This is a genomic window from Curtobacterium pusillum, assembly GCF_013359865.1.
Taxonomy (GTDB): Bacteria; Actinomycetota; Actinomycetes; order Actinomycetales; family Microbacteriaceae; genus Curtobacterium; species Curtobacterium pusillum.
Genome location: NZ_JABMCE010000084.1, coordinates 110,614 through 223,545, shown reverse-complemented (window position 1 = coordinate 223,545; position 112,932 = coordinate 110,614). Strand labels below are relative to the sequence as shown.

The following is a 112,932-nucleotide window of genomic DNA, read 5'->3' as shown; positions in this document are numbered from 1 at the left end:
CGGCGGCACCAACCAGGACGTCACGATCAAGGCCGGTCAGACCCTGACCACGCCCGCGATCGCATGGGACCGGACACGTTCGTCGACGTCCACGTGCGACTCGTCACGGCCGTCGGTGACCGGTGGGGGAGCGAGCTACCACCTCCAGGTGGCGGTGGGGAACATCGAGGCGAAGGACTCGGTGCAGTTCATCCTCGAGTAGCCACCGAGCAGCGCTCGCTCGTCGTGTACCCGAGATGCAGAACGGGCCCGCCGTCCAGAGGACGACGGGCCCGTTCGAGCTGAAGGAGATCAGCCGATGACGGTGATGTTCTCCGCCTGCGGGCCCTTGCGGCCCTCGGTGATGTCGAACTCCACCTTCTGGTTCTCCTCGAGCGACTTGTAGCCGTTGCCGGCGATCGCGGAGAAGTGGGCGAAGACGTCAGCGCTGCCGTCGTCCGGCGCGATGAAGCCGAAGCCCTTTTCGTTGTTGAACCACTTGACGGTCCCAGTTGAAGCCATGAGAGGCGTTTCCTTACTTTCTTGCCAGTCGACATCTGCTGTCGACTGCCTTGCGAAGCGGCATTCGCTGCCGCCGATCCACCAACGGATGTCGTCAGATCGATGCGTCCCGCGGGCATGGACCGGCGGAACGGGTTCGGGGCCAGGCGGCCGGGGAAGGCCAGTGACCGATGGCGCTCGAGGTGCTGGGCACCGGAAGAACGATGGACTCCCGCCGAAGCGGTTGGTACCAATCTAGCGCCTCTCGGCGACAAGGGAAGAGCCGAAGTCGCCGAACGGCCATGAATCTGGTGGACTAGGCGGTGATGGCAGACAAGGAACAGCGTTTCCGGAGCGAACAGCTCGAGGAAGCCCTCGCGAAGCAGGACGTCGCCGCGGTGGCGTTCGCGCTCCGCAACGACATCGTGATCGTCCCGCGGCTCGTCACCGGCAAGAGGGACATGCAGGTGCGGGTGTTCGGGCGCGAGGGCTCGGACAAGCGCATCCTGCTGCTGTTCTCGTCGGCCGATGCGTACACCGCGATGGTGCCGGACGAGAAGATCCGGCAGGTCATGGTCTACGACGGTCCGAGGCTCGAGGAGTTCCTCGCGGCGCACCTCGACTCGCTCGAGGGTGTGTTCTTCGACATCGCCGGCCCGCACACGATGCAGGCCACGCCCGAGGATCTGCTCGCCGCACTGCGCGCCTGATGCCGCGCCTGGCGCCACTCGCGGTTCTCCCGCGCGGTTCGCGCGCATGACTCGCGTGCGTGGTTCGCGCGCGGCCCGGATCAGAACGCGCGGTCGAGCTCCCGTTCCCGCTCGCTGGCAGCCAGGGAGAACGCGACCCGGAGCGCTTCGCGGAGGTGCTGCGCGTCCGCCCCGAGCACGGTCGTGAACCCCAGCCGTGCTGCCTCGGTCGCGCGCTGCTTCGTGCCCGTGGTCGGGCGGATCTCGCCGGCGAGGCTGATCTCACCCACGGCGGCGAGCGTGTGCGGGTACGGACGGTCCCGTGCGGCGCTCGCCAGCGCCAGGGCGATCGCGAGGTCCGCACCCGGTTCGGTGAGCTTCATGCCACCGACCGTGGAGACGTAGACATCGGCGTCGGACAGCTTCAGGCCGGCTCGGCGCTCGAGCACGGCGAGGAGCATCGCCACGCGGGACGCGTCGACGCCGTTCACCACGCGGCGGGGCTGTGGCGCCGAACTCGGCACGACGAGGGCCTGCACCTCGACCGGGAGCGCCCGACGCCCCTCGAGCGCGACGGTCACGCACGTGCCCGACACCGGTGCGCCGTTCTTCGACATGAACAGACCACTGGGGTCCGGGACCTCGTGGATGCCGTCCCCGGCCATGTCGAAGCACCCGACCTCGTCGGTGGGACCGAAGCGGTTCTTCAACGCCCGGACGAACCGGAGCGCGGTCTGACGATCCCCCTCGAAGTGACACACGACGTCGACGAGGTGCTCGAGCAGCCGAGGGCCGGCGATGGTGCCGTCCTTCGTCACGTGGCCCACGATGAGCACGGGGAGCGCGCGGTCCTTCGCGACACGGATGAGCGTCGACGCGACCTCGCGCACCTGGGACGTGCCACCCGCGATGCCGTCGACCGAACTCGACGAGATCGTCTGCACGGAATCCGCGATCAGGAGGTCCGGTCGCACCTTGTCGATCTGACCGAGGATGACGCCGAGGTCGACCTCGCTCGCCAGGTAGAGGTCGTCGTGCATCGCCCCGGTGCGCTCGGCACGGAGCCGGACCTGGTCGACCGATTCCTCGGCACTGACGTAGAGGACCCGCTTGCCGGACGCGGCCGCACGCGACGCGACCTCGAGCAGGAGCGTCGACTTGCCGACACCGGGCTCGCCGGACAGCAGGACCGCGGCGCCCGGGACGACACCGCCACCGAGGACCCGGTCGAACTCGCCGATGCCGGTCTGCCAGCGCTGGACCGACGTCCCGCGCGCTTCGGTGATGGGACGCGCCACGCGGTTGCCCGCGACGGCGACCGCCGTCGTGCCCCGCGCACTGGCCGTCGCGGCCGACGAGTCTTCCACGGTGCCCCACGACTGGCACTCGCCGCAGCGCCCGACCCACTTGATGCTGGTCCAGCCGCACTCCGTGCAGCGGAAGAGGGACTGAGCGCGCGCCATGACCGTCAGGTTAGGCCGTGCCGCCGACATCGCCCCTGCGGGCACCCGGCTCGTCGGTGGGCGGGTCAGGGAGCGTGACGGAGCCGGTCATGCGCTGTCGCAGGCGGTCCATGCGACCCGGTCGGTCGGCGTGCTCCAGCGCCTCAGCGCCCTCGGTGTCCTGCTCGGCACGCGCCGTCGCCACCGCTGCCGCACCCGCCCCGAGGTCCTCGGCCTCACGCGCGGAGAGGTAGTGCCGGATCGCCGCGACGACGTCCACCCGGGCGTCGACCGCCGGCTCGAAGGCGCTCGCCCAGATCTCGTAGCCGCGGTCGTTCGGGTGGAACAGGTCCCCGTAGCTGTTGAAGAACGTCCTGCGCAGCCCGACCCGCTTCGTGATCGTGTGCAGCGGCGCCACCGTCAGACCGAACTCGTCCGCCACCCGGTGCACGATCTCGTTCGCCACCGCGACCTTGCGTTCCCGATCCGGCACGAACATGCACGGGAGCTCGGCCACGATCGCGTGCGACGGAACCGCGCCGTAGATCTCACGGATGTTCCGCTCGAACTTGTCCGGGTGGAAGTCGGCGATGTCGTTCGCCCCGATCGACACCGTGCAGATGTCGGGCGAGTAGTTCCGCAGCTTCGGGAGTTGGTCCTTCCGAGCACCCCACGTCGTCGAGCCGGAGACGCTGAGGTTCACGACCCGCACCGACGTGCGGGAGCGGTGCCTGATCCGCCGCGCGAGCAGCCCCACGTAGCCGCGGTGCGGTTCCGTCGCACCGACGCCCTGCGCCGCCGAATCGCCGATCGCGAGGTAGGTGATCTGCCCCTCGTGCTGCAGGCGCTCCCGCCACCAGTCCGCGTGGACGGGGAGCAGGTCGACGACCCGCCGGGCAGCGGCGCGTTGACCGCGGACGCCCGCCCGCGCGCCGAACGCGGCGCCGCCGAGGACCGCCAACCCGCCGAGGACCGACGAGAGCAGAGCGATGAGGGTGCGGGATCTCATGCGGTGGAGGGTACGCGGACTCCTTCGGTGTGAGGTCACGCGCTGCTGAGCCGTGGATGAGCGTTCTCGACCGGCCCCCTGTGGAGGGCGAGCCGAGGGGCGGTGGTGTGTCGCGCCTCCCGGATCGTGTAAACTCCTTCCCGGTACCGTGTCCGAGCGGCCGAAGGATCATGTCTCGAAAACATGTGTGGGGGCAACTCCACCGTGGGTTCAAATCCCACCGGTACCGCCACGGAAAACCCCCGCGTCAGCGGGGGTTTTCTTCATCGCCGGGGGCGACGCTGTCGTACTGCAGGATGTGGTGATGGAAACGGCCTTGGCAGCGGTCGCGACCCGACCGGGTGCCGCGCACCTCGTCACCCGGGTCGAACCGGTGCTGCTCCCTCCCCGGGCACCCGGGTCGGTCCGCCTGCGGATGCTGGCGGCACCGATCAACCCCTCGGACCTGATCACGATCGCTGGCACGTACTCGCGCACGGTGTTCCCGTTCCGCCCGGGCTTCGAAGGGGTCGGCGAGGTCGTCGAGGCAGATGGAGATGCCGGCCTGCGGCTCGGATCCCGTGTCGTGCCCGTCCGGAGCGCCGGGTCGTGGTCCAGCGTCCGGGACGTCGCCGTCGGCGACTGCATCGCGGTGCCTGCGGACATTCCACTCGATCAGGCGGCGACGTCCTTCGTCAATCCACTGACCGCGATCACCGCCGTCGAGCAGTTCGTCACGGACCGTCGGCCAGTCGTCGTGACGGCCGCTTCCTCGACGATCGCCGATCACTTCGCGGCACTGCTCGCCGAGGTCGGAACACCTGCTGTCGGGGTCGTGCGCAGCAGCCGGAGCCGGGTGCGCCGACCGGAGCTGTGGTCCGCGATCGTCCGGTCCGATGCCGAGGACTGGCGGCTTCGGCTCGGGTCGGCGGCCGCTGATGCGCAGGTCGTGTTCGACGCGGTCGGCGGCGATCACGCCGCCGTGGTCATGGAGACCCTGGCCCGCGTGAGACTCCTCGTCAGCTACGGGCTCCTCTCCGGCGAGCCGATCGACACGACCCGGCTTCGCCCACGCGTGGCGCTGCGTTTCCTGCACCTGCGAGCACTCGTCCACGACGGCGACCCCACGCTGCTCCGGCGACGGTTCGACCGGGCCTTCGCCCTCATCCGCGGCGGCGTCCTCCACACAGACATCGCGTCCACTGTCCCGCTGTGCGACATCACCACAGCCCTCGAACATGCTGGTCGGGGCGGCGGGAAGACGTTGCTGAGGGTCAGCGGCCCGACCGTTCGGTGCTCTCGGGGACGATGACTGCTCGGCCGCGGATGGTGCCTTCCTTCAGGTCGGCGTAGGCCTTGGGGCTCTCGTCGAGTGAATACCGCTGGATCTCGACACCGACCTTTCCGGCGCGGGCGAGGTCGAGGACTTCGATGAGTTCGTTGCGGTATCCCCAGTAGGGGATGCGGACGGCCGCGTCGTAGTTGATGCTTCCGAAGCCGAACTCCGCGGTGCCTCCGCCGATGCCGACGATCGTCACGTCGGCTTCGATCGCGGCGACGGAGAGGGCGAGGGGAATGGTGGGTTTCGCCCCGACGAAGTCGAACACTGCGTTGGCGCCGAGGCCGTGCGTGGCATCCATGATCTTCGCGGCAGCGTCGCTGTCGCTGATGATCGTGATGTCAGCGCCCACCTCCTTGGCGAGTGCCAACTTCTCCTCGTTCACGTCGAGAGCGATGACCGTTGCACCCGAAACGGCCTTCAGGATCTGGATGCCGACGTGCCCGAGACCGCCGGTGCCGATGACGACGGCGTAGGTGCCGGCGCCGAGTTTCGGCAGGCTCTGCTTGATCGCGTGGTACGGGGTGAGGCCGGCGTCGGTGAGCGCGACGTTCTGGACCGGGTCGAGGTCGCCGAGGGGAACGAGGTGGCGGGGGTCGTCGACGAGCATGTACTCGGCCATCGACCCCTGGCTGCCGAGGCCCGGCGGTCGGATGCCGAGCTCGACCGCGTTGGTGCAGTAGTTCTCGCGGCCCTGGGAGCAGTTGTGGCAGTAGCCGCAGCCCCAGGGCCCGTAGACGGCGACCGCGTCACCGACCTTCAACGCGGTGGCCGCGCCCTCGCCGAGCTCGTGCACCACACCGACCCCCTCGTGGCCGAGGGTGAGGGGGAGCGGGTACTGCTGCTCGAGGTAGTCCTTCTCGGGCAGACCCATCACGTAGTCGTCCGAGTGGCACACCCCGGCGGCTGTGACCTTGACCAACACCTGGCCGGGCCCGGGAGTGGGGATCGGGATGTCGACGACGACCGGGGCTTTCCCGACCTCGACGTAACGCAGTGCCTTCATCGTGCTCCTCCTTGGATCGGGCGAGCAACGGCCGCCACTGGCCGTCACCCATTCGCCTCTTCTCAGCCAGTCTGCCCGTGCGGAAGCCGGCCGGATCGTTCTGGTTCTGTCTCGGAAGAAGGGACGGCGGCAGGAAGAGCGCCCGTCGGGACGGATCCCGACGGGCGCTCTTCCTGCGTCACCCGCAGCCGTGGTGCGTCAGCGGATGTGGATCGTCAACCGCGGCGGTGGCGACGACGCACGACCGTCAGGCCGGCGCCTCCGAGCAGGAGCAGCAGTGCGATCGCGATCATCGGCGCAGTGTCCGAACCGGTGTAGGCGAGCGCGCGGTCCGTCCCTGACCCGTAGCCGTTGCCGTTGCCGTTGACTGCAGCGGTCGCCAGCGCGACGGTGAAGGTCACCGGGTCGGACAGGTCCGACTCGCCGCCGTCGCCGGCCTGCGTCGCCGTGATCGTGTAGGTGCCATCGCCCAGCGCGACTAGCGGCGTGCAGGTCCACGTGCCGTTCGGCGCGACCACCGCCGTGCACACGATCGTGTCACCGATGCGGATCGTGACGGTCGCACCGGGCTCACCGGTCCCGGAGATCTGCGGGGTGCCGGTCGTGACTGTGCCGCCGTCCTCCGGCGACGTGATGACCGGGGGCTCCGGAGCCGCAACGCTGTTGTACGTGTACGTCAGCGGATCCGAGGTGCCGCCTGCCGTCGTCACCGTGACCGTGACCGCGCCCGCAGCATGCGCGGGCGTCGTGAACGTGAGGGACATCCCGTCCGCAGAGACGCTGTCCGGCGTGATCGGGTCCGAACCGTCGACCGACACCGTCGAGTCGTCGGTGAACCCGGTACCGGTCACGGTCACCGTCGTGCCGCCCGCGGCCGGCCCGTTGTCGGGGTCGAGCGCGGTCAGCGTGGGCACCCCGGCGGGTGCGGCGTCGTACCTGAACGCCAGCGGTGCCGAGGTGACGTCGCCGTTCGTGACGGTCACTGGGACCTCGCCGGCGGCGTGCGCGGGCGTGGTGAACGTCAACGTCGTGCCGTCCTCGGACACGCTGTCCGGTGCGATGGGGTCGGAACCGTCGACCGAGACGGTCGAGTCGTCGGTGAACCCGGTTCCCGTGACGGTCACCGTCGTGCCACCCGCGGCCGGCCCGTTGTCGGGGTCCAGGGACTCGAGGGTCGGTGCTCCTGCGGCCGGCTCGTCGTACGTGAAGGTCACCGGATCGGACGAACCGGCGCCCGTGGTCACCGTCACGTCCACGTCGCCAGCAGTGTGCGGCGGTGTGGTGAAGGTGAGCGTCGTGCCGTCGTCGGAAACACTGTCGGGCGTGATCGGGTCCGACCCGTCGACCGACACCGTGGCGTCGTCCGTGAAGCCCGTACCGGTCAGGGTCACCGTCGTGCCGCCCTCGGCCGGACCGTTGTCCGGGTCGATCGCCGTGACCGTCGGCACCGCGGCGTCGTAGGTGTAGGTCAGCGGTGCCGAGGTGGCGTCGCCGTTCGTGACGGTCACCGGGACCTCGCCGGCGGCGTGCGCGGGCGTGGTGAACGTCAGCGTCGTGCCGTCCTCCGACACGCTGTCCGGTGTGATCGGGTCGGAACCGTCGACCGAGACGGTCGACTGGTCGGTGAAGCCGGTACCGGTCACCGTGACCGTCGTGCCGCCGGACGCCGGCCCGTTGTCGGGGTCCAGAGCTTCGAGCGTCGGAGCTCCGGCGGGAGCAGGGTTGTACGTGAAGGACAGGGGCTCCGAGGTACCCGCCCCGGTGGTCACCGTCACGTCCACGTCACCGGCCACGTGCGCAGGGGTGGTGAAGGTGAGCTCCGTGCCGTCCTCGGAGATGCTGTCCGGAGTGATGGGGTCGGAACCGTCGACCGACACGGTGGCGTCGTCCGTGAACCCGGTGCCCGTCACGGTGACCGTCGTGCCGCCACCGGTCGGACCGTTGTCCGGGTCCAGGGCGGTCGCCGTCGGTGCCTCCGCCGGAGCGGGGGTGTACGTGTAGGTCAGCGGATCCGAGGTGCCCGCGGCGGTCGTGACCGTGACGTCCACGTCACCGGTTGCGTGGGCCGGGGTGGTGAACGTCAGCGAGGTGCCGTCGTCGGAGACGCTGTCGGGTGTGATGGGGTCGGAACCGTCGACCGAGACGGTCGAGTCGTCGGTGAACCCGGTACCGGTCACGGTCACCGTCGTGCCGCCCGAGGCCGGCCCGTTGTCGGGAGTCAGCGCGGTCGCGGTCGGTGCCGCGAGCGGGCCGGCGTTCGGCCCGACCGAGGCCGACGCCAGGTTGACCACCGCAGCCGGTGTCTCGGCGTTGGGCAGCAGGCCGACGCGGAGCGCCCGTTGCGTGAAGACACCTGCGCTCGTCTCCTGCACGTTGCCCTGCAGCGAGACGACGTCGGTCAGCGCGTCAGCGAGTGGCGTGATGACGGTCGAACCGAGTCCGTCGATCACGTCGTTGATCGGAGCGACGACCTGCTCGAGGACCGGGTTGACGATCGGCAGGACCTCCCCGGCGTCCACCGGTAGCCCGGCGAGTGTGACCGTGAGGTTCTGCAGTGACGTGGTGAGTTGTGACACGACGCCCTGGAGCGCAGCAGTGATCGCGGGCAGGAGCTGCGTCGTGAGCGCGTCCGTGATGTACGGCAGCAGCTGGGTGTTCGCCGGCAGGTCGTTGAGGTCGAGGCCCGCGTTGGTGAGCACCGCCGCGACGTCGATCGTGATCGCACCGGTCTGCAGGTTCGCGGTGATCGATCCGTCGGCGCTCGTGACGTTCGTCGCCGAGTCGAGCACGCTCGTCAGGTTCGGGATCCCGGACACCTCCACCAACGGGCCGAGGACCTGGAGCAGGGTCTGCAGGTTGTCGACGGTCGGCTGCAGTCCGTTCAGTGTGGTGCGGAGTCCCGTGACCGTGTCGCCGAGCGCCGGGCTCGTCAGGGTCATGTCGAGCCCTTCGATGCCGTAGTCACCGGTCTGCGCCCCGTCCGGACCTGCCGCCTGCGCAGCCGTCGCCGACACCGCGCCGACCTCGACCTGCAGGTCGGCGAGTGCTCCCGCGGCGTCGGAGCCGATCAGGCCGGACAGGTCGAGTCTGGCGTTGGCCTGTGGGACGCCGTCCTGGCCGCCGACGCCGATGCCGCCGGTGTTCGTGACCGCGCCGGACGCCGCCAGGGAGCTGCCGTCCGGGTTCGCCTGCGCGTACTGGTTCGCCGCACCCAACGTGAGGATGCCGTTGTCGCCGAGGAGGTTCAGCCCGTCGCCGATGTTCACGTTGACGGCGTTGAGCGCGGTGACGTCCAGCGGGTGCATGTCCGTGACCGTCGCGCCACCGGTGTTGACCGCGTCCGCGGGGGTCACGGTGAGGATGTCGTCGAGGTCGATGCCGAGCGCGGATCCGCTGAGGAAGCGGCCCACACTGGTCGATGCGGCAGGTGCCGCTGTGGCCGGTGCGGCTGCGAGGACGCTGCCGCCGGCTCCCAGGAGCGCTGCGGTGATGACCGCGATGCCCTGTGTCCTGCCGTTCCAACGGGTTGGTGTCGGCGCCGCTGGGTCTTTCCGGGCGCGCGCGAGTACTCCGAGCCTCATGTGGCTTCGCTCCTGATCCTGATCCTGCGGTTGGTGAGACCGCGTTCGGCAGTTGGTGAAACCGCCTACAGCTGGAGTGCTGTGCTGCTGAGCGTAACCCTGAAAGGAGACACAAGTCCAAGACCCCCGAACGGGGGTGGAGTCCGATCCGCGAGCAGGACGGCCGAGGGGCTACCAGCCGCTCGGCTGTACCGCATGCGGGGTGAGGGCATGTTGCTACGAGGCGGGGATGTCCTGGGACGACCTCGGCATCGACCCGTCCGGCGGGCTCGTCAGCTTCTCCATGGTCGTGAACGACAACGACGGTGCCGGACGCAAGGGCTACATCGAGTGGGCCTCGGGCATCGGGAACGGCAAGGACTCGGGCCTCTTCCGCGGCTTCGTGCTCGACGCGTGATCCGGCGGAACGCAGACGCGTGATCCGCCGGAACGCAGACGCGCGATCCGGCGGAACGCAGACGCGTGACCCCGTCAACCCAGACGCGTGACCCCGCGAACGCGCACAAGTGATCCCGCAGAACGGAACGGAACGGCTCGGGTGATTGACAAGTCGGCACTCGCGTCGCATTCTTTGAACAAGCGCTTGTCCAACTCCGGACACCGGGCGCAACACACGATGACGAAGGAGTTCTCAATGAAGAGAACCGCTCTCCGGACCGCGGCCGCCATCGGCACCGTCGCGGTGCTGGCCGCCGGCCTCGCGGCGTGCTCGTCCGGCGGCCAGGCCGCGTCGGACCAGAAGGTCACCATCACGGTCGGCGACCGCCCCACCAAGGACCAGAAGGCGGCGCTCGCGCAGTACAACGCCGACATCGCAGCGTTCGAGAAGGCCAACCCGAACATCACGCTGCAGCCGAAGACGGTCACGTGGGACGCGACGACGTTCGACGCCCAGCTCGCCGGCGGCAGTCTCCCGGACGTGCTCTCCGTCGCGTTCACCGAGGCGAAGTCCCTCATCGCCAACAAGCAGGCGGCGGACCTCACGGACACCCTCAAGTCGACCGGGGTCGGCAAGATCATGGGCGCCTCGACGAAGAAGCTCGTGTCGGACGACAACGGCCATGTCTACGCCGTCCCGACGACCGCCTACTCGATCGGACTCGTCTACAACCGCGACCTCTTCACGAAGGCCGGGCTGGACCCGGACAAGCCGCCGACGACGTGGGACGAGGTCCGCACCGACGCGAAGAAGATCAAGGACGCCACCGGCGTGTCCGGGTACGCGCAGTTCGCCTCGCAGAACCAGGGCGGTTGGATGTTCACGGCGATGTCCTACAGCTACGGCGGCCGCGTCGAGAGCGAGAACGGCAAGAAGGCCGTGTTCGACAACGCGAAGTCCGAGGAAGCCCTCAAGACCGTCAACGAGATGAAGTTCCAGGACGGCTCCGTCGCGCCGAACTCGCTGTACACGCAGGACACGCTGTACAAGGACTTCGCCGCGGGCAAGGTCGCGATGATGCCGGCGGCACCGGACGCGTACAACACCGCGGTCCAGAACGACGGCATGGACCCGAAGTCGTTCGGTGTGGGTGGCATGCCGATGGGCCCCGGCTCGTCGAAGGACCAGGGCACCCTGACCGGCGGCTCCATCCAGATGGTGAGCCCGAAGGTGGACGACGCACAGAAGACGGCCGCCGTGAAGTGGATCGCCTTCCACTACCTGCGCCAGTACCAGAGCAAGTCGGCGGCGGTGACGGTCGCGAAGGCGACGGCCGCTTCGGGCAACCCGGTCGGCGTCCCGGCGCTGAGCGTGGTGAACTCCTCGACCTACGACCAGTACAACACCTGGATCAAGGACGAGATCAACGTGCCCCAGGAGAACTTCGCCGCGTACGTGAAGACGCAGTCGTCCATCCCGATCATCCCCGAACCGTCGAACGACGCGCAGGAGGTGTACGCCGCGCTCGACACCGTGATGCAGGCGGCGCTCACCGAGAAGTCCTTCGACCCGGCTGCCGAGCTGTCGAAGGCCAAGACGGCCGTCGACGCCAAGCTGACGCGCTGATCGAGTGACCCACGTGGACGGGGCGGCGAGCGCCGCCCCGTCCGCACCGGTCCGATGGAGGTCCTCATGACGACGACGTCATCCCCGGCACCCGCCACCGCGCGGGCGGCCACGCCGCCGGTCCGCCGGCGTGCATCGTTCTCCCGCTGGCGCTCGCGCGGCGGTCCCGCGGCGGTCGTCCTCGCGCTGCCCGCGTTCCTCGTGTTCCTCTACTTCGCGTGGGGCCCGATCGTCCGCGCGGTCGTGATGAGCTTCGAGAAGACGAACATGGTCGGCCCGTCCATCTGGGTCGGCCTCGGCAACTTCACCTACGTGCTCGCCGACCCGCTGCTGCCCCGCGCGATCGTCAACACGCTCTGGTACGCGTTCCTGGCGTTCGTGTTCGGGTTCCCGCTGCCGATCCTGCTGGCGGTGTTCATCGCCGAGGTCCGGAAGCGCAGCTGGGTGTTCAGCGCACTGGCCTACCTGCCGGTGGTCGTGCCGCCGGTCGTGTCGATCCTGCTCTGGAAGACCTTCTACGACCCCGGCAGCTCGGGGACGTTCAACACCGTGCTCGGCTGGTTCGGCGTCGGGCCCTGGCCCTGGCTGAACTCCGTGCACAGCGCGGTCCCGTCGATCGTGCTCGAGACGACCTGGGCGTCCGCGGGCACTGCCGTGATCATCTACCTCGCCGCGCTCGCCGGCGTCCGGACGGAACTCTACGAGGCCGCCGAACTCGACGGCTCCGGCATCTGGTCGCGGATCTGGCACATCACGCTGCCGCAGATGCGTGGCGTCATCCTCATCATGCTGCTGCTCCAGATCATCGGCACGATGCAGATCTTCACCGAGCCGTACATCTTCACCGGCGGCGGTCCGCAGAACTCGACCCTGACCGTCCTGCTCATGATCTACGACTACGCCTTCGTGAACAGCGACTACGGCGCCGCGACCGCGCTCAGCGTGCTGCTGGCGGTGGTCCTCGCGCTGTTCTCGTTCGCGTACCAATGGCTGACCCGGAAGTGGGGGACCGACTGATGGCCACGACGACCCCGGTGGTGCCCTCGGGCGCCGCATCCGAACCCCCGCTCGCGACGGCACCCCCGGACGGCCTGCTCGGCATCGGCGGTCCGGGCGACGGTGACGGCCCCCGGTCGCGCCGGCTCCCGTGGCGCCGCCGACCGCGCGAGGTCGAGCAGCCCGAACGCAGCGTCATCTCCGACGCTGACCGCAAGCGACCGGCCGTACGCCGGACGCTGCTGAGCGTGCAGGTGCTCATCCTCGTCGGCCTGGTCGTGTCCGGGCTCGGTCCGCTGCTCTGGCTCCTCAAGTCGTCGTTCTCGACGTCGCAGGACATCCTCCGGCAGCCCTTTGCGTTCTTCCCGTCCGGCGTGCAGTGGGGCAACCTCTGGCAGGCGTGGACGAACGCCCGGATCGGTCACTACCTCGGCACGACCGCGGTGGTCGCCGGTGGCCAGCTGGTGATCTCGCTCGTCGTGACCGTCAGCATCGCGTACGTCCTCAGCGTGCTGCAGCCGAAGTGGGGGCCGATCGTGTCCGGCGGGATCCTCGCGACGCTGTTCGTGCCCGGCATCGTCGTGCTCGTCCCGCTCTACCTGACGATCGTGCACCTGCCGGTCACGGGCGGCAGCCTGATGGACAACTACCTGGCGGTCTGGCTCCCCGGTGCGGCGAACGCGTTCAACATCCTCGTGGTGAAGCGGTTCTTCGACGGGGTCCCGCGCGACCTGTTCGAGGCGGCCAGGATCGACGGGGCCGGACCGTACCGGGTGCTGTGGTCCGTGGTGCTGCCGCTGTCCCGGCCGATCATCGGCGTGGTCGCCCTGCTCACCGTGATGTCCTCGTGGAAGGACTTCCTCTGGCCGCTGCTCGTCCTGCAGGACCCCGAGCTGCAGCCGATCTCGGTGGCGCTGCCGGCCGTGACGAAGCAGTCGCAGCTGAGCGTCCAGATGGCGGCGCTGTTCCTCGCACTCATCGTCCCGGTGATCCTGTTCCTGGCGTTCCAGCGTCAGTTCCTGCGCGGGGTGGGCATGTCCGGCGGGGTGAAGGGATGACGGCGCCGATCGTCCCGCGGCGGGTCCTGGTCACCGGGGCCTCCGGCGGCATCGGCGCAGTGACCACCGCGCACCTGGCGTCACACGGCATCGCGGTCACGGCACTCGACCGGCACGGTGTGCTCCCCGCGGAGGCGGACCGGCACGTCCGCGCGGACGCGACCGACCCGGCCGCGGTGGGGGCGGCGCTCGAGGACGCCGACGCCGTCGTGCACCTCGCGGCGATCCCGCACCCGACGCTCGGTCCGCCGTGGGAGGTGTTCAGCACGAACGTGACGGCGACCTTCGCGGTGCTCTCCGAAGCGGGGGCGCGCGGCATCCGCCGAGCGGTGATCGCGTCCAGCGTGAACGCGTCGGGCGTGCCCTTCAACCCGCGCCGGGTCCTGCCGGCGTACTACCCGATCGACGAGGACCTGCCCGTCGACCTCGGCGATCCGTACTCGCTGTCGAAGTCCGTGGACGAGTCGTCGGCGAGGACCGCGCACCGGATGTGGGGGATCGACGTCGTCGCGTTCCGGTTCCCGTTGGTGAAGGACCACGAGACGCTCGTGGCGGCCGCGGCGCACGCCGCCCGCGACCCCGGTGCGACGGTGCGCGAGGGATGGTCGTACCTCGACGTCCGGGACGCCGCCCGGGCCGTGCACGCCGCACTCGTCGCACCGATCGAGGGTGCGCACGTCGTGGGGCTCGCGGCGCCGGACACGCTCCTGCCCGGGCCGACCGAGGAACTCCTGGCACGGTGGGCACCGGGTGTGCCGATCCGCTCCCCGCTGCCGGGCCGGGCGGCGGCCGTCGACACGAGCCGGGCGGAGCTGCTCCTCGGCTTCCGGCCCGAGCACACGCTCGAGACGGATCCGTCGCCCGCCGAGGTCGCATGAGGATCACGACCGTCGAGACGTTCGTCCTCTCCAACCGCCGTGCACTGGTCCGGATCGGCACGGACGAGGGAGTGGTCGGCTGGGGCGAACCGGTGCTGGAGAACTGGGCCCGCACCACGGCGGCCGCGGTCGCGCGGATGGCCGAGCACCTCGTCGGCGCGGACCCGCTGCGGATCACGCACCTGTGGCAGGTCCTCGCGCGGGGCGGCTTCTACCGCGGCGGGGCGGTGCTCGCGTCCGCCGTGGCGGGTGTGGACCAGGCGCTCTGGGACCTGAAGGGCCGATGGCTGGGCGTCCCCGTCCACGAGCTGCTCGGTGGTGCGACCCGTGACCGGGTGCGGGTGTACGCCCACGCGAGCGCGGACGACCGGTTCGGGTCGCCGGAACGGGCGCGGCGGCTCGTGGCGGACGGGTTCACGATGGTGAAGTGCGCCCCGCCCGGCCGGCTGGATCCGATCGACCGCCCGTCGGCGGTGGACCGCGCCGTGCGGGACCTCGAGGAGCTCCGCGACGCGGTGGGTGCGGACGTCGACATCGCGATCGACCTGCACGGCCGGTCATCGGTGGCGAACTCGCGCAGGCTGCTCGCCCGCCTCGACGGCGTGGCACCGGTGTTCGTCGAGGAGCCGTTGCGTCCGGAGCACTCGGCGCGGATCGGCGACGTCGTCCGCTCGACGACGATCCCGATCGCGACCGGTGAGCGCCTGTACTCGCGCGAGGAGTTCCGGCCGGTGCTCGAGCAGGGCATCGCGGTCGCGCAGCCGGACCTGTCGCACGCGGGCGGGATCACGGAGTGCTTCCGGATCGGGACGATGGCCGAGTCCTACGACGTGCTCGTCGCGCCGCACTGTCCGCTGGGACCGGTCGCCCTGGCCGCGTGTCTGCAACTGGACCTGGCGCTGCCGAACGTGCTCGCGCAGGAGATGGTGGTGATGCCCCAGTACGGGGCCGGCACCGGTGCCGAGCTGCTGCGGAACCCCGACGTGCTCGCCGTGCGGGACGGTTTCGTGGAGCGGCTCACCGGGCCCGGTCTCGGGATCGAGGTGGACGAGGACGCGGTGCGCGCGGCGGCGGTCGCCGGCGCGTTGGCGCCGGGTTCGCCGGTCTGGGCCGCGCCGGACGGTGCCTTCGCGGAGTGGGGACCGGTGGTCGGTGGAACTGCACCGCACGGTTCGGGAGGCGCGTGGCGGGGCCGCCCCGTGCCTCCCGTCCGACAGGCGGTTCCGTTCCCCGCGATCAGCGGTACGTGGTGGCGTCCCGTGGTCCCGCCGCACCGACACCGAGTGTCGACTCGCCGGTGACGAGCTCGCACGGCTCGTGGTGTGCTCCGGGAGCTGCGGATCCGTCGATCGCGTGGACGAGCGCCCGCGCCGCTGCCGCGCCGATCTCGCTCAATCGCGGGTCGACCGTGGTGAGCAGGTTGTTCCCCTGACCGACCATGCCCTCCCAGTTGTCGTACCCGACCAGGGCGACGTCCTCGGGCACCCGGATCCCGCGCGCGCGGAGCACGCCGAGGATCCCCAGCGCGATCTGGTCGTTGCCGCAGAACACCGCGTCGACCTCGTCGATCCGGTCGGCGATCCGTTCGGCCGCCTCCGCTCCCCAGAGTCTCGTCCAGTCCCGCTCGAGCGGCTGGTCGAGTGCGAGCGAGCCCCCGGCGGACCGGATCGTCTCCACGAGCCCGCGGGTCCGGTCGGCGGCGGCGATGTCGTCGGCCGCGGTGACGGTGGCGATGCGCCGACGCCCGAGTGCGAGCAGGTGTTCGGCGGCGATGCGGCCGGCCATCTCGCCGTCGGGCATGAAGCACGAGTCGTCCGGCGAGTCCGACGTGGCGAACGCGTAGACGACCGGCACCTGCAGGTTCGCGGTCACCGAGTGCAGCGGCGCCTGCAGGCCGTCGCCGAGGACGAGCAGTCCGTCGATCTGTCGGGCGCGGAACTTCTTGACGCTCTCCTGCAGGATCTCCGGGTCCTCACGCACGTCGTAGAGCAGCGTCGCGACGTCCTGCTGCCCGAGGGTGCTGGTGAGTCCGGCCAGGACGGGCAGCGTGAAGGTCCCGTACCCGTTGATCGTGAGGACACCGACGGTCTTGCTGATGCCCGTGGCGAGGAACTGCGCCTGCGCGTTCGGCCGGAAGTCGAGGCGGTCGGCGGCGTCGAGGATCCGCTGGCGGGTGGTGGCGGAGACGCGACCGGTACCACGGAGCACGCGTGACGCGGTGGACAGGTCGACGCCTGCTTCCCGTGCAACGTCGCTGAGGGTCACTGCCTTGGGCACCCCACGTCCTTCCGCCGGTTCGGTTGATCGTACTGGTTGACCTCGCCCCCGGAACGCTGCATGCTCGAAGCAGTGAGCAAGCGCTTGTTCAACGTCGAGCATACCGGGAGTCCTCCATGACCATCGCCACCGCCGTCCCCCGTCCCGAGACCCTCGAACAGCCGTGGCCCACGGGCGACGGCGTCCGGATCACCGGGGTCCGCGCGATCACCACCGCACCCGAGGGCATCGCGCTCGTGGTCGTGCGTGTGGACACGAACGTCGACGGGCTCTACGGGCTCGGGTGCGCGACCTACACGCAGCGGTGGCACTCTGTCGTGTCGTTCGTCGAGGAGCACCTCGCCCGGCTCGTTGTCGGCCGGTACCCCGGCGACATCGAGGACCTCGTCCGGCTCGCCCGGTTCTCCGGGTACTGGCGCGAGGGACCCGTGACGAACAACGCGATCTCCGGCCTCGACATGGCGCTGTGGGACATCGCCGGCAAGCGCGCGGGCCTGCCCGTGCACGAGCTGCTCGGCGGCAGGGTGCGGGCCGCGGCGGACACGTACATCCACGCGGGCGGCCGGACGATCGACGAGACGCTCGACCAGGCGGAGGCGTTCCTCGAGGCCGGCTGGCGGCACGTGCGACTGCAGGTCGGGCAGAACGCCATCGGCACGTACGGCACCGCCCCCCGATCGCTCGACCCGCACCCCGGCGCCCCGTACCCGCTCGGCTGGCGGCAGGGGGAGTACCACCGGAACACGGTCGAGTTGTTCCGGGCGGCGCGGGAACGCTTCGGGGACGAACCCGAGTTCCTGCACGACGTGCACTCGCGGCTCACACCGAAGCAGGCCGTCGTCCTCGCACGCGCCCTCGAGCCGTACCGGCCGTTCTTCCTCGAGGACGTCGTCGCGCCCGAGGACTGGGACCACCTGCCCGAGGTCCGCGAAGCCTCACCGGTCCCGATCGCCGTCGGGGAGCTGACGACCTCGCTGCAGGACGCGGCACGGCTCGTCACCGGGCGTGGGGTCGACCTCATCCGGTCGCACATCTCCGCGATCGGCGGCTTGACGGCGGCGCGGAAGATCGCGACGCTCGCCGAGTTCTCCGGGGTCCGGACGGCGTGGCACGCGCCCGGGGACACGTCGCCCGTCGCTGCGGCGGCCAACGTCGCCGTGGACGTCACCAGTCCCGCCTTCGGGATCCAGGAGGGGCACGTCTACCCGGACGCCGTGCACGAGGTGTTCCCCGGCACGCTCTCCATCGAGCAGGGCTGGCTCACGCCGAACGAGGCGCCGGGGTTCGGGATCGACATCGACGAGCGGGCCGCTGCGGCGTACCCGGCGGAGCTGTCCGGGCACGACGCGTGGGCAGCGGGCGTTCGCGGGCTCGACGGGGGACTCATCGCGCCCTAGGAGGCCGACGTCGAGCCGCCTGGAACGCCGTCCGCCGACAGCGGCGTAGGGTGCGGCTGCAACGAGGCACGGGAGGCCACGCATGCCCGACAGGATCGCCGACGTCTGGGGAACCAGGACACCGTTCGGGCGCGATGCGCTGTGGCCCGTCCGCCTCGACCAGAAGCTCGCGGACGGTGTCGCGGAGTCCGATGTGGACCGGTGGGTGCAGTCCGCGTGCACCCTGTGCAGCAACGGCTGCGCCTGTGACATCGCAGTGCAGGACGGTCGCATGGTCGGCGTCCGCGGGCGCACGGCGGACGTCGTGAACCACGGCCGGCTCGGACCGAAGGGCCTGTTCGGGTCGTGGCAGGGCATGCAGGGCGAGGACCGGCTCACCCGTCCCCTGATCCGGGTCGACGGCGCGCTCGTCGAGACCGACTGGGACACCGCGATGGACCGGATCGTCACGCGCAGCCGCCAGCTCCTGGACGAGAAGGGGCCGCTGACGCACGGGTTCTACACGAGCGGGCAGCTCTACCTCGAGGAGTACTACGCGCTCGGCATCATCGGGAAGGCGGGGCTCGGCACGCCGCACATGGACGGCAACACCCGGCTGTGCACGGCCACCGCCGCCGCCGCGATGAAGGAGAGCTTCGGCTCCGACGGACAGCCCGGCACCTACGAGGACATCGACTCCTGCGACGCGATCGTGCTCTACGGGCACAACATGGCCGAGACGCAGACGGTGCTCTGGATGCGGGTCCTCGACCGCCTCGCCGGTCCCGACCGTCCGCTCGTCGTCTGCGTCGACCCCCGGGAGACCGAGGTCGCGCGCCACGCCGACGTGCACCTGCCGGTCCGCCCCGGCACGAACCTGGCCCTCGTGAACGGACTGGTGCGCGAGCTGTTCCACAACGGCTGGGTGGACGAGGACTACGTCGGTGCCCACACGGTCGGCGTCGACGAGCTCCGCGAGGCCGTCGAGCAGTGGACCCCGGAAGCGGTCGCGGAGACCTGTGGTGTGGACGCCGACGACGTGCGCCGTGCGGCCCGGATCATCGGCACGAGCGAGCGGGTGCTGTCCACGGTGCTGCAGGGGTTCTACCAGGCGTCGCAGGCCACGGCGGCGTCGTGCCAGGTGAACAACCTGCACCTGCTCCGCGGCATGCTCGGGCGGCCGGGCTGCGGCATCCTGCAGATGAACGGGCAACCGACGGCGCAGAACACCCGAGAGACCGGCGCCGACGGGGACCTCCCGGGGTTCCGGAACTGGGAGAACCCGGACCACGTCGCCGAACTCGCCGAGCTGTGGGGCGTCGACGTCGACCGGATCCCGCACTGGTCACCTCCCACGCACGCCATGCAGATCTTCCGGTACGTCGAGCAGGGGAGCATCGAGTTCCTCTGGGTGTCCGCGACGAACCCGGCGGTGTCGATGCCGCAGTCGAGCCGGATCCGGGACGTCCTCGCGGCCGAGGGTCTGTTCCTCGTGGTGCAGGACCTCTACATGACCGAGACGGCGATGCTGGCCGACGTCGTCCTGCCCGCCGCCGGGTGGGGCGAGAAACAGGGCGCCTTCACGAACGTCAACCGGACGGTGCACCTGGCGGACAAGGCGGTCGAGCCGCCCGGAGAGGCGCGCAGCGACCTCGACATCTTCCTCGACTACGCCCGACGCATGGACTTCCGTCGGAACGACGGGTCCCCGCTGCTCGATTGGCGCGGACCGGAGGACGGGTTCCGTGCCTGGCAGGAGTGCACGCGCGGGAAGCTCTGCGACTACACCGGGATCACCTACGAGCGGCTGCGCGGAGGCAGCGGGATCCCGTGGCCGTGCAACGACGAGCACCCGGACGGCACCGCGCGGCTGTACGCCGACGGGGTGTTCCGCACCGGCATGGCGGACGCCGAGACGTACGGGCACGACCTGCTCACCGGCGCGACCGTGGGACCGACCGCCTACTCCGCGATGCGGGTCGACGGGCGGGCGATCCTCAAGCCCGCCGTCTACCAGCCGCCGCACGAGGAGCCGAGCGAGGAGTACCCCCTGCGCTACACGACCGGCCGTACCGTCTACCAGTTCCACACCCGGACACGGACCGGACGGGCGCGCCAGCTCCGCCGGGCGGCGCCGAGCGCCTGGGTGGAACTCGCCGTCGCGGACGCCGCCAGGCTCGGAGTCGAGGAGGGCGACATCGTCCGCGTGCGGTCGCCCCGCGGCGAGATCGTCGTCCCGGCCAGGGTGGGCGACGTCCGCGAGGGCACGGTCTTCGCCCCGTTCCACTACGGCTACTGGGACCGCGGCGACGTCGGGCCGGACGGACGCCCGACCGCGGCGAACGAGTTGACGGCGACCGAGTGGGACCCGGTCTCGAAGCAGCCCCTGTTCAAGGTGGCCGCCGTGCACGTGGAGAAGGTCGCCGACGCCGAGGGGCCCGCCCCGGCCCCGACGACCGCGGCCTCCCGCCCCGCCCGTCCCGACCGTGTCCCGGCGACCGTCGGTGGCCCCGACGCCGACGTCGAGGAACGTGTCCGTGCAACCGATCCCCCGCGGGCCGAGGACCAGGGAGGACGATGATGCTGCTCCCCGTCTACCTGGGCCTCCTCCACCGATCGGAGCAGTCGCTCGCCGAGTCGTTCCGGCAGGTCGCCGAGGGGCACGCCGCGGAACCGGACGTGTTCCACCTGTGCCACACGCTCGCCGCACAGTGCGAGCAGCACGCCGAGGCGTTGCGCCCGGTCATCGACCGGTACGGGGAAGCGGACACCGAGGACGAGCCCGAGCGGCTCCACGCCGAGGCACTGCCGTCCACCCGGTCCGGTCCGGTGGGGCTCCTCCGAGACCTGCAGGACGTGTACGTGCTGGCGTCGCTCGTGGACATCACGTGGACGATGATCCGCCAAGCGGGCCAGGGCCTCCGCGATGAGGAGCTGCTCGCCGTCGTCGCCGGCTGCTCGCACGAGACGGAGCTGCAGCTGTCGTGGCTCCGCACACGCATGAAGCAGGCGGCGCCGCAAGCACTCGTGGTCGCCTCGTGACCGCGGCCGCCCCCGGGCCGGAAACGACCGGTCACGAGCCGCGCCTGTCCGGTGCGCTGCGAGCCGCACTGCTGTGCCTGGTCGTGCTCGTACTCGCCGGCGCGGTGGGGCTCGCGACACGGCAACCGTGGCTGTTCCCGAGTCTCGGGCCGACCGTCATGCTCTTCTTCACCTCGCCACGGCAGCCGTCGTCGCGACCGCTCAACACCGTCGTCGGCCACGTCGTCGCCATCGCCGTCGGCTACGGCTGCTTCGTCGCGTTCGGGCTCGTCGGTACGGCGCCCGCACCGATCGGCGGTCTCACCGTCGGGTACGTCGCCGCCGGAGCGGTGGCCGTCGCGGTGACGACCGTCGTGCTCCAACTCGTCAGGTTGCCGCACCCGCCGGCCGGGGCCTCGACGCTCATCGTGAGCCTGGGCATCCTCAGCGAGCCGCTCCAGCTCCTCGACATGGTCGGCGCCGTACTGCTGATCACCGCCGCCGGATGGGCCCTCGAACGGCTCGTCCCCGCGAGACGATGAGCGACATCGACGCCGTCCTCCTCGCGGGGGGCCGCGCCCGCCGACTGCAGGGCATCGACAAGGCGATGCTCGTGGTCGACGGGAGGGTCCTCCTCGCGCACGCGCTCGACGCGGTCGGGACCGCGCGGCGCCGGGTCGTGGTCGGCCCCTTCCGCGACGGCTTCCCGACCGACGTCCGTTGGGCGCGGGAGCACCCTCCGTTCGGTGGGCCCGTCACCGCGCTCGCCGCCGGCCTGGAGGCACTCCGCACGTCCGGCGGGACGGCCCCGCTCGTCGTCGTCCTCGCCACCGACCTGCCCGCTGCCGGCGCCGCCGTCGACGCGCTCCGCGAGTCGATGGACGCTGCCGTCCATCGTGGTGGGCCACACGACACCGCGAGCGCCGACGGATGGGTCGCCGTCGACCCCGACGGGCAGCGTCAGCCGTTGCTCGCCGTGTACGGCGCGACGGCGCTGACAGCAGCGATCGCGCGGCTGCGCGGAAGTCGTCGCGGTCTGGACGGCGCGTCGATGCGTGACCTCCTGGCGGGACTGCGGCTCCTGGCCGTGCCGTTGCCCGGTGCGCTCACCGCCGACATCGACACACCACAGCAGCGCGATGCGGCCCTCGGAGTCGCATCGGCACACCGACCCGGCGCGGTCTGACCGGCCACGCGCCGCACGGATGGAGGAACCCTTGACGGAACCGGCAGAACTCGACGGATGGACCAGCCGCGTGACCGGCGCGCTCGAGCTCCCCGATGCGTCCGCCGACATCGGGGCCGTCCTCGACCTGGCACGCGACACCGCGCACGGCGTGATGCGCCCGGCCGCGCCCCTCACCGCCTACCTCGTGGGCGTCGCCGTCGGCCGCGGCATGCCGCTCCCCGACGCGGTCGCCGCCGTCGGTCGGTGCATCGAGGAGCACGAGTGACGGTCGTCCTCAGCGAAGCTCGGCGCATGGCCCGGGCCGCCGGAGCCGCCATGGCCCTGCGGGTGGAGACGGTCGGACTCGCCGAGGCCGACGGACGGGTCCTCGCGGCGGACGTCGTCGCCGCAACCCGGCTGCCCGTCACGGACGCATCGGCGATGGACGGGTGGGCCGTCGCCGGAGACGGTCCGTGGCAGGTCGACGGGGCCGTCCGCATGGGAGCGCCGCCGGGCTCGCTCACGGAGGGCTCCGCCCGCGTGATCACGACCGGCGGAGCGGTACCGGAGGGGGCGACAGCAGTCCTGCGTTCGGAACGGGGTCGCGTACGCGACGGCGTGCTCACGGCGGACGGTCCGACGTCGCCCGCCGCAGGCGCCGACATCCGGGCGGCCGGCGACGAGGTACGAAGCGGCAGCATCGTCGCTCCGAAGGGCGCTCGCGTGACACCCGCCGTGATCGCTGCTGCCGCCGCCACCGGGGCCGACGCGTTCGAGGTCGTCGCCCGGCCGCGCGTCGCGGTCGTGCTCGTCGGCGACGAGTTCGTCGTCCGAGGTGTGCCGGGTCCGGGGCAGGTGCGGGACGCACTCGGCATCGCGCTCCCGGACCTGTTGCAGGACAACGGGGCCGCCGTCGTCACCGTCGAACGTGTCGCCGACGACCTCGAAGCACTCCGGGAGGCCATCAGCGGCGGCGGTGTCGACCTCGTCGTCACGGCCGCTGCCACCGGGCACGGGGCCTGCGATCACCTCGCTGGCGCGCTCGACGCTGCGTCCGCCCACGTGGTGTTCCGCGGTGTGGGGATGCGACCCGGGCACCCGGCACTCCTCGCCCGGCGGGTGGACGGCGTTCCGGTGCTCGGACTCCCGGGCAACCCGTTCGCCGCGGTCGTCGCACTGACCGTGATCGGTCTTCCACTCCTCGCCGGGGCGCTGGGCGCCGCCCCTCCGCGACCGCGACGACGTGTGGCCGCGGAGGCGTTCACCGCGGGCACAGGTGGCGTCCGGATCGTGCCGGTGTGCGAGGGGGATGACGGCGTGCGCCCGGTCCGGCAGGGTCCCTCGGTCGTCTCGGGAGCCGTCGCCGCCGATCACCTCGCGTTCGTGCCGGACCACGGGGTGGCAGCGGGCGGGCTCCTCGACGTCGTCGACCTCCCCTGGCGGCGGTGAGGGACGAGTTCCCTCGATTACAACGTTGACTTCCGGTTTACAGCGCTGTAAACAAGACGGGCGCGACGATGCGCACGAGGGAGAGACCCGATGGTGGGAAGCAGGACCGGAACACTCGCGGCCGTGAGCCGACGCGGGTTCCTCGCCGGGGCAGCGGGCGGAGTCGCACTCAGCACCATGGCGCTCGCGGGGTGTGCGGCACCCCGGCCGACCGCCGGTGGCGCGATGACGATCCGCTTCTACGAGCAGAAGCAGGAGGTGATCGCGTACTTCGACGATCTGCTCCGGAAGTTCGAGCGACAGCACGCGGGTGTGTCGGTGGTGCACGACAGCACCGGGGCGATCGCACCGCAGTTCGTCCGCGGGGAACCGGCCGACGTCGGCTGCTTCAACGACAACCTCGAGCTCGCGCGGTACATCTCTCGCGGCGTGCTCCGGGACCTCGGTGACCTGCCGTCGGCGAAGCGGATCCGGCCGAGCATCGACGGCCTGACGAACCAGTACGCCACCTATCCGGGACGGACGAGTGTCCTGCCGTACTCGCTCGCCGCAGCCGGGGTGATCTACAACAAGAGGATCTTCGCGGACCACGGGCTGCCGGTGCCGACGACGTGGGACGACTTCGTCGAGGTGTGCCGGACACTGCAGAAGGCCGGGATCACGCCGGTGTACGCCACGGACCGCGACACCTGGACGCTCTGGCAAGGGCTCTTCGACTACTCGGTCGGGAGCCTGGTCGACACGGGCTCGTTCTTCCGGAAGATGAAGGCGCTCGGGACCGACGTCGGTCCGGACTCAGAGGTCTCGTTCGAGAAGGACTTCGCAGTCCCGATGGAGCGTGCGAAGACGATCTCGTCGTTCTTCAACCCCGACCACGCGACCCGGGCCTACGCGGACGGCAACCTCGCGTTCGGCCAGGGCAAGGCGGCGATGTACCTGCAGGGTCCCTGGGCACTCGGGCAGATCGCGCTCGTCGACGAGAAGCTCGAGGTCGGTACCTTCGCGCTCCCGGTCACCAACGATCCGGACGACCGCCAGGCTCGCGTGAACATCGACCTCGGACTCTGGATCCCCACGGCGACGCAGCACCTCGACGAGGCCGAGGACCTCGTCGAGTTCCTGATGCAACCCGAGGTGATCGAGGCCTACAACCGCGACAACCTCGCGTACTCGACCACGAAGGATGCCCGGCCGCAGCAGGACGAGCGCCTCGCGGGCCTGCAGCGGTACGTGGACGACGCGGCGTTCTACCAGGGCGCCGGCACCTTCATCCCGACCTCCATCCCGCTCGGCAACTACCTGCAGTCGGCGATCCGGAGCGGGGACTTCACCTCCATGCTGCAGCGGCTCGACTCGGACTGGCGGCGTCTCGCCGGCCGCTCCGCGACGGTCTGAGCCGGACCAGGACGATCCAGGAGCGATCATGACCATGCAGACCCCGTTGTCCCGTGACACCGACCCGGCGACGTCCGGCCCGGCGACCGCGGCGACCCGAGTCCACCGCCGTGTGGGCTCCCTCCACCGGACCGAGGGCATGTACTACCTGTTCCTCATCCCGGCGCTCGTGCTGTTCACCGCCTTCGTGGTGGCACCCGCGTGCGTCGGCATCTTCTACAGCTTCACCGACTACCTCGGCTTCGGGGCGTGGCACTTCCTCGGGATCGAGAACTACCGGGCGCTCGTCTCCGACCCGTCGATCGTCGGCTCGTACGGGTTCACGCTCGGCTTCGCGGTCGTCACCGTCATCGTGACGCAGGTCATCGCCCTGGCCCTCGCGATCGCACTGGCGAAGCGCATCCGGTTCGCCGCCGGTCTGCGGTCGATCTTCGTGATCCCGATGGTGATCTCGGGGATCATCGTCGCCTACGTGTTCAACTTCCTGTTCTCGAACACCGTGCCGGCACTGGCCACCAGCGTCGGGTTCGGCCCGCTCGAGCAGAGCATCCTCGGTGACCCGAACTTGGCGTGGCTCGCGATCGTGATCGTCTCGGCCTGGCAGACCGTGCCCGGTGCGCTGCTCATCTACACCGCCGGGCTCACCTCGATCCCGGAGGAGCTCTACGAGGCGAGCTCCCTCGACGGTGCCACCGGATGGAAGCAGCTGCGGGCGATCACGCTCCCCTTGCTCGGCGGCTTCATCGTCATCAACACGGTGCTCGGCGTGAAGGGGTACCTCGGCGCCTACGACGTCATCGTCGGTCTCACCAACGGCGGGCCGGGCAGTGCGACGAGCAGCGTCGCCATGACCATCTTCGGCGGCTTCACCGGCGGCGACTACGCCTACCAGATGGCGAACGCGACCGTGTTCTTCGTCATCACCGTCCTCATCTCCGTGCTGCAGCTCGCGGCGACCCGCGGAAGGAACCTGCGACTCGCATGACCGCCATCGACACCCGACCCCCGACCGACACCCGCGCGGTGACCACCGGCGGACCACGCCGCCCGGGACGCGGCCACCGGCGACTCGGCGGCACGAACTGGACGCTCACGGTGGTCCTCGGGCTCGCCTCGCTGACCGTGCTGGTCCCGCTGTACGTCACCGTCGCGATGGCGTTCAAGACGAGCAAGCAGTCCGTCGACGGCAACGCCCTGTCCCTGCCGTTCCCGTTCAACCCCGGCTCGTTCGCCGACGCCTGGCAACTCACGCGCTTCCCGGTCTCGTTCTCGGTGTCGCTCGGGGTCGCCGCGCTCACCGTCGTGGCCACGCTGCTGCTCAGCTCGTTCGCCTCGTACGCGATCGTCCGGAACTGGCACAAGCGCTTCTTCCGCTGGTCGTTCGTGTACCTGCTCGCCGCGATGTTCCTGCCGTTCCCCGTCGTGGCGCTTCCCCAGATCAAGCTCACGGCCCAGATGGGGCTCGACAACCCGATCGGCGTCGGGATCCTGCACGCCATGTTCCAACTGTCGTTCAGCGTGCTGCTCTACTCGGCGTACCTCCGCTCGATCCCGGTCGAACTCGAGGAGAGCGCCCGGATCGACGGCGCGTCGACCTGGCAGATCTTCTGGCGCATCATCCTGCCGCTGCTCGGCCCGATGAACGCCACGGTCGGCATCTTCGCCTTCCTGGCGTCCTGGAACGACTTCATGATGCCGTCGCTCATCACCGCGGACCCGACGCTGCAGACCCTGCCGGTGGTGCAGAACATCTTCCAGAGCAAGTTCGGCACGAACTACAACGTCGCGTTCGCCTCGTACCTCATGGCGATGGCGCCGACGATCATCGTCTACCTGTTCGCGCAGCGCTGGGTGATCAGCGGTGTGACGCAGGGTGCGGTCAAGAGCTAGGAGCACCATCCGTGACCACGACGAGTCCCGCCACCCTGCCCACCGTCCGTCCGTACCCGGGATCCGACCCGGTCGCCGACCCGGCAGCTGTGGTGGCCGGCGAGCGCTGGCGGGTGACCGTACTCGACGAGGGGACGTTCCGGATCGAGTGGAGCGACGACGGCGCGTTCGAGGACCGCGCCTCGACGTTCGCGATCCGCCGACGGCTGCCGGTGCCGGAGTTCCGGGTCGAGCACACCGGGGACGGTCGCCACGACGACAGCGTCGTCATCACCACGGCCCGGGCGCGCCTGCGGTACGACGGCCGGCCGTTCTCCCCGAGCGGCCTCGTCGTGGAGACGATCGGACGGGACGCGAACCGCTGGCGCTGGGGCCAGGAGCCGCGCGACCTCGGCGGGACCGGACGGACGCTCGACGACGTCGATGGTCGGATGCCGCTCGAGTCGGGGATCCTCGCACGCGACGGCATCACCGCGCTCGACGACAGCGAGTCCTTCCTGTTCGAGGACGACGGCTGGATCGGCACGCGGGTACCCGGTCGCCGGGACGTCACGGTCTTCGCCTACGGCCGCGACTACGACGCTGCGCTCCACGCCTACCACGCGGTGTCCGGAGCGCCGTCGCTCCTGCCGCGATGGGCGCTCGGCAACTGGTGGAGCCGGTACCACCCCTACAGCGACACCTCCTACCTCGCGCTCATGGACCGGTTCGCCGAGGAACGCCTGCCGTTCTCGGTCGCCGTCATCGACATGGACTGGCACCGTGTCGGCTCCGTGCCGCCGAGGTTCGGCAACGGCTGGACCGGGTACTCCTGGGAGCCGTCGCTGTTCGCCGACCCGGCCGCCTTCCTCGGAGAACTGCACCGCCGGGGCATGCGGACGACGCTCAACCTGCACCCCGCCGACGGCGTCCGGGCCTTCGAGGACGCGTACCCCGAGGTCGCGCGGGCCATGGGCGTGGACCCCGAGACCGAGCAGTCGATCCCGTTCGACCTGACCGACCGGCGCTTCCTGCAGGCGTACTTCGAGCTGCTGCACCGCCCGCTCGAGGACCAGGGCGTCGACTTCTGGTGGATCGACTGGCAGCAGGGCCGCACGACGAGCCTGCCCGGCGTCGACCCGCTGTGGCTCCTCAACCACTTCCACCTGCTCGATTCCGGCCGGGACGGGGGCGCCGGCATGACGTTCTCGCGCTACGCCGGCCCCGGGAGCCACCGGTACGCCGTGGGGTTCTCCGGTGACGCGGTGGTCTCGTGGGCCTCGCTCGCGTTCCAGCCGGAGTTCACCGCGACCGCCGCGAACATCGGCTACCCGTGGTGGAGCCACGACATCGGTGGACACACCCGCGGCATCCGCGACGACGAACTCGCCACACGCTGGGTGCAGTTCGGCGTCTTCTCCCCCATCATGCGCCTGCACTCGGCGAACAACCCCTTCATCCGCAAGGAGCCGTGGGCGTTCCCCGCCGAGGCCCGTACGGCGATCGGGGAGGCGCTCCGGTTCCGGCACCGGATGGTCCCCTACCTGCACACCATGAACCACCGAGCGGCCGCGGGCACCGCGGTGGTCCGGCCCCTGTACCACCTGGAGCCACGCCGGGACGAGGCGTACCGGGTCCCGAACACGTACGCGTTCGGGTCGGAGTTGCTCGTCGCGCCGATCGTCGAACCGCGCGACCCCGTCTCGCTGCACGGAACCGCGCGTGCGTGGCTGCCGCCGGGCACCTGGACCGACGTGTTCACCGGCACCGTCTACGCCGGTGACCGGTTCGTCGATCTGCACCGCACCCTCGACACCGTGCCGGTCCTGCTGCGGGACGGCGGGGTCCTGCCCCTCGCCGCCGCCGACGAGCTCGACGCCACGGTCAACCCCGCCGCGTTCGAGGTGCTCGTCGCCCCTGGTGCCTCCAGTTCGTTCACGCTGGTCGAGGACCGGGAAGGAGCCGAAGCGGACACCGTCGAGACACGGCTGGAGTGGGACCACCGTCGTGCCGAGTTCCGGGTACACGCGGCCGAGGGCGCGCTCGACGCCATCCCGGCACACCGACGGTGGCGGATCACCTTCTTCGCGGCGCCCGCCGAGGGCCAGCACCTCGACGCACGTTCCGCCGACCGTTTCTCGGTCGACCTGTCGGCCCAGACCGCGACGGGTGCCGTTCTGGCGCTCGTCGGCGCTCCGGTCGTCGGCATCGACGCGCGGGAAGCGGTCCGAGGTGTCCTCGAGGGAGCGCAGACGGGCAACCCGGAGAAGCTCGAGGCGTGGGAGGTCGTGTCGAAGGACGTGCCGCGCGCGGACCGCATCGTCGAGCTGGGAACGGTCGGGTTGCCGGATTCGCTCCGGGACGTCGTCGTCGAGCTGTTGGGCAGCGTGCACCCCGGCGAGCCGTGAGACGTGACGGGCGCCGTACCGGCCACAGGTGCGCCGCTCAGTCCACCGAGCCGTCCGGGTACGGCGCGCTCTCGCCGACGAGCAGCCGGTGCCCGACGGTCACGTAGCGCCCCGGGAGGTCGACGCCGTCGATCCGCTCGGCCAACAGGTCGAGCGCGGTCTCGGCGAGCGCGACGGTGTCGGGGGCGACGGATGTGAGGCTCGGCGCGAGGCTCGATCCGAGACCGATCGCGTCCCACCCGATGACGGCGATGTCTCGGGGTGCTTCGAGCCCGCGGAGGCGCATCGCGCGGAGCACCCCGACGGCGGCGAGGTCGTCCCGGCAGAGCAGGCCGTCGACGTCGAGGCCCTCATCGAGCGCACGGCCGAAGGCGACCTCCGCGCCGATCGCGTCCCCGACCTCGCGGGGAACGAGGAACTCCGTCGCGATGCCGGCGTCGGCGAGACCCGCCCGGTACCCGTCGAGCCGGAAGCTCGACGTCCTCGACTCCGGCCCCGTCTCGTGCCCGAAGAAGCCGATCCGTCGGCACCCGAGGGCCGCGAGGTGTGCGACGGCCTCGGCGGCCGCCCCCGCGTTGTCGATCGCGACCTGGTCGGCCGACCGCGGCCGGACGTCCTCACCGAGGAACACCACTGCCGTGTCGCCCCGGATGGCGTCGATGGCCTCGGGAGACAGAACCTGCGGGTGGATGACGACACCGTCGACGACTCCGGCCTCTCGCCCGCGGACCGCGGAGCGTTCGCCCTCCGCCGAGTCGCCGGTCTCCTCGAGCAGGAGCTGGTAGCCCCGCTCGGCGCACACGCGTGAGAACACGTGCGCGAGCTCGGCGAAGTAGGGCCGGCGCAGGTCGGGGAACGCGAAGGCGAGCATGTTCGAGCGCCCCGTCGCGAGCGTGCGTCCGGAAACGTTCGGGCGGTAGCCCAGTTCGTCGATCGCGGCCTGCACGCGGTCGCGCATCGGCTCGCTGACGTGCCGGTAGCCCCGGACCACGTTGGACACGGTCTTCATCGAGACGCCGGCGTGCACCGCGACGTCCTGCAACGTGACCTTGCCCATCCGCTCACCGTACCGGCGTGCCCGACCCTGGCGGCAGCGCCCTCACAACGGCAACAGATGATTCCGCGTCGGTATCATCGACGGATGTCTCCGCGCCCGCCGTTCCGAGCCGACATCGTCGGCAGCTTCCTCCGCCCCACCGCCGTGAAGGAGGCACGCGCAGCCGTCGCCGAGGGCCGCATCGACGCCGCAGCCCTCCGCGCCGTCGAGGACGAGGCCGTGCGTGCCCTCATGGACGCTCAGCAGGCCGCCGGCCTCGAGGTCGCCACGGACGGCGAGGCCCGTCGCGCCTGGTGGCACCTCGACTTCTGGGGAGGCCTGTCCGGCGTCGAGGTCGTCGAGCTCGACCACGGCATCGCGTTCCAGGGAGTGACCACCACGCCGAAGGGCATGCGGGTCACCGGGCCGGTGTCGTTCCCCGCGGACCACCCCTTCGTCGAGGACGCCGCGTTCGTCGTGGCCGAGGCCGCCGAGCGCGGACTGACCGCGAAGTTCACGATCCCCTCGCCGACGGTGTTCGACTTCCGCCTGGACGCCGACCAGATCCGCACGGACCACTACGCCGACCGTGACGCGATCACCGACGACCTCGTGCAGGCGTACCGCGATGCGATCGCCGCGCTGTACGCCGCCGGCGTCCGGTACCTGCAGCTCGACGACACGGCGTGGGCGTACGCCTGCTCGGACGTCGAGATGGAGAAGGCCCGCGAGCGCGGGATCGACACGGACGGGATAGCGGAGCGGTTCTCGTCGATCATCCGCCGAGTGCTCGACGGCCGACCGGAGGACCTCGTCGTCACCACGCACGTGTGCCGCGGGAACTTCCGGTCGACGTGGATCGCGTCCGGCGGGTACGAGCCGGTGGCGGAGCAGCTGCTCGGCAACACCGGGTACGACGGGTACTTCCTGGAGTACGACAGCGACCGCGCCGGCGGCTTCGAGCCCCTGCGGTTCCTGCCCGAGGGCGACCAGGTCGTGGTGCTCGGCCTCGTCACCTCGAAGACGGGAGAGCTCGAGGACCCGGCCGTCATCGAGCAGCGCATCCGGGACGCCGCCGAGTTCGCCCCGCTCGGGCAGCTCGCGCTCAGCCCGCAGTGCGGGTTCGCGTCCACCGAGGAGGGCAACGTGCTGTCCGAGGACGAGCAGTGGGCGAAGGTCCGCAGCGTGGTCGACATCGCGGGGCGCGTCTGGTCCTAGACCCCCCCGAGACGGACTGGAGGCGCGGCGCCAGCTGGCACCGCGCCTCCAGTCCGTCAGTGGGTGAGCGTCAGACGGACGCTGTCGCGTCGTCCCGGTGGGGGAGCTTCCAGCCCGGGCGCACGAAGTGGCACGTGTACCCGTGCGGGTTCTTCTCCAGGTAGTCCTGGTGCTCGTCCTCGGCCTCCCAGAACGGGCCCGCGGCGGTGACCTCGGTCACGACCTTGCCCGGCCAGATGCCCGAGGCGTCGACGTCGTCGATCGTGTCGAGGGCGACCTGCTTCTGCTCGTCGGACGTGAAGAAGATCGCCGAACGGTAGCTGCGGCCGATGTCGTTGCCCTGGCGGTCCTTCGTCGACGGGTCGTGGATCTGGAAGAAGAACTCCAGCAGGTCCCGGTACGAGATCACCGACGGGTCGAACACGATCTCGACGGCCTCGGCGTGGTCGCCGTGGTTGCGGTACGTCGCGTTCGGGACGTCGCCGCCCGAGTAGCCGACGCGGGTGCTGATGACGCCGGGTCGGCGACGGAGGAGCTGCTGCGCTCCCCAGAAGCACCCGCCGGCGAGGATGGCGGTCTCGGTGGTGGTCATGGTGGCCTCCTTGGCTGGCGTGTCGCTGGCTGCGGCACCGTTCGTTGCAACCGGCGCCCGGGGTGTCGTGTTCCCGAGGCCCGGGGTGTCGCGTCAGTCGGTGGTGTCCTGCAGCGCGTCCAGCGCGGCCACGTCCTCCGCCGACAGGACGAAGTCCACGTCGGCGTTCTCCGCGATGCGCGACGGCGTCGTCGACTTCGGCAGTGGCAGGACGTCCTTCTCGAGCAGGTAGCGGATCGCGACCTGCGCGACGGACTTGTCGTACTTCGCCGCAATGTCACGGATCTCGGCGTTCTCGAGCAGGCCGCCGGTGGCGAGCGGCGAGTACCCCTCGGTGAGGATGTCGTGCTCCCGGTCGAAGGCCGTGGTCTCGTCCTGGGTGTTGCCGATGAACCAGCGGATCTGGTTCGCGTGCGGGACGACATCGGTCCGGCCGAGCAGGTCCTCGAGGTCGCCGACGGCGAAGTTCGAGACGCCGATGCTCTTCGTCCGGCCGGCGTCGTAGAGCTCCTCGAACACCTTCCACACCTCGACGTTGCCGTCGCGGTGGTCGGAACCGATGTCGCCCCAGGGCCACGGCGCGTGGATGAGGTGCAGGTCGATCTCGCCGAGGTCGAGGTTGCGGCTCGACTCCTCGAACGCCGACCGCGCACCGTCCGCGGTCTTGACCTCGGCGGGGAGCTTCGTCGTGATGAAGACCTCGTCACGCGGGACACCGCTGTCCCGGACGGCCTTGCCGACGCTCGCCTCGTTGCCGTACGCGAGGGCGGTGTCGATGTGCCGGTAGCCGAGGTCGAGGGCGGTCTTCGTCGCGTCGTAGGCGTCGCCGCCGGACGGGATCTGCCAGGTGCCGAAGCCGATCTTGGGGATGTGCAGGCCGTTGGACAGGGTGAACGTGTCGATGAGAGCGGGCATGGTCGGACAGTACGCCGAGGTGGTCCGGTGAGTGTCACGAATCGCAACCGCCCGCTCTGAAATGCGGGATCTCACCAGTCGGAATTGTCGCAACCAGCGCACACACGTCGTGTGGATCAGACAGGGGAACAGCGCGTAGAGTCCGTGATCGCCGAGTCGAGCCTCGGACGCGCGGAATTCGCCGCAGCGATCGGTATCGACTCCACCAAGCCGTCGAAGTCCCTCTCCGGACGGCGACGGTTCTCGTCGCTCGAACTGGCGCGCGTTGCCCATGTCGGTCGACGGAGCGTCGATTGGCTGATCACCGGCAGGGCATTCGTTCCGCCCGGTGTTCGTCGTCGAGAAGCCGCCGAGTACCTTGAGCTGGCTCAATCTGCTGGTGAGACCCGGCCCGGTTGGCCCCTAGTGAGCGCCCATCTCGATGCGTACCGCGCCGGTGAGATCACCGCCAAGCTCATCGCCAAGCTCCTCGACTGGAGCGTCGCAGACGTCGAGGAGTCCTTCGCTGTCGACGATCCTGGTGCACCATCCGACGAGTTGGGCACCTACGAGCGCTGAGCATGGCGATCAGCTGGTTTCCCGACAACTCCCTGACATCGTCGCGGAATTCCCGCCGGTAAGGCTCGGGCACGAGTGCGTCCTTCCAGGGCCGCCCTCCCGCGCAGGCCAGATCAGATGTCACCTTTCCGTGCAGCGGACCCCGTCGCGGTCCGTTCATGTGAGGTCGCAGCCCTGGCGGGTCAGCCGACGAGTCGGGCGCGCTCGGCGGTGATGCCTTCGTCATCGAAAGCGGTTGCGGTAGCTCGGGTGATCTCCGCCGAGCAAGCGACTTGCCGGCCGCGCCGAGATCATGCATGCTGTGCGCATCCGGTAAAACGTCACCGGCGACTCGAAGGTGAGAAATGAAGAAGATCAACGCGCTCTCCGCGGCTCTCGTATCGGCCGCTGTCGCAGCGTCGGCGCTGGTCACAGCCGTCCCCGCGAATGCTGCTGCGAGCGATAACAGCGCGGGAGTCTCGATCCCGCCGAATGTGGTCGTCGATGATGGTTTCGACCCCAACGGCGAGGTTGTAGTTGTCGGAGACGATCCCGGGACGCTGTCGGGTGACTGCAAGGACCGTGCGTTCGCGGTCGTAGCGGTCATGAGCGAGTCTCTCAACGGCTGCAGCGTGATCGGTTGGAATGCATCAGCGCAGGCGACGTACAAGTGGTATAAGCACCAGGGCAACGCCAACCCCTGCATCTGGGGGAAGTCCTTCAACTCCAAGCACGCACCCACGTGGACCGCACTTGATTGCGGCACGGGTCGTACGAAGAACGTTCCGTGGGGCAACGTCGCGGGCACCAAGAAGATGAAGGGCCTCACCGGCGCCGGGTGGGCTGGCGTCCAGTGGCAGTAACACGCCACGGCATGCGGCGACGCAGCCTCGGGGTCATCGCCTCGGGCTGCGTCGCCGTAGCCATTCTGTCGGGTTGCGCACCCGATGAGCCACGAACGGCGACAACTGCGGACCCGAGCTCCCGTCCGACCGAGCCGGCGCTCAGCGTGACATCGATGCAGTCGATCGCTGACCAGCTACGCCGCTCTGTGCCTTGCGCAGATGCCGACGCATGGCTGGATGACCTCGCGTTCTGGGATGCAATGCGAGGATTCGATTGTTTCGACGGTGCCGACTCAACTTTCGTCCGCGTCTACGCTCACGCGGCCTCGGTTCAACAGACGCTCGAGGACTGGAGCGACACCATCAATACCGAGCGCGCAGTCGCGCGCGGCCAGAACTGGTACGTCATCGGACCGCCCGGCGTCGTCAACGCGTTGAACGTCCCCAAGGATGCACCGAAGATCGCCAGCGATCTCGGTGTCCCCGCGAGGCTGACAGCGGAGCAGGACTACCTCACCACCTGCGCTCGCTTCGTCGCAAGCGAGGGGGAACGGTACGTGAAGCATCCAGGCAAGCGCAGCGGTTCGGCGAAGCAGTACGAGACCCTGTTCCCGGGCGTCACCGCCGAGCTGCACGCAGCAATCGACGACCTCGGGCGGACACGGATCGGGAAAATACCGGACACCGAGCGGTGGATAGCGGCGCTCTCAACAATTGGCCCCCGCGTCAAGGCGAAGTGCGTGGCCACATACGACCATGTCCGCGACACCGTGAACCCACTCGAGGGAACCCCATGACGAACACGTCCACCCCCGCCATCGCCCGCACAGCAGCCGTGAGCACCGCCACGATCGCAGCGCTCGGCAGCACCATTCTCGCCGTGGATAACACGCTCGGATTCGCCGGCTTCCACCTGCTCGGCTCCGGGGTAGCACCGTTCATCGTCGCAGTGGTGATGCTTGCGGCGGTGGTGTGCGCGGGACTCGCTGTGCGAACAGACGATCTTGCACGCGGCATCGCTGCAGCGGCCGTGGTCGGGTTCGCGCTGGCTCAGTCCCCGGCCCTCGCGCTAACCCTGTGGTTCCCGCTTTCGACCGCGTTGCAGGCGCTTGTTCCGCTCGGGTTCGCGGCCTGCGCGATCATCACCTGGCGCAGCTCAGAAGGGCAGCTGCGGATACTTCCGGCGATCGCCGCGATCCTCGCCGTGGCATGGGCGATTGGCGCGTTCGTCCCGCTGTGGCTTGAGGTGTTCCTCTCCCTGCAAGCCACGACAATGCTGACGGTTACCGTTCTCGTGGCAAGCCCCTTCCTCAGCGGTATCGCGCGCTACGTGCGGACCCTCTGGGACAGTGCAGCAATCCGCTGATGCGCTCACTCAGGGGCGACAGCGGTGCGCGCGCGGATCGGCCGTCGATCCCGGCCTGAGACCGGTCCACACGCCTCCAGTCCGTCCTGTCAGCGCTGGACGCGAGCCGTCGCGTGGACCGTGGTCTCGTCGTCCCGGCCGCGCAGTGCGAGGCGCTCGGCCGCTCCGTCGCTGTGCTCCGGCGCGGTGTACATGAGCACGCGGTGTCCCGAGTCGTCCAGCGGTGTCAGGACCTCGAACGCGAGCTCGAATTCGCCGACGTCGGGGTGCCGGAACTGCTTCACGCCCGCGATGCAGTTCTCGGCCCGGTGGCGAGACCACATCTTGCCGAACTCCAGGCTCTTCCGGGTGGCCCCCTGACGGCAGGCTCGCCGTGCTCCCCACCGCATCCTCAGCAGGTGCGGTGGGGATTCGCGTGCGGCGACGGGGCGGAGCGGTCAGTGTGCGTCGAGCGCCGTGCGGGCGGCGCGGACGACCTCGGCATCGGTGACGAAGTGCGCGGAACCGTCGTCCGCGCCGCCCATCGGCACGCCCGCGTGGGCGCTGTCCGGGGCAGGGCGCTTCGCCGACAGGTGCACCGCGGCCACTCCGGTCGCGACGAGCGCCTGGACGTCAGCGGGGGTGACCCCGGCGCCGGCCATGACCTGCACGTGCCCGGCCGCCTCGACCATGCGCGCGATGGTGCCGGAGCCGGCGACCGCGGTCGGGGCGGCGCCGGAGGTCAGGACGCGGGTGAACCCGAGCGCCTCGAGCGGCCCCACGGCCGCGACGGGGTCCGCCGCGTGGTCGATCGCCCGGTGCAGGGTGATCTCCGCGGTGGCGCTGACCGAGCGGGCGGCGTCCACGAAGCGACGGAGGGCGTCCTGGTCGAGGGTGCGGTCCTCCCGCAGGGCTCCGACGACGACCCCGGTCGCTCCGGAGCGGAGGACGGTCCGGATCTCCCGCTCCATGAGTTCCACCTCGTCGCGGTCGTGCACGAAGCCACCGGGGCGACACCGGACGAGGGCGTGTGCGGGGATGCCCGTCTCGTGCGTCATCTCGACGAGCGCCTGCGACGGGGTGAGCCCGCCGAGCTCGAGGCCGACGCACAGTTCGACGCGGTCGGCGCCCCCGTCACGCGCGACGATCGCCCCCGCGGGGGAGGTGACGGCGATCTCGAGGGCAGGGGTCATCGAACGGCTCCGAGTGGCTGGTCCGAGGCGGGGATGATCCTGGCGGTCAGGTCCGGGGCCTCGGGGAACTCTCGATCGTAGGGGAACATCGGCCGCTCGATCCTGTGGTGCCCGAGCCGCTCGAGGTCCTGGTCGACCCCGCCCGGTGTGAGCGCGAGCATCCAGTCGGCGGACATGTCGAACAGCTCGGGCTCGAGGTACCCGATCTTCACGATGACGATGTCGGCGTCCCGCGGGGCGAGGTCGAGGTCCGTGAAGTCGTGCTCGTGGTGGTACGGCTTCCGGAGCTTCGTGAGGATCGCGTAGACGCTGCCGACCTGCAGCACGACCTCGGTCTCGGCGTCGCGGTCACCGTGCTTGATCGCGTGCACACGTCCGGTCATCGTGATGGGGCCGGCGTGGATGTCGTCCACCTCGGCACCGGCGGTGACGGTCACGGTGGCACCGACACCGGCCGACACCGCGGCGGCGACGGCGGCCGGGCCCGGGACGCTCGCGTAGATCACGACCGGGCCGGAGCCGTCCCGGAACTCCGGTCGCGCGAGCACCTGCGTCAGGCCCCACGTCATGTCGCCGGAGCCGCCAGCGGTCGGGTTGTCGCCGGAGTCGGAGATGAAGTACGGCTTGGCGGCGCCGGGAGCGAGCGCGGCGGCGAGACACTCGTCGAACGAGCCCGTCGGCGCGACGAACGCGAAGTCCTCCCGGACGTCCCAGAACGCCCGGGCCAGTCGTTCGGCGCCGGCGGCCACCATGTCCCGGTCCCACCCGGTGACGACCGTGACCGCACGGTCGCGGGGCTGGTCCGCCCACGCGTAACCGACCCAGATCGCGGCGTCGAGGACGCCCTCGGTCCGCTCCACCTGCGGTACCTGCCCGTACAGCGAGGCGGCGGGCTCGATGCGCGTCGAGGTCTGCTCGCCCGGCAGCAGCACGGGGATCGGGATCCACGCCTTGATCGGGCGCTGCGCTCCGACCGGACGGGTGGTGAGCACGTCGACGAGGTTCCGGACCGCGCGCTCCTTCGTCTCGAGGGCGTCCTCGTGCGGGGCCATCCGGTAGCAGGTGACGAGGTCGACCTGGTGGGCGAGCTCGGCGGTGACGTTGCCGTGCAGGTCCATCGAGGCGGACACGATGACGTCCGGGCCGATCACGGCGCGGATGCGCCCGAGCAGATCGGCCTCGGCGTCGTCCAGCCCCTCGACGACCATCGCGCCGTGGATGTCGTACCAGAGCCCGTCCACCGGCTCGGCTTCGACGATGGCGCGCAGCCGCGAGACGATCTCGGTCGCGAGCTCCTCGTACGAGGCCCGGTCGACGATCCCGCCGGGCAGCGAGTGCCCGATGAGCGCCCCGCGGAACTCCGCACGCTCCGACAGCGGTCCGAGGAACGGGTACCGCGCCACGACCTCGTCGCCGCGGTCCGGGTGGAACGCCGGTGCGTGGGTCCGCGTCGGCGTGAACGTCGAGGTCTCGATGGCGAGTCCGGCGATCGCGACGACCGGACGGCGGGTGGCGGGTGCTGCGGACACGTGGTCAGACACGGACGCTCCTGTTCCTGGTGGTGGACTGGGGGATGGGTGCGGACAGTTCCTCGAGCGAGGCGGCGAGGCCCCGCTGCAGCGCGAACTGGCCGGCACCGACGAGGCCCGCGTCGGCGCCGAGCGACACCGGCTCGATGGCGAGGTGCTGCGTCATGAGCGGGTGGCAGCTCTCGTACAGCTGGCTGCGCACGGCGGCGATGAACGGGTCGAGGGTGGAGAGGATGCCGCCGAGGTACACGGCATCGGGGTTGAAGAAGTTCACGTTCGCGGCGAGGACCTCGCCGAGGTACCGGCCGGCCAGGCGCACGGCCCGGGTGGCCTCCGGGTGGGCGTCCGAGGCCAGGCGCACGACATCGGCGGTGGACGTGACGTCCACTCCCGAGGAGGAGAGGATCCGGACGAGCGCGGCACCGGACGCAACGGTCTCGAGGCACCCGGTGTTGCCGCACGAGCACGGGGTGTCCCCGGCGGCGTCGATCCGCACGTGGGTGATGTCCCCGGCGGCCCCCGTCGAGCCGCGGTAGAGGCGTCCGTCGATGACGATCCCGGCGCCGATCGCCGACCCGGCCTTGATCGTGATGGTCTGCCGTCGCCCCGGGTCCTGCACGGTCTGCTCCCCGGCCGCCATGCAGTTCGCGTCGTTGTCGACGATCGCGGGCAGGCCGAAGCGGTCGGCGAGCCAGGCGGCCACGGGGAACCCGTTCCATCCCGGCATCCGGCTCGGCAGGTCGACCACGCCGGCCTCGACGTCCACGGGGCCGGGCAGGCTCAGCCCGACGCCCCGGAGTCCGTCGCGACCGCGTTCGTCGGCGAGCCGCTCGAGCAGCGCAGCCAGCCGCTGGAGCCCCGCGGTCGGACCGTCGGAGAGCGCGAACGGGACGTTCGCGACCGACTCGAGCGCGCCTCCGGGCAGCACGATGCCGATGCGCGCGTGCCCTCCGCCGACGTCGGCGGCGACCGCGTACTCGTCGACACCACCGATGCGGAGGACCTTGCGAGGTCGGCCGCCGGTGGAGACGTCGGTGCCCTCCTCGGCGAGCAGTCCGTGCGACAGCAGCTGGGAGACCACGTGCGACACCGTCGAGGGCGCGGCACCGAGCAGGGTCGCGATCTCGGTCCGGCTGGAGGCCTGTCCCGAGGCGACGAGCTCGAGGACGCGGGCACTGAGGTCCGGCACGACTTTCTCCAATCCGGGCGGAAGTGGACCGGACGACCCGATCTGCGGCGAGCCTACGGGGCGGAACGCAGCGGCGACCCTTTCGTCCGTTCCGCAGTAACGCAGTTTTTACATGGAGATGTTTGTTTTTCCAATCGGTTTGGCCATTGACTGTGCGTGTGCCGACCGGCACGCGTGCACCACCTCCCCGAAGTCCCTCGCACAAGGAGACACCGCATGTCCAAGCCCCGTCGCTGGGCGCTCCTGACCGGAGCAGTGGTCGCCGTGAGCGCCCTGCTCGCCGGCTGTTCCGGAGGCGGCAACGCCTCGCAGGGATCGTCCGACGAGATCAACTACGCGCTGCCCGCCAACTTCACGCCGAACTGGATCCTGCCGATCGGCACCGCGGCCCACCTCAACACGAACAACGGCTCGATCGCCCAGTCGCTGTACGAGCCGCTCGTCGCGTACGACGGCTCCACCGGCAAGATCGCGTGGAACAAGGCCGGGTCCGTCGCGACGGACGCGAAGTTCGCCGAGGACGGCAAGAGCGTCACCGTCACCCTCGGCGACCGGCACTGGTCGGACGGCGACGCCATCACGAGCCGCGACGTCGAGTTCTGGTTCAACCTGATCAAGGCGAACAAGGACCAGTGGGGCTCCTACTCCGAGGGCAAGGCTCCGGACAACTGGACCTCGTTCAAGGCCGTCGACGACACGCACTTCACGATCACGTTCGACAAGGCGTACAACTCCGACTGGATGCTCGCCAACCAGCTGAGCTACATCATCCCGCTGCCCCAGCACGCGTGGGACAAGACGAGCGCCGACGCGAAGGTGTCCGACGCCGACGAGACCACCGCCGGCGCCAAGCAGGTGTGGAAGTACCTCAACACCGCCGCGGGCAAGATCTCCGACTACGCCTCGGACGACCTGTGGAAGACGATCTCCGGACCGTACGGCGTCAAGTCCTTCACCACGGCCGGCAAGGTCACCCTCACCGCGAACAAGAAGTACGACGGCGGTGAGAAGCCGTCCATCACGACGGTCAACCTGCTGCCGTTCACCACGTCCGACGCCGAGGTGAACGCGGTCCGCTCGGGCGAGGTCGACTACGGCTACATCAACGCCACCGACATGGACCAGAAGTCGTCCTTCACCTCGAAGGGCTACGACGTGGAGCCGTGGACCGGGTGGGCGATCACGTACATGCCGTACAACTTCAACAACCCGACGATGGGCGCCGTGTTCAAGCAGCTGTACGCCCGTCAGGCCGTGCAGATGTCGATCGACCAGAAGTCCCTGTCGAAGGTCGTCTTCAACGGCACCGCAACGTCGGCCTACGGACCGATCCCGCAGGCGCAGGAGTCCGACTACGTCTCCGACGTGCAGAAGTCGAACCCCTACCCGTTCAGCACCTCGAAGGCCAAGGACCTCCTCACCAGCCACGGCTGGACCGAGAAGAACGGCACGATGGTCTGCACTGACCCGGGCACGTCCGACAGTCAGTGCGGCGAGGGCGTGAAGGAGGGCACGAAGTTCACCATGCAGGTGCTCTCGCAGTCCGGCTCGACCGTCACCGACAACATGATGAGCGCGATCCAGTCCTCGCTCGCGAAGACCGGCATCGGCTTCACCATCAAGACGGCGCCCGTGTCGAGTGTCCTCTCGCAGACGCCCACCTGCACGAGCGACGAGGCCAGCTGCGACTGGGACCTCTCGTTCTTCGGTACCGCGGGCAGCTGGTACTTCCCGGCCTACCCGACGGGTGAGGCGCTCTTCTCGACCGGCGGTTCGGCGAACTTCGGGAGCTACTCGAACAAGGAGGTCGACGCCCTCATCGACGCGACGACCACCTCGACCGACTCGACCGCCGTGCAGGACTACAGCGCCGCCGTCGCGAAGGACCTGCCCGTGATCTGGCTGCCCGAGCCGGACTACCAGATCTCGGTCGTCAAGAAGGGGCTGACCGGGTTCGACCAGGACTCGCTCGCCAACTTCCACCCCGCCCAGTGGAAGTGGAGCAAGTGAGGCGCTGACGCGCCCACGTTCGGGAGGCGCGGTGCGGGTCCGCCCCGCACCGCGCCTCCCGAACGGCCCACGCAACCATCCGACCATCGGAAGCCGCATGACCACAGTTCTCTACCTCACCAGGCGCGTCCTGCAGGCGCTCGCGGTGGTCCTCATCGTCACGATCGTCGTGTTCTGCCTCCTGCACGCGCTGCCCGGCGGTCCCGCCCGCGGCGTCCTCGGGGTCTCCGCGACGCCCGCGCAGATCACCGCGTTCAACCAGTCGCAGGGGCTCGACCAGCCGCTGCCCGTGCAGTACCTCCGGTTCCTCGGACGCCTGCTCACCGGCGACCTCGGCACCTCCTACACGCTCAACGAGCCGGTGTCGCAGCTCATCGCCGAGCGCCTGCCGAAGACGCTCGTCCTCACCGGGATGTCCGCCGTGCTCGGCCTCGTCATCGCGATCCCGGTCGGGATGTGGCAGGCGGTCCGACGCAACGGCGCGGTCGACTACGCGGCCACCGCCCTGGCGTTCGTCTTCTACTCCACGCCCGCGTTCTTCCTCGGGCTCGTCCTCATCATCGTGTTCAGCCAGCAGCTGCCGTGGCTGCCGTCCCAGGCGCCGAGCGGCAACACCCTCACCGAGGTCTTCCAGGACCCCGCCGGGCTCGTGCTCCCCGTGGTCACCGGCGCCCTCGCGATGATCGCCGTGTTCAGCCGGTACATGCGGGCCTCGACGCTCGAGAACCTGCAGGAGGACTACGTCCGCACCGCCCGTGCCGGCGGGGCGTCGACCGTCACGATCCTGCGTCGGCACGTGTTCCGGAACTCGCTCACCCCGGTGGTCGCGATGCTCGGGTACTACCTGCCGGTCCTGTTCGGCGGGGCGCTCGTCACCGAGCAGCTGTTCAACTACCCCGGCATGGGGCTCCTGTTCTGGAACGCCGCGCAGTCGTCGGACTATCCGACCCTGCTCGGGTGCGTCCTCGTCATCTCGATCGCGACGGTCGTCGGCACGCTCCTCGCCGACGTCGCGCAGTCCTTGATCGATCCCCGAGTGAAGGCAGGCCGCGCATGACCGCCGCGTCGATCATCGATACCGCGTCCACCAACGACGTGATGGGAGCCCGCGCATGACCGCACAGCTCGCACCCGAAGCGCCCGGGGCCGCGTCCCTGGTGCAGCCCGTCGCCGCGACCGGCTGGCGACTCGCCGTCCGCCGCTTCCGCCACAACACCCTCGCGGTGATCGGCCTCGTCGTCATCGTCGTCATCGTGCTGTTCTGCTTCGTCGGACCGTTCCTCTACCCGACGGACCAGACGCACACGCAGCTCTCCCAGGCGAACCTCGGACCGAGCGCCGCACACCTGCTCGGCACCGACGCGGTCGGGCACGACGTCCTCGGCCGCCTGATGTTCGGCGGCAAGGTGTCGCTCATGGTCGGCATCGCGGCGGGCGTCCTCGCCACCGTGGTGGGCACGCTGTGGGGTTCGGTCGCCGGGTACGTCGGGGGCTGGGTCGACGCGGTGATGATGCGCGTGGTCGACGCCGGCATCGCCATCCCGGCGCTGTTCATCCTGCTGGTCATCTCCGCGATCACGACCCCGGGCGTGTGGGGCCTCATCGTGATCCTCGGCCTCGTGTCGTGGCTGGTGCCCTCCCGCCTCATCCGCGCCGAGACCCTGACGCTCAAGAACCGCGATTACGTCCTGACCCTGCGCGCGATCGGCGGCTCGCACGCGCGCGCCATCGGTCGACACCTGCTGCCGAACTCGGTCTCCACGATCGTCGTCGCCGCCACGTTCCAGGTCGCCGACGCGATCCTCCTCGTCGCCTACGTCTCGTACCTCGGCCTCGGGGTCCAGGCCCCGGCGACGGACTGGGGCGGCATGCTCTCGGCGGGACTCACCGCCGCCTACTCGGGACGCTGGTGGCTCATCGTGCCGCCGGGTCTCGCCGTGATCCTCGTCGTCTGCGCGTTCAACGCCGTGGGCGACGGGCTCCGGGACGCCTTCGACGTGAGGGGCCGTTGATGTCCATCCTGACCACCACCGACCTCGGGGTCACCTTCAGCACGGAGTCCGGCACCGTCGACGCCGTCCGCGGCGTGTCCCTGCACGTGGAACCCGGCGAGACCCTCGCGCTCGTCGGGGAGTCCGGCTCCGGCAAGTCCACGGTCGCGCTCGCCGCGATGGGCCTGCTGTCCGGCAACGCCACCGCCACCGGCAGCGCCGTCGTCGACGGCCACGAGGTCGTCGACGCGGGCGAGCCCGAGCTCCGGAAGCTGCGCGGCTCGACCGTCTCGATGGTCTTCCAGGAGCCCGCGACCGCCCTCGACCCGCTCACCCGCGTCGGCGCGCAGATCGCCGAGGTCGTCCGGAACCACGGCGAGGTCTCGGCATCGGACGCCGCGGCCCGCGCCGTGGAGCTCCTCGGCCGGGTGGGCATCCCCGAGCCGGCCGCGCGGGCACGGGCGTTCCCGTTCCAGCTGTCCGGCGGTCAGCGGCAGCGCGTGGTCATCGCGATGGCGATCGCGAACTCGCCGAAGCTCCTCATCGCCGATGAACCGACGACCGCGCTCGACGTGACGGTGCAGGCCGAGATCCTCGAGCTGCTCCGTCGCCTGGCGGCGGACACCGGCACGGGCGTCCTGCTCGTCACGCACAACATGGGCGTGGTGGCGGACTTCGCGGACCGGGTCGCGGTGATGCTGCAGGGCGAGATCGTCGAGACCGGCAGCGTCGAGGACGTCCTGCTCCGGCCGGAGCACGACTACACGAAGCGCCTGCTCGCGGCGGTGCCGCGGCTCGCGGTGGCGGGTGCGCCGGCGGCTGCGGCTGCGGCTGCGGTCACGACGTCGGCATCGGACGGGAGGCGCGACACGGCCCCGGTGGTCGACCTGCGGGACGTCTCGGTGACGTTCGGGCGCGGGGCGCGCGCCGTCCACGCCCTGCGCGGCATCGACATCGCCGTGCACGCCGGCGAGACCGTCGGCCTGGTCGGGGAGTCCGGCTCGGGCAAGTCCACCGCGGCCCGGGTCGCGCTCGGTCTCGTGAAGCCGACATCGGGGAGCGTGCACCTGTTCGGGTCGGACCTTCGCACGGCTCGCGGGCGGGACCGCCGGGCGCTCCGCTCCGGGATCGGTGTCGTTCTGCAGGACCCCGTCGCGTCGCTCGACGCTCGGATGTCCGTCGCGGAGTGCATCGCCGAACCGCTCGCCGTGCACCGCCGGGGCATGTCCTCCGCCGACCGGCGGAAGCGCATCGACGAGGTGCTCGACGCCGTCCGGCTGCCCACGGCCCTCGCGTCGCGTGCGCCCCGGGAGCTCTCCGGCGGGCAGCGGCAGCGCGTCTCGCTCGCCCGGGCGCTCGTGCTCGCCCCGAGGCTGCTCGTCGCCGACGAACCGACCAGCGCGCTCGACGTCAGCGTGCAGGAGACCGTGCTCGAGGTCCTCCGTGAGCTGCAGGGCGACCTCGGGTTCGCGTGCCTCTTCGTCTCGCACGACCTCGCCGTCGTGCAGCAGTTCGCCGAGCGCGTCGTCGTGATGCGCCAGGGCGTCGTCGAGGAACAGGGCACCACGGACACCACGCTCATGCACCCCACGACCGACTACACCCGGCGCCTGCTCGCCGCGGTGCCCGTCCCCGATCCGATCGTGCAACGGCAGCGCCGGACCGAGCGGCTCGCGACCCTCGCGGCGGTGACCGCGTGATCTCCGGGGGGACCGATGCCCTCGTCGCCGGTGTCGACGTCGGTGGGACGAACACCAAGGTGCTCCTGGCGACGCCGACCCTCGACGTCGTCGACCGCATCGACCTGCCGACGCCCGCTCACGCGGGGGGCACCGCGATCGTCACGGCGGCCCTCGGCGCGGTGACCGAACTGCTCGACCGGCACCGCGCCTCCTTGACGGGTGTCGGGGTGGGCGCGGCCGGTGTGGTCGACGCGACCACGGGAACCGTGCTCGTCACCGGCAACTCGTTCACCGGCTGGGCGGGTTACGGCGTCACGGACGCGGTGACCTCGGCGCTGGGCGTCCCCGCGACGCTCGACAACGACGTGAACGCGTTCCTGCTCGGCGAGGTCGCCGCGGGGGCCGTCGCAGGGGAGGCCGACGTGCTCGGCATGACGCTCGGAACCGGTGTCGGCGGCGCGCTCGTGCTCGGCGGCTCCCTGTTCGCCGGGCCCCGGGGCGCCGCGGGGGAGATCGGACACGTGCCCGGGTTCGGCGACGCCCCGTGCACCTGCGGCCAGGTCGGCCACCTCGAGACCATCGCCGGGGCGCGCGGCATCGCCGACCGGTACGCCGAGCGGTCCGGCCGGCGGGCCTCGGCCCGCGAGGTCGCCGAAGCCGCGCGGAACGGAGACCCCGACGCGGCCGCGGTGTTCGAGACCGCGGGATGGGGCCTCGCCCGTGCCGCCCTGCTCACGGCGGGGATCCTCGACGTGACCACGGTCGTCATCGGCGGCGGGATCGCCCGCTCGTGGGACCTGCTCGAGCCGGCCGTCACCGCGGCCATCGCGGTGGAGCCCCCGGTCAGTGGCGCCCCGATCCGCCTGGCCCAGTCGACGCTCGGCTCCGACGCCGTGGCGCTCGGGGCGGCCGCACAGGTCCGCGATCTCGTGTTCGGCGGCGCCTCCGTGTGACGCCGGCCCCGACCGGGATCCGCCAACGAGAAGCCGCGCTGCGCCTGAGGGGAGCACCATGTTCAAGCTTCTGAGCAGACCCGCATTCGCCATCATCGTCGCCGTCGGTTTGGTCATCGCTGGTGCCGCCGTAGCGGCAGCAACACTCGGCACGTCCAATCAGGTCGCTGGTTCGTTCGCCGTCGCCCTCGCGGCCGGAGCTGGCGGATGCACCGTCGGCACCACCCTCCGGCACCGACGTCGGAGCCGCCGAAACCGCTGAATCGACACAACGAGCGCTCCGTGCCACTGTCCGTCGGTGCGGGGCGCTCGGACAGCCGGCCGAGCTCGGTGCCGCCTCCGTCCACCTAGGCTCGACGCAGCGGGACCGTCCGACCGAGGCGGCCGCACGAGGAGGAGCCGTGACCGGAACGACACATGTGGTCCTCGTCGAGTGGGACGGGGACGGGGACGGTGACAGCGACCTGTCGTCGCCCGCCGACGCGCTCGTGCGGGAGCACCTGCCGCGCATCGACGGCGTGGATTCGGTGCGCTCGGGGAAGAGTGTCAGCACCGAAGGGCTCGAGGGCGGTTTCGACTGGATGCTCGTCGTGCGCTTCCGGGACCGGACGGCGCTCGAGGCGTACCTCCCGCACGAGGAGCACCAGCCCGTCGCGTCGTTCATCCAGGGCGGCAGCAGGCGCGTGGTCGTGTTCGACATCGACGACTGACGCGACCGGCAGCCGCCTCCGGGATGGTGACCATCCGACGGACTGGAGGCGCGGGTCCAGCTGGCGCCGTGCCTCCCGTCCGTCCGCTTCGTACGATGGGACGGTGGCTGCCGTGACCGAACCGACCGTCCTGCTGACCGCCTTCGAACCCTTCGGCGGTGACGCGGTCAACCCGTCGTGGGACGCCGCTCAGCGGCTCGCCGAGACCTGGGACGGGCCGGCGACCCTCGTGGTCGAGCAGCTGCCCGTCGTCTTCGCGGAGGAGCGTGCGCGGCTCGCGGCGGCCATCGCGAAACACCGGCCCGCGGTCGTCATCGCGACGGGCCTCGCGGCCGGACGTGCCGCGGTGACGCCGGAGCGGCTCGCCATCAACGTGATGGACGCCCGTATCCCGGACAACGCGGGCGCGCAGCCCGTGGACGAGCCGATCGACCCGTTCGGTGCCCCCGCGGCCTTCAGCGGGCTGCCGATCAAGCGGATCGTGCGGGACGTCCGCGATGCCGGCGTCCCCGCGTCGGTCTCGAACACCGCAGGGACGTTCACGTGCAACCAGGTGTTCTACGAACTCATGTCCCTCGCCGGGCGCGCGGGCTTCCGGGCCGGGTTCGTGCACGTCCCGGCCACGCCGGACATCGCCGGGGACGGACCCTCGCTCGGTCTCGACCAGATCGTGACGGCGCTCGCCGCCGTGGTGCGCGCATCGCTCGACCCGGCGCCGGACATCGTCGCCGAAGGCGGCGCGGAGTCCTGAGCGGCACTGTCCCGTTCGTCCGCGTTCGCTGAGCGACCTCTGATGGACCGTCACGGAACTCGGTGCCGGCGAGGGCGGTGCACCTGCGACGATGGGCGGATGTCCGATGCAGCGCTCCGCCCGCACCGACGAGAGTCCGACGTGAACGGCATCCTCGATCCGAGTCGGTACCCGCTCGCATCCGTCACGCTCGCCGTCGCGGCTGTCATCGTGATCACGGTCGTCGGGTTCATGCTGGGGACGGTCGACCTCGGGCTGTCGAAGGCCCTCAACGGCCTGCACACCGGGGCGCTCGGAGCGCTCACCACCGCGGTCTACCACGTCATCAGTCCCGGGCCGGCGATCGGCATCACGGTGGTCGTCGTGGGGGTGATCTGGTGGCGCGCCCGCGATCTCAGGCCGGCACTGGTCTTCGGCGGCACGATCGCCATCACCTGGGTGCCCTCGGCGGTGGTGAAGGAGATCGTGCACCGGGCCAGGCCGGACGTCGGCGTGCTCCCGCACCCGTTCGCCGTGCAGCCCGACCCGGGGTATCCGAGCGGGCACACCGTCTACATCACGGCGTTCGTGATCGCCCTCGTCTGGCTGCTCCGCGACTCGCGTTGGCACCACCTGGCGGTGACGCTCGGTGTCGTGGCCATCGTCGGCGTGTTCTTCGCGGTGTCGATCGACGCCGTGCACTACCCCACCGACGCGGCGGCCTCGATCCTGTGGTCCGTTGCGGTCGCGCCGGGCGTGCGGGTGGTGTGGGTCGACTGGCTCATGCCGCGGATCCCGTTCCTGCGGCCCCGGGTCCCGGGGGAGGCGGCCCGCGTCTCGCGGTAGGCGACGCCGTCACCCGGTGGGTGCCCCGAGTCTCGCCGTGGGCGACCGTTCTCGCGCCCGCGAGCGCGAGAACCGTCGCTCAGTGCGAGTCTCGGCCCACGCCCTCCGGCACCTCGTCCTCGATCGGCAGCAACCGCCGCGCACCGTGCCCCTCGGCGCCCAGCTGGTCGCCCGGGTTCATCACCAGGCAGGCGTTCAGCGAGACGCACCCGCAGCCGATGCACTGCGTCATCTCCTCCTGCAGGCGCTCCAGTTCGAGCTGCCGTGCGCGGAGCCGTGCACGCCAACGCTCGTTCAGACGGTTCCAGTCCCGCAGGGAGGGCATCCGGTCCGACGGGAGGGTGCCGAACTGCTCGGCGACCTCGCTGAGCGGGATGCCGAGCCGTTTGGCGACCTGGATGATCGCGATGCGCCGTTCCACGTGCCTCGGGTACAGGCGGGTGCCCCCGGCGGTGCGCTCCGGGTGGATGAGGCCCTTGCGCTCGTAGAAGTGCAGCGCGGACGCTGCGACACCGGTGCGGGCGACGACCTCGCCGATGGTGAGGAGGTCGGTCGGGCTCGGGCGCTTGATCTCGACCATGGTCGAGATCCTACGGCCGGGGCCGGGGCCGGAGCCGGGGCCCGGCCAGGGCCGGCGCCCGACTCCGTTCAGGCGACCGCGCGGCGGATGAGTTCGGCGACCGTCGCCTCGTCCGCCTCCGAGAACTCGGGCGTGACGGCCCAGGACGTCGGCCAGAACGACCCGTCGTCGAGCTGCGCGGGGTCCTGGAAGCCGAGCGTGGCGTAGCGGGCCTTGAACTTCGCGGCGTCCTGGAAGAAGAACACGACCTTGCCGTCCTTCGCGTACGCGGGCATGCCGTACCAGAGCCGAGGTGCGAGGTCGGGCGCGACCTCGAGGGCGATCCGGTGGATGCGCTCCGCGAGGCCCTTGTCGGGCTCGGGCATCGCGGCGATCTTCTCGACGACGGCCGCTGCCTCGGCTGCAGCCTTCTCGGCCTTCGTGCCCTTCGTGCTGCGCGCCCGCTTCACCTCGGCGGCGTGCTCCTTCATGGCTGCGCGCTCTTCCTCGGTGAAGGCGGCGTCGGACTGCTTCGTGGTGGCCATGGTCATTCCTCCTGGTCGGTGTGGTTCTCATCCTGCCGCCGGGACCCTCGGTGCGCTTCTCGAATCCTGATCGGGAGAAGAAATAACAGTTGACAGGCAATACGACCTGCAATATTTTGGATTCCATGAGCCGGAAAGGCGGCTCCCGACCCGGAGGACCAGCCATGACGACGATCCTGCAGCAGACCACCGTCCGCTCCCCGCTCGCGCTCGACGCCGTGCTCGGTCGTCTCGAGCGGGCGGCCGCCCGACTGCCGCACGTCCTCGCGCTGCCGATCATCGTGGCGCACGCGTCGCTGAGCGCTGTCGCTTACCGCTGAACCCGCGACGAAGGGCTCGTCGACCCCGTGGTCGACGAGCCCTTCGTGCGACCCGGGTCAGCGCGCGAGGACGCGTCCGCGGAGCCGCTCGCGCGTGAGGCCGGGCAACGTCACGCCGGTGTCACGCTCCAGCACGTGGGTCCCGGGCGGGACGATCGCGTCGATCGCGTCGAGCACGTCGTCGTCGAGCGCCACCTCGGCGGCCTGGGCGTAGGCGTCGACGTGCGACACCGTGCGCGGGCCGATCACCACCGAGGACACGTCCGGGTGTGTCGACGCGAAACCGACGGCGAGCTCGAGCAGGGTCAGGCCGGCCTCGTCCGCGAGCCGGCCGAGCCGGTCGGCGACCTCGAGCTTGCGGCGGTTGGCCGGGGTGCCGATGTCGTACGCGTGCGGCTGCTCCGCCACCCGCGGCGACCGGGGCTGCTCGGTGCCGTTCCGGTACGCACCCGCGAGCCAGCCGCCGGCGAGGGGAGCCGCCGCGAGCACACCGAGGCCGAAACGGCGGGCGACCGGGAAGGTGGTGCGTTCCGCCGTCCGGGTGAGGATCGAGTACGGGGCGTGCGTCGCGGTGGCGCTCTTGCCGCCCGACCCGAGCCACTGCGCCTCGACGAGTTCCTCGGCCGGGAACCCCGGGATGCCGAAGGCCCGGATCTTGCCCTGCGACACGAGGTCCGCCAGGGCGTCGAGCGTCTCGTCGAGGGACGTCGCCGGGTCGGGGTGCGCCGGCTGGTAGAGGTCGATGACGTCGGTGCCGAGGCGCTCCAGGCTGCGTTCGACCGCGCGGAACATCCAGCGCCGGCCGTTGCCGTGGTGAGCCGGGTCCCGGTCGACCGGGTCCCCGAACCGGACCGCCAGGAACACGTCCTCCCGCCGGTCCCCGAGCGCGGCCCCGACGGTGCTCTCGGCCAGCCCCGCGCCGTCGGCGTCCGACACGTCCACCGCCGTGACACCGCGTCCGAGCGCCTCGTGGACGAGCCGCACCGCATCGTCGACGTCCCGCTCGGCGACAGCTGCCACAGCTCGTGTCCCGAGGGTCAGCGCGCTGACGGGAGCACCCGTCCGCCCCATGCGTCGCTGTTCCATGCGCGCCACGATAGGAGCACGGTCGCGACGGCGGTGCCGGGTGACGAACCGTTACCGCTGGTACCCTCGGACCGCACAACCAAACGCAGTGTGTATCTACCGGCCGTCGGCTCCCCGGCGGACAGCGGCGGCACCCGATGGGTCCGCCCCACCGCTCGCGGGCCGGGCCGAGAAGGCACACCACCATGCTCCACACCAGTTCCACCCCGTCCACGACGACCGACGACCGGTCCCTGGTCGCACACGCGGGACGCTGGTACTTCCCCGTCGCGTTCATCGCGCGGTTGCCCTTCGCGATGATGGTCGTCGGCGTGCTCACCCTCGTCGTGGCCGCGCGCGACTCGGTCGCGCTCGGCGGGATCAACTCCGCGTCCGTCGGCATCGGCGCCGCGGTCTTCGGCCCGATGGTGGGTGCAGCCGCGGACCGGTTCGGCCAGCGGAACGTGCTCGTCCCCGTCGGCCTGGTCAACGCCGTGCTGCTCGGGCTCTTCCCGTTCGTGGTCGAGGGTTCCGCGCCCGACGTCGCGGTGCTGGCGATGGCGTTCTTCATCGGTGCGTCGGCGCCCCAGGTCGCCCCGATGTCCCGGACGCGGCTGGTCGCGATCATCGGGCAGCGGATGGCACCCGCCCGTCGTGACAAGGTGCTCAGCGGCACCATGGCCTACGAGTCCGCCGCCGACGAGACCGTCTTCATCATCGGGCCGTTCCTCGTCGGGATCCTCGCGAGTGCGATCGCGCCGTGGGTCGCGGTCGCGGGAGCCTCGGCCCTGACGTTCGTGTTCGTGACCGCGTTCGCCCTGCACCCGACCGGGAAGCTCGTGGTCGGGCGTCACGAGGAGCTCGTGCAGGCGCCCGCCCGGGAACTCCTCAGTCCCCGGCTCGTCGTCGTGGTCGTCGGGATCCTCGGTGTCGGCCTGTTCTTCGGCTCGACGCTCACCTCGCTGACGGCGTTCATGGAGACCTACGGCGAGCCGTCGCAGGCCGGGCTGCTCTACGGCCTGATGGGCATCGGCTCCGCCGGACTCGCCCTCGGTTCCGCGGCGTTCCCGCGTGCATTCGGGCTCGGCTGGCGCTGGCTGGTGTTCGGTGTGGTCCTGCTCGGGGGCGCGGTCGCGTTCTCGCAGGCGGGATCGGTCGTCGCCGTGGGGGTCGTCCTCGCGGTCATGGGCGTCGGCATCGGCCCGACCCTGGTCGCGCAGTACAGCCTCGGGTCGGACCGTTCGCCGGTCGGCCGCTCGGCGACCACCATGACGATCCTCGGGTCCGCGGTGATCGTCGGGCAGTCGATCGCGTCGGCGATCACCGGTGACGTCGCGGAGCAGCACGGTGCGTCGGCTGCGATGCTCCTGTCCGCCGCGTCGGCGGCGGTCGTCGTGCTCGCCGCGGTGGCGAACCTGGTCCTGTCGCGTCGCGTCCACGCGTGACCACCTGACGGACTGGAGGAACGTCGCAGGCCCGCCCCGCGCCTCCAGTCAGGCATCGGCTCCGTCGGTTTCCCGACGCTGCCGGCGGCGGACTTCCGGGATGACCAGCTGCGGGACGGCACGCAGCATGAACTGGTCGAAGTCCGGCACGGTGAACGCCGCGTAGCCGTGCTCGGGCGTGTACAGAAGGCCCATGTCGATGAGCTCCGCGCGGGTGGGGCCGAGCTGCGTGGACTCGCGCCGGAGCACTCGTGCGACGTCGGAGGCCTTCTGCGCGGACGGCCCGAGCTCCGCCATCGCACGGAGGTACGCGGTCTGGAGTGCTGTCGCTCGGTCGAGCCTGACTCGGAAGAACGAACGGTCGAGCTTGGCGAGGTAGCCCTCCCGTGCTGCATCGACGTCGTCCGCCGTGATCTGCGGCCCCGGAGCGATCTCCCACGCCTGGTACCCGAGTTCCTGGATGAAGTACGGGTATCCCTTCGTGATCTCCAGAGCGAGTTCGACGGCTTCGCCGGAGTAGGTTGCGTCTTCGAGTTCCGCGGGTCGGATCAGAGCCTCCCGCGCGTCGTCCTCGTCGAGCGAGCCGATCTCGGGAAACCGGAAGAGTCGCTCGGCGTAGGACTTGGCGTCTCCCGCCAGTTCGGCGATCTGTGGGAGTCCGGCTCCGACGAAGGTGATGGGAAGCTTCCGCTGGACGGTCTTGTGGAGCGCCTGGATCAGGGCCTCGAGCTGCGCCGACCGGAGGAACTGGACCTCGTCGACGAGGATCGCGACACCGCGCTCTTGGTCCTGTGCGGCTCGTCCCACGGCAACGAGCACGTCTGTGAGGTCCAGCGCGAGATCGCCGTGGTCCCCGAGTCCCTCCGCTGGTTCGACGTCCCAGGACACTGACCAGGTGCCGTTCTGCGTGACCGACATCCCGAAGGAGGTCAGGACTTCGGCCGCCTGCCGGGCACGCCCACCCCATCGCTTCCTCGGGGACATCTGGAGGAGCGCCGACCGGAGGAGGGAGGCCATCGTCTGTCGGAACTGACCGTCGTCGTGCTTGCTGGCCTCGAGTTCGACGATCTCCCAGCGTGCGGCTCGACCGAGGTCAGCGAACTCATTGAGGAGGACCGTCTTCCCGACGCCGCGGAGGCCGGTCATGATCATGGACTGCTCAGTTCGACCACGCATGAGGCGCTGGAGGAGGACCTCGAAGGCACGCGTGTGCTCGAGTCGACCGGCGACGATCTCTGGAGTTGCGCCTGCGTTCGGTGTGTACGGGTTCCTGAGGCTGTCCATGACGGCACTTTACCGAGTTGTGAGCGCTTTATCTCACAAACATAAAGTTGGATAAGAAATGTAAACCGCCTACTCGGTGTCGTCGACGAGCAGGTCCTCGTGGCGGTAGTCGTTCGAGCGCAGCCCCGCGCGGGCGATCATGTGTGCGGACACCGGCACGAGGAACAGCTGGAACACCATGATCGGCAGGACGACCCACAGCGCCGTCCACGTCCACACCGCGACGACGATCGCCGCGAGGGCGAACGCCAACCCGAGCACCTGCGGCTTCGACATGGCGTGCAGGCGGACGAGCGGATCGGGGAAGCGGACGATCCCCACCCCCGCGCCGAGCGACAGCACCGACCCGACGAGCAGGAGCCCGAGGGCGACCCACGCGCGGACCCCGGCACCGTCGATGAACCCCTGGATGATGTCGATCACGAGCGCTCCTCCTCCGTGGCGTGCTCCGGCGTGGTCGCGGCGCGCCCTTCGTCGGACGGCTCGGACGACGAGGTGACGGCCCGGGCGACCGCGACGGTGGCGAACACGCTCGTCGCGGCGATCACCACGAGGACGGGCACCCCGGTCAGGTCCTGCCGGATCACCATCGCGGCGCCGATCACCACGAGCGCGGTCGTCAGCACCATGTCGGAGCCGATCATCCGGTCGAGGATCGTCGGCCCGCGCACGATCCGGAAGACCGCGAGGGCGAGCGTCGCGCCGAGGAGCGCGAGGACGAGGGCGATCCCGATCGCCATGACCACGACCGCGGTGCTCATCGTGTGACCTCCGGCAGGGGGTCGGACAGTTCGGAGACGTCCTGCTTCGACCCGAGCGCCCGGATGACCATCGTCTCGATGCCGAGGGCCTCGCGTCGCGCGGCGTCGACCTGCTCGACCCGTTCGGTGTCGAGCACGTGCAGGAGCACGCGGCGTCGGCGGAGGTCGACGTCGGCGACGTACGCCCCGGGCACGAGCGAGATCGCGAGCGTGGCCAGCGTGAACGTCATCTCGGACGTGGTGTGCAGCTGGACGAGCACGATCGAGCTTCGGCGGACCCCGCGCGGGCGCAGGGCGACCCAGGCGACCCGGAAGGACGCCAGGACCACGAGGCCGGACCACACCACGAGGAACCAGAGGGCGTGCGGGACCGAGAACCGTGCCGAGAGCGGTACCGGTGGGAGCGGGAGCGCCTGCGTGACGAGGAGCGCGACGACGATGCCGCACAGCAGGGTGAGCGGCGTCCACGATCCCCAGAGCAGTGCCCAGAGCACGGTCAGTCCGGCGACGAGTGGCACGTCGTACCGCCAGGCGACGGCGATCCGTCGCGCGTTCGCGATGCGTCGGGTGCTGTCGGCGCTCATCGCGAGCCTCCGAGCACGGCCTGCACGTAGCGGTCGGGGGACTCGAGGGACTCCGCCGCGCGGGTCGCGTAGCCGTAGAGCGGTCCGGCTACGACCGTGAGAGCGACCGACCCGAGGACCGCGACGGTCGTCACGCCGACGAGCATGCGCGGCAGGCGCACCTTCGCGGGAGCCTCGCCGACGCCCTCCTGCGCGGCCGTCGGACGGGAGGCGCGAGTCGCGTGGGGTGCGTCGGTGACCGTCACCGAGCCATCCGGGTGGAACGCCTCGCCGGTCTCCTCCGACACGGTGAGCGGCGCGGGTTCCGGGGACCGCAGGTGCGCGTGCGGTTCGGCCACGGAGGCGTGCGGTGCCGCCGCCTCGGCGGCCGGCTTCGGCCGCCAGAACGCGGCGTCCCAGACGCGCATCAGGGCGTAGAGGGTCAGGAGGCTCGTCACGACCCCGGCGCCGATCGTCACGTACGCGAGGGGCGAGCCGTCGATCGCAGCGGCGCGGAACAGGCCGAGCTTCCCGATGAAGCCGGAGAACGGCGGGATGCCGCCGAGGTTGAAGGCCGGGACGAGGTAGAGGGCCGCCAGGAGCGGTGCGGCCGTGAGCAACCCGCCGAGCGACCTGGTGGAGGTCGTCCCGCCGACCCGTTCCATCAGTCCCGAGACGAGGAACAGGGTGGTCTGCACGACGATGTGGTGCACGGTGTAGAAGACCGCCGCGGCCGTGCCCACGACCGACCCCAGGCCGACGCCCATCACCATGAAGCCGATGTGGCTGATGAGGGTGAAGGACAGCAGTCGTTTCACGTCCGTCTGCGACACCGCCCCGAGCACGCCGACGACCATCGTCAGCACCGCCACGATCAACAGCACAGTGTTGAGCTGCGGTCTCGGGAAGATGATCGTCTCGAGCCGGATGATCGCGTAGATGCCGACCTTCGTCAGCAGGCCCGCGAAGACCGCCGTCACCGGAGCCGGAGCGGTCGGGTACGAGTCCGGCAGCCAGAACGCCAGGGGGAAGACCGCCGCCTTGATGCCGAACCCGATGAGCAGCATCGTGTGGAGCAGCAGCTGGACGTGCTCCGGGAGACCGGCGACCCGCTCGCTGATCTGCGCGATGTTGACCGTGCCGGTCGCGCCGTAGACGAGGCCGATCGCCGCGAGGAAGATCGCCGACGCGATGAGGCTCGTCACGATGTACGTCGTGCCCGCCCGGACGCGCTGTTCGCTGCCGCCGAGGGTGATGAGCACGTAGCTCGCGACGAGCAGCATCTCGAACGCCACGTAGAGGTTGAACAGGTCGCCGGCGATGAACGAGTCGAGCACACCCGCTGCCAGCACGAGGTAGGTCGGGTAGAAGATCGTCACCGGCGCTTCGCCGTCGTCCGCGGCGAGTCCCTGCCCGATCGAGAACAGCAGGACGATGAGCAGCACGCTCGCGCTCACGGTGAGGAGCAGCGCGCTCAGGCGGTCGACCACGAGCGAGATCCCGTACGGGGCCTCCCATCCGCCGACCTGCACGACGATCGTGCCGTGCCGGTCCACGAGCACCAGGAGCGTCGCGGCGACGGCCAGGGCGACCACGAGCGCCGCGACGGTGATCGCCTGCTGCAGCTTCTGGTGGCGGAGGAGGTCGAGGGCGCCCGCGGCACCGAGCAGCGGGACGAGGACGAGCAGCGGGACGAGCCAGGTCATCGGGTCGCCTCCGGAGCGCTGTCGGTGATGCGGTCGTGCGGGTCGTCGGCGTCCTCGGGGGACTTCGGGTCGAAGTCGGCCTCCGGCTCGTCGTCCTCGTCGTCCCGGTCCCGGCCGATCGCGACGTCGGCCTCGTCGACCTCGACCTCGTCGGCGCGGGACAGCTTCCAGGATCGGTGGATGAGCGCCAGCAGGAACGCGCTGACCGCGAAGGTGATGACGATGGCGGTGAGGGCGAATGCCTGGGGGAGCGGGTCCGTGATGCCCTCGGAGGACGTGCCGATCGGCGGGGCACCGGCCGCGCCCGACATCACGAGCAGCAGCAGGTTCAGCGCGTTGCCGAGCAGCAGGAAGCCGAGCAGCATCCGCGTCAGCGAGCGTTCGAGCAGCAGGTACACCCCGCAGGAGAACAGCACCGCCATGGCGATGACGAGGACCAGGGTGACGGTCACGTGGCGCTCCCTTCGGGGGTGGCGGACTCGAACGTGTCGCGGCTCGGGGTGGTGGCGTCCTCGAGGCGCTGCCGGTCGACCTCGGCCCCGAGGCTGCGGAGGACGTCGAGCACGAGGCCGACGACCACGAGGTACACACCGATGTCGAAGAACGTCGCGGTGACGAACTCCACGTGGCCGAGCACCGGGACGGTCGCCTCGAAGAACTCGGAGTACAGGGCGTCCTTCCCGAAGAACATCGGCACGAGCGCGGTGATCGCAGCCGTCGCCACACCGAGCCCGAGCAGGCGGCCCGCGCGGACCGGGGCCGCGGCGCCGAGCTCGGCCGGACCGCCGGCGAGGTACCGGGCCGCGAGGGCGATGCCCGCGACGAGCCCGCCCGCGAAGCCGCCGCCGGCCGCGTTGTGCCCGGCGAACAGCAGGTACACCGACAGGACGACGAGCCCGTGGAACAGCAGTCGCACGACCACGTCGAGGAGCGCGGACCGCCCGGTCGGGATCGCGGCGCTCGTCGGCAGCCAGGCGCGCGGCTCTCCATCCGGGCGGTGCTTGTCGCTCGTCACCGTGGACGGGAGGTCGCGGAGGCGGGGGAGCGTGTCCTCTCGCGAGTGCACGAAGATCAGGCTCGCGACACCCGTCGCGGCAGCCACCACGACCGTCAGCTCGCCGAGCGTGTCCCAGCCGCGCAGGTCCACCAGCGCCACGTTGACCACGTTGAGGCCGTGACCGAACGAGCTCGTCAGCGCCGGCAGGTCCGGCCAGAGCGGCTCGGCGGTACGGGCCGATGCGGCGACCACCACGACGACCGCGAGCGTCAGCCCGGCCAGCCCGGCGAACAGCGCCCGGACGACCCGGAACCGCGACGGGTTCGCCGTGGCGATCCGCGGGGGGAGCCGGCGCAGGACGAGCACGAACGCGATGAGCGTCACGGTCTCGACCACGAGCTGGGTCAGCGCGAGGTCGACCGCCCCGTGCAGGACGAACAGGACCGACATGCCGTACCCGGTCACCCCGACCAGGACCGCGGCCGCGAACCGGGTCTTCGCGGTGAGGACGGCGATCGCGGCGACCGACATCACGATGACGACGGGGATCTGCCCCCACGAGTCGGCGAGGCGGACGTGGAACGCCCACGGCCCGCCGATGATCAGGTTCACGATCGCTCCGGCGACGAACACCGACAGGATCACCGTCAGGTAGTAGGGGAGCGAACCGCGCTGCACCCCGGCGGTCAGGCCGGTCGCGATCCGGTCGAGTCCGCGCATCACGTGCCGGTAGATGCTCGACGCGCTCGGGAACCCCGCGAGCCGGTGCTGCAGCGCCTCGACCGGGCGGCGCACGGCGAACAGCGCGAGACCGCCGGCGAGCGTCACGGCGGAGAGGCCGAGCGCCGGCTCGAGCCCGTGCCAGAGCGCGAGGTGCGGGACCGTTTCGGCGAGGGCGGCGGCGCTCGCCGCGGGTTCGAGGCCGTGCGCGACGAGCGGTGTCCCGATCCCGAGGGCGAGTCCGGTCAGCGCGAGGACGGACGGGACGGTGCCGAGGCCGTGCAGACCGTGCGGCTCGGTGTCGGCTACCCCCGGCTTCCGGGCGAACGCACCCCACAGGAAGCGGAGCGAGTACGCCACCGTCAGCACGGAGCCGACCGTCACGCCCACGAGTGCGGACCAGGCCCAGCCGGCGTCGGGGCCGTGCAGCGCGTCGATGAACCCGGTGAGCACTGCCTCTTTCGCGACGAAGCCGATCGTCGGCGGGATGCCGGCCATGGACAGCAGCGCGAGGGCGGCGACCGCGGCGAGCCACGGCATCCGGCGTCCGAGCCCGCTCAACCGTGCGAGGTCGCGGGTCCCGGTGACGTGGTCGATCGCACCGACGACGAGGAACAGGGTCGACTTGAACGCCGCGTGCGCCACGAGCAGAGCCACCCCGCCGAGGGCGACCTCGGGCGCTCCCCACCCGGCGGCGAGCACGAGGAACCCGAGCTGCGCGACGGTGCCGTAGGCGAGCAGGAGCTTGATGTCCGTCTGCCGGAGCGCGCGGTACCCGCCGATGAGCATGCCGACGACGCCGAGCACGGTGATCGTCTCGCGCCACCCCTCGAGCAGCGCGAACGCGGGGGCGAGTCGAGCGACGAGGTAGATGCCGGCCTTCACCATCGCAGCGGCGTGCAGGTAGGCGCTCACCGGCGTCGGCGCGGCCATCGCGGCGGGGAGCCAGAAGTGGAACGGGACGATCGCGGACTTCGTCAGCGCGCCGAGCAGGACCAGCACCACGGCGACCGAGACGATCGTGCCCGAGGGCGGGTCGGCGACGATGCCCGAGAGCGACGTCGTCCCGGCCGTGACCGAGAGCACGACGAGTCCCGCGAGCATCGCCAGTCCGCCGGCCGTGGTGACGACGAGCGCCTGCATCGCGGCGGCGCGGCTGGCACGCTTCGCCGCGTCGTGGCCGATGAGGAGGTAGGAGAAGACCGTCGTCGCTTCCCAGAGGACGAACAGCACGATGACGTCGTCGGCGACCACGAGCCCGTACATCGACCCGGCGAAGGCGGTGAGGACGCCGGCGAACCGACCGAGTCCGGGCTCGTCGTGGTCGAAGTACGACGCGCAGTAGACGAGCACGAGTGCGCCGACCACGGACACCACGAGCCCGAGGACCCACGACAGGGCGTCCATCCGCAGGGCGATCGCGAGGTCGAGCTGGGGCACCCACCCGAACCGCTCCGTGACCCCGCCGTGCAACGCCGTCCCGGTCTGCGCGATGGTCAGGACGGCGGCTGCTGCTGGTGCGAGGGCCGCCGCGTAGAAGACGCGGCGGCCGAGGACGGGGATCAGGGCGGGGACGATCAGGGCGACGACCGCGAACGCGACGAGGACGGTGACCATCGGGCACCTCCTCGGGGTCGGGCTGCAGTCCGGCTCACTGGGTCCTCACAGCCTACGGAGAGCGGGATGTGGAGACCCTGAGTGGACGGACAGGGAGGCGGATCGAGGATCAGACTTCCAGCACCACTCTGCCCGCGGGTGTGCCGACCTGTCCGGCCCATGCCGCGTCGACCGCCGCCATCCGCACACCGGTCGCGTCGACGCGGATCGAGCCGTCCGCGATCGCGTCGACGATGCCCGGCAGCTCCGCTACGAACGCGGCCCGACCGACCGAGCCCTGGCCGCTGCCGACGATGGTGAGGCCGGACGCACGCAGCGCCGCGGAGGGGATCCGCGCCTCCTGGCCGGCGGTCGAGCCGATCGCGATCCAGTCGAGCCGGCGACCGCGGTCGGATCGGGCCGTGACCAGCGCACGCATGACGTCCGCGGCCGGCTCGCCCCAGACGTAGTCGATGACGACGTCGACGTCCGCGGCCGCGGTGCCGACCGCCTCGACGTCGTCGAGCGACACGACCTGGTCCGCGCCGAGGTCGGGCAGGGCCGCCAGCCGCACGGCGTCGCGACCGCTCGCGACGACGTGCGCGGCGCCGAGGTGTTTCGCGACCTGCACCGCGGCGCGGCCGGAGGCGCCCGTCGCACCGAGGACGAGCACCCGGCTGCCGGGTTCGAACGCGATCCGTCGGCGGAGCGCGACCCAGGACGACATGACCGGGTTGGCGCCTGCGGCCACCGCCACCGGGTCGGCGTCCTCGGGCAGGACGACGCTCGCGCGCGGATCGGCGGCGACGCGCTCGGCCATCGTGCCGCGGGTGTCGCTCGTGACGGCGAAGTAGCGGAGCGTCCCGTCGGGGAACCGTCCCACGCCGTCGACGCCGGGGATCAGAGGGAGCGCTCCTTCGCTCGTGTAGTGCGATCCGTCGGCCTGTGCCCGGACGCGCGGGTGGAGTCCGGCGGCGACGACCTCGACGACGACCTCGCCGTCAGCCGGGACGGGCTCCTCGAACTCCTGCCAGACCGGAGCGTGGCCGAGGGCGGTGACGACCGCTGCGTGCATGATGTCCTCCAAGTGCTTCGTGTTGCGAACAAAATAGTTCGCAACACGAAACGAGTCAACTAGGATCGGACGCATGGAGCAGATGACCGAGGACGAGCGACTCCTCGACTCCCTCGGCGAGACCGCGTTCCGGACGATGGGCGCGTTGACCGGCATCGCAGCCGATGCCGGGCTGTCCCTGACGCAGCTGCGGGTGCTCGCGATCCTGCGTGACCGCCGGTTGCGGATCGGCGACCTGGCGGACTGGCTCGGGCTCGAACGGTCGACGATGACCGGCCTCGTGGCGCGCGCGTCCGCCAAGGGGCTGCTGGCCCGGGAACCGAACGCCGAGGACGCGCGCGCGGTCGACGTCGTGATCACCGACGCCGGGCTCGAGCTGGCGCGGTCCCTCGAGCGCGCGATGCGCGACGCGATGCTCCCGTTGACGACCCGCCTGTCCGAGGGGGACCGGCAGGAGCTGCGCGTGCTGCTCGAGCGCATGCTGCGCTGAACGCGGTGCAGGCCTGGAGGCGCGGGTCGTCCCCGCCTGCCGGCGCGCGTCCTGCAGACGGTCGCGTCAGCGTCCGTGCGCGCGCGCCGGGATCTGGGTCGCCAGCTTGCCGCCCGAAACGTCGAGCAGCGTCCCGGTGATGTACCCGGCAGCGTCACTCGCCACGAAGACGAGCAGGTCCGCCACGTCGTCGGGCGTCTCCCACCGCCGGAGTGACAGCGTGTCGAGCAGCCGGTCCTGCGCCTCGGTCGGCATGGTCGCGAAGCCGTTCATCGCCGTCGGCACCATCCCCGGCGCGTACGCGTTCACGGTGATGTCCCACGGTCCGAGCTCCGAGGCGAGCACCCGGGTGAAGGCCACGACGGCGGACTTCGACGCCGCGTAGGCAGCGCTGCCGACGCTCGGCACGATCGCCGCGAACGAGGCCGCGTTGATGATCCGGCCCCGGCCCGCGGCCTGCATCACCGGCGCGACCGCCTGGCTCATGAGGAACGTCCCGCCGAGGTTGACGTCCATGCAGCGGCGCCAGGCGTCCCACCGCAGGTCGGCGACCGTCCCCTCGACGTTGATGCCGGCGTTGTTCACGAGGACGTCGATCGTGCCGTGGCGCTCGACCACGGTGTCCACGGCGGCGCGGACGGACGCCGGGTCGGCGACGTCGCAGACGACCTGTTCGACGATGGCTGAACCGTCGCCCGCGGTCGGGTCCGCGGTGTCGAACGCGAGGTCGAGCGCGACGACCCTGCACCCCTCGGCGAGGAATCGTGCCGCGATCGTCCTGCCGATGCCGCGTGCGGCTCCGGTCACGACGACCACGCGGTCGGTCAGGTCGAGGTGCATCGTCGCTCCCGTCATCGGTGCCTATTCGGCATACTATTCCACCATGACCGAGCGACGAGTCCTCTGGATCACCGGTGGCGGGAGCGGCATGGGTGCCGCGACCGCCCGTTCGGCGGCGGCCGACGGCTGGACGGTGGTCCTCAGCGGCCGACGGGCGGATCGCCTCGACGAGGTCGCGGCGGCGGTCCGCTCCGCCGGCGGCTCGGCGGACGTGCTACCCCTCGACGCCGGCGACCCCGACGCGGTGGCCGCGGCACACGACACCCTGCTCGAGCGGCACGGACGCCTCGACGGCCTCGTGCTCGCCGCCGGACTCAACGCCCCGCAGCGCCGGTGGGACGACCAGTCGCTGCCGACCTTCCGTGCGATCGTCGACACGAACCTCACCGCCGTCGTCACCGTCGTCGACGCCGCGCTCCCGTCGCTCCGCGCGTCCGGAGGCGTGGTCGTCGTCGTGTCCTCGTACGCCGGGTGGTCGTTCCAGCCGGGCGCCGGCGTGGCGTACTCCGCGAGCAAGACCGCGCTCGGCTCCGTCGTCAGGACGCTCAACCAGCAGGAAGCGCCACACGGCGTCCGCGCCACCCACCTGTGCCCGGGCGACGTCGCGACGGACTTCCTCGACCAGCGCCCGTCGGTTCCGGACGAAGCTGCCCGTGCCGTCATGCTCCAGCCGGAGGACATCGCGCGCACGGTGTCGTTCGTTCTCGGGTCGCCGTCGTACATGCGCGTCGACGAACTCGTGGTCTCGCCGGTCTCGCAGCGGTGATCTTCGACCGGGTGCTCGACGGGCTCGGCGCCGCGATCGTCGACGGCACGCTCCCGACGGGGCACGCCGACAGCATCGACGGCTTCGTGGCCCGCACCGGGGCCAGCCGCAGCATCGTCCGCGAGGCCGTCCGTGTCCTCGTCGGCCTCGGCCTCGTCAGCGCCGGACGCCGGGTCGGCCTCCGCGTGCTCCCCGCGGCCGAATGGGACGTGCTCGACCCGCGGGTGATCGGCTGGCGACTGGCGGGACCGGACCGCGAGGTCGCGCTCGCGGAGCTGCGCGCACTCCGCCGCGCGGTCGAGCCGGCCGCCGCCGCGGCAGCAGCCGCCGTCGTGCGTGCGTCGGAAGCACCGCGCGCGTCCGACACGACCGGCACCGACGGGCCGGAGGCGCTCCTCGCCGCCGCCGACCGCCTCGCCGCCGCCACCGGTCCCGGTGACGCGGCCGCGTTCCTCCAGGCAGATCGAGAGCTGCACCGACGCGTGCTGGAGCTGTCGGGGAACGCGATGTACGGGCGGCTGCACCGCGTGGTGGGGCGGGCGCTCGACGACCGCGCCGGCGTCGGGCCGGACGTGCACGACGTGGCCCTGCACGTCGCACTCGCGCGCGCGATCACCGGCGGGGACGCGATCGCCGCGGCCGAGGCGATGGGCACGATCATCGACCGCACCGGGGCCTGACGCCCACGCTGCGTCCTACGCTGGGGCAACGCCTGTTCGAAGGAGAGCACATGCCGTTCACCGACCTCGTCCCGGACGCCGACGCCCTCGAGCGGATCGCCACGGGCAGCACCTGGACAGAGGGGCCGTGCTGGATCCCCGCGTCGCGCACCCTGCGGTGGTCCGACATCCCCGGCGACCGCATCCTGCAGTGGCACGCGGACACCGGTTCGGTCGACGCGTACGCCGAGGGCGTCGAGTTCACGAACGGGCGCACGCTCGACCGGGACGGCAGCGTGGTGCAGTGCTCGCACGGGCTCCGGCGCGTCGAGCGGGATCGGGACGGCGTCGTCGAGCCGATCGCGGACGCATGGAACGGTGTCCGGCTGAACTCCCCGAACGACGTCGTCGTCGCGCGGGACGGCAGCGTCTGGTTCACCGATCCGGCCTACGGCATCACGCAGCCGCGCGAGGGGCACCCGGGCGAGCGCGAGTACGGCGACCACTGGGTGTTCCGGTGCGGTCCGGGCGGCGAGGACCTGCGGCCGGTGGCGGTCGACCTCGACGAACCGAACGGGCTGGCGTTCGACCCCGCCGAGCGGGTCCTGTACGTCGCGAGCTCGTCGTCCGAGGAACCGGTGATCCGCGCGTACGACCGCGACGAGGCGCGGCTGAAGAACGGACGGGTGTTCGCGCGACTGGAGCCCGGCGAGGGCGTACCCGACGGGATCCGCGTCGATACGCGCGGCAATGTGTGGTCCTCGTCGCAGCGCGGCGTCGTCGTGTTCGACCCCGAGGGTGCACGTCTCGGGGACATCCGGGTGCCGGAGACGGTCGCGAACCTCTGCTTCGGCGGCGACGACGGCACGACGCTGTTCCTCGCCGCCACGACGTCGGTGTACCGGATCGTCACGACGGCGCGGGACGCTGCCGTATCCTGAGCCGGCCATGCAGTGCGACTACTTCGACCGCGGGGTGTGCCGCTCCTGCACGCTCATGGGGCAGCCGTACGCCGACCAGGTCCTCGACAAGGAGCTCCGCACGCGCGAGCTCCTGCACGATGCGAGCGAAGCGGCGTTCGACGCCACGGGCACCGCCGTCGAGTGGCTCCCGGCGATCACCAGCCCGGAGTCGGGGTACCGGAACAAGGCGAAGATGGTGGTCGGTGGGACCGTGCAGCGGCCGACGGTCGGGATCCTCGACCACCGCCAGCGCGGCGTGGACCTGCGGCACTGCGGCATCTGCACGCCGGGGATCCGGCACGCGCTGCCGGTCCTCGCGGACTTCATCGCGGACGCCGGGCTCATCCCGTACGACGTCGCTGCGCGCCGCGGCGAACTGAAGTACGTGCTCGTGACCGAGTCTCCCGACGGTGAGCTCATGGTGCGCTTCGTCCTCCGCTCCGAAGGGCAGCTCCCACGGCTCCGGGAACACCTCGGCGTCCTGCGGGCAGCGCTCCCGAACGCGGTCGTCGTCACCGCGAACCTGCTGCCCGAGCACAAGGCCGTGACCGAGGGTGACCGGGAGATCGTGCTCACCGAGCGGGAGACGCTGTCGATGCGGCTCGGCGACGTCACGATGCACCTCCGGCCGCAGAGCTTCTTCCAGACGAACACGCACGTCGCGACGGAGCTGTACGCGCAGGCCTCGGCGTGGATCGACGAGGTGTCGCCGTCGTCGATGTGGGACCTGTACTGCGGTGTCGGCGGGTTCGCCCTGCACGCCGCGCGGCCGGGTCGCGCGGTGACGGGCATCGAGACCAGTCGCGAGGCGATCCGCTCCGCGAAGCAGTCCGCGCGTGAGGCCGGCCTCGAGGGCGTCCGGTTCGCCGCGGACGACGCGACGGAGCACGCGCTCCGCGCCCGGTCGGAGACCGTGCCGGAGCTCGTCGTCGTGAACCCCCCGAGGCGCGGGATCGGCGAGACGCTCTCGACCTGGCTCGAGGAGTCCGCCGTGCGGCACGTGGTCTACTCCAGCTGCAATCCGGTGACGCTGGCGAAGGACCTCGCCCGCATGCCGTCGCTGCGCCTGCGGCGCGCGCGGGTGCTCGACATGTTCCCGCAGACCGGACACCTCGAGGCCGTCACGCTCCTGTCCCGGGGGTGACCGGGAGGCGGACGGGAGGCGCTGGTCGCCGCCGCCACGTGCCTCCAGACCGTCATTGCCAGGGAATTGCCAAGGAGGCGTACCCGGGTACGCCTCGATCGCCAGCGACGTGGGGATCGGCGCGTACAGGTTGCGGTCCGGGGGACATAGCACCAACGGGTAGAACCGTTTGTCTCGGTTTGATAACGGTGAAGAGTTTCCTATGGTGGCCGACCGAGGCGCCCCCGGCACGAGACCACTGCCCCCGGAGGCGCACCCCACAACACGACCGCGATCGGTCGGGATGGGCAGTGGCGGCCGGTTCTGCTCACGTCAGCACCCGGCGCGTGATCCCGGTGGAGCAATCAACCATGAAGAAGCTTTCCCGCACCCGCACCATCGTCGGCGGCCTCGCCTTCGCCGGAATCGCCGCGACCGGTGTCGGCCTCGCCGCAGCCCCCGCGAACGCAGCATCCGGCTCGACCTGGGACGCCCTCGCCCAGTGCGAGTCCGGCGGCAACTGGGCCATCAACACCGGCAACGGCTACTACGGCGGTCTGCAGTTCACCCTCGGCACCTGGCAGGCGAACGGCGGCACCGGCAACCCCGCGTCCGCGAGCCGTTCCGCCCAGATCGCCGTCGCCGAGCGCGTCCTCGCCTCGCAGGGCTGGGGCGCCTGGCCTGCCTGCTCCGCGAAGCTCGGACTGAGCGGCACCACCGGCGCCGCACCGCAGGCCGCGGCCCCGGCGGCCACCGCGCCGACCCAGCAGGCGGCACCCACCCAGCAGGCTGCGCCGACGCAGCAGGCCGCGCCGGCGGAGACGACGGCGTCGACCACGACGCAGGCGGCCCCGGCGGCACCGAGCAAGCCCGCCCCGGTGAAGACGAGCGGCAAGACGTACAAGATCGCCGCGGGTGAGACGCTCGACAGCATCGCGACGAAGCTGAACATCGACGGCGGCTGGAACAAGCTCTGGGCCGCGAACACGTCGACCATCGACGACGCGAACCTCGTGTACGCCGGGCAGACGCTGCAGCTCCCGGCCTGATCACCCCGGTGATCCGACATCAGGACGCCCCCGTGACCCATCGTCGCGGGGGCGTCCTGTCGTCTGCGGCTACTGCGGCTACTGCGGCTACTGCGGGTTGGCCGCGAGCCAGCCGTGCACGTCGTCGGAGCGGAGCGCCTGGGACAGGGACTGCACCGCGATCGTGTTCAGTGCGACGTAGGACTGCCCGTCGGGGGAGGTCCCGCCGCCCGCGGTCGGCACGGTGAAGGTCCGCAGATCGGACGGCCGGACATCCCGCAGGGACCAGCCCAGGCCGACGAGGGTCTGGAAGGTCAGGCCGTCGTCCACGGAGAGGTACTTGCTCGTCGCCGTGACGAAGTCCTGGATGCGGCCCGGGTTCGTGATCGTGCCCTTCGACAGGAGCCCGTCGGCGACTCCGCGCATGAACGCCTGCTGGTTCTTCACACGGGTGTGGTCGGCGTCCGCGAAGGCGTAGCGCTCCCGGACGAACACCAGGGCCTGCTCGCCGTCGAGCCGGTTGGCGCCCTGCGTGAAGCGCTCGCCCCCTCGTGCGGTGAAGTCGCGGGACGACTGGACGGTCACGCCGCCGAGGGCATCGGTCATGCCGTCGAAACCGGCGAAGTCGATCTCGGCGACGTGGTCGACACGGACGTCGAGGAGCTGCTCCACGGTCTGCACGGTGAGCGGCACGCCGCCCCAGGAATACGCTGCGTTGATCTTGGCCGCGCCGTGGCCCGGTACGTCGACCCACGAGTCGCGCATGATCGACATGAGGTACACGGCCTTCCGATCGGCCGGGACGTGGGCGAGCATCAGGGTGTCCGAACGACCGCCGGCAGCGCGGTCGCCGTCCGGGTCGGAGTTCGCCCGGGAGTCCGAGCCGACGAGGAGGATGTTCTCCGAACCGTCGGACGCGGCCGGACGGGAGCCGGTGGGGAAGGGGTCCTCGAGCACGTCCTTGCCGGCGTCGTAGCTGCGGGCGAGACCGCCGACGAAGACGCTGGCGACGACGGCGAGGACCGCGGCGATGCCGACGAGGGACCCGAGCGTCGCGATGAGTGCGACCAGGAACGGCCGCCTCCGCTTCCTCGGCTGCTCGCCGCGGGGAGCGCGCGCTGCTGCGGCGGCGGACTCTGCTGCTTCGGCGGTTCGACGGGCGGCTCGGCGCTCGGACATCGGGGCTCCTGCGGTCGGGTCGGTCCTGCTACTGACCGAACCAGCGTACCGCATCTGACATATTATCTGCTAGGTGATCGGGCACCATTCGACTCTCCGCGCCGCTGCCGTACGCTCACGGTCGTGTCCCGCTTCCTCCGCATCGCCCTCCCCGCGCTCGTCATCGTGGTCTGGCTCGCGATCGCCTCCGTCGGCGGTCCCTTCTTCGGCAAGATCTCCGAGGTGTCGACGAACGACCAGACCTCGTTCCTGCCGGCCTCGGCGGACGCCACGAAGGTGCAGGAACGGGCGTCGGAGTTCCGGCAGGCGTCCGGGGCGCCGGCGATCGTCGTGCTGTCGCGTGACACCGGCCTGACGGAAGCCGACCAGGAAACCGCGAGCTCCCTCGCCCGGGACCTCGGGAGGCGCGGTGACGTCCAGGGCGTCAGTCCGGTGATCCCGAGCGACGACGGCGAAGCGGTCGAGATCGTCGCGACGCTCACCCAGGACGCGGACACCGGCGACGCCGTCGACGCGATCCGCGCCGAGGTCGACGACGCACTGCCCTCCGGCGTGCAGGGGTACGTGACCGGACCGGCAGGGTTCACCGCCGATCTCACCGCGGCGTTCGCGGGCATCGACGGCCTGCTGCTCGGGGTGGCGCTCGCCGCGGTCTTCGTGATCCTCGTCATCGTCTATCGCTCACCGCTGCTCCCGGTCCTCGTGCTCGGCACCGCGACGTTCGCCCTGTGCGCGTCGATCCTCGTCGTGTGGTGGCTCGCCGCGGCCGGCATCGTCACGGTGAACGGCCAGGTGCAGGGCATCCTGTCGATCCTCGTCATCGGCGCCGCGACGGACTACGCGCTCCTCTACACGGCACGCTTCCGCGAGGCGCTGCGCGACCACCGCACCGGCTGGGGTGCCACGAAGACCGCGCTCCGGGGCAGCCTCGAGCCGATCCTCGCCTCGGGCGGGACGGTCATCGTGGGCGTGCTCTGTCTGCTCCTGTCGGACCTCAACTCGAACAAGGCGCTCGGCCCCGTCGCGGCCATCGGCATCGCCTTCAGCCTGCTCGCCGCCCTCAGCCTGCTGCCCGCGCTGCTGCTGGCGTTCCGGCGCGCGGCGTTCTGGCCGCTCCGCCCGGCGTACGGCAGCGCCCACCCCGTCCTCACGGGCCCGCACGCCCGCGGGCTCTGGGCACGTGTGGGACGGCTCGTGGCCAGGCGCTCCCGGATCGTCTGGATCGTGTGCACCGTGGGGCTGCTCGCGATGGGCACCGGACTCGTCGGGCTCGAGGCCGACGGTGTCCCGCAGAGCGACCTCGTCCTCGGGAACTCGCAGGCCCGTGACGGTCAGCAGGTGCTCGCCGACCACTTCCCCGGCGGTTCGGGCAGCCCCGCGCAGGTGATCGGTGCCGCGTCGAAGACCGACGAGCTCGCGGACGCCATCACCGCGGTGGACGGCGTGGACAGCGTCGCGGTGGCGTCGAAGGACTCGCCGTCCGGCACCACCACGCTGCCGGGCCCCGGTGTGAGCGCCGGGGCGGCGGCCTGGGCACCGACCGAATCACGCGGCGACGTCCTGCTCGAGGCCACGCTGTCCGACCCAGCCGACTCCGACTCGGCCGAGCACACGGTCCGCGACCTCCGTACGGCCGTCGAACGGGTCGACCCGGACGCGATCGTGGGTGGGGTGACCGCGACCGCGGTGGACACGGACGACACCGGCATCCGTGACCGCACCCTCATCATCCCGGTCGTGCTCGTCGTCATCCTGCTCATCCTGATGCTCCTGCTCCGGAGCGTCGTGGCGCCGCTCGTCCTCATCGGGAGCGTGATCGTCTCGTTCGCCGCGGCGCTCGGCGTCGGCGCGCTCGTGTTCGACCACGTGTTGCACTTCCCCGGTGCCGACCCGTCCGTGCCGCTGTACTCGTTCGTGTTCCTGGTGGCACTGGGCGTGGACTACAACATCTTCCTCATGACCCGCGTGCGTGAGGAGGCGCTCCGGCACGGGCCGCGCGAGGGCGTCCTCCGGGGGCTCGGCGTGACGGGCGGCGTGATCACCTCGGCGGGCGTGGTCCTGGCGGCGACGTTCGCGGCGCTCGGGGTGATCCCGATCCTGTTCCTCGTGCAGATCGCCTTCGTCGTCGCGTTCGGCGTGCTGCTCGACACGATCGTCGTCCGTTCCCTGCTCGTCCCCGCCCTGGCGTACGACCTCGGACGGCGTGCGTGGTGGCCGTCGCGCCTGTCGCGCCCGTTCCGTCGCATGTGACACGCTGGACGCATGCCAGTTCCTTCGACGCAGCCCGCCGCCGAGCGGAAGCTCCTCCGCGACACCGTGCAGGACAAGATCCGGGACGCGATCATGGACGGGACCCTGGAGCCGGGCGAGCGTCTCAACGACGACGACCTCATCGCCTGGCTGGGTGTCTCGCGCACCCCCATCCGCGAAGCCCTCGCCGAGCTCGCCCGCGCGGGCCTGATCGAGATGGCCCCGAACCGGTACACCCGGGTCGCCGCCCCGACGAAGGACGAACTGCTCGACGCGTACCGCACGCTCGGCGTGATCTACGGCGGTGTCGCGCGTCTCGCCACCCCGCGCTTCACCGACGGGCAGCGCAAGAAGGTCGTGAAGACCCTCGACGGGGTGGCCGCGCAGATCGAGAAGCAGCAGCAGGGCGAGGTCGCGCAGCACGGCGCCGACATCTACGCGCTCTGGGCGGAGCACTGCGGCAACTCCTCGCTCGAGCAGCTGTGCAAGTCCACCACCGACGGACTCGCGTTCAAGCTCCGGGTGCCGGAGCTCGCCGAGCTCATCCCCGCCGACGCGGTGCTGCCCGAGTTGGAGAAGCTCAAGGCCGCCGTGCAGGCGAAGGACCCGATCGCGGCCGAGCTCGCCATGGAGGCGATCCACCTGCTCCCGTCGCGCGCCTAGCGCGACCAGCTGACGGCCTGGAGGCGCGGTGCGGCCCCGCCCCGCGCCTCCAGGCCGTCACCCGGTCGCTTCGCGGAACGCCACGGCGAGCGTCTCGAGCGCGAACGTGAGTTCGTCGTCGGTGACGGTCAGCGGCGGAGCCAGTGTCAGGACCTTCCCCATCGTCGTCTTGAACGACAGGCCTCGCCGCATGCACGCGTAGAGGACCGCTTCGGCGGTGTCGGCGTCGTGCAGCTCCATGCCGAGGAAGAGTCCGCGCCCGCGCACGTCGGCGACCACGTCGTGGTCGCGGCCGATCGATCGGAGGCCCTCCTCGAATGCGGCTCCGGCCGCACGTGCCCGTTCCACGAGCTGCTCGTCGTCGATGATGGCCATCGTGGTGAGACCCGCCCGGGCCATGAGCGGGTTCTTCTCGTGCGTGTAGTGCCCGAGCGCCCAGTCCCCGGCGACGTCGAGCTCGGCGCGCGCGAGCACCGCGGCGACGGGCACCGCCGCCCCGCCGAGGCCCTTGCCCCAGACGAGCAGGTCGGGCACGACGCCCTCGTGCTCGCTCGCGGAGAAGGCCCCGGTGCGGCCGAGACCGGTGGGGATCTCGTCGAACACGAGCAGCGTGCCGGTCGCGTCGCAGCTCGCCCGCACCGCCTGCCAGAAGCCCGGTGGCGCGGGTGTCGGGACCGCACGCATGGGCTCGGCGACGACCGCGGCGACGTCACCCTGTACCCGCAGCGTGTAGTCGACGAGTCGGGCGAGGGCGACCCCGCAGGAGGGCACGTGCGGTTCGTCGGCCCGGTGGCCCGGCCCGAAGTGGTCGCCGTGGCAGCCGAACGGCGGGACGTGCTCGGCTCCGGGCAGGAGCGGGGACAGCGGCCCACTGCGGAACAGCTGCTCGCCACCGACGCTCGAGGCCCCGAACCCGGCGCCGTGGAACGAATCCCAGAACGACAGGGTCTTGTGCCGTCCGGTCGCGACGCGGGCGATCTTCAGCGCGAGCTCGATCGCGTCCGAGCCGCCCGTGGTGAGCAGCACGCGGTCGAGGCCGTCGGGGGCGTGTTGGACGAGTGCCTCGGCGAACTCGGCGCTCACCTCCGAGGTGAAGCGCCGCGGGACGAACGGGAGCGCTGCGAGCTGTTCCCGGAGCGCCGCGACCAACCGGGGGTGGCCGTACCCGATCTGGTGCGCCGAGTTGCCGTGCAGGTCGAGGTAGCGGGTGCCGTCGGTGCCGACGAGCCACGAGCCCTCCGCGCTGACGATCGACGTCAGGCACGGTGTGGAGACCGACTGTTTCAGGAACACGGCGGCGTCCCGGTCGAGCAGGGTGCGGTCCGTCCGGGAGCGGTCCGCGTCCCACCGCCGACGTCGCTCGCTCCGGTTGGTGTCGGACTCCGACAGGGCGGGGACGTCGACGGTGGGGCGGTGCATCAGAGGCTGCCCGTGGCCTTGTTCCAGCGATCGACGGTGCCGTCGAGGTCCTTCAGGACGCCGTCCCAGTCCGGGCGGAGGACGGTGACGCCGTCGAGCAACTTCGCCATCGTGTCGGCCTTCTCACCGGTCGGCTCGACGTCGTCCCGGGCGGGGAGGCCACCGGCGACCGTGGTGGTCTCCTCCTGCACCTTCTCCGAGTACAGGTAGTCGAGGAGCTTCTTCGCGTTCGCCGCGTGCGGGGCGTCCTTCACGAGACCAGCGACGTAGGGCACGGACATCGTGGTCGGCTTGCCGTCCTTGCCATCGAGGAAGAAGATCCCGAGGTTCGGCATCGACTCCTGCTGTGCGAGGTTCATCTGGACGTCGCCGTTCGCGACGAGGAGTTCGCCCTTGTCGACCTTCGCCGCGAGCGCGCCGGTGGAGTCCGACGGGCCGACGTTGTTCTGCTGCAGCTGCTCCATGTAGTCGTCGACGCCCTGCTTGCCGAGTGCCTCCTGTGCGAGGAGGAGCATCGCCGTGCCGTCGCCCGCGACCCCCGGCGTGGAGTACTGCAGCTTGCCCTTGTACTCGGCGTCGAGCAGGTCCTTCCACGTCGTCGGCGCGTCCGGGACCTCCTTGCTGTTCCGGATGAAGCCGATGACGTTGTCGACCATCGTCGTGTAGGTGCCGTCGGCGGCCTTGTTGTCGTCCGCGACGTGCTCCGAGCCCTTCGGCGTGTACTTCGTGAGCAGCCCGTCCTGGTCGGCCTGCTGGATGAACGGCGGCAGGGTGACGAGGACGTCTGCCTGCGTGTTCGCCTGCTCCTTCGCGGCGCGCTGGACGACCTCGCCGGAGCCGGCCTCGACGACGTTGACGGTGATGCCGGTCTCGGCCTTGAAGTCCTTGAACACGGTCTTGTAGAACGACGAGTCGCCGTCGTTCAGCCCGTCCGCGGTGTACAGCGTGACGGACTTGCCGTCGGCCGCGGGGCTGGCGCTCGAGGTCGCGGAGCAGCCGGCGAGGACGGAGGCGATGGCGAGGCCGGCCAGCCCGGCGGCGATCGCGCGGTGGTGCGAGGTACGGAGGATGGACATGGTTCTCCCTGGGATCGGTGCGGTGGTCGGTGCGGACGGTGTCGACGGTGGGGCAGATGGGGTCAGCGAGGGCGAGCGAGCCGTCCGAGCCCGAGCAGTGCCACGAGCGTGATGCCCATGAGCACGACGGCGAGCGCCGCGCCCTCGTACAGGTGGATGCCGCGACTGGTCATCGAGAAGACCTCGAGCGGCAGCGTGCGCCAGGTCGGCGGGGCGACCATCATCACCGCGGTGAGCTCGCCCATCGACAGCGCCGTGCACAGTGCGGCGGCGGCGATGAGCGCGGGACGGAGCTGCGGCAGGACGACCGTGAGCAGGATCCGGGCAGGCGAGGCCCCGAGCGCGGCGGCGGACTCCTCGTACCGTCGGTCGAGCCGGGCGACCGCGGCGGAGATCGGCTGGTGCGCGATCGCGCTGACGAGCACGACGTGGGCGACGAGCACGATCCACACGGTGCCGTTCAGTGGGACCGGTCCGGACGAGAACGCGATGAGGATCGCGAGGCCGATCGCCACCGAGGGGACGGCGACGGGCAACAGGAACGCGGCGTCGACGACGGTCCGGAGCCGCGGTGCGCTCCGGGCGCCGAGCGCGGCCGAGGTGGCGAGGACGATCGCGACCACCGTGGCGACGGCAGCCGTCACGAGAGAGGCCCCGGCGGCTCCGAGTGTGCCGGACTCGCCCGCCACCGCGAGGAAGTTGCCGAGTGTCAGTCCCGACGGGACCGGGCCGGACCACGACGAGGCGACCGAGCCGAGCAGCACGGCGACGAACGGCAGGGCGAAGAGGACGAGGAGCACGGCGATCGCGACCGCTTGCACGGTGCGTCGGAGGGCGACGTTGCGGACGAGCATCAGCGCACCCCCGACCGTCGGCGCGGGGACCGGGCAGCGGCGGAGCCGCGGAGCACCCGCCGAGCGAGCAGGTACAGCCCGATCGAGACGGCGACGTTCACCACCGCCGCGATCGCCGCGGTCTGGTAGTCGCCGCGCCCGATGGCCTGCCCGTAGACCAGGGTCGGCAGGGTCTGCACGTCCTTCGCCCCGGTGAAGAGCACGATGCCGAACTCGTTGAGCGAGTACATGAGCACGAGCGCCCCGCCCGCTGCGATCGCCGGCAGCACCTCGGGGAGCACGACCGTGCGGACGATCCGCCATGAGCCGGCACCGAGCGACTCGGCGACCTCGAGCTGTCGACGGTCGACACCCTCGAGCGCGCCGAGCACCGGGCGCAGCACGAACGGTGTGAAGTACACGATCTCGGCGAGGACCACGCCCCACTGCCCGTCGAGCAGGTGCACGGGACCGACACCGATCGCAGCGAGGGCACCGTTCACGAACCCGACGTCGCCCCAGACGAACACCAGGGCGAGCGTGATGAGGAAGGACGGGAAGGACACCGCGACGTTGAGTGCACCCACCACGAACCCCGTGCCGGGGAACGGCACGAAGGCGATGACGAGCGCGAGGAACGTGCCGAGGACGACGCAGCCGACGGTCGTGGTGACGCCGATCCGCACCGTGGTCCAGATGACGTCGAGGAACACCGGGTTCGTGAACAGCTCGCCCCAGCGTGCGAGGTCGAACGTGCCGAGGTCGTCGTGCACCGCGTTCGAGAGCAGCAGCACGAGCGGGTACACGCCGAGTGCGAGGAGCACACCGAGCGGCACGAGCGCCGCGACGACCCCGCCGAGCGCGGCCGGCGCGGCTGCGCGGGAGCGGGTCGGGCGGGCGAGGGTCGCGGCGGTCACCGGGCCACCGCCGCGGTGGTCTTCCGGGAGGCACGGCGCGGCTCCGTCGGGGCGCTCACCGTGGCGGTGCGGTCGCGCCCGTCATCCAGGTGCCGGCCGTCACGGACGACGACGACGTCCTGGGGTTCGAACCCGAGGCGCACGGAGGAGCCGACGGTCGGTGGGAGCGCGAGCTCGAGGAGTTCGGCCGAGAACGACTGCGCCCCGATGGTGCCGGTGACATGGTGGGTCGCACCGCGCCACTGCACGTCGGTGACGGTGACGACGAGCTCGTTCGTGGCTCGGTCGGTGCCGTCGAGCAGACGGACCCGGTGCGGGCGCACCGCGAGGCGGACGGCGTCGCCGGCGTCGAGCCGCTCGACCGTGCGGACCGACGCGTCCGCCCCCGCCACCCGGACCGTCCCGGCGTCGACCGCATCGCCGTCGAGCAGGTTCGCGGCCCCGAGGAAGCCGGCCGTGAACGCGTACTCCGGGTCCCGGTAGAGGGACTCGGACCCGCCGTACTCGACGAGTCGCGCGTCCGCCATCACGGCGATCCGGTCGGCGAGCGCGAGCGCCTCGTCCTGCCCGTGCGTGACGTACAGCATCGTGACGTCCGGGAGCTCCCGGTGCAAGCGGGCGAGTTCGGCGAGCATCCCGGAGCGCAGCTGCGCGTCGAGCGCCGAGAGCGGTTCGTCGAGCAGGAGCACCTCGGGGCGGGGCGCGAGCGCCCGGGCGATGGCCACGCGCTGCTGCTGCCCGCCGGAGAGCGTCGAGGGGCGTCGGTCGGCGAACGGCTCCATGCCGACCATCGCCAGGGCGTCGCGGACCCGGCCGGCGCAGTCCCGTCGGCGCACACCCCGGGACCGGAGGCCGTACGCGACGTTCTGCCCGACGGACATGTGCGGGAACAGGGCGTAGCTCTGCACGACCATGCCGATGCCGCGGTCACGGGGAGCGACCCGGGTGACGTCCCTGCCGCCGAGGAGCACCTGTCCGGCAGCGGGCGTCTGGAACCCCGCGACGGCCCGGAGCGCCGTCGTCTTGCCCGCGCCGGACGGCCCGAGGAGCGCGACGATCTCCCCGCGCGGCACCGCCATGGACAGGGAGTCGAGGATGACGCGGCCGTCGTCCCCGCAGACGGTGACGTCCCGGAACTCGATGCCGGGCGCATCCACGTCGGTGACGGGCGCTGCGCTGCGGGCGCTCACGATGCCTCCAGGACGGGGACGGGCAGTCCGAGCAGGGCGGGGAGGTCCGCGATCGACGCGAGCACGTGAGTGGCCCCGGCGTCGCGCAGTGCGCGCTCGTCGTGCGCCCCCGTGAGGACGCCGACCGAGGCGGCCGCACCGGCACGGACACCCGAGAGCACGTCGTTCGCGGTGTCGCCGACGACGACCACGTTCCGGACCGACTCGGTCTCCGTGCGGATGAGCGCGACGAGCGGCATGTCCGGGAACGGGCGACCGCGGCCGGCGTCGGCCGGGGTCAGGACGACGTCGACGGCGTCCTCCCAGCCGAGCGAGGCGAGGAGGGCGGCCTGCGTCTCGGCCGAGAAGCCCGTCGTGAACGCGGTCGAGATGCCGGCGCTGCGGAGGATCCCGATCGCCTCCGCAGCACCGGGGATCGCCTTGGCAGCCCCCTCCGAGAGGATGTCGCGGTACGCGGCCTCGAAGGCGGCGTTCGCGCGCTGGGCGAGGGCCTCGTCACCGTGCGCGAGGTGTCGGAACACCACGATCTTCGAGTAGCCCATGGTGTCGCGGACGTACTGGAGCATGTCCTCGCGGGCCGCGTCGTCGTCGGCGAGTCCGACCGCGGCATCGGCGGAGCGGAAGGCACGCTCGACGAGCCCGTCGTCGGTGATGGTGGTGCCGGCCATGTCGAGGACGACGAGGGTGATCGGCTGGCCGTCGATCGCGGCCGTGGGGGTGGCGGTGTTCATCGGTTCTCCTGTGCGGTCTCGGTGGGGATGCGGCCGGTGGCGATGTCGGCTGCCGTGCCGTCGAAGGTGGAGGGGGCGATACCGAGGCCGGTCGTCATGCCGATCCCGCTCGCGACGGTGACGACGTGGACGCCGGGCTCGGGCTGCTCGATGACGAACTCGCGGTCCGGCGAGGACGCGTACACGCCCTGCCAGCGTTCGACGACCGGGACGTCCCGGACGCCGAACAGCCGCTTCGTCTCGCGGATCACGAGGTCGAAGCCGCGCTCGGACTCGAACGGCACCGCGTCGACGCCGCGCTCGTGGGTGTCGCCGAGGATGAGCGACCCGTCGACGTGCTGCGTCACCATCTGGTTGAGGTCGAGTTCGATGCCCTCCGGCAGCTCGGTCGCGAGTCGGTCACGCAGGGCCGCGGCGCTCGGCTGCTCGGCGAACCCGGAGTAGCGGAGCATCGACCAGCCGGTGAGCAGCGGGACGGTGAGCGGGGCGCGGAGCACCGGCGTCGCGCGGAGCATGTGCAGGCGGCACCGGACCAGGTGCACGCGCTCGGCGACCGCCGGGAAGAGCCGGTCGAGGTCGTGGTTCGTCGCGACGACGATCGTGTGCGCCGCGATGTCTCCACGGGTGGTCCCGAGCGTGCCCGAGGTCGCTCCGGTCGCCGCGGTCCGCCACCGGAAGTCCACTCCCTGCTCCGCGAGGTGGCGGGCGATCGCGGGGACAGCGGTCCGCGGGTCCACCTGCAGGTCCGCGGGGAGGAAGGCCCCACCGACGACCGCCCCCGGCGCGACCGGGACACGGTCGGTGGTCTCGGCGGCGGTCAGGAGTCGGGTCGCACCGTGTGGTCCGCTGAGCTGCTCGCTGTGCCGCTCGTTGTGCTCCTCGAGCACGGCGAGCTCCTCGGCACGTCGGGCGACGACCACCGTGCCGGTCTCGCGGGCGGTGAACCCGGCCCGGACGGCGAGGTCGAGCCAGCGCGTCCGGGCCTCGGCCGCGAAGACTGCGGCGGCACCGGTCTGCGGAGTGATGCAGGCGTGGCCGAAGTTGCGGACGGAGGCGCCGTGCACGCCGGCAGCGGCGTCGACGACGACGGTGCGGAGTCCGCGGCGGTGGGCCTCCCAGGCGTGGGCCAGCCCGACGATGCCGGCGCCGACGATCGCGACGTCGTAGTGGGACGGTTTGGACATGTCCCCGACGATTGCACATGCTGGAGCAAGATAGGTATACATCTACCGTACCGACATCGCTCGTTCACCTGATCGTCATACAACTCCGTCGTTTGACTACGGTGTTGACGACCAAGGCTCGGTGATGGCCACCCGTAGTATCGACAGGTGGCCGACTTCGTGTACAAGCAGATCGCGGATGCCCTGCGCACGCAGATCCTCGACGGCGAGCTCGCGCCCGGAGACGACGTCCCGACCGAGGGGGAACTCGCCGTGCGGTGGAACACGTCGCGCGGACCGATCCGCAACGCGCTCGCCGAGCTCCGGGCCGAGGGGCTCATCGAGTCGACGCGCGGACGCCCCTCGCGGGTGCGGACCCGGCAGGTGCAGCAGCGTGCGGACGTGTACACGCCGTTCACCACGTGGGCGCGTTCCTTCCACCGGACGCCCGGCGCCCGGACCGAGGAACTGGCGGTCCGACGCGCCGACGAGCACCAGGCCGCTGCGCTCGGCATCGAGTCGGGCGAGCGGGTGGTCGATGTCGTGCGGCTCCGGACGCTCGACGGCCGCCCGGCGATGCTCGAGCGCTCGACCTTCGTCGAGTCGGTCGGTCGTCTGCTCTTCGAGTTCGCGCAGATCGACCAGGAGTCCATCACGGAGTTCCTCGCCACGCGGGGGCACCGGTTCGCGGACGTGGCGCACGAGATCGACGCGATCGCCGCGGACGCCCTGGACAGCCAGCTCATGGAGGTCGCCGAGGGGTCGCCGATCCTCCGCGTCCGTAGGACCTCGATCGACGCGGACGGGCGACCGTTCGAGTTCTCCGACGACCGCTACCGCAGTGACGTCGTCCGGTTCACGGTCGCGGCGTCCGGCAACCCGGGGTTCATGCAGCCGCGGCACTGATCACCCCCGGACCGGCGCTGATCCGGTTCGCCACCTCGATGAGGTCCTCGGGCCGTCGAGTCCATGTCGCGGTCCCGCAGCTGCTCGCCGTCGGAGCATGCGGAAGGTGATCGTCGCGGCAGGCGTGGGCCACTTCGTCGAGTGGTTCGACTTCGCGGTGTTCGGCGCCGGGTTCGTCATGCGCCCACGAGGTTCATCGACGTCTTCGGGTTCGCCGCGTTCATCGGCGGCGGCCCTCGTCGGCCTGCACCTCCGCTCGGAGCTCGAGGACGTGCCGGAGTTCCGCGCACTCAAGGCCAAGGGGGAGGTCGTGATCGCCGCATTCGTCCCGTTCTTCGGACTCCTGTCCGACAAGGTCGGCCGGGAAGCCCGTGATGCTCGCCGCTTGCATCAGCGGCCATCACCGGTGTCACGGTGCTCCGGGCGCGCGAGACCCACAAGGGCCGGCTGCCGGCCTGGTCGGAATCGCGGCGACCTGCCAGGACCGTTTGATGTCCACTTCGTGCATGGCCGTTATGGTTTCGGGGTGAGCAACGACCTTGAGCAGACGACCGGCCGCGGCCGACGCGGCTTCACGCCGCCGCGCCACGGCCGCCAGAAGCGACGCGCCGGGATCGTCTTCCCGGCGGTCGCCGGCGTGCTCACGATGGCACTGCTGCTGAGCGGCGGCTACGCCGCGTACGCGTACGGACGGCTCTCCAACGGCGTCACGAGGATCGACGCGATCACCGGCCACACCTCCGAGAAGGACGACGTCGACGGCAAGGCGCAGAACATCCTGCTCGTCGGCGACGACCACCGGCCGGACAACGCCACGCCGGAGGAGATGGCCGAGCTCAGCACCACCTCGGACGGCGGCGCCACGAACACCGACACGATGATCGTCCTGCACATCAACGCCGACGGCACGCAGGCGACGATGATCTCGTTCCCCCGCGACTCCTACGTCGACATCCCCGGTGTGGGCAAGGGCAAGCTCAACAGCGCCTTCTACTTCGGCACGCTCAACGGCGGCGGCGACAAGGGCGGTGCGAAGCTGCTCATCCAGACGATCCAGAACCTCAGCGGGTTGTCGATCGACCACTACGTGCGTGTCTCGCTGCTCGGCTTCTACCAGGTGGTCAAGGAGCTCGGCCCCGTCGACGTCTGTCTCAACAACGCGGTGAACGACCCGTACTCCGGCGTGGACCTCCCGAAGGGCAAGTCGACCCTCGACGCCAAGCAGGCGCTGTCCTTCGTCCGGCAGCGGCACGGTCTGCCGAACGGCGACCTCGACCGCAACGTGCGGCAGCAGTACTTCCTCTCGCAGGAGGCCCGCAAGGTCCTGTCGGCCGGCACGCTCCTCAACCCGGTGAAGATGGGCAACATCCTCGGGGCGGTCGGCGGCTCCATCCAGACCGACACCGACCTGATCTCCCTCGCGACGCAGATGCGGAACCTGCGTCCTGGCAACATCCAGTCGGCCACGATCCCGACGCTCGGCACGCCCACCATCACCGTGAACGGCTCCGCGCTGTCGATCGTGCAGGTCGACACCGTCGGCCTGCCCGCGTTCGTGCAGGGACTCGTCGGCGAACCCGAGCAGTACACCAAGGCCGGGCGTGCACAGCCTGCGAACACCTCGGTGACCGTACTGAACGGGAGCGGTGTGACCGGAGCGGCGGGGGCAGCGGGGACGGTCCTCACCGCGCGCGGCTTCCAGGTGGGCGCCCCGGGTTCGTCCGACCTGACCAAGACGACGCAGGTGCAGTACCCGGCGGGTATGGAGGGACAGGCGAAGGCCGTCGCGGCCGTGGTGCCGGGGGCCGTCGCGGTGCGTACGAGTGCGGTCACGGGTGTCACGCTCGTCCTCGGGTCGGACGGCAAGACGGTGAGCCCGGTCGCGGCGGCCGGCAGCGAGACGTCCGCCCCTGCCAGCGGTTCCGGGTCGTCCGGTTCCGGGGCGTCCGACGCGAAGCCGTCGAAGTCCGCCTCGTCCGAGCCGAAGCCGACGTCGACCGACGTGAAGAGCTACGGCAAGGAAGGCGTCTGCATCAACTGACGCCTCGCCCGGTCGCGTACCGGCGGATCGCGGCGATCGCGGTGTCGAGCCCGATCGCGAGCGGGCGCACGTCGCGCTGCACCTGCGCCAGGAGCAGACCGCCCTGCAGCGCGACCATCACGGTCGTGGCCAGTGCGTGCGGGTCGGCGTCCGGACCGAGCAGACCGCGCTCACGCATCGTGGTGATGCCGTCCCGGAAGCCCTGCTCCCAGCGGGCGAAACCGGCGGCCACGAGGTCCCGCGCGTCGACGTCCCGCTCGGCGACCTCCGTGCCCAGTGAACCGAGCGGGCAGCCGCCGACGCACCCGCCGGCCTCGGAGTCCGCCACCATGCGGTCGCGCCAGCGCTGCCAGGCCTCCCACGTGGTGAGATCGTCGTAGTCCGGTCCCTGGTGCGCGATGATCGCCTCGGTCTGCTGCCGGACGACGTCCCGCACGAGCTCGCGCTTGTCGGTGAAGTAGTGGTACATCTGCGAGCGCCCGACCGTGGCGGCAGCGCCGATGTCGTCGAGCGTCGTTCCGGCGATGCCGCGCGTGAGCATGAGTTCAGCCGCGGTCGAGACGATCCGCTTCCGGGTCGCCAGTCCTTTCGCGGTGGTGCGTCGAAGGGTTTTCGGGGCGTGTTCCGGGCGCATGCTCAGAGTGTACTTGCAAGTACATTTTCGTCATGTGAAATTTGCAATATGAACGACGAACTCCTCGCGAAGCGCGACGAAGAACGTGCCCTCCTGCTCGCCGTGGCCGCCGGGGACCGCGCCGCCTTCACCCGGTTGCACGCCCGGTTCCGGCCGCTCGTCGAGCGCTACGTCCGGCACCAGCTCGTCGACGCGTGGCAGGCCGAGGAGGTCGTGCAGGACGTCTTCCTCGAGATCTGGCAGATCGCGGACCGCTTCGACCCCGCACACTCGGCGATCGCCTGGATCAGGACGATCGCACAGCGCCGGGCGATCGACCGCGTCCGGAAGAGCCGGGCCGACCGCGACCGCGACCTGCGGATCGGCGCGCGGGACCTCGACCTCGTCGACCACTCCAGTGCGGAACGGGCCGAGAGCGTCCTCGACCGCGCCGAGCTCCGTCGTGCCGTGGCGACCCTGCCGGACCGGCAGCGCGAGGCCGTGGTGCTCCGGCACCTCGTCGGCATGAGCGGACCCGAGGTCGCGACGTCGCTCGGTGTCCCCGTCGGCACGGCCAAGACCCGCGCGCGGGACGGGGTCATCGCGCTGCGGCGGGCCTTGGTGCGCTGAGGGTGCCGGCGGGTAGGTTCGACGGGTGAGCAACGCAGCGCGTCCGATCACCCTGATGACGTACAACATCAAGAACCCGGACCCCGCGCACGACTGGCCCGCCCGGCTGCCGGTGCTGCTCGACGTGATCCGGCGACACGACCCCGACCTGCTCTGTGTGCAGGAGGCCTTCGCGCACCAGATGGACGACCTCCGCGCCGGTCTGCCCGAGCACGGCGACGTCGGTCAGGGACGCGAAGGGGACACCGCAGGGGAGCACGCCGCCGTGTTCTTCCGGCGCAGCCGTCTCCGCCCCGTCGACGACGGGACCTTCTGGCTCTCGGACACGCCGGACGAGCCCGTCTCGAACACGTGGGCGAGCCTGTTCCCCCGCGTCGCGAACCACGTGCGGTTCCTCGACGCCGAGGGCGAGGCGTTCACGCTCCTGACCACGCACCTCGACCACGAGGTCGGGCCGCACGGCGACGAGGTCCGGACGAAGAGCGCGGCGCTCATCGTCGAACGGTTGAGCACCACGGACGGGCCGGTGATCGTCGCGGGGGACTGCAACGAACCCGCCGGGGCGGGCGGAGCGTCTCGGGTGCTCGCGGCGGCGGGGTTCCAGGACGCGTGGCTGCTCGGGGGCGATCAGGACGACCGGACGGCGACGTTCAACGACTGGCAACCGCCGGTGGACTCGGGCGAACGCATCGACTGGGTGTTCACGCGGGGGATCACCGGCGTCGACCGGGTCGTGATCGACCACGACGGCCCGGAGACCTGGTTCGCGAGCGACCACTTCCCGGTGGTGGCGACGCTGCGGATCTGAGTCCCGGTGTCAGCGGCGGCGCTGAAGCCGCTCAGCAGCTGCGCTGGGCGTGCACGGGCATCGGCGACCCGAGCACCGTGACCGTGGTGTCGTCGGTCAGCGCTGAGACGCCGTTCGTGCCGGAGTCCGAGGCGTCCTCGGACGTCTGGTCGTCGTCGGGCGTCCAGCCGGCCTCGAGCAGGAGCTGCCAGGCCTTCGCGTCGTCGGACCCGAACGACACCCGTTCGGACTTCGGGGCGTCGGCGATCGCGTCGTGGATGTCGTCGCCCACCTGGACGCCGTCCGGGCCGGTCAGCTCGACGTCGTCGCCGAAGCGGGACTGCACGGCGTCGCGGAGGACGCGGATCTCCACCGCGTTGCCGGCCGGTGCGGGGGTCGTCAGCGCCGCGACACGGACGGCACCGCCCCAGGTGTAGGTCGTGCCGGACGGGAAGCACGCCCCGCCGTCGCCCTCGGCCGTCTGGGTGCGGGACGGAGTGCCGAGCAGTCGGTTGAGCAGACTCACCGTCGTCCGTGAGTCGCGCATCGATGCCTCGACCACGGTCTTCGAACCACGGCGGAAGACGAGCGACTCGGCGTCGAGCTCGATCGAGTCGACCCGCTTGAGCTTCGCGTTCGTCACGCGTGCGGCGTCGTCGCGGGGTTCGGAGTGCGGGGAGACCTCGACCGCGGCGGCCGGGGCGGCACCGACACCGGACACGCCGTCGACGACGACCGTGCCGCCCGAGAAGGCGAACACGGCAGCGCTCAACGCCAGCACGGTCCGGAAGGTCACGACTCGACGGTACGACGCCGATCCTCCGTGGACGACGGGTGTTACCGAATCGGAGCCTGGCCGTCACCGGACCGTGACCTTCCGACGCGACGTGCTCGGGAGCCGATGCGCACGGCGGGGGACGGTCTCCTGGACGGAGCGGGGTGACCACCTGCGTACCGTCGGCACCATGACGGACCAGTACTCCATGCAGGACCCGACGAAGATGTACGCCGACAAGAAGCCCGACGAGCAGTACCTCGAGGGTGCCGGAACCGACGAGGAGTTGGCGGAGAACGTCCCCGCCGACCACGGTGAGGACACCTACCGCGGCTCGGGTCGACTCGAGGGCCGCAAGGCACTCATCACCGGCGGCGACTCCGGGATCGGGGCCGCCGTCGCGATCGCCTACGCCCGCGAGGGTGCCGACGTCGCCATCTCGTACCTCCCGGAGGAGCAGGAGGACGCCGACCGCGTCGTCGCGCTCATCGAGGCGGCCGGGCGCAAGGCGGTCGCCCTCCCCGGCGACATCACCTCGCTCGCGTTCTGCGAGCAACTCGTCGCGGACGCCGTGGAACAGCTCGGCGGACTCGACATCCTCGTGAACAACGCCGGTAAGCAGCAGAACATCTCCTCGATCGAGGACATCTCGGACGAGGAGTTCGACGAGACGTTCAAGACGAACGCCTACGCGACCTTCCGCATCACCAAGGCCGCGGTGCCGCACCTCCGGCCCGGTTCGGCGATCATCAACACGACCTCGATCCAGGCGTACGCACCGTCACCCCACCTGGTGCACTACGCGGCCACGAAGTCGACCGTGAACAACCTGGCGAAGGGGCTCGCGGCGCAACTCGCGCCGAAGGGCATCCGCGTCAACGCCGTCGCCCCGGGCCCGATCTGGACGCCGTTGCAGCCCGCGGGTGGTCAGCCGCCCGAGGCCCTGCCGTCCGCCGGCGAGGAGACCTACCTCGGTCGCTGGGGGCAGCCGGCCGAGCTCGCGCCAGCGTACGTCTTCCTGGCGAGCGGCGAGTCGTCGTTCGTCGTGGGCGAGACGCTCCACGTCGACGGGGGCATGCCGACGCCGTAGCGCTCGGACGCTCGCCAGCGGTTCAGCAGGATGCGCCGCAGGTGCGGGCCATGCGCTCGAGCAGCTCGCGGGCTGACAGCGCGGCCGCGAGTTCGACCTCGACCGGGTTGATCCCCACGGCGCGTTCGAACTCGCGGCGCCGCGCCTGGTCGGCGACCGGCACCTCGGGACGCTGCGGCAGGGCAGCGATCGCACGGGCCGCGGCGTCGAACGCGCCCACCGGGCGACCGAGCTGCTCCCACATCGTCCGGACGTCGTGCGCGACCTGTTCGGCGTCGCCGCCGAACTCGAAGCCGGCTGAAGCCATGGTCGCCAGTCCCTGGGCGGTGGGGTCGTTCGGGGTCATCAGGGCATCGTCACACGGATCGCCGCGATCGTGCTGCGAGTGTGCGCGTTGTCCCCCGACATGCCGACACCCGGACCGGGGATGCTGGTGTCCCCCGATCTCCGTTTGGATGGAGCAGCCCCCCAGTGGGCGACACGGACAGGACGTCCGGGGACCGACGGAGGGCACGATGCTCGAACACACCAGCGCGGACACGCAGGCGGCAGCCGCCGCGGCCGCGACCCTGCACCTGCGGATCACGATCGTGGGCGCCACCGTCGACCTGTTGCACGACGTCCCCTTCCACGAAGCCGGCCCGAGCCTGGTGGCCGAGCGGCTCGGTCTCTCCGTCGAGGAGCTCCGGCAACACTTCCCCTCGTGGGACGGGCTCGTGCTCGCCGCGGTGGACCGGTGGAACGGCGGCCGGATGGACGAGGTCACGCGCGAGGTCGGCGACGGGTCCACCGTCCAGCTGCTGCGCGCCGTCGTCGCGTCGAACGCCGAGGACCGCGCGCTCGTGCGACTCCTCGTCGCGCTGCTCTCCGTCGCGGGCAACCCGGAGCACCCGATGGCGTCCTACCTCCGGTCGCGCTACCAGCTCTTCTACGCGCAGATCAAGCGCGGCCTGGAGCACGACGTCGCCGTCGGCCGGGCTCCGCACACGATGGACCCGCGCCGTGGGGCGGAGCAGCTGATCGCGCTCTACGAGGGACTCCAGCTGCAGGCGCTGCTGCGCTCGGACCTCGACCTCGTGCCGGCGTTCGACCGAGCCGTCGCCCGCCTCGAGCGCGGCTGGACGGAGCGGTTCGAGCCGCAGGCCGCACGGCGTCACTCCACGTGGAGCGACGGCGGCTGGGAGATCTGACCGGGCTGGCCGCTGAGCGCGATCCCGGATCGGCGCTGAGGACGATCGGCGTAGTCGGTGGGTTCCCGACGAAAGGAACCGACATGGCATCAGCGAACCCGATCCAGGTCCAGAAGTACCTGAGCGGCATCGACTACCCGGCCTCGAAGGACGACATCGTGGCGACCGCTGAGCGGGAGGGTGCGGACGGCGACGTCCTCGACGCGCTCCGCGCGATCCCGGACGGTGAGTACGACGCGCCCACCGCCGTGTCCAGCGCCGTCTCCGACGCGGGCTGAACCGAGACCTCGCGGCCGCGGTCCAGCTCACCGGGGTCGCGGCGCTCGCGGCACCGTCCCGTTGCCCGGGTCGTAGCCCGAGTCGCGGATGACCCGGATCGCGGTCGTGTCGTTGTGCACCGAGTGCACCACGACCCGCCGCGACCGGCGCAACGCTCGCCGGGCTCCCGGCGTCGCCACGAGCCCGCCGAGCACGAGCCCGGCCCCGATCGCCAGCGCGACGGACACCGCTGCGACGAAGTCGAGCGCCGCGCTCGACGACCCGGACATGACGTTGAGCAGCGCGTTCGAGACCGCGACGCCGGGCAGGAGCGCACCGCAGAACGCCGGCACCGAGATCGCCGCCACGGCCGTCCGCATCCGGGCCGCCGCGATCGTGGCGAGGACGCCGAGCAGCACCGCGGCGAGGAACGTCGCGCCGAGCAGCGGGATGCCCAGCTCACGGAGCCCCCGGAGCGCCGCGCCGGCGGCCACGGAGAACACCACCGCCACCGGGATCACGCGGGCGCTGGCCTGCTGCACGAAGCAGTTCGCCGCCGCTGAGACGACCGTCAGCAGCAGGGACGCCCACAGCGGCAGTGTCTGCGTGACGATGCCCGAGGGGTCGACCTCGATGCTGAGCCACTTCGTCACCGCGATGCCGGCCGGCACCCCGACCACGATCGCCGCGATGACGAGGCCGATGTAGAACGCCCGGGCGACGGCCATGGCGCGGAATCCCGAGATCGCGTCCTGGGCCCAGGTGACGAGCGAGGGGTGCGGGAGCAGGAGCACCACGAGGGCGGCCACCATCGTCGCGGCCTGCCCGGGATGCAGCACGCCGGCCCAGATCGCGAGCGTCCCGATCGCGGAGGCGACGGCCCCCTGCGCCCCGGACACGAAGAACTGCGGGAACCCCCGACCGGTCAGCCACCGACCGGAGACGATGATCCCGAGCATGAGGACGAAGGCGCCGAGTCCGGCACGCCAGCCGCCTCCCGCCTGCATCGAGATCGAGATGCCGAGGATCGACAGCCCCACGTCGGCCATCCACCTCGGCCAGCGCGGCGGCAGCCGGAGCACCGCGACGAGGGCGCTCACCGCCGAGGTCATGTCCCGTTCGTCGTGCACGAGGTCGTCGACGATCTGGTTCGCGCGGGCCAGCCGGTCGAGGTCGGAGCCGTCGGACTGCACGGTGCGGACCTTCACGAGCGGTGGTGCGTCCGCGGGCGCGTACTGGATCGTCACCGAGCTGCCGGAGAAGTCGAGGTCGAGCGGCGCGAGGTTCCACTTCGTGGACACCGCGACCACGGCCGTCTCGACGCTCCGCGTGTCCGCGCCGGAGGCGAGCATCACCTCGGCGAGGTCGAGGCAGAAGTCGACGATCTGCACGGGCGAGTACTGCTCGAGCGGGCGGGTGTCGGGCGTGACGTGCTCGTAGAGGGTCCCGCGGAGCCGGGCCCGCGCGTCCCGGATGTCGTGCTGCGCGAGGTTCCGGACGCGCGGCCGGGGCAGGCGTCCCGGCCTGGGCGCACCGGGGAACGACTGCTCGGCCATCCCGCCATCGTGCCAGTCGCGTTCTGGACGGGACCAGGAGACGGACTGGAGGCCCGGTGCGGGCGTGCACCGGGCCTCCAGTCCGACGGGTGGTCGCGTCACGGACGCGACGCGGCTACTGCTCGAACGTCGCGTTCAGTGAGATGTCGACGCCGGTCAGCGCCTTGCTGACCGGGCACGTCGCCTTGGCGTCGTCGGCCGCCTTGAGGAAGGTGGCCTCGTCGATGCCGGAGACCTCGCCGTTGACGGTGAGGACGATGCCGGTGAGCTTGAACCCGCCCGCGCTGTCCGGACCGAGCGAGACGTCGGCCTTGACGTCGAGCGCCTCGACGGTGCCGCCGGCCTCGCCGAGGAGCGCGGAGAACTGCATGGCGTAGCAGGCGGAGTGCGCCGCGGCGATGAGCTCCTCGGGGCTGGTGGTGCCGTCGGCGTCCTCGGCGGCGCGCTTCGGGAACGAGACGCCGTAGGTGCCGACCTTGGAGCTGGAGAGTTCGACCTGGCCGGAACCGTCCTCGAGGCCGCCGTTCCAAGCAGTGCGTGCGGTGCGCGTGGGCATGGCCGTTCCTTTCGTGTGGGGTACGGCCCCGGACAGGACCGCCGAAGCCGAGTCAATCGGAGAACGCTCGTTCTCGCAAGCCGTTCTCGGCGAAGATGCAGGTGCGGTGCCTCCTCGGTATCGTGAGTGCACGGTGCGAGGGACGCGCCGGGTGGGGAGTGACCCGTGCAGGATCCGCAGGACTTCCAGCTGGGGCGGCAGACGGCGCAGGACCTCTACCGGCCGAAGTTGCCGTACCGGGCGCCGGAGCACAGCGAGGCCGTCGCCCGTCCACGCACGGCCGACGGCGACGGCGGTCAGATCACGATGGGGATCCCGTACGACGCCCCCGGGTTCGGTGCGGGCGCGTCCGACGGCGAACCGGTCACGCGTCTGGGGCTCGTGTGGCGGGCCGTCGCGTCGCTGGTCCTCGCCGCGGTCGGTGTGAACGCCGTCGTGCAGATCGTCCGGATGCTGGCGCAGGACGCACCGGCCTGGGTGGGGGCGCTCGGCATGGCCGTCGTCGCGATGCTCGCGCTCGCCTACCCCGTCGTCAACCTCGTCCGGCTGGTCCGGGCAGCCCGCCGTCGGCGTCAGCGACCCGCCGCGTAGCCCTGCGCACCGCGTGAGTTCGCCGCGGCACCGAGGACGCCGGTCGCCGGGTCCCGTGTCACGCACGACATGCGGCCGAGGGACCAGTCGCCCGCCCGGGTGACGACGTGCCCGCGCGCCTCGAGCCCCGCGATGACCTCGTCGCCCAGCCGGTCCTCGACCACGAGCCCCGCCGGCTCCCACGTGCGCGGCCAGAACGACCCCGGGAACGACGTCGTGTGCATCGCCGGGGCGTCGATCGCCTGCTGCGGGGAGTACCCGCCGACGATCCACCGCAGCAGGAACAGCAGCTGCCACTGGTCCTGCTGATCGCCTCCGGGCGACCCGAGGGCGGCGACGGGAACGCCGTCGCGCAGCACGAGCGTGGGCGTCAGCGTCGTGCGCGGCCGCTCGCCGGGACGGAGGGTCGACGCGGTGCCCTCCTCGAGCCAGGTCATCTGCAAACGGGTGCCGAGGCAGAACCCGAGTTCCGGGATCGTGGGGGACGACTGCAGCCAGCCGCCGGACGGCGTCGCACTGATGATGTTGCCCCAGCGGTCCACGACATCGATGTGGACCGTGTCGCCGCGGGTCTCTCCGTCGGGTGCGACGAAGGGCTCCCCGCGGTCCTCGACCGGAGTGACCGGGGCGGCCGGCGTTGCGGTGACCCGGACGGTCGGCTCGCCGACGCCCTGCGCTGCGACCGTGCCGACGCGCTCGGCCTCGGCCAGCGTCCGGACCGGCGGGATCGCGTGCACGACGCCGTCGACCGTTCCCGGGCGCAGTTCGGCCGAGGCGCGGTCGCCGATGAGCGCCCGGCGTTCGTCGGTGTACGCGTCCGAGAGCAGCACGTCGAGGGGGACGTCGCCGTCGCCGTAGAACGCCTCGCGGTCCGCGAGCGCGAGCTTCTGCGCCTCGACGATCGTGTGGGCACCGACCTCGGTGGACGGATCGAGCAGGGTGTCGTCGAGCGGTTCGAGCAGCCGGAGGGTCTGCAGGAGCGCCGGACCCTGACCCCACGGTCCGGTCTTCGCGATCGTGCACCCGCGGAACTCGGCCGTCGTGGCGGGTTCGTACGACGCCCGGAACGCGGCGAGGTCGGACGCCCGGATCACACCCGCGTGGTCGGTCCCCGACGAGTGCCGGTGCGGCTGCCGGACGAAACGGTCGACGGCCTCGGCGACGAACCCCTCCGCCCACTCCGTGCGTGCCGCGTCGATGCGGGCGGTACGGCTCCCCGAACCGTCGCCGGCGGTCACGAGCCGTTCGAGGACGGAGGCGAGCACCTCGTTGCGCACCAGGTCCCCGGAGACCGGCACCGCGCCTCCCGGCAGCCACCGCGCTGCGGAGGTGGGCCAGTGCTCCTCGAAGAGCCCCCGCACGGCGGTGATCGTGCGGACGACGGCGGGGGCGACGGGGTGGCCGTCACGGGCGTAGCCGATGGCCGGTGCGAGCACGTCGGCGAGTTCCCACGTGCCGTGGTCGCGGAGGAGCAGGAGCCAGGCGTCGACAGCGCCGGGGACGGCGGCGGCGAGGGCACCGGACCCGGGGACGAGGTCGAGTCCCTCGGCGCGGTAGTGGTCCGGTGTCGCCCCCTCCGGCGCCGGACCCTGCCCGACCAGGATCGTCGGCGTCGGGTTCGTCGCGGTGGCGAACACGGCGGTGAGGTCGCCACCCGGACCGTTGAGGTGCGGTTCGACGACGTGCAGGACGAACGCGCCCGCGGTCGCCGCGTCGAACGCGTTCCCGCCGCGTTCGAGCACCGACTGCGCCGTGGCCGTCGCGATCCAGTGCGTCGACGCTGCTGTCCCGAACGTGCCGCGGATGTCCGGGCGCGTGGTGTGTGCGGTGGGCGGGACGAAGGCGGGGTTCGGCGTCGGCATGCCTCCATCCTGTCCCCGTCGGGCGGCTCAGCCAGCAGCCACGGCGACACCGGCGGCGACGAGCAGCGCGAGGTACCCCCAGGCGTGCACGGTCTCGGGCAGGCGCGGCGGACGTCGGCGGAGCAGGACGATGGCGGGCATCGCGCCGAGGAGCAGCGCTGCCGCGGCCCGGACGTCCACCGCGCCGACGAGCCCGACGGTTGCGTCCGCGCCGTGCAGTCCGGTCGCCGGGACGAGCAGCGTCACGGCTGCCGCGGGCAGCGTGATCGCGAGGGTGAGCGGGTTGGCGAGGGTAGCGGCAGCGGCCATGGAGCTGCCGGCACGACGCATCATCGGCACGGTCATCACGCTGCCGCCCACGCCGAGGAACGCAGCCGCCGCACCGATCGGGAGGCCGAGGGCAGTCGGCACCCCGCCGCGTGCACCTCGCTGCGCCCGGATCGCCGCCGGCCGGAGGAACCCCGGACGGAGCAGCAGGTCCGCCACCGTCACGGCGAGGTAGGCGACGAAGCCCCAACGCAGCAGCGCGTCCGGCGCGAACCGGGCGGCCGCGACACCGACGGCTCCGCCGAGGCCGAGCAGCAGGAACAGGCCGGTGCGGCCCCGCAGGGGTCCGAGCGTTCCCCGGCGGGCGGACGCCGTGGCGACGGCGGCGTTCACGAGCATGACGAGCGCCGAGGTCGCGGTCGCCACCCGGACGGCATCACCACCGAGGGCAGCGTCCGCCACGGTGACGATCGGCACCGTGACGAAGCCGCCGCCGAAGCCGAACAGCACGGTGGTGATCCCGACGAGGACCCCGACGAGGACGAGCACGACGAACGACATGCTTCCATCCCAGCGCGACCGCTCGAGTCGCACGATCGAATGTGCGGCGACTTCCTTCGAGACCTAGCCTTGGGCCGTGCGCAACGTGTCCGTGGCCGACCTCGACGACGAGCCCGTCGACGTCCTGCCGATCGGCACCGACTACCCGCCGGACCACCTGCTCGCCCGCCACGCCCACCGCCGGGCGCAGCTGCTGTACGGGGCCAGCGGGGTCATGCTCGTCGAGACGGACGAGGGGTCCTGGACGGTGCCGACCGACCGCGCCGTGCTCATCCCCGCCGGCGTCCCGCACGAGGTCCGGATGCTCGACGTCGCCACGTGGAGCCTGTACATCGAGCCGGACGCGGTGCCGTGGTGGCCGACGTCCTGCACCGTGGTCGAGGTCGGGGCGCTGCTCCGCGAGGTCCTGCGCGCGGCGAACGCCCTCGAGGTCCCCTACGACGAGGCCGGTCGGGACGGTGCGCTGATCCGGCTCGCCCTCCACGAGCTCCAGCGCGTCGCACCGATCCCGCTCACCGTCTCGCTGCCGCCGGTCGGGGTGCTGCGCGACCTCTGCCGGGCGTACCTCGCCGCACCGGACGTGCACGTGACGAACGCCGACTGGGCGCGGGCGGCGGCCGTGTCCGAACGCACCCTCGACCGGCGCTTCCGCGCGGCGACGGGCGTGGGACCGGCGGGCTGGCGCGTGCGCGCTCGACTGTTGTCGAGCCTCCCGGCACTCCGACGTGCCAGCGTGACCGACGTGGCGGGCCGGCTCGGCTACGCGACCCCGGCGGCGTTCACCGCCGCGTTCTCGAAAGCGTTCGGTGCGCCGCCGTCGCGCTTCCGGTGAGGGGTTGCGCATGGTGACGCAGGGGTGAATCGATGAACCCATCGGTTAATTAACCGGAATGTTCACCAAGGAGGCGACGATGGAGACCGACCGCATCGACGTCGTCCTGTCGGCGCTCGCCGACCCCATTCGCCGCCGCATCGTCGAACGGCTCGGGAAGGGCGAGGCGACCGTCACCGACCTCTCCGTGCCGTTCGACGTCAGCGCCCCGGCGATCTCGAGGCACCTCGGTGTCCTCGAACGCGCGGGTCTCATCACCCGGGAACGGCACGGCACGTGGCGCACGTGCCGTCTCCAGCCGGAGGCCGTCGACGAACTCGGCACGTGGCTGGGTGGGTTGCAGCCCGTCTGGGACCGTCGGTTCGACAGCCTGGAGGCAGTGCTCGCCGCCCAGCGCGACCACACCCGCGTGGTCCGCGCGTCCAGTGCCACACCCACCGTGACCACCGACTCGCAGGAGCAGTCATGACCGAGCAGTTCACCGCCCACACCACCCACCGGTTCGCGTACCCCGTCACCGACGTCTACCGCGCCTTCGTCGACCCCGCGCTGCTCGCGCTCTGGTTCGGACCGCTCGGCTTCCACGTCCCCGTCGCCACCGTCGAGGTCGACGCCCGGGTCGGCGGGGCCTGGAACCTGACCATGGTGAACAACGACAACCCGGAGTGGTCGTCGCCGGTCACCTCCGTCCTGCAGGAGATCGAGGAGAACCGCATCATCGTGGGCACCTCGACCGCGCACGGCATCCCGGGTGTCGAGGACGGCACGCTGCTGTCCCTCACGCTCGAGTTCGCCGAGGACGGCGACGGCACGATCGTCACCCTCACCCAGGGTCCGTTCCCGGAGGTCATGCGTGACATGAACATCGCCGGCTGGACGCAGTCCTTCCACAAGCTCGAGGCCCTCCTGGCCACCCCCAAGGAGTTCTTCCAGGCGCCGTGACCAGTCGCGGTGGCCCCGGAACTGGGGTTCTCCGCGGCTGTCAAGGGGGTTGTGCAGCTCCACGGAAAAGGTGAACATCGTTCGGCGGCGTGTCGAGAGCGCGCTGCCGAACGGTCGCGCAGGGGCGTGACCGGTTCCAGGGCAGGGGTTCCATGAGCAGCACACCGTCGACCGTCGCGCGCGCCAGGCGACTCCCACGCATCGTGGCGACCGTCGCAGCACTCGCCGTCGCGGCCGGGGCGCTCGTCGGAATGGCCGAGCCGGCCGCTGCCGCGGCCGTCTACACTGGCTCCGCCCCTGCCGGGACGACCCTCGAGCCGGGGGACTCCGTGACGTCGCCGAACGGACAGTTCCGCCTCGTCATGCAGGGCGACGGCAACCTCGTCGAGTACGGCATCGGCAACGCCGTCCTGTGGGCCTCGAACACGCCCGGCCAGTCGGGTGCCGTCGCCGTGATCGGCAGGAACCGCGCCCTCGACCTCATGCGGAACGGCAAGCGCGTCGCGCGCTGGGCCTCGGCCGGCACCACGCAGTCCACACGCTTCGACGTCCGCGGTGACGGCACCATGGCGCTCTTCGCCGGTTCCAGCGCGATCGTCAACTGGACCTCGTACCAGGACCGCGTCCCCGCCGGCAACGTCATCCTGCCCGGCACCACGCTCCGCGCCGACCAGTCCAACGCGCGCACCCTCACGATGATGGGCAACGGCATGCTCGTCCAGCGACTCAACGGCGCCGTGGCGTGGCTCACGACCACCACCATCCGCAACTACAACGCCTACGCCTCGGTGCAGAAGGACGGCAACCTCGTCGTCTACTCCGCCCAGGGCAAGGCGCTGTGGGCGACGAACACCAGCCGCGCCGGCGGCGGCCAGTTGCTCGTGCAGGTCGACAACAACGTCGTGCTCTACGGCAAGAGCGACACCCGGTCCTGGTCGACCCGGCCGGTGTCGGGGCTGCTCTGGCCCGTCGCGAGCACGAAGATCTCCGGCGAGTACGGCGACGACCGGGGCGCCGGACACGTCCCCCGCTACCACCAGGGCACCGACGCCGCAGTGGGGACGGGCACGCCCGTGTACGCCTCCGCGACCGGGAAGGTCACGAGTGCCGTCGCGAACAACCCGACGTTCGGCAACTACGTCGTCGTGACCTACGGCATGACGACCGTCCTCACGGCGCACCTCAGTGTGATCCAGGTGAAGCAGGGCCAGATCGTCAGCGCCCGGACGCAGATCGCGAAGTCGGGCAACACCGGGCAGTCGACGGGGCCACACGTGCACGTGGAGGTGCGGCAGGGCGGGACGCTGGTCGATCCGCTGAAGGTGCTGCACTTCCGCTGATCCTCCGAGCGCTTCAGACGCTCCCCGGCGTGACCCTGCACTTCGGGACGTTCCGCTCGGACCGCCGCTGTATGGCAGCATCCGCCCTCCGTGCCGCCCAGTTGCCCGAGCGGATCGCGGATGAGCACGGCACGATCGTCCGTCCGAAGTGATGGTCCGCCTGACGTACAGAAGCCCCGCCGGAGCGGGGCTTCGCGCCCGGTAGTCGAAACATCCGAGGGTGTGTGGAGCAGCATAACGCCCAGGACCCGAGATCACCACTGATGTTCTACATGCAGTATCGTGGCGAGGTCACCCGCGAAGTGGGGTAGCACGCGGCACGAGCTGATGACGGCTCGTCAATTAGCGTGGCAGTGACCTATGGGAGAAACAATGGAGTTCGAAGAGCGGCTCGCCGCACTGGCGACCAAAGTGCAGAACCAGCGCGAGGCGATCCAGACCGAGGAGGCGACGAAGAACGCCTTCGTCATGCCCTTCATCTCGACGATCCTCGGCTACGACGTGTTCAACCCGTTGGAAGTCGTCCCGGAGTTCACCGCCGATGTCGGCGTGAAGCGCGGGGAGAAGGTCGACTACGCGATCATGCGTGACGGTGAGGTGCAGATCCTCATCGAGTGCAAGAAGTCGACCGGTGCACTGAAGATCGAACACGCCTCGCAGCTGTTCCGCTACTTCTCCGTCACGAATGCGCGGATCGCTGTCCTGACCAACGGCGAGGTCTACAACTTCTACACAGACCTCGACGCGCCCAACAAGATGGACGACCGGCCGTTCCTGGTCCTCGACCTCGCTGACATCGACGAGACGCTGCTCCCCGAGCTCCGCAAGCTGACGAAGGATGTCTTCGACCTCGACTCCGTGATCAGCGCCGCGGAAGAACTCAAGTACGTCGGTTCGATCAAGCGCGCGATCGCGGCGCAGTTCCGCGAGCCCGAAGAGGACTTCGTCCGTCTCTTCACGTCGCGTGTCTACGACGGCCGTTTCACCCAGGAGGCGCGGAGCCAGTTCACGACACTGGTCGCGAAGGCGTCGAAGCAGTTCCTCAACGAGCAGGTCAACGACCGGCTCAAGACCGCCCTCGGCGCTTCGTACAGCTCTCCGATCGAGGCCGATGCGCCGGCCGAGGTGGTGACGAGCGAGCCTGTTGCCGAGGGGGACCTCGCCCGCGACACCGAGATCGAGACCACGCTCGAGGAGCTGGAGGGCTACCAGATCGTCAAGGCGATCGCCTGCAGTGAAGTGAAGCCAGACCGGATCGCGCACCGAGACCAGAAGTCGTACTTCGCGGTCCTGCTCGATGACAACAACCGAAAGCCGATCGCCCGCCTCTGGTTCAACGGCAAGAAGCAGAAGTACCTCGGACTGTTCGACGAGAACAAGGTCGAGACGAAGCACGCGATCGACGAGCTCGACGACATCTACCTCCACGCGGAAGCGCTCCGAACCGCAGTTGCACGGATGAGCTGATTCGTCCGGCGTGCCCGTCGGCTCCGAGCTGGCGCCTAGTAGGCTCCATCCTCCATGGAGGAGCGCGGCGGACGGGTGATCGTGCTGGTCGCGATCGGGGTCGTCGCCGGGGTGCTGTCCGGCCTGTTCGGCGTCGGCGGAGGGGTCATCGTCGTGCCCGCGCTCATGGCGTTCCTCCACCTCGACCAACGTCGGGCATCGGCGACGTCCCTCGTGGCGATCGCTCCCGCAGCCGTCGTGGGGGCCATCACCTACGCCGCGCAGGGCGAGGTGCACTGGCTCGCCGCACTCACCCTGGCGGTCGGCAGCGTGGTCGGGGCCCCGATCGGTGCCCGGCTGCTGCGGACCCTCCCGCTCCGGGTCCTGCCGTGGATCTTCGTCGGGTTCATCGCCGTGGTCCTGGTCTCCTTGTCCGTGACCGTGCCGACCCGCGTCGGCGACGTGCACTTCGGGGTCGTCGGGGCGATCGTCCTCCTGCTGCTCGGTCTGCTGTCCGGCGTGCTCTCCGGGCTCGTCGGGGTGGGCGGCGGTGTCGTCATCGTGCCCGGGCTCGAGGTGGTGCTCGGCGCCGGTGATCTGCTCGCGAAGGGGACGTCCCTCCTGACGATGGTGCCGACGTCGGTGTCCGGCACGGCGGCGAACCTCCGTCGGCGCGCGGCGGAAGTGCGGGTCGGTCTGACGGTCGGCATCACGGCCGCGATCTGCTCGCCGGGAGGCGCGTGGATCGCCCGTCTCCTCGACCCGAGGGTGGGCACCTGGCTGTTCGCCGCGTTCCTCGTGGTCGTCGCGGTCATCGTCCTGCGGCGCGGTCGCCGGGCGGTGCCCCGGGGCGAGGCAGCGGACGGGGAGGTCGCGTGACGCGCCTCCAGGCCGGTGCCGGGCGGAACCCCGCCGATGCGGAGGCCGTGCTCGCGGCGTTCGCACGGACGCCCGGCGACGTCGCGGCGGCCCGAAGGGTCGCGCGGCATTTCGCGGGCCTCGACGACGGTGAGCGGTCGGCGCTCCTGTGGAGCGAGGACGCGGGGGCCCGACTCGTCGCGGTGCTGCTGCTCGTGCAGGAGATGCGAGAGCGGCCGGACCCGGAGCTGACCGACGAGTACCTGGCCGCGGCGAAGGCGGAACGGTTCGACGACACCGTCCTGGTCGACCTCGGCGCGGAGGAGCTCGTCGGAGCACCGCTCGTCGGCGGCTCGACCGGCCCGCTGTTCGCGCTCGTGAAGTCCGACGTGGCGATGGTCCGTCGGATCGCGGTCGTGGCGACCCTGGCGTTCGCGAAGCAGGGTGACGCGGAGGTGCCGCTCGGCATCGCGGGACGGCTCGTGCGGGAGCGCAGCGACACGGTGCAGTCGGCGCTCGGCTGGGTGCTGCGGGAGACCGGGAAACGGGCGTCGGAGTCGGCGCTCGTGGCGTTCCTCGAGCGGAGCGGGCGCTTCCTGACGCCGGCGGCGCGCGCGACCGCGACCGAGCACCTGCCGCAGTCGGAGCGGGACCGGCTGCGCGGCTGAGTCAGGGCCGGCGAACCGACCGGCCGAACCGCCTAGCTTGGGGGCATGCGCATCGACGTGCCCCGACCCCGCATCGATGCCGAGCTCGTGGAACGGCTCGTGGCCGCACAGTTCCCGCACTGGGCCGGCCTGCCCGTGCACGAGGTCGATCCGCAGGGCTGGGACAACCGCACCTACCGACTCGGCAGCGAGTTGTCCGTGCGACTGCCGAGCGCCGCGGGGTACGTGCCCGCGGTCGAGAAGGAGCAGCGGGTCCTGCCGTACCTCGCACCGCAGCTCGAGGTCGCGGTGCCGGAACCGGTCGGCCTCGGCGTCCCGGCCGACGGGTACCCGTTCCCGTGGTCGGTCCGTCGGTGGCTCGACGGCACGGTCGCGCTCCGTGCGGTCGCCCTGGACCGACGGGCCTTCGCCGCGGACGTCGGCACGGTGCTGCGGCAGCTGCGGGCGATCCCCGCGGGGGACGGCCCGGTCGCCGGAGCGCACTCGTTCCACCGGGGAGCACACCCGTCGTACTACGCGTCCGAGGTGGTCGCGGCGCTCGACACGCTCGGCGACGCCGTCGATCACGGTGCCTGCGTGCGGGTCTGGGACGAGGCCACCGCGACGGCGTGGGACGGTCCGGGCGTCTGGTTCCACGGCGACGTCGCGCCCGGGAACCTGCTCGTCGACGACGCGGGCCGGCTCGCCGCGCTGATCGACTTCGGGACGTGCGGGGTGGGGGATCCGGCGTGCGACCTCGTGCTCGCCTGGACGTTCCTCGACGAGGAGGCGCGGCGGGTGTTCCGCGACGCCGCCGGACTCGATCGCGACACCTGGGCGCGGGCTCGGGGCTGGGCGCTCTGGAAGTCGCTCATCATGCTCGCCGGCAGCGCGGGACCGGGCGACCGCGTCGAGCACGAGGCCGTGCTGCGGGCGGTCCTCGTCGACCCCGTCGTCTGAGACCGGAGGGACGGCGGTCGTCCGTCAGGGAGCGCGCGCAGCGGACGGGGCTGGGAACGCACCACGGGGCGGGCGGGTACCGACGTGGGGAGACGAGCCGCGCCTCCAGTGCGGCCCGAAGCGACCACGAGAGGAACGCAACGTGCGCGCACTGACCTGGCAAGGCACCGAGAAGGTGTCCGTCGAGACCGTCCCCGACCCGACGGTCCAAGAGCCGACCGACGCGATCGTGCGGATCACCTCCACGGCGATCTGCGGCTCCGACCTGCACCTCTACCGGGTGCTCGGCCCGTACATCGACAAGGGCGACGTGCTCGGGCACGAACCGATGGGCATCGTCGAGGAGGTCGGCTCCGGCGTCACGAACCTGAAGGTGGGCGACCGGGTCGTCATCCCGTTCAACATCTCCTGCGGGCACTGCTGGATGTGCCGGCGCGGGCTCCAGTCCCAGTGCGAGACGACCCAGGTGACGGAGTACGGCACCGGCGCCTCGCTGTTCGGCTACACGAAGATGTACGGCCAGGTCCCCGGCGGGCAGGCCGAGTACCTCCGCGTGCCGCACGCCGACTACGGCCCGATCGTGGTCCCGGACGACGGGACGCCGGACGACCGCTGGTTGTTCCTCAGCGACATCCTGCCCACCGCGTGGCAGGCCGTGCAGTACGCCGACGTGCCCGAGGGCGGCACGCTGGCGGTGCTCGGGCTCGGTCCGGTCGGGCAGTTCGCCGCGCGGATCGGGGCGCGCCTGGGCTACCGGGTGCTCGCCGTCGACCCCGAGCAGGTCCGTCGGGACCTGGGCGCGAAGCACGGCGCCGAAGTGTTCGACCTGACGAAGGACGTCGTGCCGCAGCTCGTCGACCTCACCGACGGCCGCGGTCCGGACGCGGTCGTCGACGCCGTCGGCATGGAGGCGCACGGGAACCCGGCGGCGGGGTTCGCCCAGCGGGCCGCCGGTCTGCTGCCGGACAAGCTCGCGCAGAAGGCGATCGAGACCGCGGGTGTCGACCGGCTCGCGGCCGTGCACGCGGCGATCGACCTCGTGCGCCGTGGTGGGACCGTGTCGCTCAGCGGCGTCTACGGCGGGATGGCCGATCCGATGCCGATGATGAAACTGTTCGACAAGCAGATCACGGTGCGCGAGGGCCAGTGCAACGTGAAGCGCTGGATCGACGACATCATGCCGCTCGTGCAGGACCCGTCGGACCCGCTCGGGACGCTCGACCTCACCACCCACCGGGTCTCGCTGGAGGACGCGCCGCACATGTACTCGGTGTTCCAGAAGAAGCAGGACGGCTGCGTGAAGGTGGTCCTCGACCCCGCGCTGGCAGCAGCCTGATGCGGATCGTCGTCGTCGGCGGCACCGGGAACGTCGGCACGGCCGTGCTGCGGCGACTCGCCGCGGCGCGGCTCGAGGGCTCGGGCGACGGCATCCCGGTGCAGGTCGTCGGGGTCGCCCGCCGCCTGCCGGACGCCCGGGTCGCGCCCTACGACGCGGCGGTCTGGCACGCCGTCGACGTCGGCGCGGACGACGCCGTCGAGCAGCTGACCGCCGTGTTCCGGGGCGCCGACGCCGTCGTGCACCTCGCCTGGGCGCTGCAACCGACGCACGACATCCCCGCTCAGTACCGGACGAACGTGCTCGGGACCGCCAACGTCCTGGAAGCCGTCGCGGACGCCGGTGTCCGGCAGGTCGTCGTCGCGTCCTCGGTGGGGACGTACCGCGGCGTGGACGTCGACGGCAAGCGGGCGCCGGTCGACGAGTCCTGGCCCGCGGACGGCATCCCGACGGCGACGTACTCGATCCACAAGGCGGCGAACGAGGCAGCGATGGACGAGTTCTCCGCCCGTCATCCGGAGGTCGTCGTGACGCGGCTCCGGCCCGGGCTGATCTTCCAGCGGGATGCCGCTGCCGAGATCCGGGGACTCTTCCTCGGCCACCTCGTGCCGATGTCGATCGTCCGCTGGGGCCGATGGGCGCTCCTGCCGTTGCCGTTGCCGTTCGTCTTCCAGGCGGTGCACGCCGACGACGTCGCCGACGCGTACTGGCGGGCGGTCGAGCGGAAGGCGGACGGCGCGTTCAACATCGCCGCCTCGCCCGTCCTGAACCCGCCGCGGATGGCCAGGGCGTTCGGGATGCTCGGTGCCGTCCGCGTGCCGATGTGGCTCATCCGCGGGATCGTCACCCTGACGTGGCGGCTCCGCCTGCAGCCGACGGACGCCGGGTGGGTGGACATCGCGGCCCAGGTGCCGGTGATGCGGACGGACCGCGCACGGTCGGTGCTCGGATGGGAGGCGCGGCACACCTCCGAGGACGCCCTGCGCGAGCTCGTGGCCGGGTTCGCCGACGGTGCTCGCGTTCCCGCGTCCGGTCCGTTGCAGGGCTGAGCGCGCTGCTGCGCCCGTAGGGTGGGCTGGTGCTGCTGCCGACGGACCTGCTCGGGGAGTGGGTGCTGCGCCGGCACGTGACCGATCGGCTCGCCGGCGTGGACGGCACCGTGACCGGGACCACCACGCTGACGGGCACCGGCCCGGACGAGGTCCGCTGGGACGAGACGGGCACCATGGTCTTCGACGGCAGGACCGTGCCCGTGTCGCGGACGCTGTTCGTGCGTCGCGGACCCGGCACCGGCACCGGCACCGGCCTCGGGTGGACCGTGCACTTCGCCGACGGCCGCGTCTTCCACGACTGGGTCTGGGGCGGGTCCGTGGCCCACGCGTGCTCGCCCGACGAGTACACGGGGGTGCTCGCCGGTGACGTCGACCACTGGACGGTCCGGTGGGAGGCGCACGGCCCCGCGAAGGACTACGCGCTCCACAGCGAACTGCGACGTCGGTCCCACCCGGCAGACTGATCACATGGCCCGCAGCTCCGGAGGAACCGACGCCCCGCGCATCACCCTGACCGAACCCGCCGACCTCGAGGACTGGGCGCCCGGCCCCGGGGACGTCCTGACCGGTGACCGGATCGAGGGCAAGCGCATCGGAACGTTCGACCTCGCGGGGGAGCGCCTCCCCGACCTCGAGATCGAGGAGTCCGTGATCGGGACGCTCCGGGTGGACGCCGCCGACCTGCGCGGACTGCGGGTGCGCGACTCGATCGTCGAGACGCTCGACGCCCCCGTGCTCCGGGCGTCGAGCAGCTCCTGGCGCGAGGTCCGGATCGCCGGCGGACGGGTGGGTTCGGCGGAGCTGTACGACGCGGGCTTGAACGGCGTCGAGTTCGTCGGCATGAAGCTCGGGTTCGTGAACCTCCGCGGCTCGACGCTCACCGACGTGGTGTTCCGCGACTGCGTCGTCGACGAGCTCGACATCGCCGATGCCCGACTGCTCCGGGTGTCGTTCGACGGCACGCGGATCCGGGCGGCGGAGGGGTCGAACACGCGGATCGAGCACGTGGACCTGCGGAGCGCCGACCTCGACCGGGTGGAGCGGCTCGAGGGGTTCCGCGGTGCGACGATCGGCGCCGACCAGCTGTACACGCTCGCGCCGCTCCTCGCCGCGCAGGCGGGCTACCGCGTCGGCTGACCGGCATCCGAAGCCGCGAGCGCCGCCGCCAGGTCCGCCTGCACCAGGTCGCCGTGCACCGCGGCACCCGCCTGCGTCCCGGCAGCGGCGGACGCGATGACCGTGGCCGTCGGGGACGCCACGTTCCCCGCCGCGTACACCCCGGGCACCGTGGTCTGCCCGGCGGCGTCCACCGACAGGGCGCTCCCGAACCGGAGGTCGCCCATCCGCTGGTCGACGGCGACGAGTCCCAGCCCGGAGAGGAAGTCGACCCGCGCCTCGACGGTGCTCGCCGCGGCCAGGGCGTCCAACGACACGACCTCGCCGGACCCGAGCTCCACCCCCGTCAACGCCCCCGACGCGGACAGCACACGCGCGACCGGACCGGTCACGACCCGGACGCCGCGTGCTCGCAGTCCCGCGAGAGCCGTGTCGTCGACGAGGGACGGATCGGTGACGAACGCCGTCACGTCCTCGCTCAGCGCGCGGAACATGAGCGCGTGGTGCGCGCCGATCGGAGTCGTCACGAGCACGCCGATGCGCTGGTCGCGGATCTCCCACCCGTGGCAGAACGGGCAGTGCACGACCCCGCGCCCCCACTGCTCCGCGAGTCCCGGGACGTCCGGCAGGACGTCGACGGCGCCGGAGGCGACGACGAGCCTGCGCGCCGCGACGATCGCGCCGGAGTCCAGGGTGACCGAGAAGCCGATCGCGTCGGCACGGTCCCCGTCCGTGGCGGACGCGGCCACGATCCTCCCGGCCGTCACCTCGACTCCGTAGGCGGCGACCTCGTCGCGACCGACCCGGTACAGCTCGGACGGTGCGGCGCCCTCGCGGCCGAGGTAGTTGTGCGCGCCTTCTGCGCGTGCGTTGCGGGGCTCGCCGGAGTCGACGACGAGGACCGACCGGCGCGAACGGCCGAGGATGAGCGCTGCTGACAGGCCGGCGGCGGCTCCGCCGATGACGATGACGTCGTAGTGATCACGCATGCGTGCATCCTGCGGAACTGCCGCTGGGTCTGGCAATCCTGCTTGCTGCTCTGGCAACATGGTCGGCATGGCGCACGGCCGGGAGGAACGGATCACCCCGCGCACGACCGCTGAGGTGGTCGACGGGGTCGGCCCCCGACTGCGCGCGTTGCGTTCGCACCGGGACGTCACGCTCGCCGCGCTCTCGAAGCAGACGGGCATCTCGGTGTCCACGCTGTCGCGGCTGGAATCCGGCCAGCGGAAGCCGACGCTCGAACTGCTGCTGCCGCTCGCGCAGGCGTACCAGGTGCCGCTCGACGACCTCGTCGGGGCGCCGCGGACCGGTGACCCGCGTGTGCACCTGAAGCCCGAGATGCACGGAGGCCGGGTGGTCGTGCCGCTGACGCGACGGACCGGCGGCGTGCGCTCGTTCAAGCAGCTCTTCCCGCCGCGTTCGCCCGCCGGGGAGCCGACGCTGAAGACGCACGAGGGCTACGAGTGGCTCTACGTGCTCTCCGGCCGGTTGCGACTCCTGCTCGGGGAACGCGACCTCGACCTCGGTCCGGGCGAGGTCGCCGAGTTCGACACCCACACCCCGCACTGGATCGGCAACGTGACCGACGAGGTGACCGAGGTGCTGTGCCTGTACGGACCGCAGGGGGAGCGGGCCCACGTGCGGTCGAGGCCCGCCGGCCCGGCGTAGGGCTCGGGTCAGGCGCGCCAGACGACCCGGGGTGCGAGCAGGCGGTGACCCGTGGACGCCGGCAGGACGGAGCGTCCCGAGCCCATGAGGAGCTCGACCGCGGCGGAGGCGACCTCGACGAGGGGTTGCTCGACGCTCGAGATGCCGAGCGCTTCGGCCACCGGGGTGTCGTCGTAGCCCACCACCGGCACCGAGGCGCCGAGCGCGAACCGGGCGCCCAGTGCGAGGGTGTCCGAGGCGCAGACGAGGGCGTCGAATCGGGCTCCGCCGTCGAGCGCCCCGGTGACCGTGCGCCTGGCCGCGGCGACATCGTCCTCGCACGTCAGGTCGAGCGCGTCGAGGGGCTCGTCGGGGGGCATGGCTCCCTGCCACCCGCGACGCCGTTCGTCGCCCTGGCCGGAGTGGCTCGGCCAGCCGAGGAAGCCGATCCGGCGGTGGCCGAGCGCCAGCAGGTGCGTCGTCGCGTCGTGCAGGCCGGCGCGGCCGTCGACGTCGACCCAGGGGTGCGGGGCGGCGTCGACGTCGGGGAGTCCCCACGGTCGCCCGAACATCACGAACGGGACGCCACGGGTACCGAGCCACGCCGGCCGGGGGTCACCGTGGAACGTCGACGTGAGGACGAACCCGTCGACGTCCGAGCCCTCGACGAGGTGCTCGATGTGGGCGAGCTCGTCGTCGACGTCCTCGGCGGTGAAGAGCAGGATCCGCATGCCGCGCTCGTCGGCACTGTCGACCAGGGCGTGCAGGAAGCGGTCGAGCACCGCGCCGGAGATCCCGTGCACGGGTTCGAGCCGGACGCCGAGCGTCGAGCTCTGACGCGTCCGGAGCCGTCGGGCGGACGCGTGCGGGCGGTACCCGAGCTCCTGGACAGCGGCCTGGACCCGGGAGCGGGTCGAGGGCCGGACGACCTCGGGACGGTTGAGCACGTTCGACACGGTCTGCCGTGAGACGCCTGCGGCGCGGGCGACGTCGGCGACGGTGGCGGGGTGCGACATGGGCTTCACCGTAGTGCCTCCCGGGTGTATGGTCGACTCGTTTGATCGATCAAATTTGAACGATCGAAGTCCCGAACTCAACGAGGAGTCCCCCGATGCAACGACGCACAGCACGCATGCTGACCGCGGGAGCGATGGCGCTCACCGCAGCCCTGACCCTGTCCGCCTGCGGCTCCGGCTTCAGCGGCTCCGGGTCGTCCTCCGGCGCTTCCGCCGGCAAGCTCACCTCGAGTGACAAGGACCTCACCGTCCTCATCGGTTCCTCCGGGGACGCCGAGACCGCCGCCGTGAAGAGCGCCGCGGCCGCGTGGTCGAAGTCGTCGGGCACCGGGGTGTCCGTCCAACCGGCGAACAACCTCGACCAGCAGCTCGCCCAGGGCTTCGCGTCCGGCAAGCCCGCCGACGTCTTCTACGTCAGCACCTCGTCACTCACCGGGTACGCTTCGAACGGCTCCCTCCTGGCGTACGGCGACGACCTGTCGAACGAGGACGACTTCTACCCGACGCTCACCAAGTCGTTCACCGTCGACGACCAGCTCTACTGTGCGCCCAAGGACTTCTCGACCCTCGCGCTCTTCATCAACACGAAGGACTGGAAGGCCGCGGGGCTCACCGACAGCGACGTCCCGAAGACGTGGGACGAGCTCGCCAGCGTGTCGAAGAAGCTCACGCAGGCCGGTCGGGTCGGTCTGACGATGAGTCCGCAGTACGAACGGCTCGGGGCCTTCATGGCGCAGGCGGGCGGTGCGCTCACGAACGCCGACCAGACGAAGGCCACCGTGGACTCCGCGGCGAACGTCAAGGCGCTCGACTACGTGAAGGGCCTGCTCCAGGACGGCTCGGCGAAGTTCTCCAGCGACCTCGGCGAGAGCTGGGGCGGCGATGCGTTCGGCAAGGACAAGGCCGCGATGACGGTCGAGGGCAACTGGCTCACCGGAGCGATGTCGTCCAGCTACCCGGACGTCGACTACAAGGTGGTCCAGCTGCCGAAGGGTCCGAAGGGCGCCGGCACGCTCCAGTTCACGAACTGCTGGGGCATCGCGAAGGACTCGCCGAACCAGAAGGCCGCCCTCGCCTTCGTCGAGAAGATGACGAGCACGTCGCAGCAGCTGGCGTTCGCCAAGGCCTTCGGCGTGATGCCGTCCGTCGAGTCCGCGGCGACCAAGTGGAAGAAGGAGTACCCGCAGTACGCGGCGTTCCTCGACGAGGCGGACAGCGCGAAGGGTGTGCCGAACAAGGCGGGTACGGCGGACGTCATCTCCGACTTCGACTCCAAGCTCGGCAGCTTGAAGACGACCGACACGAAGACCCTGCTCGAGGGCGTCCAGAAGAACATGGCCGCCGCGCTGAAGGGCTGACACCGTGTCCCGGAAGAACCGCGCCGAGGCCGTCTCCGGCTGGCTGTTCACCGCGCCGACGATCATCGTGCTCGGCCTGTTCCTCGCCGTGCCGGTGGTGATGGCGGCCTGGGTCAGCCTCTCCGACTGGCACGGGGTCGGCAGTCCGTTCTCCTCCGACGTCTCGTTCGTCGGCGGTCGGAACTACGCGAAGATCCTCGGTGGTGGGGGTCTCGACGAGCAGAACTTCGGCACGGCGCTGCGGAACAACCTCTGGTACGTCGTGTTCGTCGTGCCGCTGCAGACCGCCGTCGCGCTCGGCCTCGCCCTCCTCGTGAACGGGCGTGCCCTGCGCGGGCGCGGCTTCTTCCGGACCGCGTTCTACTTCCCCTCGGTGACGAGCTCCGTCGCCATCACCGTCCTCTGGCTGTTCCTGTTCTCGTCGACCGGTGCGGTCAACAAGATCATCGGCTGGGTCGGGGTCAACGGGCCGAACTGGTTCAACGAGCCGACCGGCCTGTTCCACCTCGGTGCGGGGAACCCGCCGGCGTTGCTCTCGGAGCACACGATGCTCGGCATCTCGTGGTGGGAGTGGCTCGCCGGGCCGTCGGTCGCGATGACCGCCTTCATCCTGCTGGCGGTGTTCACGACGAGCGGCACGTTCATGCTGCTCTTCCTCGCCGCGCTGCAGAACCTGTCGGCGGACGTCGACGAGGCGGCGATGATCGACGGGGCCGGCGCCTGGACACGGTTCTGGCGGATCACGCTGCCGCAGCTGCGCCCGACGCTGTTCACGGTGCTGACCCTCGGTCTGATCGGGACGTGGCAGGTGTTCGACCAGATCTACACCGGCACGAAGGGTGCTCCGGCGAACACCACGATGACACCGGCCTACCTCTCGTACACGTCGGCCTTCACGAGCCAGCAGTGGGGCGTCGGCGCGGCGATCGCGTTCATCCTGTTCGCCATCATCGTCGTCTTCACGCTGCTGCAGCGCTGGGCGCTGCGCGAACGCCCGGTGTCCCGGCGCCGCATGCGCTGGATCGAGAAGGGAACCACGCCATGACCAGCGCACCCACGTCGGGAACCGCACCGGGCGCGGCCGACCCGCGCCGTGCCTCCAGTCCGACCCTGCCTGGAGGCACCGTGCCGGACCTGCGCGCCGCCACCGTCTCGCAGGCACCCGGCCCCGGCAGGCGGCCGCGTCGGCTCACCCCGAGGGGTGTGGCCCTGCTCGTCGTCGGCATCGTGATCGCGGCGGTCTACCTGCTGCCGTTCTACGTCGCGGTCGTCAACTCCTTCAAGACGGACCAGGACGCCTCGCTGCACCCGCTCGCCCTGCCGGTGACGTGGACGGCGGCGGCGTTCGGGGCGCTCTTCCAGAACTCCGACTTCGGCATCTGGACGATGAACTCCGTCATCGTGGCGGTGTTCGTCACGCTCGGCCGGATCTTCTTCGACTCCCTGGCGGGGTACGCGCTCGCCCGCCTCCGCTTCCGCGGACGGCAGACGGTCTTCGCCGCGCTCGTCGCCGTGATGGCGGTCCCCGGCGTGGTGCTGCTCATCCCGAAGTTCCTCGTGATCAACCAGCTCGGCATGTACGACTCGTACTCGGGCATGATCGTGCCGCTGCTCGTGGACGCCGCCGGGGTGTTCATCATGAAGAACTTCTTCGAGTCCATCCCCGTGAGCGTCGAGGAGCAGGCGAAGATCGACGGCGCCGGAACGTTCCGCACGTTCTGGTCGATCGTGCTCCCGATGGCCCGCCCGGCCGTCGTGACGATCACGATCCTGTCGTTCCAGGCCTCCTGGAACGAGCTGCCGCACTTCATCGTCTCTTCGTCCTCGCCCGGGCTGACCACCCTCACCAAGGGCGTCGCGTCGCTGGCGTCCGGAGCCCTGAGCGCGGGGAACCAGTTCCCGATCAAGCTCGCGGCGGCGTTCGTCATGACCATCCCGGTCGCGATCGCGTTCTTCGTGTTCCAGAAGCGGATCATGAACTCGAGCGACGGGGCGGTGAAGGAGTGACCGCCGCCGAGCCGACCATCGTCGCCACGTGCGGCGGCCTGGTCGCGGGCGAGTGGGACGACTCGGCGTACGGGCCCCTGCTCTTCGAGGCGATCCGGCTCGCCCGCGTGCCCGAGCACCGTGCGCCGCGCGTGCTCCACGTCAACACGGCCGGCGGGGACCAGCGCACCGTCGAGGGTGCCGAGCTCGCGGCCGGCCGCACCGTCGGCGTCGAGGCGTCCCACCTCCGGTTCTTCCCGAGGCGGAACGTGCCGTCGCTCCGGGACACCGTGCTCGGCGCCGACGTGGTCTGGGTCTCCGGCGGGTCCGTCGTCAACCTGCTCGCCGTCTGGCGCGCCCACGGCCTCGACGACGCCCTGCGCGAGGCGTGGGAGGCCGGCGTCGTGCTCGCGGGCGGATCGGCCGGCGCGCTCTGCTGGCACACCGGTGGCGTCACCCAGAGCCACGGCCCGAAGCCGTCCGTCGTGCCGGACGGACTCGGCTTCGTGCCGGGTTCGCTCGGCGTGCACACCGACTCCGACCCGAACCGGTCGCCGGTGTTCCGCACCGCCGTCGCCGACGGCGCGCTGCCCGACGGTGTCGAGGCGGACGAGGGCGTCGGGGTCGTGTACCGCGGTCGCTCGGCGTCGCTCACCGAGGCCGTCACCGACCACGACGGCGGCCGGGCCGTGCGGGTCCTCCGCGCGCCCGACGAACCCGCGGGCATCCGCACCGAGCACCTGGCCGTCCGCCGGCTGCCCGACGCGCCGTCGCCCCTGCCGGGCTGGCAGCCCACCTGGGCCCCGTCCCCCGATCCCGTCGACGAGGAAGCCGCATGACCTCCACCATCACCACCCCCGCCGCCACCGCGATCCCGAGCGTCCCGCTGCAGCCGCTGCTCCACGACGAGGTGGCCGTCGTCGCGGCCCCCACCCAGGCGTGGTCCGGTCGGGACGGCGCGCTCGGCGCAAACCCCGTGCACGGCTACTGGACCGGCGACCAGCGGTTCGTGTCCGCGGTCCACGTGGCGGTCGAGGGCACCGACGTCGAGACGATCGCCGTCGTGCCCGCCGGCGCCCGGGAGGTCGTCTTCACCGGGCTCCTGCGCGGACTCGACGGCTCCGGTGCCGATCCGGACGTCCGCCTCGACCGCCGTCGCACGGTGCGCATCGACGGCGTGGGGGAGCGGTTGCGCGTCACGGACCGACTCCGGGGCACGGACGCGGACGCCGCGCAGCTCGCCGTCACGGTGCGGATCGCCCCGGACGCCGCGGGCATGGACGCCGTGAAGGCCGGGCACGGCGCCGTCCCGGTGACCGCCGAAACCGGCGGGCAGTGCGCGTCGTGGACCGCCGGTTCGGTCCGCGTTCGGCTCGACGCCCCGGGCGCCGAGGTCACGCTCGACGGCGAGGACGTGGTCCTGCGGTGGCGGGTCGACCGCGCTCACGAGGTCGAGCTCGGCTGGGACTGCGCCGTCGAGACGCCCGACGCCGTCGTCTCCGGGGTGACGACCCCGCGTCCGTTCGATGCCCCCGCCGGGGTGCTGGACGACCGACTCCGTCGCTGGCTCGAGCGTGCCACGGACGACCTCGACGCGCTCCGGCTCGCGCGGCCCGAGGGGGAGTTCCTCGCCGCCGGCGCCCCGTGGTTCTTCACCCTGTTCGGCCGCGACTCGCTCTGGGCCGCCCGTTTCCTGCTCCCCGTCGACACGAGCATCGCGGGCGGGACGCTCCGTGTGCTCGCCGCGTTGCAGGGAACGACCACGGACCCCGCGACGGCCGAGCAGCCGGGCAAGGTCATGCACGAGCTGCGCCAGGCGTCCCTGCCGGTCGACAACGACGAGATCTCCCTGCCGCCGCTGTACTACGGCACCGTCGACGCGACCGCGCTCTGGGTGTGCCTGCTCCACGACGCGTGGCGTGCCGGGCTGCCCGATGCCGAGGTGGAGGCGCTCCTGCCGACACTCGAGCGGGCCCTCGCCTGGATGCGCGACCACGGCGACGCCGACGGCGACGGGCTCCTCGAGTACGTCGACGAGTCCGGGCGCGGCCTGGCGAACCAGGGCTGGAAGGACTCCGGCGACAGCGTGCAGTGGCGCGACGGGACCCTCGCCGAGGGCCCGATCGCGCTGTGCGAGGTGCAGGGCTACGCCCACGAGGCCGCGGTGCACGGCGCCGACCTGCTCGACGCGTTCGGCCGCCCCGGCGGGGACGACTGGCGCGCCTGGGCGGCCCGGCTCGCGGAGCGCTTCCGTGAGGCCTTCTGGGTCTCGGACGACGTCGGGCGCTACCCGGCGATCGCCCTCGACGCCGGGAAGCACCCGGTCGACTCGGCCACGAGCAACATCGGCCACCTGCTCGGCACCGGCCTGCTCACCCCGGACGAGGAGGCCGTCGTCGCCGCCCGCGTCGTCGCGCCCGACATGGCGAGCGGCTTCGGCGTCCGGACCCTCTCCACGACTGCTGCGGGCTACTGGCCCCTGAGCTACCACGGCGGCACCGTGTGGGCGCACGACACCGCCATCGTGATCGCGGGACTCACGCGGTCGGACCACCAGGACGAAGCCCGGGTGCTCTCCGAGCAGCTCCTCGCCGCCGCGGTCGCGTTCGACTTCCGCATGCCGGAGCTGTACGCCGGGGACGCCGCGACCGAGGTGGCGCGGCCGGCGCCCTACCCGGCGGCCTGCCGACCACAGGCCTGGAGTGCGGCAGCGGCGTTCCCGGTCTGGGTCGCGATGCGCTGACGCGAGTCCCTGTTGCGGGGAGGCGGGCTCCGGCATAGAGTACGGACCTGTATTACAGGTCCGTACGACGTCGAACGAAGGAGTTCGCATGCCCATCGCCCCCACCCCCACGCTCCCCGGCGCAGCGCCCACGCGGCTGCACGGGCCGCGGGTGGCGCTCCTCGTCGGCGCGCTCATCGTCGCCGTCCTCGCGTTCCAGCTCAACGCGAGCCTGCTCACCCCGGCGATCCCCGCGATGGCGGTGGACCTGCACGCGTCCACCGGCGTCGTGTCCCAGGTGCAGTCGCTGTTCTTCCTCTCCGGCTCCGTGCTCGGCATGGTCGTCTCCCGCTGGTCCGACACGATCGGTCGCCGGCGGGCGCTCCTCGTGACGATGGGAGCGCTGCTCGCCGGGACCGTGCTCACCGTGACGGCGTCGTCGCTGCCGCTGCTCCTCACCGGCCGTGTGCTGCAGGGGACGTCGTCGGCAGCCATGACGATCGCGTTCCTCGTGCTCTCCGAAGAGCTCACCGCGAAGCAGTTCGGGGTCTCGGTCGGTGTCGTCACCGCGGTCAACGGCGGCCTCGGGGGCCTCGACGGCTACATCGGCGGAGCAGTGACGGACGCCTTCGGGTGGCGAGCGGTCTTCGTGGTGATCCTCGTCGTCGCGGTGCTCGGCACCCTGTCGGTGATCGCCTTCGTGCCCCGAGTCCGCCGCAGCGCCGCACGCCGGATGGACTGGCTCGGCGCGAGCGTCCTCGGTGCGTTCCTCGTCGGGTTCTCGCAGTTCGTCAGCGAGGTCCCCTCCCGCGGGCTCGCCGACCCGGTCACGACGATCTGGCTCGCCGTGGCGGTCGTCGCGGCGGTCGCCTTCGTGCTGGTCGAGCGCCGGGTCGAGCAGCCGCTCATCGCCGTGCCGGCACTCCGTGCGCGGACGGCGTGGCCCGTCCTCATGTGCACGTTCCTCACGCTCTCCGGGGTCTTCGCGTCCACGAACTTCACCGTGGTGGTCCTCAGCCAGGACGGGCGCGAGGGGTTCGGTCTCAACGCCGCGATGTCCGGGCTGCTGTTCCTCACCCCCACGGCGATCGCCGGACTCCTGACCGCCCCGGCCGCGGGCTGGATCGCGCAGCGCATCGGATGGGTCCGTTCGCTCCGCCTCGCCACGGGCGCGATCCTCGTCATCTCGATCGCGCTCGCCTTCCTCGCGCTGGACAAGTGGGTGACGTTCGGGCTGCTCATCGCGATGGGCGTGTTCTACCTCGGCCTCTACCAGGCGACCGCGAACGGTCTCTCCGTGCTCAACGCCCCGGCCGA

112 protein-coding genes and 1 tRNA gene (2 of these 113 cut by a window edge) are annotated in these 112,932 nt (G+C 71.2%); 71 read left to right on the top strand and 42 right to left on the bottom strand.

Features of this window, described 5'->3' with window-relative positions; translation table 11 throughout:
- On the top strand, positions 1–202 hold the 3' portion of the coding sequence (locus HP507_RS14515; protein ID WP_175352498.1) for a hypothetical protein. 488 nt of this gene lie to the left of the window's left edge; the window shows 202 of its 690 coding nt (coding positions 489–690); its start codon lies beyond the left edge, outside the window; it ends in the stop codon at positions 200–202.
- Positions 203–291: 89 nt separating this feature from the next.
- On the opposite strand, the gene cspE is transcribed toward HP507_RS14515, so the two are convergent.
- Positions 292–501: a transcription antiterminator/RNA stability regulator CspE gene (cspE, locus tag HP507_RS14510; RefSeq protein ID WP_175352497.1), complete on the bottom strand. Its 210-nt coding sequence runs from the start codon at positions 499–501 to the stop codon at positions 292–294.
- Positions 502–806: 305 nt separating this feature from the next.
- Here cspE and HP507_RS14505 point away from each other — a divergent pair, with 305 nt between their 5' ends.
- Positions 807–1,190, top strand: a complete 384-nt coding sequence (locus HP507_RS14505) for an SseB family protein (RefSeq protein ID WP_175352496.1) — start codon at positions 807–809, stop codon at positions 1,188–1,190.
- Positions 1,191–1,270: 80 nt separating this feature from the next.
- On the opposite strand, the gene radA is transcribed toward HP507_RS14505, so the two are convergent.
- Both radA and HP507_RS14495 read right to left on the bottom strand, forming a co-directional pair.
- The gene (gene radA / locus HP507_RS14500; RefSeq protein ID WP_175352495.1) at positions 1,271–2,632 is read right to left on the bottom strand and encodes a DNA repair protein RadA; all 1,362 of its coding nucleotides are present in this window, start codon (positions 2,630–2,632) and stop codon (positions 1,271–1,273) included.
- A gap of 10 nt (positions 2,633–2,642) precedes the next feature.
- Positions 2,643–3,620, bottom strand: coding sequence for an SGNH/GDSL hydrolase family protein (locus tag HP507_RS14495; RefSeq protein ID WP_175352494.1), 978 nt, complete (start codon positions 3,618–3,620; stop codon positions 2,643–2,645).
- Between the two features lie 142 nt (positions 3,621–3,762).
- Between HP507_RS14495 and HP507_RS14490 the strand changes: the two genes are divergently transcribed.
- Positions 3,763–3,852 (top strand) — tRNA-Ser (locus HP507_RS14490).
- Positions 3,853–3,924: 72 nt separating this feature from the next.
- Positions 3,925–4,911 (top strand): alcohol dehydrogenase catalytic domain-containing protein, encoded by a 987-nt coding sequence (locus tag HP507_RS14485; RefSeq protein WP_175352493.1) that lies wholly within the window; start codon positions 3,925–3,927, stop codon positions 4,909–4,911.
- On the opposite strand, the gene HP507_RS14480 is transcribed toward HP507_RS14485, so the two are convergent.
- The gene (locus HP507_RS14480) at positions 4,874–5,944 is read right to left on the bottom strand and encodes an NAD(P)-dependent alcohol dehydrogenase (RefSeq protein ID WP_175352492.1); all 1,071 of its coding nucleotides are present in this window, start codon (positions 5,942–5,944) and stop codon (positions 4,874–4,876) included. The genes HP507_RS14485 and HP507_RS14480 overlap by 38 nt on opposite strands.
- Before the next feature lie 215 nt (positions 5,945–6,159).
- A complete protein-coding gene (locus tag HP507_RS14475; protein ID WP_175352491.1) occupies positions 6,160–9,525 on the bottom strand; it encodes an IPT/TIG domain-containing protein in 3,366 nt (1,121 codons plus the stop codon).
- Between the two features lie 229 nt (positions 9,526–9,754).
- On the opposite strand from HP507_RS14475, the gene HP507_RS14470 reads away from it, so the two are divergent.
- From HP507_RS14470 to dgoD, 6 genes are all read left to right on the top strand, one after another.
- Positions 9,755–9,922: a DOMON domain-containing protein gene (locus HP507_RS14470; RefSeq protein WP_175352490.1), complete on the top strand. Its 168-nt coding sequence runs from the start codon at positions 9,755–9,757 to the stop codon at positions 9,920–9,922.
- A 237-nt stretch (positions 9,923–10,159) separates the two neighbouring features.
- Positions 10,160–11,530, top strand: a complete 1,371-nt coding sequence (locus HP507_RS14465; protein WP_175352489.1) for an extracellular solute-binding protein — start codon at positions 10,160–10,162, stop codon at positions 11,528–11,530.
- A gap of 66 nt (positions 11,531–11,596) precedes the next feature.
- Positions 11,597–12,547 carry a carbohydrate ABC transporter permease gene (locus HP507_RS14460; protein WP_175352488.1) on the top strand — a complete coding sequence of 317 codons (951 nt, stop codon included), beginning with the start codon at positions 11,597–11,599 and terminating at the stop codon, positions 12,545–12,547.
- Positions 12,547–13,584: a carbohydrate ABC transporter permease gene (locus tag HP507_RS14455; protein WP_175352487.1), complete on the top strand. Its 1,038-nt coding sequence runs from the start codon at positions 12,547–12,549 to the stop codon at positions 13,582–13,584. Before HP507_RS14460 ends, HP507_RS14455 begins: the two co-directional genes overlap by 1 nt.
- Positions 13,581–14,462 carry an NAD-dependent epimerase/dehydratase family protein gene (locus HP507_RS14450; protein WP_175352486.1) on the top strand — a complete coding sequence of 294 codons (882 nt, stop codon included), beginning with the start codon at positions 13,581–13,583 and terminating at the stop codon, positions 14,460–14,462. Before HP507_RS14455 ends, HP507_RS14450 begins: the two co-directional genes overlap by 4 nt.
- Positions 14,459–15,763 (top strand): galactonate dehydratase, encoded by a 1,305-nt coding sequence (dgoD, locus tag HP507_RS14445; RefSeq protein ID WP_175352485.1) that lies wholly within the window; start codon positions 14,459–14,461, stop codon positions 15,761–15,763. Before HP507_RS14450 ends, dgoD begins: the two co-directional genes overlap by 4 nt.
- On the opposite strand, the gene HP507_RS14440 is transcribed toward dgoD, so the two are convergent.
- Positions 15,699–16,739 (bottom strand): LacI family DNA-binding transcriptional regulator, encoded by a 1,041-nt coding sequence (locus tag HP507_RS14440; RefSeq protein ID WP_175352484.1) that lies wholly within the window; start codon positions 16,737–16,739, stop codon positions 15,699–15,701. The genes dgoD and HP507_RS14440 overlap by 65 nt on opposite strands.
- A gap of 116 nt (positions 16,740–16,855) precedes the next feature.
- Between HP507_RS14440 and HP507_RS14435 the strand changes: the two genes are divergently transcribed.
- The 11 genes from HP507_RS14435 to HP507_RS14385 all read left to right on the top strand — a co-directional run bounded on the left by HP507_RS14435 (position 16,856) and on the right by HP507_RS14385 (position 29,425).
- The gene (locus HP507_RS14435) at positions 16,856–18,136 is read left to right on the top strand and encodes an enolase C-terminal domain-like protein (RefSeq protein WP_175352483.1); all 1,281 of its coding nucleotides are present in this window, start codon (positions 16,856–16,858) and stop codon (positions 18,134–18,136) included.
- Positions 18,137–18,218: 82 nt separating this feature from the next.
- On the top strand, positions 18,219–20,696 hold the full coding sequence (locus tag HP507_RS14430) for a molybdopterin oxidoreductase family protein (protein ID WP_175352482.1): 2,478 nt from the start codon (positions 18,219–18,221) through the stop codon (positions 20,694–20,696).
- Complete coding sequence (locus tag HP507_RS14425; protein ID WP_254701128.1) at positions 20,693–21,157, top strand: hypothetical protein; 465 nt, start codon at positions 20,693–20,695, stop codon at positions 21,155–21,157. Before HP507_RS14430 ends, HP507_RS14425 begins: the two co-directional genes overlap by 4 nt.
- Positions 21,154–21,678 (top strand): HPP family protein, encoded by a 525-nt coding sequence (locus HP507_RS14420; protein WP_175352481.1) that lies wholly within the window; start codon positions 21,154–21,156, stop codon positions 21,676–21,678. Before HP507_RS14425 ends, HP507_RS14420 begins: the two co-directional genes overlap by 4 nt.
- Positions 21,675–22,322, top strand: coding sequence for a molybdenum cofactor guanylyltransferase (gene mobA, locus HP507_RS14415; RefSeq protein WP_175352480.1), 648 nt, complete (start codon positions 21,675–21,677; stop codon positions 22,320–22,322). The genes HP507_RS14420 and mobA overlap by 4 nt, the downstream gene beginning before the upstream one ends.
- Before the next feature lie 31 nt (positions 22,323–22,353).
- Positions 22,354–22,590 (top strand): DUF6457 domain-containing protein, encoded by a 237-nt coding sequence (locus tag HP507_RS14410; protein ID WP_217508810.1) that lies wholly within the window; start codon positions 22,354–22,356, stop codon positions 22,588–22,590.
- Positions 22,587–23,753, top strand: a complete 1,167-nt coding sequence (locus HP507_RS14405) for a molybdopterin molybdotransferase MoeA (protein WP_175352478.1) — start codon at positions 22,587–22,589, stop codon at positions 23,751–23,753. The genes HP507_RS14410 and HP507_RS14405 overlap by 4 nt, the downstream gene beginning before the upstream one ends.
- Before the next feature lie 123 nt (positions 23,754–23,876).
- Positions 23,877–25,148 (top strand): ABC transporter substrate-binding protein, encoded by a 1,272-nt coding sequence (locus HP507_RS14400; RefSeq protein WP_175352477.1) that lies wholly within the window; start codon positions 23,877–23,879, stop codon positions 25,146–25,148.
- Between the two features lie 28 nt (positions 25,149–25,176).
- Complete coding sequence (locus tag HP507_RS14395; RefSeq protein WP_175352476.1) at positions 25,177–26,133, top strand: carbohydrate ABC transporter permease; 957 nt, start codon at positions 25,177–25,179, stop codon at positions 26,131–26,133.
- Entirely contained in the window at positions 26,130–27,038 is a 909-nt protein-coding gene (locus tag HP507_RS14390) for a carbohydrate ABC transporter permease (RefSeq protein ID WP_175352475.1), read from the top strand. Before HP507_RS14395 ends, HP507_RS14390 begins: the two co-directional genes overlap by 4 nt.
- An 11-nt stretch (positions 27,039–27,049) precedes the next feature.
- A complete protein-coding gene (locus tag HP507_RS14385) occupies positions 27,050–29,425 on the top strand; it encodes a glycoside hydrolase family 31 protein (protein WP_175352474.1) in 2,376 nt (791 codons plus the stop codon).
- A 37-nt stretch (positions 29,426–29,462) separates the two neighbouring features.
- Here HP507_RS14385 and HP507_RS14380 read toward each other — a convergent pair whose 3' ends face one another.
- Positions 29,463–30,482: a LacI family DNA-binding transcriptional regulator gene (locus HP507_RS14380; RefSeq protein ID WP_175352473.1), complete on the bottom strand. Its 1,020-nt coding sequence runs from the start codon at positions 30,480–30,482 to the stop codon at positions 29,463–29,465.
- Between the two features lie 84 nt (positions 30,483–30,566).
- Here HP507_RS14380 and HP507_RS14375 point away from each other — a divergent pair, with 84 nt between their 5' ends.
- The gene (locus HP507_RS14375) at positions 30,567–31,679 is read left to right on the top strand and encodes a 5-methyltetrahydropteroyltriglutamate--homocysteine S-methyltransferase (protein ID WP_175352472.1); all 1,113 of its coding nucleotides are present in this window, start codon (positions 30,567–30,569) and stop codon (positions 31,677–31,679) included.
- 70 nt (positions 31,680–31,749) lie between these two features.
- On the opposite strand, the gene msrA is transcribed toward HP507_RS14375, so the two are convergent.
- A complete protein-coding gene (msrA, locus tag HP507_RS14370) occupies positions 31,750–32,271 on the bottom strand; it encodes a peptide-methionine (S)-S-oxide reductase MsrA (protein WP_175352471.1) in 522 nt (173 codons plus the stop codon).
- Between the two features lie 93 nt (positions 32,272–32,364).
- Complete coding sequence (locus HP507_RS14365) at positions 32,365–33,186, bottom strand: aldo/keto reductase (RefSeq protein WP_175352470.1); 822 nt, start codon at positions 33,184–33,186, stop codon at positions 32,365–32,367.
- A gap of 144 nt (positions 33,187–33,330) precedes the next feature.
- On the opposite strand from HP507_RS14365, the gene HP507_RS14360 reads away from it, so the two are divergent.
- The 4 genes from HP507_RS14360 (at position 33,331) to HP507_RS14345 (ending at position 35,934) form a co-directional block, all read left to right on the top strand.
- Positions 33,331–33,744, top strand: a complete 414-nt coding sequence (locus tag HP507_RS14360) for a hypothetical protein (RefSeq protein ID WP_175352469.1) — start codon at positions 33,331–33,333, stop codon at positions 33,742–33,744.
- Positions 33,745–34,088: 344 nt separating this feature from the next.
- Complete coding sequence (locus tag HP507_RS14355; protein WP_175352468.1) at positions 34,089–34,586, top strand: hypothetical protein; 498 nt, start codon at positions 34,089–34,091, stop codon at positions 34,584–34,586.
- Positions 34,587–34,741: 155 nt separating this feature from the next.
- A complete protein-coding gene (locus HP507_RS14350; protein WP_175352467.1) occupies positions 34,742–35,365 on the top strand; it encodes a hypothetical protein in 624 nt (207 codons plus the stop codon).
- The gene (locus tag HP507_RS14345) at positions 35,362–35,934 is read left to right on the top strand and encodes a hypothetical protein (protein WP_175352466.1); all 573 of its coding nucleotides are present in this window, start codon (positions 35,362–35,364) and stop codon (positions 35,932–35,934) included. Before HP507_RS14350 ends, HP507_RS14345 begins: the two co-directional genes overlap by 4 nt.
- Positions 35,935–36,023: 89 nt before the next feature.
- Here HP507_RS14345 and HP507_RS14340 read toward each other — a convergent pair whose 3' ends face one another.
- Genes HP507_RS14340 through HP507_RS14325 form a run of 4 tightly spaced genes read right to left on the bottom strand, consistent with a single transcriptional unit; the run spans position 36,024 to position 39,824 of the window.
- Positions 36,024–36,323, bottom strand: a complete 300-nt coding sequence (locus HP507_RS14340; RefSeq protein WP_175352465.1) for an MmyB family transcriptional regulator — start codon at positions 36,321–36,323, stop codon at positions 36,024–36,026.
- 48 nt (positions 36,324–36,371) lie between these two features.
- Positions 36,372–37,106, bottom strand: a complete 735-nt coding sequence (locus HP507_RS14335; RefSeq protein WP_175352464.1) for a copper homeostasis protein CutC — start codon at positions 37,104–37,106, stop codon at positions 36,372–36,374.
- Complete coding sequence (locus HP507_RS14330; RefSeq protein ID WP_175352463.1) at positions 37,103–38,647, bottom strand: M81 family metallopeptidase; 1,545 nt, start codon at positions 38,645–38,647, stop codon at positions 37,103–37,105. The genes HP507_RS14335 and HP507_RS14330 overlap by 4 nt, the downstream gene beginning before the upstream one ends.
- Positions 38,640–39,824, bottom strand: a complete 1,185-nt coding sequence (locus HP507_RS14325) for an ROK family protein (RefSeq protein WP_175352462.1) — start codon at positions 39,822–39,824, stop codon at positions 38,640–38,642. The genes HP507_RS14330 and HP507_RS14325 overlap by 8 nt, the downstream gene beginning before the upstream one ends.
- Positions 39,825–40,040: 216 nt before the next feature.
- On the opposite strand from HP507_RS14325, the gene HP507_RS14320 reads away from it, so the two are divergent.
- The 8 genes from HP507_RS14320 to HP507_RS14285 all read left to right on the top strand — a co-directional run bounded on the left by HP507_RS14320 (position 40,041) and on the right by HP507_RS14285 (position 48,746).
- Positions 40,041–41,834, top strand: coding sequence for a peptide ABC transporter substrate-binding protein (locus HP507_RS14320; protein ID WP_175352461.1), 1,794 nt, complete (start codon positions 40,041–40,043; stop codon positions 41,832–41,834).
- 97 nt (positions 41,835–41,931) lie between these two features.
- Positions 41,932–42,891: an ABC transporter permease gene (locus HP507_RS14315; RefSeq protein WP_175352460.1), complete on the top strand. Its 960-nt coding sequence runs from the start codon at positions 41,932–41,934 to the stop codon at positions 42,889–42,891.
- 55 nt (positions 42,892–42,946) lie between these two features.
- On the top strand, positions 42,947–43,846 hold the full coding sequence (locus HP507_RS14310) for an ABC transporter permease (protein ID WP_175352459.1): 900 nt from the start codon (positions 42,947–42,949) through the stop codon (positions 43,844–43,846).
- On the top strand, positions 43,846–45,525 hold the full coding sequence (locus tag HP507_RS14305) for a dipeptide ABC transporter ATP-binding protein (protein WP_175352458.1): 1,680 nt from the start codon (positions 43,846–43,848) through the stop codon (positions 45,523–45,525). Before HP507_RS14310 ends, HP507_RS14305 begins: the two co-directional genes overlap by 1 nt.
- Complete coding sequence (locus HP507_RS14300) at positions 45,522–46,460, top strand: ROK family protein (protein WP_271207342.1); 939 nt, start codon at positions 45,522–45,524, stop codon at positions 46,458–46,460. The genes HP507_RS14305 and HP507_RS14300 overlap by 4 nt, the downstream gene beginning before the upstream one ends.
- Before the next feature lie 401 nt (positions 46,461–46,861).
- Positions 46,862–47,170, top strand: coding sequence for a Dabb family protein (locus tag HP507_RS14295; RefSeq protein WP_217508807.1), 309 nt, complete (start codon positions 46,862–46,864; stop codon positions 47,168–47,170).
- A 103-nt stretch (positions 47,171–47,273) separates the two neighbouring features.
- On the top strand, positions 47,274–47,921 hold the full coding sequence (gene pcp, locus HP507_RS14290) for a pyroglutamyl-peptidase I (RefSeq protein ID WP_271207341.1): 648 nt from the start codon (positions 47,274–47,276) through the stop codon (positions 47,919–47,921).
- A gap of 99 nt (positions 47,922–48,020) precedes the next feature.
- A complete protein-coding gene (locus HP507_RS14285; RefSeq protein ID WP_175352457.1) occupies positions 48,021–48,746 on the top strand; it encodes a phosphatase PAP2 family protein in 726 nt (241 codons plus the stop codon).
- 79 nt (positions 48,747–48,825) lie between these two features.
- On the opposite strand, the gene soxR is transcribed toward HP507_RS14285, so the two are convergent.
- Entirely contained in the window at positions 48,826–49,326 is a 501-nt protein-coding gene (gene soxR / locus HP507_RS14280; RefSeq protein ID WP_175352456.1) for a redox-sensitive transcriptional activator SoxR, read from the bottom strand.
- Between the two features lie 68 nt (positions 49,327–49,394).
- Complete coding sequence (locus HP507_RS14275; protein WP_376984940.1) at positions 49,395–49,856, bottom strand: iron chaperone; 462 nt, start codon at positions 49,854–49,856, stop codon at positions 49,395–49,397.
- Positions 49,857–50,014: 158 nt separating this feature from the next.
- Between HP507_RS14275 and HP507_RS14270 the strand changes: the two genes are divergently transcribed.
- A complete protein-coding gene (locus HP507_RS14270) occupies positions 50,015–50,170 on the top strand; it encodes a hypothetical protein (protein WP_175352454.1) in 156 nt (51 codons plus the stop codon).
- A gap of 57 nt (positions 50,171–50,227) precedes the next feature.
- On the opposite strand, the gene HP507_RS14265 is transcribed toward HP507_RS14270, so the two are convergent.
- Complete coding sequence (locus HP507_RS14265) at positions 50,228–51,256, bottom strand: aldo/keto reductase (RefSeq protein WP_175352453.1); 1,029 nt, start codon at positions 51,254–51,256, stop codon at positions 50,228–50,230.
- Positions 51,257–51,441: 185 nt separating this feature from the next.
- On the opposite strand from HP507_RS14265, the gene HP507_RS14260 reads away from it, so the two are divergent.
- Positions 51,442–52,680 (top strand): MFS transporter, encoded by a 1,239-nt coding sequence (locus tag HP507_RS14260; RefSeq protein ID WP_175352452.1) that lies wholly within the window; start codon positions 51,442–51,444, stop codon positions 52,678–52,680.
- A 48-nt stretch (positions 52,681–52,728) separates the two neighbouring features.
- On the opposite strand, the gene HP507_RS14255 is transcribed toward HP507_RS14260, so the two are convergent.
- The 8 genes from HP507_RS14255 to HP507_RS14220 all read right to left on the bottom strand — a co-directional run bounded on the left by HP507_RS14255 (position 52,729) and on the right by HP507_RS14220 (position 61,382).
- Entirely contained in the window at positions 52,729–53,964 is a 1,236-nt protein-coding gene (locus HP507_RS14255) for an ATP-binding protein (protein WP_175352451.1), read from the bottom strand.
- A gap of 69 nt (positions 53,965–54,033) precedes the next feature.
- Positions 54,034–54,387: a monovalent cation/H(+) antiporter subunit G gene (gene mnhG, locus HP507_RS14250; RefSeq protein ID WP_175352450.1), complete on the bottom strand. Its 354-nt coding sequence runs from the start codon at positions 54,385–54,387 to the stop codon at positions 54,034–54,036.
- The gene (locus tag HP507_RS14245) at positions 54,384–54,725 is read right to left on the bottom strand and encodes an MrpF/PhaF family protein (RefSeq protein ID WP_175352449.1); all 342 of its coding nucleotides are present in this window, start codon (positions 54,723–54,725) and stop codon (positions 54,384–54,386) included. The genes mnhG and HP507_RS14245 overlap by 4 nt, the downstream gene beginning before the upstream one ends.
- Positions 54,722–55,309 (bottom strand): Na+/H+ antiporter subunit E, encoded by a 588-nt coding sequence (locus tag HP507_RS14240; RefSeq protein WP_175352448.1) that lies wholly within the window; start codon positions 55,307–55,309, stop codon positions 54,722–54,724. Before HP507_RS14240 ends, HP507_RS14245 begins: the two co-directional genes overlap by 4 nt.
- Positions 55,306–56,994 (bottom strand): Na+/H+ antiporter subunit D, encoded by a 1,689-nt coding sequence (locus HP507_RS14235; protein ID WP_175352447.1) that lies wholly within the window; start codon positions 56,992–56,994, stop codon positions 55,306–55,308. Before HP507_RS14235 ends, HP507_RS14240 begins: the two co-directional genes overlap by 4 nt.
- Positions 56,991–57,446, bottom strand: coding sequence for a Na(+)/H(+) antiporter subunit C (locus tag HP507_RS14230; protein WP_175352446.1), 456 nt, complete (start codon positions 57,444–57,446; stop codon positions 56,991–56,993). Before HP507_RS14230 ends, HP507_RS14235 begins: the two co-directional genes overlap by 4 nt.
- Positions 57,443–60,328, bottom strand: a complete 2,886-nt coding sequence (locus HP507_RS14225) for a Na+/H+ antiporter subunit A (RefSeq protein WP_175352445.1) — start codon at positions 60,326–60,328, stop codon at positions 57,443–57,445. The genes HP507_RS14230 and HP507_RS14225 overlap by 4 nt, the downstream gene beginning before the upstream one ends.
- Positions 60,329–60,437: 109 nt before the next feature.
- A complete protein-coding gene (locus tag HP507_RS14220; protein ID WP_175352444.1) occupies positions 60,438–61,382 on the bottom strand; it encodes a quinone oxidoreductase family protein in 945 nt (314 codons plus the stop codon).
- Between the two features lie 73 nt (positions 61,383–61,455).
- Here HP507_RS14220 and HP507_RS14215 point away from each other — a divergent pair, with 73 nt between their 5' ends.
- On the top strand, positions 61,456–61,872 hold the full coding sequence (locus HP507_RS14215; RefSeq protein ID WP_217508806.1) for a MarR family winged helix-turn-helix transcriptional regulator: 417 nt from the start codon (positions 61,456–61,458) through the stop codon (positions 61,870–61,872).
- 66 nt (positions 61,873–61,938) lie between these two features.
- Here HP507_RS14215 and HP507_RS14210 read toward each other — a convergent pair whose 3' ends face one another.
- The gene (locus HP507_RS14210) at positions 61,939–62,712 is read right to left on the bottom strand and encodes an SDR family NAD(P)-dependent oxidoreductase (protein ID WP_175352548.1); all 774 of its coding nucleotides are present in this window, start codon (positions 62,710–62,712) and stop codon (positions 61,939–61,941) included.
- A gap of 43 nt (positions 62,713–62,755) precedes the next feature.
- On the opposite strand from HP507_RS14210, the gene HP507_RS14205 reads away from it, so the two are divergent.
- The 5 genes from HP507_RS14205 (at position 62,756) to HP507_RS18210 (ending at position 67,271) form a co-directional block, all read left to right on the top strand.
- Positions 62,756–63,478, top strand: a complete 723-nt coding sequence (locus tag HP507_RS14205) for an SDR family oxidoreductase (protein ID WP_175352443.1) — start codon at positions 62,756–62,758, stop codon at positions 63,476–63,478.
- Positions 63,475–64,158 (top strand): FadR/GntR family transcriptional regulator, encoded by a 684-nt coding sequence (locus tag HP507_RS18455; protein ID WP_175352442.1) that lies wholly within the window; start codon positions 63,475–63,477, stop codon positions 64,156–64,158. The genes HP507_RS14205 and HP507_RS18455 overlap by 4 nt, the downstream gene beginning before the upstream one ends.
- Positions 64,159–64,208: 50 nt before the next feature.
- Positions 64,209–65,078, top strand: a complete 870-nt coding sequence (locus HP507_RS14195; RefSeq protein ID WP_175352441.1) for an SMP-30/gluconolactonase/LRE family protein — start codon at positions 64,209–64,211, stop codon at positions 65,076–65,078.
- Positions 65,079–65,085: 7 nt separating this feature from the next.
- Complete coding sequence (gene rlmC / locus HP507_RS14190; protein ID WP_175352440.1) at positions 65,086–66,243, top strand: 23S rRNA (uracil(747)-C(5))-methyltransferase RlmC; 1,158 nt, start codon at positions 65,086–65,088, stop codon at positions 66,241–66,243.
- 350 nt (positions 66,244–66,593) lie between these two features.
- Positions 66,594–67,271 carry a LysM peptidoglycan-binding domain-containing protein gene (locus HP507_RS18210; protein WP_175352439.1) on the top strand — a complete coding sequence of 226 codons (678 nt, stop codon included), beginning with the start codon at positions 66,594–66,596 and terminating at the stop codon, positions 67,269–67,271.
- 87 nt (positions 67,272–67,358) lie between these two features.
- Here HP507_RS18210 and HP507_RS14180 read toward each other — a convergent pair whose 3' ends face one another.
- Positions 67,359–68,429 (bottom strand): LCP family protein, encoded by a 1,071-nt coding sequence (locus tag HP507_RS14180; RefSeq protein WP_175352438.1) that lies wholly within the window; start codon positions 68,427–68,429, stop codon positions 67,359–67,361.
- Positions 68,430–68,552: 123 nt separating this feature from the next.
- Between HP507_RS14180 and HP507_RS14175 the strand changes: the two genes are divergently transcribed.
- The gene (locus tag HP507_RS14175; protein WP_175352437.1) at positions 68,553–70,679 is read left to right on the top strand and encodes an MMPL family transporter; all 2,127 of its coding nucleotides are present in this window, start codon (positions 68,553–68,555) and stop codon (positions 70,677–70,679) included.
- Positions 70,680–70,691: 12 nt separating this feature from the next.
- Positions 70,692–71,342, top strand: coding sequence for a GntR family transcriptional regulator (locus HP507_RS14170; protein ID WP_175352436.1), 651 nt, complete (start codon positions 70,692–70,694; stop codon positions 71,340–71,342).
- A gap of 57 nt (positions 71,343–71,399) precedes the next feature.
- Here HP507_RS14170 and pbfA read toward each other — a convergent pair whose 3' ends face one another.
- From pbfA to HP507_RS14135, 7 genes are all read right to left on the bottom strand, one after another.
- The gene (gene pbfA, locus HP507_RS14165; protein ID WP_175352435.1) at positions 71,400–72,761 is read right to left on the bottom strand and encodes a (R)-1-hydroxy-2-aminoethylphosphonate ammonia-lyase; all 1,362 of its coding nucleotides are present in this window, start codon (positions 72,759–72,761) and stop codon (positions 71,400–71,402) included.
- Positions 72,761–73,837: a 2-aminoethylphosphonate ABC transporter substrate-binding protein gene (locus tag HP507_RS14160; RefSeq protein WP_175352434.1), complete on the bottom strand. Its 1,077-nt coding sequence runs from the start codon at positions 73,835–73,837 to the stop codon at positions 72,761–72,763. The genes pbfA and HP507_RS14160 overlap by 1 nt, the downstream gene beginning before the upstream one ends.
- 62 nt (positions 73,838–73,899) lie before the next feature.
- Positions 73,900–74,691, bottom strand: coding sequence for an ABC transporter permease (locus HP507_RS14155; RefSeq protein WP_175352433.1), 792 nt, complete (start codon positions 74,689–74,691; stop codon positions 73,900–73,902).
- Entirely contained in the window at positions 74,691–75,587 is an 897-nt protein-coding gene (locus HP507_RS14150) for a 2-aminoethylphosphonate ABC transporter permease subunit (protein ID WP_175352432.1), read from the bottom strand. The genes HP507_RS14155 and HP507_RS14150 overlap by 1 nt, the downstream gene beginning before the upstream one ends.
- On the bottom strand, positions 75,584–76,777 hold the full coding sequence (locus HP507_RS14145; protein ID WP_217508804.1) for an ABC transporter ATP-binding protein: 1,194 nt from the start codon (positions 76,775–76,777) through the stop codon (positions 75,584–75,586). Before HP507_RS14145 ends, HP507_RS14150 begins: the two co-directional genes overlap by 4 nt.
- The gene (locus HP507_RS14140) at positions 76,774–77,508 is read right to left on the bottom strand and encodes a phosphonatase-like hydrolase (RefSeq protein WP_175352431.1); all 735 of its coding nucleotides are present in this window, start codon (positions 77,506–77,508) and stop codon (positions 76,774–76,776) included. The genes HP507_RS14145 and HP507_RS14140 overlap by 4 nt, the downstream gene beginning before the upstream one ends.
- A complete protein-coding gene (locus tag HP507_RS14135; protein WP_175352430.1) occupies positions 77,505–78,692 on the bottom strand; it encodes a TIGR03364 family FAD-dependent oxidoreductase in 1,188 nt (395 codons plus the stop codon). The genes HP507_RS14140 and HP507_RS14135 overlap by 4 nt, the downstream gene beginning before the upstream one ends.
- A gap of 147 nt (positions 78,693–78,839) precedes the next feature.
- On the opposite strand from HP507_RS14135, the gene HP507_RS14130 reads away from it, so the two are divergent.
- Positions 78,840–79,577 carry a GntR family transcriptional regulator gene (locus tag HP507_RS14130; protein WP_271207340.1) on the top strand — a complete coding sequence of 246 codons (738 nt, stop codon included), beginning with the start codon at positions 78,840–78,842 and terminating at the stop codon, positions 79,575–79,577.
- 526 nt (positions 79,578–80,103) lie between these two features.
- The gene (locus tag HP507_RS14125; RefSeq protein WP_175352429.1) at positions 80,104–81,618 is read left to right on the top strand and encodes an LCP family protein; all 1,515 of its coding nucleotides are present in this window, start codon (positions 80,104–80,106) and stop codon (positions 81,616–81,618) included.
- On the opposite strand, the gene HP507_RS14120 is transcribed toward HP507_RS14125, so the two are convergent.
- Entirely contained in the window at positions 81,611–82,252 is a 642-nt protein-coding gene (locus HP507_RS14120) for a TetR/AcrR family transcriptional regulator (RefSeq protein WP_175352428.1), read from the bottom strand. The genes HP507_RS14125 and HP507_RS14120 overlap by 8 nt on opposite strands.
- A 48-nt stretch (positions 82,253–82,300) precedes the next feature.
- Here HP507_RS14120 and HP507_RS14115 point away from each other — a divergent pair, with 48 nt between their 5' ends.
- Both HP507_RS14115 and HP507_RS14110 read left to right on the top strand, forming a co-directional pair.
- A complete protein-coding gene (locus tag HP507_RS14115; protein WP_175352427.1) occupies positions 82,301–82,861 on the top strand; it encodes a sigma-70 family RNA polymerase sigma factor in 561 nt (186 codons plus the stop codon).
- Positions 82,862–82,886: 25 nt separating this feature from the next.
- Entirely contained in the window at positions 82,887–83,669 is a 783-nt protein-coding gene (locus HP507_RS14110; protein WP_175352426.1) for an endonuclease/exonuclease/phosphatase family protein, read from the top strand.
- Between the two features lie 31 nt (positions 83,670–83,700).
- Here the strand turns inward: HP507_RS14110 and HP507_RS14105 are convergent, their stop codons facing one another.
- The gene (locus HP507_RS14105) at positions 83,701–84,444 is read right to left on the bottom strand and encodes a hypothetical protein (RefSeq protein WP_175352425.1); all 744 of its coding nucleotides are present in this window, start codon (positions 84,442–84,444) and stop codon (positions 83,701–83,703) included.
- 169 nt (positions 84,445–84,613) lie between these two features.
- Between HP507_RS14105 and HP507_RS14100 the strand changes: the two genes are divergently transcribed.
- Positions 84,614–85,513, top strand: coding sequence for an SDR family oxidoreductase (locus HP507_RS14100; protein ID WP_175352424.1), 900 nt, complete (start codon positions 84,614–84,616; stop codon positions 85,511–85,513).
- Between the two features lie 22 nt (positions 85,514–85,535).
- Here HP507_RS14100 and HP507_RS14095 read toward each other — a convergent pair whose 3' ends face one another.
- Complete coding sequence (locus tag HP507_RS14095) at positions 85,536–85,859, bottom strand: hypothetical protein (protein WP_175352423.1); 324 nt, start codon at positions 85,857–85,859, stop codon at positions 85,536–85,538.
- Between the two features lie 169 nt (positions 85,860–86,028).
- On the opposite strand from HP507_RS14095, the gene HP507_RS14090 reads away from it, so the two are divergent.
- Positions 86,029–86,703: a TetR/AcrR family transcriptional regulator gene (locus HP507_RS14090; RefSeq protein WP_175352422.1), complete on the top strand. Its 675-nt coding sequence runs from the start codon at positions 86,029–86,031 to the stop codon at positions 86,701–86,703.
- 83 nt (positions 86,704–86,786) lie between these two features.
- Positions 86,787–86,981 carry a DUF2795 domain-containing protein gene (locus HP507_RS14085; protein ID WP_175352421.1) on the top strand — a complete coding sequence of 65 codons (195 nt, stop codon included), beginning with the start codon at positions 86,787–86,789 and terminating at the stop codon, positions 86,979–86,981.
- Positions 86,982–87,008: 27 nt separating this feature from the next.
- On the opposite strand, the gene HP507_RS14080 is transcribed toward HP507_RS14085, so the two are convergent.
- On the bottom strand, positions 87,009–88,517 hold the full coding sequence (locus HP507_RS14080) for a threonine/serine exporter family protein (RefSeq protein WP_175352420.1): 1,509 nt from the start codon (positions 88,515–88,517) through the stop codon (positions 87,009–87,011).
- A gap of 115 nt (positions 88,518–88,632) precedes the next feature.
- Positions 88,633–89,073, bottom strand: coding sequence for an OsmC family peroxiredoxin (locus HP507_RS14075; protein WP_175352419.1), 441 nt, complete (start codon positions 89,071–89,073; stop codon positions 88,633–88,635).
- A gap of 165 nt (positions 89,074–89,238) precedes the next feature.
- Here HP507_RS14075 and HP507_RS14070 point away from each other — a divergent pair, with 165 nt between their 5' ends.
- Complete coding sequence (locus tag HP507_RS14070) at positions 89,239–89,664, top strand: hypothetical protein (protein ID WP_175352418.1); 426 nt, start codon at positions 89,239–89,241, stop codon at positions 89,662–89,664.
- Here HP507_RS14070 and HP507_RS14065 read toward each other — a convergent pair.
- Together HP507_RS14065 and HP507_RS14060 are read right to left on the bottom strand one after the other, a co-directional pair.
- Positions 89,646–91,526: a gamma-glutamyltransferase family protein gene (locus HP507_RS14065; RefSeq protein ID WP_175352417.1), complete on the bottom strand. Its 1,881-nt coding sequence runs from the start codon at positions 91,524–91,526 to the stop codon at positions 89,646–89,648. The two genes, HP507_RS14070 and HP507_RS14065, sit on opposite strands and share 19 nt — an antisense overlap.
- A 27-nt stretch (positions 91,527–91,553) precedes the next feature.
- On the bottom strand, positions 91,554–92,354 hold the full coding sequence (locus HP507_RS14060; RefSeq protein ID WP_175352416.1) for a sulfite exporter TauE/SafE family protein: 801 nt from the start codon (positions 92,352–92,354) through the stop codon (positions 91,554–91,556).
- 76 nt (positions 92,355–92,430) lie between these two features.
- On the opposite strand from HP507_RS14060, the gene HP507_RS14055 reads away from it, so the two are divergent.
- From HP507_RS14055 to HP507_RS14000, 12 genes are all read left to right on the top strand, one after another.
- Complete coding sequence (locus HP507_RS14055) at positions 92,431–93,186, top strand: AraC family transcriptional regulator (protein WP_175352415.1); 756 nt, start codon at positions 92,431–92,433, stop codon at positions 93,184–93,186.
- A 79-nt stretch (positions 93,187–93,265) separates the two neighbouring features.
- Complete coding sequence (locus tag HP507_RS14050) at positions 93,266–93,655, top strand: ArsR/SmtB family transcription factor (RefSeq protein WP_175352414.1); 390 nt, start codon at positions 93,266–93,268, stop codon at positions 93,653–93,655.
- Positions 93,652–94,128, top strand: a complete 477-nt coding sequence (locus tag HP507_RS14045) for an SRPBCC family protein (RefSeq protein WP_175352413.1) — start codon at positions 93,652–93,654, stop codon at positions 94,126–94,128. The genes HP507_RS14050 and HP507_RS14045 overlap by 4 nt, the downstream gene beginning before the upstream one ends.
- A 152-nt stretch (positions 94,129–94,280) precedes the next feature.
- Positions 94,281–95,468: a peptidoglycan DD-metalloendopeptidase family protein gene (locus HP507_RS14040; protein ID WP_175352412.1), complete on the top strand. Its 1,188-nt coding sequence runs from the start codon at positions 94,281–94,283 to the stop codon at positions 95,466–95,468.
- 372 nt (positions 95,469–95,840) lie between these two features.
- Positions 95,841–96,935 carry a type I restriction endonuclease gene (locus HP507_RS14035; protein WP_175352411.1) on the top strand — a complete coding sequence of 365 codons (1,095 nt, stop codon included), beginning with the start codon at positions 95,841–95,843 and terminating at the stop codon, positions 96,933–96,935.
- A 54-nt stretch (positions 96,936–96,989) separates the two neighbouring features.
- Entirely contained in the window at positions 96,990–97,793 is an 804-nt protein-coding gene (locus HP507_RS14030; RefSeq protein ID WP_175352410.1) for a sulfite exporter TauE/SafE family protein, read from the top strand.
- Complete coding sequence (locus tag HP507_RS14025; RefSeq protein WP_175352409.1) at positions 97,790–98,440, top strand: DNA alkylation repair protein; 651 nt, start codon at positions 97,790–97,792, stop codon at positions 98,438–98,440. Before HP507_RS14030 ends, HP507_RS14025 begins: the two co-directional genes overlap by 4 nt.
- A 45-nt stretch (positions 98,441–98,485) precedes the next feature.
- Positions 98,486–99,379 carry an aminoglycoside phosphotransferase family protein gene (locus HP507_RS14020; RefSeq protein WP_175352408.1) on the top strand — a complete coding sequence of 298 codons (894 nt, stop codon included), beginning with the start codon at positions 98,486–98,488 and terminating at the stop codon, positions 99,377–99,379.
- A 142-nt stretch (positions 99,380–99,521) separates the two neighbouring features.
- Positions 99,522–100,715 (top strand): zinc-dependent alcohol dehydrogenase, encoded by a 1,194-nt coding sequence (locus HP507_RS14015; RefSeq protein ID WP_175352407.1) that lies wholly within the window; start codon positions 99,522–99,524, stop codon positions 100,713–100,715.
- A complete protein-coding gene (locus HP507_RS14010; RefSeq protein WP_175352406.1) occupies positions 100,715–101,764 on the top strand; it encodes an NAD-dependent epimerase/dehydratase family protein in 1,050 nt (349 codons plus the stop codon). The genes HP507_RS14015 and HP507_RS14010 overlap by 1 nt, the downstream gene beginning before the upstream one ends.
- A gap of 29 nt (positions 101,765–101,793) precedes the next feature.
- Positions 101,794–102,231, top strand: coding sequence for a DUF6314 family protein (locus HP507_RS14005; protein WP_175352405.1), 438 nt, complete (start codon positions 101,794–101,796; stop codon positions 102,229–102,231).
- A gap of 4 nt (positions 102,232–102,235) precedes the next feature.
- Positions 102,236–102,904 (top strand): pentapeptide repeat-containing protein, encoded by a 669-nt coding sequence (locus HP507_RS14000; RefSeq protein WP_175352404.1) that lies wholly within the window; start codon positions 102,236–102,238, stop codon positions 102,902–102,904.
- On the opposite strand, the gene HP507_RS13995 is transcribed toward HP507_RS14000, so the two are convergent.
- The gene (locus tag HP507_RS13995; RefSeq protein ID WP_175352403.1) at positions 102,889–103,872 is read right to left on the bottom strand and encodes an NAD(P)/FAD-dependent oxidoreductase; all 984 of its coding nucleotides are present in this window, start codon (positions 103,870–103,872) and stop codon (positions 102,889–102,891) included. The genes HP507_RS14000 and HP507_RS13995 overlap by 16 nt on opposite strands.
- Positions 103,873–103,930: 58 nt before the next feature.
- On the opposite strand from HP507_RS13995, the gene HP507_RS13990 reads away from it, so the two are divergent.
- Complete coding sequence (locus tag HP507_RS13990) at positions 103,931–104,554, top strand: helix-turn-helix domain-containing protein (RefSeq protein WP_376984962.1); 624 nt, start codon at positions 103,931–103,933, stop codon at positions 104,552–104,554.
- A gap of 8 nt (positions 104,555–104,562) precedes the next feature.
- On the opposite strand, the gene HP507_RS13985 is transcribed toward HP507_RS13990, so the two are convergent.
- Positions 104,563–105,549 carry a LacI family DNA-binding transcriptional regulator gene (locus HP507_RS13985; RefSeq protein WP_175352401.1) on the bottom strand — a complete coding sequence of 329 codons (987 nt, stop codon included), beginning with the start codon at positions 105,547–105,549 and terminating at the stop codon, positions 104,563–104,565.
- Between the two features lie 95 nt (positions 105,550–105,644).
- Here HP507_RS13985 and HP507_RS13980 point away from each other — a divergent pair, with 95 nt between their 5' ends.
- The 6 genes from HP507_RS13980 to HP507_RS13955 form a co-directional block, all read left to right on the top strand.
- A complete protein-coding gene (locus tag HP507_RS13980; RefSeq protein ID WP_175352400.1) occupies positions 105,645–106,907 on the top strand; it encodes an extracellular solute-binding protein in 1,263 nt (420 codons plus the stop codon).
- A 4-nt stretch (positions 106,908–106,911) separates the two neighbouring features.
- A complete protein-coding gene (locus HP507_RS13975; RefSeq protein ID WP_271207339.1) occupies positions 106,912–107,952 on the top strand; it encodes a carbohydrate ABC transporter permease in 1,041 nt (346 codons plus the stop codon).
- Positions 107,949–108,914, top strand: coding sequence for a carbohydrate ABC transporter permease (locus HP507_RS13970; protein WP_175352399.1), 966 nt, complete (start codon positions 107,949–107,951; stop codon positions 108,912–108,914). Before HP507_RS13975 ends, HP507_RS13970 begins: the two co-directional genes overlap by 4 nt.
- On the top strand, positions 108,911–109,732 hold the full coding sequence (locus tag HP507_RS13965) for a Type 1 glutamine amidotransferase-like domain-containing protein (RefSeq protein ID WP_175352398.1): 822 nt from the start codon (positions 108,911–108,913) through the stop codon (positions 109,730–109,732). The genes HP507_RS13970 and HP507_RS13965 overlap by 4 nt, the downstream gene beginning before the upstream one ends.
- Positions 109,729–111,636 carry an amylo-alpha-1,6-glucosidase gene (locus HP507_RS13960; RefSeq protein WP_175352397.1) on the top strand — a complete coding sequence of 636 codons (1,908 nt, stop codon included), beginning with the start codon at positions 109,729–109,731 and terminating at the stop codon, positions 111,634–111,636. The genes HP507_RS13965 and HP507_RS13960 overlap by 4 nt, the downstream gene beginning before the upstream one ends.
- Positions 111,637–111,724: 88 nt before the next feature.
- Positions 111,725–112,932 carry the 5' portion of an MFS transporter gene (locus tag HP507_RS13955; protein WP_175352396.1) on the top strand. 232 nt of this gene lie beyond the right edge of the window, so 1,208 of the gene's 1,440 nt are visible here — the first part of the coding sequence; its start codon is at positions 111,725–111,727; its stop codon lies off the right edge, out of view.

Coding starts and splice junctions, on each gene's coding strand:
- HP507_RS14425 (WP_254701128.1), top strand. CDS start 20,693: ATGATGCTGCTCCCCGTCTACCTGGGCCTCCTCCACCGATCGGAGCAG.
- dgoD (WP_175352485.1), top strand. CDS start 14,459: ATGAGGATCACGACCGTCGAGACGTTCGTCCTCTCCAACCGCCGTGCA.
- HP507_RS14060 (WP_175352416.1), bottom strand. CDS start 92,354: ATGTCGTTCGTCGTGCTCGTCCTCGTCGGGGTCCTCGTCGGGATCACC.
- HP507_RS14365 (WP_175352470.1), bottom strand. CDS start 33,186: ATGCCCGCTCTCATCGACACGTTCACCCTGTCCAACGGCCTGCACATC.
- HP507_RS14305 (WP_175352458.1), top strand. CDS start 43,846: ATGTCCATCCTGACCACCACCGACCTCGGGGTCACCTTCAGCACGGAG.
- HP507_RS14460 (WP_175352488.1), top strand. CDS start 11,597: ATGACGACGACGTCATCCCCGGCACCCGCCACCGCGCGGGCGGCCACG.
- HP507_RS14340 (WP_175352465.1), bottom strand. CDS start 36,323: ATGCGGTGGGGAGCACGGCGAGCCTGCCGTCAGGGGGCCACCCGGAAG.
- HP507_RS14450 (WP_175352486.1), top strand. CDS start 13,581: ATGACGGCGCCGATCGTCCCGCGGCGGGTCCTGGTCACCGGGGCCTCC.
- HP507_RS14255 (WP_175352451.1), bottom strand. CDS start 53,964: ATGGACAGCCTCAGGAACCCGTACACACCGAACGCAGGCGCAACTCCA.
- HP507_RS14210 (WP_175352548.1), bottom strand. CDS start 62,712: ATGCACCTCGACCTGACCGACCGCGTGGTCGTCGTGACCGGAGCCGCA.
- HP507_RS14335 (WP_175352464.1), bottom strand. CDS start 37,106: ATGACCCCTGCCCTCGAGATCGCCGTCACCTCCCCCGCGGGGGCGATC.
- HP507_RS14030 (WP_175352410.1), top strand. CDS start 96,990: ATGGAGGAGCGCGGCGGACGGGTGATCGTGCTGGTCGCGATCGGGGTC.
- HP507_RS14085 (WP_175352421.1), top strand. CDS start 86,787: ATGGCATCAGCGAACCCGATCCAGGTCCAGAAGTACCTGAGCGGCATC.
- HP507_RS14315 (WP_175352460.1), top strand. CDS start 41,932: ATGACCACAGTTCTCTACCTCACCAGGCGCGTCCTGCAGGCGCTCGCG.
- HP507_RS14000 (WP_175352404.1), top strand. CDS start 102,236: ATGGCCCGCAGCTCCGGAGGAACCGACGCCCCGCGCATCACCCTGACC.
- HP507_RS14480 (WP_175352492.1), bottom strand. CDS start 5,944: ATGAAGGCACTGCGTTACGTCGAGGTCGGGAAAGCCCCGGTCGTCGTC.
- HP507_RS13960 (WP_175352397.1), top strand. CDS start 109,729: ATGACCTCCACCATCACCACCCCCGCCGCCACCGCGATCCCGAGCGTC.
- HP507_RS14310 (WP_175352459.1), top strand. CDS start 42,947: ATGACCGCACAGCTCGCACCCGAAGCGCCCGGGGCCGCGTCCCTGGTG.
- HP507_RS13995 (WP_175352403.1), bottom strand. CDS start 103,872: ATGCGTGATCACTACGACGTCATCGTCATCGGCGGAGCCGCCGCCGGC.
- HP507_RS14350 (WP_175352467.1), top strand. CDS start 34,742: ATGCAGTCGATCGCTGACCAGCTACGCCGCTCTGTGCCTTGCGCAGAT.
- HP507_RS14045 (WP_175352413.1), top strand. CDS start 93,652: ATGACCGAGCAGTTCACCGCCCACACCACCCACCGGTTCGCGTACCCC.
- HP507_RS14155 (WP_175352433.1), bottom strand. CDS start 74,691: ATGCTCGTCCGCAACGTCGCCCTCCGACGCACCGTGCAAGCGGTCGCG.
- HP507_RS14485 (WP_175352493.1), top strand. CDS start 3,925: ATGGAAACGGCCTTGGCAGCGGTCGCGACCCGACCGGGTGCCGCGCAC.
- HP507_RS14455 (WP_175352487.1), top strand. CDS start 12,547: ATGGCCACGACGACCCCGGTGGTGCCCTCGGGCGCCGCATCCGAACCC.
- HP507_RS14285 (WP_175352457.1), top strand. CDS start 48,021: ATGTCCGATGCAGCGCTCCGCCCGCACCGACGAGAGTCCGACGTGAAC.
- cspE (WP_175352497.1), bottom strand. CDS start 501: ATGGCTTCAACTGGGACCGTCAAGTGGTTCAACAACGAAAAGGGCTTC.
- HP507_RS14095 (WP_175352423.1), bottom strand. CDS start 85,859: ATGACCCCGAACGACCCCACCGCCCAGGGACTGGCGACCATGGCTTCA.
- HP507_RS14505 (WP_175352496.1), top strand. CDS start 807: ATGGCAGACAAGGAACAGCGTTTCCGGAGCGAACAGCTCGAGGAAGCC.
- HP507_RS14140 (WP_175352431.1), bottom strand. CDS start 77,508: ATGAACACCGCCACCCCCACGGCCGCGATCGACGGCCAGCCGATCACC.
- HP507_RS14270 (WP_175352454.1), top strand. CDS start 50,015: ATGACGACGATCCTGCAGCAGACCACCGTCCGCTCCCCGCTCGCGCTC.
- HP507_RS14435 (WP_175352483.1), top strand. CDS start 16,856: ATGACCATCGCCACCGCCGTCCCCCGTCCCGAGACCCTCGAACAGCCG.
- HP507_RS14470 (WP_175352490.1), top strand. CDS start 9,755: ATGTCCTGGGACGACCTCGGCATCGACCCGTCCGGCGGGCTCGTCAGC.
- mobA (WP_175352480.1), top strand. CDS start 21,675: ATGAGCGACATCGACGCCGTCCTCCTCGCGGGGGGCCGCGCCCGCCGA.
- HP507_RS14020 (WP_175352408.1), top strand. CDS start 98,486: ATGCGCATCGACGTGCCCCGACCCCGCATCGATGCCGAGCTCGTGGAA.
- HP507_RS14115 (WP_175352427.1), top strand. CDS start 82,301: ATGAACGACGAACTCCTCGCGAAGCGCGACGAAGAACGTGCCCTCCTG.
- HP507_RS14090 (WP_175352422.1), top strand. CDS start 86,029: ATGCTCGAACACACCAGCGCGGACACGCAGGCGGCAGCCGCCGCGGCC.
- HP507_RS14135 (WP_175352430.1), bottom strand. CDS start 78,692: ATGTCCAAACCGTCCCACTACGACGTCGCGATCGTCGGCGCCGGCATC.
- HP507_RS14040 (WP_175352412.1), top strand. CDS start 94,281: ATGAGCAGCACACCGTCGACCGTCGCGCGCGCCAGGCGACTCCCACGC.
- HP507_RS14320 (WP_175352461.1), top strand. CDS start 40,041: ATGTCCAAGCCCCGTCGCTGGGCGCTCCTGACCGGAGCAGTGGTCGCC.
- HP507_RS14260 (WP_175352452.1), top strand. CDS start 51,442: ATGCTCCACACCAGTTCCACCCCGTCCACGACGACCGACGACCGGTCC.
- HP507_RS14345 (WP_175352466.1), top strand. CDS start 35,362: ATGACGAACACGTCCACCCCCGCCATCGCCCGCACAGCAGCCGTGAGC.
- HP507_RS14240 (WP_175352448.1), bottom strand. CDS start 55,309: ATGAGCGCCGACAGCACCCGACGCATCGCGAACGCGCGACGGATCGCC.
- HP507_RS14495 (WP_175352494.1), bottom strand. CDS start 3,620: ATGAGATCCCGCACCCTCATCGCTCTGCTCTCGTCGGTCCTCGGCGGG.
- HP507_RS14380 (WP_175352473.1), bottom strand. CDS start 30,482: ATGGGCAAGGTCACGTTGCAGGACGTCGCGGTGCACGCCGGCGTCTCG.
- HP507_RS14195 (WP_175352441.1), top strand. CDS start 64,209: ATGCCGTTCACCGACCTCGTCCCGGACGCCGACGCCCTCGAGCGGATC.
- HP507_RS14075 (WP_175352419.1), bottom strand. CDS start 89,073: ATGCCCACGCGCACCGCACGCACTGCTTGGAACGGCGGCCTCGAGGAC.
- HP507_RS14390 (WP_175352475.1), top strand. CDS start 26,130: ATGACCGCCATCGACACCCGACCCCCGACCGACACCCGCGCGGTGACC.
- HP507_RS14065 (WP_175352417.1), bottom strand. CDS start 91,526: ATGCCGACGCCGAACCCCGCCTTCGTCCCGCCCACCGCACACACCACG.
- HP507_RS14220 (WP_175352444.1), bottom strand. CDS start 61,382: ATGCACGCAGCGGTCGTCACCGCCCTCGGCCACGCTCCGGTCTGGCAG.
- HP507_RS14465 (WP_175352489.1), top strand. CDS start 10,160: ATGAAGAGAACCGCTCTCCGGACCGCGGCCGCCATCGGCACCGTCGCG.
- HP507_RS14375 (WP_175352472.1), top strand. CDS start 30,567: ATGTCTCCGCGCCCGCCGTTCCGAGCCGACATCGTCGGCAGCTTCCTC.
- HP507_RS14180 (WP_175352438.1), bottom strand. CDS start 68,429: ATGTCCGAGCGCCGAGCCGCCCGTCGAACCGCCGAAGCAGCAGAGTCC.
- HP507_RS14225 (WP_175352445.1), bottom strand. CDS start 60,328: ATGGTCACCGTCCTCGTCGCGTTCGCGGTCGTCGCCCTGATCGTCCCC.
- HP507_RS14080 (WP_175352420.1), bottom strand. CDS start 88,517: ATGGCCGAGCAGTCGTTCCCCGGTGCGCCCAGGCCGGGACGCCTGCCC.
- HP507_RS14010 (WP_175352406.1), top strand. CDS start 100,715: ATGCGGATCGTCGTCGTCGGCGGCACCGGGAACGTCGGCACGGCCGTG.
- HP507_RS13985 (WP_175352401.1), bottom strand. CDS start 105,549: ATGTCGCACCCCGCCACCGTCGCCGACGTCGCCCGCGCCGCAGGCGTC.
- HP507_RS14120 (WP_175352428.1), bottom strand. CDS start 82,252: ATGCGCCCGGAACACGCCCCGAAAACCCTTCGACGCACCACCGCGAAA.
- rlmC (WP_175352440.1), top strand. CDS start 65,086: ATGCAGTGCGACTACTTCGACCGCGGGGTGTGCCGCTCCTGCACGCTC.
- HP507_RS18210 (WP_175352439.1), top strand. CDS start 66,594: ATGAAGAAGCTTTCCCGCACCCGCACCATCGTCGGCGGCCTCGCCTTC.
- HP507_RS14100 (WP_175352424.1), top strand. CDS start 84,614: ATGACGGACCAGTACTCCATGCAGGACCCGACGAAGATGTACGCCGAC.
- HP507_RS14265 (WP_175352453.1), bottom strand. CDS start 51,256: ATGGAACAGCGACGCATGGGGCGGACGGGTGCTCCCGTCAGCGCGCTG.
- pbfA (WP_175352435.1), bottom strand. CDS start 72,761: ATGCACCGCCCCACCGTCGACGTCCCCGCCCTGTCGGAGTCCGACACC.
- HP507_RS13990 (WP_376984962.1), top strand. CDS start 103,931: ATGGTCGGCATGGCGCACGGCCGGGAGGAACGGATCACCCCGCGCACG.
- HP507_RS14235 (WP_175352447.1), bottom strand. CDS start 56,994: ATGACCTGGCTCGTCCCGCTGCTCGTCCTCGTCCCGCTGCTCGGTGCC.
- HP507_RS14050 (WP_175352414.1), top strand. CDS start 93,266: ATGGAGACCGACCGCATCGACGTCGTCCTGTCGGCGCTCGCCGACCCC.
- HP507_RS14205 (WP_175352443.1), top strand. CDS start 62,756: ATGACCGAGCGACGAGTCCTCTGGATCACCGGTGGCGGGAGCGGCATG.
- HP507_RS14475 (WP_175352491.1), bottom strand. CDS start 9,525: ATGAGGCTCGGAGTACTCGCGCGCGCCCGGAAAGACCCAGCGGCGCCG.
- soxR (WP_175352456.1), bottom strand. CDS start 49,326: ATGGTCGAGATCAAGCGCCCGAGCCCGACCGACCTCCTCACCATCGGC.
- HP507_RS14355 (WP_175352468.1), top strand. CDS start 34,089: ATGAAGAAGATCAACGCGCTCTCCGCGGCTCTCGTATCGGCCGCTGTC.
- HP507_RS14245 (WP_175352449.1), bottom strand. CDS start 54,725: ATGAGCACCGCGGTCGTGGTCATGGCGATCGGGATCGCCCTCGTCCTC.
- HP507_RS14160 (WP_175352434.1), bottom strand. CDS start 73,837: ATGTCCATCCTCCGTACCTCGCACCACCGCGCGATCGCCGCCGGGCTG.
- HP507_RS14395 (WP_175352476.1), top strand. CDS start 25,177: ATGACCATGCAGACCCCGTTGTCCCGTGACACCGACCCGGCGACGTCC.
- HP507_RS13980 (WP_175352400.1), top strand. CDS start 105,645: ATGCAACGACGCACAGCACGCATGCTGACCGCGGGAGCGATGGCGCTC.
- HP507_RS14035 (WP_175352411.1), top strand. CDS start 95,841: ATGGAGTTCGAAGAGCGGCTCGCCGCACTGGCGACCAAAGTGCAGAAC.
- msrA (WP_175352471.1), bottom strand. CDS start 32,271: ATGACCACCACCGAGACCGCCATCCTCGCCGGCGGGTGCTTCTGGGGA.
- HP507_RS14170 (WP_175352436.1), top strand. CDS start 70,692: ATGCCAGTTCCTTCGACGCAGCCCGCCGCCGAGCGGAAGCTCCTCCGC.
- HP507_RS14430 (WP_175352482.1), top strand. CDS start 18,219: ATGCCCGACAGGATCGCCGACGTCTGGGGAACCAGGACACCGTTCGGG.
- radA (WP_175352495.1), bottom strand. CDS start 2,632: ATGGCGCGCGCTCAGTCCCTCTTCCGCTGCACGGAGTGCGGCTGGACC.
- HP507_RS13970 (WP_175352399.1), top strand. CDS start 107,949: ATGACCAGCGCACCCACGTCGGGAACCGCACCGGGCGCGGCCGACCCG.
- HP507_RS14215 (WP_217508806.1), top strand. CDS start 61,456: ATGGAGCAGATGACCGAGGACGAGCGACTCCTCGACTCCCTCGGCGAG.
- HP507_RS14275 (WP_376984940.1), bottom strand. CDS start 49,856: ATGACCATGGCCACCACGAAGCAGTCCGACGCCGCCTTCACCGAGGAA.